This window comes from Actinoplanes sp. NPDC051470, from assembly GCF_040682035.1.
Taxonomy (GTDB): Bacteria; Actinomycetota; Actinomycetes; order Mycobacteriales; family Micromonosporaceae; genus Actinoplanes.
The window spans coordinates 57,672-165,767 of the sequence record NZ_JBFBAA010000014.1 but is presented as its reverse complement, the minus strand read 5'-3'; the positions used below and the strand labels follow the sequence as shown (position 1 = coordinate 165,767).

The window sequence follows — 108,096 nt, the reverse complement described above, 5'->3', positions numbered from 1 at the left end:
GCCGATCGGAGTCCCATTTCGTGTGATGGTGTACGACTCACCGCGCTCAACCCCACGCATGATGGCACCGGAGTCGTTCCGGAGTTCGCGTTGAGTGATCTCGTGACGCAAAGGGTCCGCCATTCACCCAGCGTAGCGCAGTCGTGCTACAAGACGCTACAAGGTGCTACCCAAGTCTCGTCACAGCTCTCCTCGACGAATACCTCAACGAGCTCTACGGCCGAGCATGTGCGACAACGTTCGCGGTAGGCAGCGGCCTCACGTTTGATCATCTCAGCGACGATCTCAAGGCACTTGCCAAAGAGCCACGAGGGGAACGCACCTGGGCCTACTCCCCGGGGTCCTGGTTCGTCGGCGACCTAGGTATGACTACGATTTTGTGTCCAAGGTGAAGGCGCGACGGTGGAGATCCTCGCGCGGTGTTCCCGACCTGGGATCCTTCGAGGCTACTGGACAAGTCATGCAGTTCGAGGGCTGAGCGAGGTCGAAGGGGTTGCCCCGCCGATGACGAAGTCGCTCGATGTGCTGCTCGGGCGCTGCGCCGACGCGCTCAGCGCGAGTCAGATAACGCGGGGCGTCCGGGGGCTCGGCCCCCGGAGCTGGCATCGTTGAGCTGAGGGGACTCGAACCACTTCAGGCATCCGTAAGAGCACCCGCGGGCACCACAGCGGCGACGTCTCTAATCCTGGCCTCAGGTTGATCGGGGAGAGTGAGCGGCAAAAGCATCGACTGGAGGAGGCGGGCCGGGGTGCGGATCATGATCGCCGACGATGACGCGGCCATCCGTGAGTCGTTGGAGCGGGTGCTTCAGGTCGAGGGTTACGACACCAGCACCGTCGCCAACGGTCTCGCCGTGCTCGACGGGGTCGGTGGGGCCGGCGGTGACACGCTGGATCTGCTGATCCTCGACGTGATGATGCCCCGCCTCGGCGGGTTGGAGACCTGCCGGCGGTTGCGGGCGGCGGATCGGGATCTGCCGGTGCTGATGCTGACCGCCCGGGATCAGGTCTCCGACCGGGTCGCGGGGCTGGACGCGGGCGCCGACGACTATCTGCCCAAGCCGTTCGCCACCGAGGAGTTGCTGGCCCGGGTGCGGGCCCTGCTGCGCCGGCGCACGCCGACCGACGGGGAGCCGCAGATCCTGTCGTTCGCCGATGTCCGGCTCGATCCTGACCGGTTCGAGGCGTGGCGGGGCGGGCGGCCGCTGCGCCTGACCCGGACCGAGTTCTCCCTGCTGCAGGTCCTCGTGCGCAACGCGACCCGGGTCTTGACCCGCGACGCGCTGTTCGAGGCGATCTGGGGCTTCGACATGAGCACCACCGCCAACAACCTCCAGGTGTACGTGAGCTACCTGCGCCGCAAGATGGAGGCCGAGGGTGAGCCGCGATTGATCTACACGCTGCGCGGTCTGGGATACACGTTGCGGGAGACTCCTCCGTGAGCCGGCACGCCCGCCGGGAACCGCGCCGGCTGACCCGATGGTGGCGCCGGCGGTCCCTGCGGACCAGGCTGACGGTGATCGCGGCGACGGCCATCGCGGTCAGCGTGTTCGTGGCCTTCCAGGTGGCCAGCGAGCTACTGGACTGGCAGCTGCAGGACACCGTCGAAAATCAGCTACGCGCCGACTCCCGCGTCCTGGCGACGAACGCGGAGCGCGCCGGTCCGGCGCAGGTCGAGCTACCGCCGTATCCCGGATCCGGTCGGCTGGTGCGGGTCATCCTGCCCGACGGCTCGACCCGGATGCCGGCCGGCCAACCCCCGCTACCCCCGGTCAGTGAACCCGCCGGGCGCGTGGCGCAGGGCGCGTCGGCTGACCTGATGGAGTCGGGCGACAGCGACGACGACGGCTACCTCATCTACACCCTCCGGGCGGGCGACGGCGCGGTCCAGGTGGCCCGCGTCGCCGACGACAGCCCGGTCAACCAGTTCGGGTTCGGCATGCTGCTGATCGGGCTGCTCTGCGTGGCCGGCGGCGCCCTGGTCGGGCGGACCGTGGCGCGGACCGGGCTGGCGCCGATCGACCGGCTGACCGCCGCCGCGGTCCGTGTCGCGCACACTCAGGATCTCGACGCCGACATCCCGGACGAGGGCGGTGGGGAGATCCGGCGGCTGATCCAGTCAATCAACGACATGCTCGCCGCGCTCCGGGACTCCCGGCGGGCCCAGCGGCTGCTCGCCGAGGACGCCGCTCACGAGCTCAAGACCCCGCTCACCAGCCTGCGCCTCAACATCGAGCTGCTGATCCGGCTCGATCGGCGCGGCACCCTGGACAGCGCGTTGCCGGCCGAGAGCCGGACCCGGCTGCTCAACGATCTCGGCGCCCAGGTGGCCGAGTTGAGCACCCTCGCCGCCGAGTTGACCGACCTGGCCCGCGGTGACGTCAGCGACGAGAGCACCGAGGTGCTCGACCTCGCCGACGTGGTGGTGACCGCCGCGACCCAGGCGCGTTCCCGCGTGCCCGACATCGAGGTCGCGCTCGACGTGACCTCCGTGTGGGTGAGCGGGCGTCCCGCCGCGCTCCAGCGGGCGGTGCTCAACCTGATCGACAACGCCGGCAAGTGGTCCCCCGCCGACCAGCCGGTCCAGGTCCGGCTCCGTGCCGAGGGCGCGTCGGCGGTGCTCGAGGTCGACGACGCCGGGCCGGGCATCGACGCCGCCGACGTACCGCGGGTGTTCGACCGGTTCTACCGGGCCGACAGCGCCCGGGCGTTGCCGGGATCCGGTCTGGGGCTGTCGATCGTGCAGCGGGTCGTCGACGCCCACGGCGGCCGGGCCACCGTCGCCCGCTCCGCACGCGGTGGCGCGCTGCTTCGGGTCGACCTTCCGGCCGCGGGCCCGCCCGCCCCGATCGCGCGGCTCACCGCTGGGGAGGACACCGCGGCGCGCTGACGCGCCCCGGCGGCACGGCGCAGGACCAGAGACGGCGGCCCTCGGGCATGGCCCAGCGCGGCTCAGGACCAGAGGCGGTGGCTATAAGAGATCCGGGACGGGCCTGGGTCCCCGTCCCGGATCTCGGCTCACCGTTGCAGCGCGAGTTCCTCGTCGTCGGCGAGCGACTGTTGCCCCTTCGGCGGCTCCGTCGTCGGACGGGACAGCCGGCTCGGCCACCAGATCCGCCGGCCGATCAGCAGGGTGAGGGCGGGCACCAGGACCGATCGCACCAGCAGGGCGTCGAGCAGCACGCCGAAGGCGACCAGGAACCCGACCTCGATCAGCATCACCAGCGGAAGTGTGGCGAGGACGGCGAACGTGGCCGCCAGGACCAGGCCGGCCGAGGTGATGACGCCACCGGTGGCCGAGAGGGCTTTGAGCATTCCCGCTCTGGTGCCGAGGCGCACGGTCTCCTCCCGGGCCCGGCTGGCCAGGAAGATGTTGTAGTCGACGCCGAGCGCCACCAGGAACATGAATGCCAGCAGCGGCACCGAGTAGTCGACACCCTTGAACCCGAGGATCGTGTCGAAGATGAACACGCTGCCGCCGAAGGCTGCGGCGAACGAGACGATCACGGTGGCCATCAGGACCAGCGGGGCCACGACCGCGCGCAACAGCAGCCCGAGGACGATCAGGACGACGGCGAGCACCAGCGGGATCACCAGCTTCTCGTCGCGGCTGGTGGTCACCTCGGTGTCGAGGTTCTCCGCGCTCGGCCCGCCGACGATCGCCTCCGCCCCGTTCACGGCGTGCACAGCGGTGCGTACCCGCTTGATCGTGTCGTACTCGGCGACGGTGTCCGGCGCATCCGTGGGAAACACGGAGATGTCGGCCCAGCCACCGCTGGTCTGACCCGGGATGGCCACGGCCACACCGCTGGTGCGCTTGACGATATCGAGCACCCGCTCCTGGTACGCCGGCCGCGCGAAGATCGTCATCGGCTGGCCGCCGAGCTCCGGGAAGTGCTGGCGGAGAACGGTGAAGCCGGTGACCGACTCCGGCGCGGACAGGAACTGGTCCTGCTCCCGCAGGGCGCCGGTGTTGCCCGCCAGCCCGATGGCGAACACGCCGAGGACTCCGAGCGAGGCGAGCGTCGCCACCCACCGGCGGCGGCTGATGGCGGCCCCAAGCCGTCCCCACAGCCCCGGCTTCTCCTCCACGGCCGTGCTGAACCGCGGGATGGCGGGCCAGAAGATCCGCCGGCCGAGCACCACGAGCACCGCCGGGAACAGCGTCAGCATGGCCACCAGCGCGCACAGGATGCCGGCCGCACCGATCGGGCCCAACCCGCTGGTGCTGTTCAGGTCTGCGACGAGCAGGCAGAGCAGGCCGGCGACCACGGTGGCCGCGGACGCGACGGTGGCCGGCGCCGCGCCGCGTAGCGCGTGGACCATCGCGACCCGGACGTTCTGGTGGTGGTGCAGCGTCTCCCGATATCGAGCGATGAGCAGCAGCGCGTAGTCCGTGCCGACGCCGAACACCAGGATCGTCAGCAGCGCCGAGTTCTGGTCGTTGATCACGATGCCGAAGCCCTTGACGAGCAGGTAGACGGTCGCCATCGCGGTCAGTGCGGCCGCGCCCACGGCCACCAGCGGGATGACCCACAACACCGGGCTGCGGTAGGTGAGGATGAGCAGAAGCGTGACGACGATGACGGTGGTGAGGAAGACCTGCAGGTCGATGCCGTCGAAGACGGCGTCCATGTCGCCGTCGATCGCGGCCGGGCCGGTCACGTCGAGTTCCAGGCCGGCGGGGCGGTCCTTCGCGGCGTCACGCAATGGGCCGACGATGGCCTCCGGTGCGCCGTTGGTCGTGCTCACGTCGAGGGTGAACATCATCGCCTGGCCGTCGGTGGAGGGTCTCGTCGGTGGGCCCTCGTCGTCCTCGCCGGCCGGGGCCGCCACCTTCGGCGGGTACCGGTTGGCAAGGGTGTTGTAGTGGCGCTCGACCGTCGCGCGGTCGGCGTCGGTCATGCCGCCGGCGCGGTGGTACACGAAGACGAACGTGTTGTCCTCACCGCCGGGGAGGCTGTCTTCCAGTACCGCGACCTTGGTGGACTCGGCGGTGGCCGGCAGGGTGTCCACGGCGCGGTCGGTGGTGACGGAGCTCAACTTTCCGCTCAGCGGCACCATGACCGCCGCCAGCACCACCCACAGGCCAATCACCAACCACGGCACCCACCGGCCGGCCAGCCGACCGGGCGGCGTTTCCCCGGACGGCGCTGCGTTGACTGCCATTCACTGGCCTCCTACATACGGGTTACATCGCTTTCGGACGCCTACTTCGTACCGAGCGAATCTGAGACGACCGTTAATCGGCGCTCAGGCCGGTTGGCCGAACCAGGCGCCCGGCGCACGCACCGGCGTGGTGGCGTCGAGGTCCTGCCCGGTGGTGTCGAACGGCGCTCCGGAGAGTCGCACCGTGGTACCACCTCCCTCCCAGGATGACCACCGTGGTACGACGAAACGGGACGGAATCGGGCCTAGCGTTCAGGTTATGAGGAAACCTGACAGTCCACGGTGGAGGTTCGGGGCGGCCACCATGGCGCTGGCGACGGCGTTCGCTGTCGCCGCCTGCGGGTCGAACGCCGACAACAGTGCGGCGCCCGCCACGGCCGGCCCGCACAGCGCGCACGCGGGCGGGTCGTCGGCTCCACCGCAGCCGCTGCGCGCCGGCGAGCGGTTCGCCGACCTGAAGATGCCCGAGGCATACACGCCCGCGCCGCCGGCGGGCGGCGGCACGGACGAGTACCGGTGCCAGGTGATCGATCCGGGCCTGACCAAGGCGCAGTTCCTGACCGGGACCCAGGTCATGCCGGAGAACCTCGACATCGCGCACCACGCCATCGTGTACGCGGTGCGGCCGGACAAAGCTGCCCTGGTGCGCGCGCAGGACGCGAAGGTCCCCGGCCCCGGCTGGCAGTGTTTCGGCGGGACCGGCGTGAAGGGCGCCGACGTGGAGGACGACGAACCGGGCGCGACGTGGGTGGACACCTGGACTCCGGGCGCCACGGAGACCCTGTTCACCCAGGACATCGGCTTCAAGCTGGAGCCGGGCACCCTGATCATCTTCCAGATGCACTACAACCTGTTGACGACCGACGGCAAGCCGGCCGGGCCGGACCGCTCCGCGGTGCGGCTGCGGCTGACCGACGGCACGCCGCAGACCCGGGAACTCGACACCTTCCCGCTCGACGCGCCGACCGAACTGCCCTGCCTCCCCGACGAGTCGGGCCCGCTCTGCGACCGGGCGGCCTCGATCGCGGACGTCACGAAGCGGTTCGGGGCGGAGACCGGCGAAACCGCGGATCGTCAGGTGGAGGAGTGCGGCCAGAGCGCGCCGAAGCCCGGTAACACCCAGACCTGCGACCACAAGGTGGAGGAGCCGATGACTCTGTTCGCCGGTTTCGGGCACATGCACTGGCTTGGGCGGGCCATCAAGGTCGAACTCAACCCGGGCAAGCCGAACGCCAAGGTCGTGCTCGACGTGCCCCAGTTCGACTTCGACAACCAGCGGCTGCAGAAGCTGCCGTCGCCGGTGGACATCGGCCCCGGCGACACGTTGCGGGTAACCTGCACGCACGACGCGGGGCTGCGCAAACAGCTGCCGCAGCTGCGCAAGCTGCCGCCGCGCTACGTGGTGTGGGGCGACGGCACCAGCGACGAGATGTGCGCGGGCATCATGACGGTTTCTCCCCGCAAGTCCTGACGAAGCGCGAACGTGTGTGAGCTCACTGAGGTCAACAAGGCGAAAGCCAGCTCTGAGCTCACACACGGTAACGCAAGCGGATCGGTGCGGCTGGGAACTACGGTCGAGCCCCCCACAGACGCGCGAGATGAAGCGCTAGATCGGCCGGGTGAGTCTCAGGTCGTAGGCGAGGATGACGGCCCGGATCCGGTCCCGTGCGCCGATCTTGGCGAGGACCCGCCCGACGTGGGTCTTCACCGTCGACTCCGACAGCGTGAACCGTTGCGCGATCTCGCCGTTGGTGAGGCCGTGGCCGATGGCGACGAGGATCTGGCGCTCGCGGCCGGTCAGGGAGTCCAGCCGGGGATCCTCCCGCACGGGCTCGCAGGGGTCATCCTCGAGCCGGTCGGCGAACGCGTCGAGCAGCCGCCGAGTCAGCGCCGGCGCGATCACCGCGTCCCCGGCGGCGACGGCCCGGATGCCGGCGAGCAGCTCCTCCGGGCGGATGTCCTTGAGCAGGAAACCGCTCGCCCCGGCCCGCAGCGCGGCGAGCACGTACCGGTCCACGTCGAACGTCGTCAGCACCAGGATCCGCGAACGCCCACCGGCGGCGACGATGCGCCGGGTGGCCTCGATCCCGTCGACGCCCGGCATGCGGATGTCCATCAGCACCACGTCGGGATGCAGCTCGGTGATCCGCCGAACGGCCTCGGCGCCGTTCTCGGCCTCGCCGACGATCTCGGTGTCGGGGGTGCTCTCCAGCAGCATGCGAAACCCGAAGCGCTGCAGCGGCTGGGCGTCCACCACGAGCACAGAGATCATGAACGGCTGCCTTTCAGGGGGTCGTGCCGCCGTAGAGCGCGGCTCGGCGCGTTCGGCCATGCCGGCGAGGCCTACTTCATACCGAGCGAACCTGAGACGACTGTTAAACGGCGCTCAGGGTTAGAGATGATCATGGCCAGAGTGATCTCGGCCACTCAATCTCGGCCGTCGGGTCGGGCCTCCAGCCCCCCGCGAGAGCTTCATCCAGAAGCAGGTTTCCCCAGCTCAAGGCGTTCACCGCCACATACTGGGCACCAAAAAAATTCGCACCGCCCAACTGGAAAGTTGAACGGTGCGTTTTCCTTGCTCAAAATGGGTGGAGCTGAGGGGACTCGAACCCCTGACCCCCACACTGCCAGTGTGGTGCGCTACCAGCTGCGCCACAGCCCCTTGCTTCGCCTCAGGTCTCCCCGGGCACTCACGGAATAGTACACACCTCGCCGGGTCCACCGGGCGGAGGGGGCTCAGTTCAGGCTCGGGTCGGGCGGGAAGTGGGCCACCGCGGCCAGGATGTCGCCCTGGCGGCGCAGGACCATGCCCCAGAGGTCGTCCGGGCGGGTGACGAACGGGTCGCCGGGCAGGGCGTCGAAGACGAACCAGGAGCCCGAGCTGATCTCGTCCTCGAGCTGGCCGGGCGACCAGCCGGAGTAGCCCGCGAACACCCGGATGCCGGCCACGCTGTCGCGCAGGCGGTCGGGGTCGGCCGACAGATCGACCGTGCCCAGGGCCCCGGCCACCTGGTGGAACCCGGTCAACCGCTTCTTCACCTCGGGGCGGGTGCGGGCCAGGCAGATCGCCGACTCGGGCTGCACCGGGCCGCCCTCGAACAGGACCGCGGGATCGCCGGCCAGCTCGCCCCATGTGCCCAGCACCTCGGCGACCGGAACCTCGGTGGCCCGGTTGAGGACCACACCCAGCGCACCGCCGGTCTCGTGCGCCACGAGGAGCACGACCGTACGGTCGAAGTTGGGATCTTTGAGGGTCGGAGTCGCAACCAGTAACTGACCGGTCATCGACTCCATCGACCGACCTCCGATCCGCTGTCCCTCGCTATACACGATGCCTCCGCCACCCACCGGCCACGCGCCGCGCACCGCCGACGCTCCCGGCCGGGAACCGCGCGCGGCCGGCGCCCTCGGCCGGGAGTCGCGCACCGCCCACGCGCGCGGCCGGGAGCCGCGTGGCCGGAAGCGGAGTGGTTGAGAGCAACGCCATGCAACGCACGATAGCCGCTGCTGTCGGCCACGGATAAGGTCTGCGCATGAACCATCCACCCTCAGCGGCGGAGATCGGCGTGATCGGCGGATCCGGCCTCTACGCACTGCTCGACAACGCTCACGAGGTGGAGGTGTCCACGCCCTACGGTCCGCCGTCCGACCCGATCACCGTGGCCGAGGTCGGCGGCCGGAGTGTCGCCTTTCTGCCACGACACGGCCGTGATCACCGCTTCCCACCCCACCAGATCCCCTATCGGGCCAATCTGTGGGCGCTGCGGTCGCTCGGCGTGCGCCAGGTGGTCGCTCCCTGTGCGGTCGGTGGGTTGCGGCCCGAGCTGGGTCCGGGCACGTTCGTGGTTCCCGACCAGTTGATCGACCGTACGAGCGGCCGGGCGCAGACCTACTACGAGCAGGGCGCCGTGCACGTGTCGTTCGCCGACCCCTACTGCCCCGACGGGCGGGTGGCGGTGCTGGCCGCGTCCGAACGGGTGAACGCGGTCGACGGCGGCACGATGGTGGTGATCGAGGGCCCGCGCTTCTCCACCCGTGCCGAGTCGCGGTGGTTCACCTCGATCGGCGGCACGATCGTGAACATGACCGGTCACCCCGAGGCGGTCCTGGCCCGCGAGCTGGCCCTCTGCTACACGGCGATCGCCCTGGTCACCGATCTCGACGCCGGCGTCGAGGGCGACCACGGCGTGACCCAGGACGAGGTCTTCAAGGTCTTCGCCGACAACACCGCCCGCCTGCGTGAGGTCCTCCTCGACGCGGTGACCCGCCTGCCCGCCGAGCGCACCTGCCCGTGCGGTCACGCCCTCGACGGCATCAAGCTCCCCCTCGACCTCCCCTGACACGCTCCCTCTTCTCCGACGGCAACCTTTAGCGGGGTCGTCACGTCTGGAGGGGCATGAAGAGCGGAACGGACGAGTCCTTCGCCGCGTTCGTGGCGGCTCGGTCGGGGCGGCTGATCGCGCTCCGTACCGCCCTGAACGATCTGGCCGCCGACACCCCGGGCCTGTCGTCGGACGACATGCTGCGCGCGGGCCGGCGGTTCCGGACCCGGCGCTGGGTGATGGCCGTGAGCGGCGCGACGCTCGTGGTGGCGGCCGGTCTCGCCTTCGGTCTGACCGGGCCGAACCTCGCCGGGCCGCCGGTCATGTCGGCGCCGACCGACCGGGCCACGACCGCGGTGGTGCCGATCGAGCAGCTCTTCGAGGCGACCGGGGAGCTGGAGGCGGAGAATGGCGTCCACACCCGGGCGTTCACCTATCTCGCGGTGCCCGGCGAGGCCCGGTTCCAGGCGACGGCCCAGTATTCGCGGGTCAAGGTGCCACAGAAGCTGCCGGACACCGTCGACGTGCCGTTGGCGCCGCCGACGACCGTGACGCTGGACGGCGTACCCGTGACGGTGACCTTGCAGGCGACCGACGAGGGCGTGGGGCGTTTCCTGACCTGGACGCACCACGGCAGCAACTATTACCTGTCGGCCGACCCGGAACGCCGCACCGGCGAGGAGCCGACCAAGCTGCCGCACGGCCCGAACGACACCGAGCTGTACGCCCTGGTGGAGTGGATCAACGAGGGCAACTGAGGGTCAGCCCTTGATCGCGCCCGCCGTCATGGCTTCGGCCAGGCGGGCGCGGGCCCAGTCGGCGTGGTCCGAGCCGAATCCCCGGTACGCGGTCTCGATGACCAGGATCAGCCCGAGGTGAACGTTGTACAGACGACGGCGCCGGTGTTCGTCCGCGGTCAGCTCGGTCCGGCCGTACCCGCGCAGGTAGGCCGCCGGGTCGCCGAAGGCGGGCAGTCCGGTGCCGATGAAGATCGCCTCGATCAGCGGGTCGCCGTAGAAGGCTCGTTCGTGGTCGATGACGCTCGCGATCCGGCCGTCGCGGATCATCACGTTGTTCGGGAACAGGTCCCACTCGACGAAGCGCGGTTCGGTCACCGCGTCGAGGCAGCCGGCGTGCTCGGCGATCTCGGCCCTGACGTCGGCGTACGCGAAGCCGAGGTCGACGTCCCGCCGCGACCCGTCGCCCAGCAGGTCTTCGACCATCTGGGTGAAGAAGGCACGCCAGCTCGCCGCGCCGGGCCCGTCGAGCCGGCCGAACCGCCGGCCCCGGATCTGGTTGAGCTGCCGGTTCACCGCGCCGACGGCCTCGTCGTAGCCGTTCTGCTCGGCCGGCGCCAGGGTGTCCCGGATCATCCCGTAGTTGTCGGCGTCGACGAAGTCCATCAGGAACCAGTCGGCGTCGCACAGGTCCCGGCCGCGGTCGGCGAAGTGCACCGCGGGCACCGGCACGCCGGTGTGCTCGCGGATCAGCTCGAGGGCGGCCAGCTCGGTGGCCATCGCGTCCCGCTCGTAGGTCATGACCTCGACACCCGGCGGCGGCGCGACCTTCAGCACCGCTTGACGCCCGTCCCGCAGCCGCATCCGGTAGGCCGCGTTGAACCAGCCGTGCCCGAGCTCGCTGACCCAGTCGTGGCCCGCGGGCACCAGGCCGGCGCCGTACGCCCGCTCGGCCATGGCCCGCAGCGTCGCAACCGGTTGCCGGTTCTTCGTGAGGCTCTCCATGAAAGCGGGATCGTAGTTCTCATCTCCGGTCCGCGGGCGACCGATTATTCCGGCGCACCACCCCCCGCCGAGCACCGAAGGAGTGCCATGTCGCTCGACTACGAGCAGAAGCCGGAAGTCACCAACCCGTGGGCGACGCCGGCCCCGGCGCCACAGCCCTACCTGGTGACCCCGCCCGCCCCCATCGCCCCGCCGGCACCCTCCGGCCGCGAGATCCCGCTGCGCAAGCTGGCGCTCTTCGTGGCGGCCGGCTGGGTGCTGACCGCCGCGCTGGTGGTGGCGCTGTTCGCCGGTTTCGGCCCGCAGGGTCCGCAGGGAGAGCCGGGCGCGCCGGGTTCGAACGGCGTGGCCGGGCAGAACGGCGCCGACGGCCAGGACGGCGGCGACGGTCCGGCCGGCCCGCAGGGTCCCCAGGGACCGAAGGGCGCCACCGGCCCGCGCGGCCCGCAGGGAGACCGCGGATGAGGGTCACCCGACGCGTGATGGTGGTGCTCGTCGCCGGGGTGCTCGGCTGGGGCGGCGCGAGCGGGTTCGCGGTCGCCGCGGTCGCCGGCGTCGGCCCGCAGGGCGCGGTGGGCGCGACCGGTGCGGCCGGAGCGGCCGGGCCGAACGGCCGGGACGGTGCGGACGGCAAGGACAACACGACGGCCGGTCCGCGTGGTCCGCTCGGCGCGAAGGGCCCGACCGGCAACCAGGGCGCCAAGGGCCCGAAGTACCAGCCGACGACGCACACGGTCGTCTCCCGGTCGGGCACCGGCCCGTACACCAGTGGCACGGTCGCGGCCGAGAGCGGCGTCCCGATGACCGTCAAGTACACGGCCGACTGCGACTCGTACTTCCCGTTCCTGGGGTTGAGCTGGCAGGGGGACCCGGGCGACTACGACTACGTCTGGGAGGACGACGGGAACTACATGTCCGGCACGGACTACCTGAACGCCCCGTCCTCGGACTCGGGCTACTTCACGCTGCGGACCCAGACCGACTGCCACTGGACGATCAGGGTCACCCAGAAGTACTGACGGAACGGACGGGCCACGCCGGGGCTGAGGGTCGGCGTGGCCCGTCCGCGTCTCAGGCGTACGTGATGTCGGAGTCCGCGAACACGCAGCTGACGCCGTCCGCCCCCGCGCCGATCTTGGTCGGCTCGGCGCCGGTGTGACGATGGGTTGACCGACAGTCGTCCTTTGTGGAACCCTCCGTTGCGGCTTGATCACCTTTTGTTGGCGAGGGATCTCTTGTCCGACGATCTACGCAGTCCACTGGTGGCGCGACTGATGGACGACCCTTCGGCCCCGCTCGTCGAGCCCTGGGACGACGACCATGTCCTGGTCACCTTCCTGTGGCGGGGCGAGGCGAAGACCACCCGGGCGTGGTGGAACATCGAGGTCGACCTGGCCCGGATCCCCGGCACCGACGTCTGGCACGGTTCCCGCGTCTTCCCCCGCGACCTGCGGACGATCTACTGCATCACGCACGACGGCGTGGCCGACGCGCCGTCGACCCTCTCGTACGACGGCCCGTCCCACCTCGACCCCGGCAACCCGGCGGTCGTCCGGTTCGCCGCCGATCCGTACGACCCCAGCGACCGGGACAGCTACCTGTCCCTGTTGGAGCTGCCGGACGCGCCGGTGTCGCCGTGGACCGAGCCGCGACCGGGCGTGGTCCCCGGCGAGCTGTCCCTGGAGCGTCTCCCCGGCCACGACCTGCCGGTGACGATCTACCGCCCGCACGGCGTCGACCCGGCGGGCCGGCCCACCCTGGTCGTGTTCGACGGCTGGCTGGCGCAGACCGTGATGGCCATGCCCACCGCCCTGGACAACCTGATCGCCGACGGCCGGATCCCGCCGATGACCGCCCTCTTCGTGCACGCCCGCGAGGCGAGCCGCGACGACGACCTGATGCCCGGCCCGGCGATCGAGGGCCTGGTCGACGACCTCCTGCCGTGGGCCCGTTCGCTGGGCATCGGCGCGCCGACCGGCGGCAACGTGGTGGCCGGCATGTCCCGAGGCGGCCTCGTCGCCGCGTACCTCGGCCTGCGCCGTCCCGATCTCTTCAGCGGGGTGATCGCGCATTCCGGCAGCTTCTGGTGGCCGGCCCCCGGCGACGGTGAGCCACGCCGGTTGATCCGTGACGTGCCCCGGCTCGCCGGCGGCGACGTGCGCGTCTTCCTCGACGTCGGCCGGATGGAGACCATGCCGGGCCCCGGCGGCGCCCCGTCCCAGCTCAGCGTCTGCCGCGAGATGAGAGATCAACTGCGTCGTCATGGGTACGCCGTGAGCTACGCCGAGTTCTCCGGCGGCCACGACTACGTCAACTGGCGGCACACCTTCCCGTCAGCGTTGATCGCCGTCACTCGCCATTGATTTACATCGATGTAACATCGGGGCTCACTCCTCATCCCCCGTGGAGGTTCCCCGTGCCCCGACCACACCCCTGGACGGCGCTCCTCGCCGTACTCACCCTGCTCTTGTTCTTCCCCGCCCCCGCACGCGCCGCCGCCGGCACCTTCCGCAACCCGATCGGGACCGGCCCCGATCCGGCCATGACGTATTTCAACGGCAGCTACTACCTGGCGATGACCGAGGGTGACGCGATCCGGATCCGGCGGGCGCCGAGCGTCGCCGGCCTGCTGCGCGCGCCGGGCGTGCAGGTGTGGCGGGACAGTGACGCCTCACGCAACCAGCACGTGTGGGCGCCGGAGCTGCTCCGCAGCGGCGGCCGCTGGTACATCTACTACACCGCCGACAACGGCGTCGACGAGAGCCACCGGCTGTACGTCGCCGAGTCCAGCGGCGACGACCCGATGGGCCCGTACCACTTCAAGGCCCGCCTGGTGCCGCCGAACCGCGACGTCTTCGCCATCGACCCCGGGATCATGCAGCACAACGGCCGCCTCTACCTGATGTGGAGCGGGCTCAACGAGTTCCAGCACAACGGCATCAACATCGCGCCGCTGTCCAACCCGTGGACGGTCGCCGGCAACGCGGTCAGCCTGAACGCCGGCGGCCACTGCCCCGAGGTGCGCGAGGGGCCGGCGTTCCTCTACCGGGGCGGCCGCACCTGGATGACGTACTCGGTCTGCGACACCGGCAAGCCCGACTACGGCATCTGGATGATGAGCGTGGCGGCCACCGCCGACCCGCTGAACCGCGCGAGCTGGCAGCAGCACGACGGCAACCGTTTCCCCCGGCAGGACTCCCGCGGCGTCTTCGGCCCCGGTCACCACGGCTTCTTCACCAGCCCCGACGGCGCGGAGACGTGGATCGTCTACCACGCCAAGACGACCAGCGTGTTCACCTACACCAACCGCACGACCCGCATCCAGCGCATCTCGTTCAACGCCGACGGCAGCCCCAACCTGGGCCAGCCGCTGGCCATCGGCGCGACCCAGGACCTGCCGTCCGGCGACCCCGGCCCGTCCACCGGCTGGATCAACGACACCACCGTCTCGTACGCCGGAACCTGGAGCTCCGGCACCGGCTGCGCCGCCCAGTGCTTCTGGGGCGACGACCACTGGACCAACCAGACCGGCGCCACCGCCACCTACTCGTTCACCGGCACCCAGATCGCCCTGCTCTCGGTCCGCGACACCGGCAACGGCATCGCGGCCGTCAGCGTCGACGGCGGCACCGAGCAGCGCGCCGACTTCTACGGCGCCATCCGCGTCGGCGAGGCCCTCAACTACCTGTCGCCCAAGCTGGCCTACGGCACCCACACGCTGCGCGTACGCGTGACCGGCGAGAAGAACGCCGCGTCCTCAGGCACGTTCATCAGCATCGACCGAGCCGAGGTCTGGACCACCTGACGCCGACCGGCGTTCCCGGTAGGTGCGGGTCTTGTGGCGGTTGCCGCAGACCTCCATCGAGCACCAGCGGCCGCGGCCGCTGCGTGAGGTGTCGTAGAACGCCCAGCGGCAGTCTTCGGCCCCGCAGAGCTTGATTCGTTTCCAGTCGCCCGTGGCCGCGCCGGCCGCCACCGTCTCGACGATGGCGTCCAGCCACGGGCGGCCGGAGTCGGACGCCAGGCGCAGCTCGCCCGCGTCGCCCGGGGCCAGTCGCAAGGGATAGTCGGCTAAGACCGCCCCGTTCTTACTCTCACTTCCGCCCAGCAGGGACTGCCGCAGGGCCGTGCGCAGGGTGGTCGCCGCGGCCAGGTCGGCCGGTTGCGAACCCAGGTCGTGCGCCTCCAGCCAGTCGGACAGCGCCTGCGGCGAGCTCAGCTGGTCGCGGGCCACGTGGTTCTCGCCGTGCCGCCGGAACGTCCGCTCGTCGACGGTGTTCAGGAACTCCTCGATCAGCTTCAGTCCGGGCACGACACCACCATATCGCTTTACTGGTGTTGACTCAACGACGACACCAGTATTATCGTTCAGTGGTGTCGCACAGATTTCAGGAGGATCCGATGACTCTGCACGTGTCCGATGCCGACCTGGCCGACCTCCGAGAGCGCCTGGGCCGTACGCGCTGGGCGAAGTCCTGGCCCGTCGACCCGTGGGCGGCCGGCACCGACGGCGGCGAGTTGCGCCGGCTGGTCGACTACTGGGCCTCGTCGTACGACTGGCGCAAGCACGAGGCCGCCATCAACGCCCTGCCGTCCCGGTTCGCCGACATCGCCGGCGCCACCGTCCACTACCTGCGCTACGACGCCGAACGCGAGGGAGCGCCGCCGCTCCTGCTCATCAACGGCTGGCCCAGCTCGTTCCTGGAGCTGACCGGCCTGGCCGAACGGTTGTCGACCCCGTCGAAGTTCGGTGGCCGGCCCGAGGACGCGTTCACCGTGATCGTCCCGTCCCTGCCCGGCTACGGATTGTCCGAGCAGCGGCCGGCCCTCGGCGGCGTGCCGGTCCACGAGATCTGGCACCGGCTCATGCACGACGAGCTGGGCTTCGAACGCTACGGCGTGCACGGCTCGGACATCGGCGCGGGTGACGCCGGCTGGCTGGCCGAGGCCCACCCCGAGGCGGTGACCGGCCTGCACGTGCTGGATGTCACCGGCCCGGCCGCGTCCGAGCCGGCCGACCTGACCGACGACGAACGCGCGTGGCTGGCCGAGAACAAGCGCTGGCACGCCGACGAGGGCGGCTACTCCCACGAGCAGCGCACCCGCCCCCTGACCGCCGCGCAGGGCCTGTCCGACTCACCGTCCGGCCTGCTCGCCTGGATCCTGGAGAAGTACCGCGCGTGGAGCGACTGCGACGGCGACGTGTCAGCCAAGTTCGGCGACGACTTCCTGCTCACCCAGGCGTCGCTCTACTGGTTCACCAACACGATCTCAACGTCGTTCCGCCCGTACTACGAGCGCTACCACCAGCTCGTCCCCCGCCTCGAGCGGGTCACCGTGCCGACCGCGGTCGCATTCTTCCCGGCCGACATCGGCGGCCGGCAGCCCCGAGCCTGGGTCGAGCGCTTCTACAACGTCGTCCGCTACACCGAGATGCCCCGAGGCGGCCACTTCGCCGCCCTCGAGGAGCCCGACCTCCTGGCCACCGACATAACAACGTTCTTCCGCCAGCTCTGATTTCAACCCCGCCCGGCCGCCTTAACCAGGACTCTGGCGGCGAGCCGGGCGGTCGACGCGATCCAGAGGGGATGCGACCTCGAGGCTTACAAGTCCTAATCTGCACGCCTGCAATCGGTGTTAGCACCGAACAAGCGCACTCGAGCGTCATCCACCGTATGCCTCGCTCACTGAAAGCGCAGACTGAGGGGCTGACGCTGGTCACCCGAGATGCGGAGATTCAGAAGTACGACGTCCCCATCCTCGTCGCCTGACGGCTTCAACCTCACACCGCGGAACCGGGGCGACCCAATTCTGAGGGAAGCGTCCGCGGTGCCACGCGAAGCGCCAGGGCAACCCACCGCTGAGCGCAACCATCAGATAACGCGGGGCGTCCGGGGGCTCGGCCCCCGGAGCAGAATCGAGAGAGGCCCCGGCCCGCGCTTTCCGCGGGCCGGGGCCTCCGCCGAACTCGTGGAGGTGCCGGGAATCGAACCCGGGTCCTTCGGTGTTTCGTCAGGGCTTCTCCGAGCGCAGCTCACTGTGCCTCTACTCGGCCCCACCAATCACGTGAGCAAGTTGGTGTGACGGGCCCAGTCGCTGATTAATCTCGCCGCACGGACCCCGCGACCGGGTCCGGTTGGCCAACCTCCTAGCTGATGGCGGTTACTGGGCCGGAGGTACTCCCAGACCACCAGACTCAGCTACTCGCCTCAGGCGGCGAGAGCGTAAGAGTCAGCGCTATCGTTCTTGGCGCTTATAGTTTTCCGACGACCGATTCTCGAGACGACGTCGGCTTCCTCGGCTCGCTTCCCCTGTCTCCACGTACGAAGTCGAAACCAGTCACCCCCTGGACATGCCGCGCCCGTGGTGGGCGCGAACCCTAAGGATAACGCTTCCCGCCCCGCGGATCATCCCGGTATCAGCGGCGTCCGCCGCCGGAGCAGCTCTTGCCGTTGATCGAGCAGCTCAGGGGGCGGATGGAGGCGCCCCGGCCGACGTCGCCGCGGAACGAGAACATGGTCGTCCGGTCGGGTCCGAGCGAGCCGCCGCGGAAGACCGCGACGTTTCCGCCCGAGGAGAGCGTCGCCCCGGAGGCGCCGGTGATGTCGACGCCCGACTCGAAGGTCAGCGTCATGGTCCAACTGCCGGCCCCGTTCCCGGTGTTCTGGACCGCCCCGAAGCCCCGGACGTCGTCGCCGCGGCCGCGCTGCACCGAGTACCGGGCGTAGATCGAGGACGCCGCCGGCGGCGTGGTCCTGGTGGGCCTGGCCGACGGGGACCTGGAGGGTGTTCGGGACGGGGACGCCGACTTCGACGGTGACTTTGAGGCCACGGGCGACTTACGCAGCGTCGACGGCGGCGCGGCGCCGACCACGACCGCCGGTGGTGGCGGCGACTCGGCCACCGAGGGCAGGGGCGGCGAGACCATCAGCGGCTTGCCCGGCGCGGGGTCGCGGTTGAGGCGGACCACCAGACCGGTCACCCCGATACTGGCGAGTACCAGGGCCACGACCAGTACATATCGATGCCGGGCAACTAATTGCACGCAGGCACCTTATCGGTCAGGACATTCCTTTGCCACGTCGGCCCATGGCCCGGTCGATCTCTTTCTGGGCGTCCCGTTTGGCCAGGTCCTGACGTTTGTCGTACGCCTTCTTACCCTTGGCCAGCCCAAGTTCGACTTTCGCGTACCCGTTGTGGAAGTAGACCGAGAGCGGCACCAGCGTGACGCCGTCATCGCGCAGCTTGCCCTGCAGCTTGAGGATCTCGGCCCGGTTGAGCAGCAGCTTGCGCACCCGGCGCGGCTCGTGGTTGGTCCACGTGCCCTGCGTGTACTCCGGGATGTGCATGCCGTGCAGGAAGATCTCGCCGTTGTTCTCGTGGCCGAACGCGTCGGTCAGCGAGGCCCGACCGGCCCGCAGCGACTTGACCTCGGTGCCGGTGAGGGCCATCCCGGCCTCGTAGGTGTCGGTGATGGCGTAATCGTGCCGCGCCTTCCGGTTCGAGGCCACGACCTTGCGCCCCTGTTCGCGCGGCATGACTGCACTCCTGACCAAGAACGGAAATCGACCGCTCAATCTAACAGAGGCAGGACGGCAGGTATTTCAAGGGATTCTTGGGTACGCCGTTCACCCGCGTTTCGAAGTGCAGGTGACTGCCGGTGGAGGCGCCGGTGGTGCCGACCTTCCCGATCACCTGGCCGCGGCGGACGTGCTGCCCGACGTACACATCGATCTCGGATTGGTGTCCGTAGCAGGTGGAGAGCCTGTTGCCGTGGCTGACGCAGGTGTAGTTGCCGTATCCGCCCGCGTATCCGGCGCGGATGACCCGCCCGTCGGCCGCCACGCGGATCGGTGCGCCGTCGCCGGCCGCGATGTCCGTGCCCGCGTGCAACTGCCAGACGCGGTAGTACGGGTCGTAGCGGGTGCCGAAGTCGCTGGACTTCCAGCCGTGCACCGGCATCAGCAGGGTTCCGCCATGGTAGGAGCCGGCGTACGAGCCACCGCCGCCGTTGCGCGTCTCCCAGGCCTGCAGCGCGGCGACCACCCGCTGCTCGTCGGCCTGCGCGTCGCGGTACTTGGCGAGCACGATCGCCCGCTGGGTGTTGGCGACGACCATGGCCTGGCGCCGGCTGGCGGCGAGCGCGGCCACCGCGGCCTGGGCGTCCTCGGCGGCGTCCTCGGCCCGGCGCGCGACCTGGAACTTGTCCTTGGCGTCCTGTTCGGCGGCCTCGGCGGCGCGTTCGGCCAGCCCGGCGCGGTCCTGCTCGGTCCGCACATCGCGCCGCGCCGCGACCACCACGTCCACGGTCTTCTGTTGCTTGCGCATGACCTGGTCGACCAGCCCGAGCCGGTCCATCGCGTCCTGCGGGCCGGTCGCGCCGACCAGCACGTTGATCGCGGCGATGTCCCCGCCCATGTAGCTCGCCGACGCGATCTCGTCGACCCGGTCACGGGCCGATTCGACCTGGTCCTGCGCCTTGGCGAAACGACCCTTGATCTTCTGGTACGCGGTCCGCGCCGCGTCCGCCTTCCGCCGCGCCGTGTTGGCCTGCGCCCGGGCCGCGGCGACGACGCCCCGCGCGGCGGCGACCTTCTGCTGGGCCGCGGGCAGGGCGGCCGTGGCGATCTCCAGCCGCTGGGCGGCGGCGCGGGCCTGGACGGTGGCGTCCTCGAGCACGGCTTCGGCCCGGTCGACGGTCCGGACGGCCTTCCGCGCGTCGTCCTTGGGGTCGGCGGCCGCCGGCACTCCGGAGAGGGTCACCGCGAGGACGGAGAGCGCGGCCAGCAGACCGCGGAGTCCTCTGGCGCTGTTCCGAGTGCGGATGCCGCGACGACGGTTACCTCGACTGGACCCCACATCCGCACCGTACTCCGCCCAAATGCCTTTAAGGCCCAAAACGACCAATAGCCACATCCACGGCTGGATGCGGCTATTGGGTGGCGGGCAGCGCTAGACGCGCAGGTAGAACCGCAGCGTGACCCAGGCGGTGACCGCGCTGACCAGGGCGCCGACCCCGGCGAGCAGCGGCAGCATCAGCCACACGTTGCCATTCGGGATGGGCGTCAGCACGTTGGTGAGCGCCTGGAGCCGGCCGTCCAGCAGCGCCACCTTGCTGACGAACAGGAAGACGAACCCGAGGATCGAGCCGATCAGGCCGGCCGCGACCGCCTCCAGCACGAACGGCGCCTGGATGAACCAGTTGGACGCGCCGACGAGTTTCATGACCGCGACCTCGCGCCGCTTGCTGTACGCCGCGACCTGGATGGTGTTACCCACCAGCAGCAACGCGGCCAAGGCCATCACCCCCGCCACGACCAGGGCCATCACCTGGATCGAGTTGAAGATGTCGAACACCTTCTTGAGCAGTTCGCGCTGATCGACGATGTCCTGGATGCCCTGCATGCTGCGCATCTGGTCGGCGAACGTGGCGTACTGCTCGGGGTCCTTGAGCTTCACCCGGAACGACTCGGGGAGGCTGTCCGGGGTGACCGACTTGATGAAGTCCGGCGAATCACGCCAGATCACCTGGAACTTGTCGAACGCCTGCTGCTTGCTCTCGTACTGCTTGGACTCGACCAGGGGGTTCGCGGCGATCGCCTGATCGATGGCCGCGCGCTGCGGCTCGGTGACGTCGTCCCGCAGGAAGATCGACACCTCGATCTCGCCGTAGTAGAAGTTCTTCATCTGGTCGACCTGCATGTACAGCAGGACACTCGCGCCGAGCATCGTCAACGAGACCGACATGGTGATGATCATGGCGACGGTCATCGTGACGTTGCGCCACAGACCGACCAGGACCTCGTTGAGGACGTATTTCAACCGCATCGGGGGTTTCCTTCAGTGGGAGAACAGGGCGGGCACGGAGTAGGTGCGCAGGTCAGCCGTAGACGCCGCGCGCCTGGTCGCGGACGATCCGCCCGCTCTCGATCTCGATCACCCGGCGGCGCATCTGGTTCACGATGTTGGAGTCGTGGGTGACCATCACGACCGTCGTGCCGGTGCGGTTGATCCGGTCGAGCAGCCGCATGATCTCGATCGACGTGTCCGGGTCGAGGTTTCCGGTGGGCTCGTCGGCGAGCAGGATCAGCGGCCGGTTGACGAACGCCCGCGCCACGGCGACGCGCTGCTGCTCACCACCGGAGAGCTCGTGGGGGTAGCGGTGTTCCTTGCCGCCGAGGCCGACGAGCTCGAGGACCTCGGGGACGACGCGACGCGCCACCGCCTTGGTCTTCCCGATGACCTCGAGGGCGAAGGCGACGTTCTCGTACGCCGTCCGGTTGGGAAGCAACCGGAAGTCCTGGAAGACACAGCCGATCGAGCGCCGGAAGTGGGGGATCTTCCAGGATCGCAGGGTTGTCACGTCCTTGGTGTTCACCACCACCTTGCCGTTGCTCGGCGCGACCTCGTGCAGCAGCAACTTGATGATGGTGGACTTGCCGGAACCGGAGGGGCCGATGAAGAAGACGAACTCACCCTTCTCGATCCCGACGCTGACGTTGTCCAGCGACGGGCGAGACGCCTTGGGATACGTCTTCGTCACGTTCTCGAGCTGAATCACGGGAGCAGAGTCTACGCGGTGTAACGAAAACGCCAAGTCGGCTGGTCGGCATCATCTGCACTCATGTTTCACCGGCGGCCCGGGGCCCCCCGGGGGAGGATCACTCGGCGAGCTGGCTCGTCTTCCGCCAGCGGATGCCGGCCTGGATGAACTGGTCGAGGTCGCCGTCGAAGACCGAGGTGGGGTTGCCGACCTCGTGCTCGGTGCGCAGATCCTTGACCATTTGGTAGGGATGCAGCACGTAGGAGCGCATTTGATCACCCCAGGAACCGGTGGTGTCGTGCTTGAGGCCGGCCATCTTGGCCTCCTCCTCCTGCCGCTTGCGCTCGAGCAGCCGGGCCTGCAGGACCCGCATCGCCGAGGCCTTGTTCTGCAGCTGCGACTTCTCGTTCTGACAGGTCACCACGATGCCTGTCGGAATGTGCGTGAGCCGTACAGCGGAGTCGGTGGTGTTAACGCTCTGTCCACCAGGCCCCGACGAGCGGTACACGTCGATGCGAACTTCGTTCTCCGGAATGTCGATGTGGTCGGTCTGTGCCACGACCGGCATCACCTCGACGCCGGCGAAGCTGGTCTGCCGGCGGCCCTGGTTGTCGAACGGGCTGATCCGGACCAGACGGTGCGTTCCGGACTCGACGCTCAACGTGCCGTACGCGTACGGGACCTTGACCGCGAAGGTCGCCGACTTGAGGCCGGCCTCCTCGGCGTACGAGGTCTCGTAGACCTCGGTCGGGTAGCCGTGGCGCTCGGCCCAGCGCAGGTACATCCGCATCAGCATCTCGGCGAAGTCGGCGGCGTCCACCCCACCGGCGCCGGCCCGGATGGCCACCACGGCCTCGCGGGAGTCGTACTCACCGGAGAGGAGGGTGCGGACCTCCATCTCCTCGATGGCCTTGGCCAGCGAGGTCAGCTCGGTGCCGACCTCGGCGATGGACGCCTCGTCGGACGCGTCCTCGGCCATCTCGAGCAGCAGGCCGGCGTCGTCGAGCCGGGTCCGCAGCTTCTCCATGCGGGCGATCTCGCCGCCCACGTAGGCCAGACGTGAATTGACCTCTTGAGCCCGGGCCTGGTCGTCCCACAGGTCGGGGGCCGAGGCCTGCTCCTCGAGCTCGGCCTTGTCCCGCCGCAGCTTGTCGACGTCGAGGACGTTCTCGATGTTGCGCAGGGTGGCGTCGAGGGTCTTGAGCTGTTCGGGAAAGTCGGCTGAACTCACAACCGGTAAGACTACGCCGCCCGGCCGGTGACCCGGCCGAGCGGCACCTGGACGTTCAGTACGGCCTCACTCTGCGGGTGCGACTTTGAGCCAGCTCAGGGCGGCTTTGTGGTACGCGACGGCGAACTCGAGGGCGGCGGCGCCGTACTGGTCGCCGGCCTTCTTCGCCTCCTTGGCCTGTTCGCGGGCCATCGCGAGGGCCTCCGAGTGGTACTCGTTGGCGCCGGTGTAGAGCGACTTCAGCTGGTTGCCGGAGTGCTGCTGGCCGAAGGCGACCCGCAGGGCGACCGGGTTACGGATCGCATCGCGGCCGGGCGACTCGGCGAGCCACCGGCTGAAGGCACGCTTGCCGGCGGCGGTGATGGCATAGGGCTGGCTGGACCGTGGGCCGGGCTTGCCTAGTCGGACAAAGCCCAATTCGGCGAGCACGGGTAGTTCGCGGTAGACCTGGCTCCGCGTCATCGACCAGTACGGCCCGAGGCGGCGTTCGGCGGCCGCCATAAGCTGACCGCCGGTCATCGGGCCCTCGTGAAGCAGGCCCAAAAGGGCGGCAGCTGTTGGGTTGATCTGTGTGTCGGGCATGGCTTCTAAGCTGCCACTTTGTTCGCCCGGCGTCCAGGATATCGCCCGATCCGTCCATTTTGCGTCTCCACAAGCGACTGTCCCGCACAGACAGTCCGACCACGAGGGTCGTGACCGGGCGTTTTACCCATGTGGATCAGTGTCACGCGATAAGATGGCACAGTGATTCGCCCAGACGGCGATCCGGGTGAGGATTCGGACCAAAAGGGCGGCGCTGCCGCGTCAGCCTTCTGCGAATTAACGCAGCAGCGCCGAAAAGGGACGATCACCCCATGTGGGGGTAACGCCAGTCGACCGGCGGCTCGAACGTCTCCTTGATGGTCCGCGGCGAGACCCACCGGTACAGGTTCAAAACGGACCCGGCCTTGTCGTTCGTGCCGCTGCCCCGGGCGCCGCCGAAGGGCTGCTGCCCGACCACCGCGCCGGTCGGCTTGTCGTTGATGTAGAAGTTGCCGGCCGCGAACCGCATCGCCGCCGCGGCACCATCGAGGACCGTCCGGTCGGTGGCGAAGATCGAGCCGGTCAGCGCGTACGGGGACACCGCCTCCGCCTGGGCCATGGCAGCGTCGAAGTCACCGTCCTCATACACGTACACACCGAGAATGGGTCCGAAGAACTCGGTCGTGAAGATCTCGTGGGTCGGGTCGGTCGACTCCACCAGGGTCGGCGCGACGAACCAGCCCTCCCGGTCGTCGGCCGTCCCACCCGCGAGGACGGTGCACGAGGCGCTGTTCTTGATCCGGTCCAGCGCGGACGCGTGCTTGGCGAACGCCCGCCCGTCGATCACCGCGCCGCCGAACGTCGACAGATCGCTCACATCGCCGTACCGCACGCTCGCGACCGTGGCCGCCAGCCGGTCGCGCAGCCCGCCCTCCCAGATGGACCGGGGCACGTAGGCGCGGGACGCGGCGCTGCACTTCTGCCCCTGGTACTCGTAGGCGCCCCGGACCAGCGCGGTGTGCAGCGCGTCGGCGTCGGCGCTCGGGTGGGCGAAGACGAAGTCCTTGCCGCCGGTCTCACCGACCAGACGCGGGTACGACCGGTAGCGGTCGATGTTCTCCCCCACCGTCCGCCACAGGTGGCGGAACGTCGCGGTGGAGCCGGTGAAGTGGATGCCGGCCAGGTCGGGGTCGCTGAGCACCACGTCGGACACCGCCAGCCCGTCGCCGGTCACCATGTTGATCACGCCGGGCGGGAGGCCCGCCGCCTCGAACAGCCGCATCGTCCAGTGCGCCGACAGCTGCTGGGTCGGCGACGGCTTCCAGATCACCGTGTTGCCCATCAGCGCCGGCGCGGACGGCAGGTTGCCCGCGATCGCGGTGAAGTTGAATGGCGTGATCGCGTAGACGAACCCCTCCAGCGGCCGGTGGTCGAACCGATTCCAGACGCCCGTGGAGGACTCCGGCTGCTCGCTCAGGATCTGCTGCCCGAAGGCGGCGTTGAAGCGCAGGAAGTCGATCAGCTCGCACGCGGCGTCGATCTCGGCCTGGTACGCCGACTTGGACTGGCCCAGCACGGTGGCCGCGTTCAGGGTGTCGCGCCAGCCCCCGGCCAGCAGCTCGGCGGCGCGCAGGAAGACCGCGGCGCGCTCGCTGTACGGAAGCTCCCGCCACCCCGGCGCGGCCTTGCGGGCGGCCTCGACCGCCGCGGCGGCGTCGGCCTTGGTCGCGTTGCCGGTCTGGCCGAGCACCTCGTGCCGGCGATGGGGCTGGACGACGTCGATCCGCTCTCCGCCGGCCATCGTCTGCTTGCCGCCGACCGTCATGGTCAGGTCGAGCCGCTCGCCCTTCATCGCGTCGACCCGCGCCTGCAGCGAGGCCCGCTCGGGGCTGCCGGGGGCGTAGCCACGCACCGGCTCGTTGTGCGGCCTGGGGACCGAGATCTGCGCGTCCATTGCGCGTTCTCCTAACTCCTTGTGGGATCGACTCATCCTCGCACCGGCGCGGACCCGGTGGCGCGTACCCTGAGGCCTCATGAGCGCGCAGGAGGAGACAACCGTCACGACCGAGCGTGCCTGGTTCTCGTCCGTCGCGCTGGCCTTCGCCGGATTGCTGTGGATGGGCGTCCTGCTGTGGTCGGCCCGGGCCACCATCACCGGCCGCTCGGACGTCTACCTCGAGGTCACCTCCACCGCGTACGCGCTGCCCGGCGTCATCTCGGCCAGCCTGGTCGCGGGCGCCTCGGCCGGCCTCCTGGCGGTCCGTCTGCTCTCCCGCTTCAGCGGGGCGTCGGCCCGCTTCGCGATCGCCACCGGGGCGGGACTGATCCTGGGCCTGCTGGGCGGGCTGGTCATGCTCACGATCAACACCGAGGGCTGGGTGTACGCCGTGGTCGCCGGCTCGGTGGCCGCGGCCGCCACGATCGGCGGGGCGCTCGGCGGCATCCGCCCCCCGCGGGTGGTGGCCGCGCTGTGCTGGGCGGCCATCGCGGTGTTCGTGGTGGGAGTGCTGCTGACCTTCGCCCAGGGCGTTCTGTTCGGCATGTTCGGCGCCGGGGACTCGCCCTCGTCACAGGTCGGGGCGGCCAACTGGTACTCGCTGACCCAGGCCGTGGTCAGCGGGGTGGTGGCCGGGGTGCTGGTCCACCGCCTGCTCCGCGGGTCGGGCCTGCGCTGGCCGTGGTTCGCGCTGGCCGGGGCCGGGCCCGGGGTGCTCCAGATGGTGGGTGAGATTCTGACGCGTACGGCCGGCGCCCGCGTCCTCGACCTCGCCGGCAAGGTGTCCGAGCTGGAGAAGACCGTCCAGCAGATGCTCAGCGGGGCCCGCCTGAACAGCGCCATGATCATCCTCTTCGTCGGGGCGATCACCGCGACGATCGCGGTCGGCCGCACCCTCAAGCCCGCCGTACCCGCCGATCCCGCTCCCTCCTCCCCCGCGGCCTCGCCCGCCGCCGCCAAGGACGCCGAATGAGTCTCTACCGCGAGGTGCACGGTCAGCCCGTCGCCGGCGCTGCCCCACTGCTGCTGATCCACGGTGGCGGCTCGACGATCGAGACCAACTGGGGCGCCCTCATCCCCCTGCTGGTCGACACCCGGCAGGTCATCGCGGTCGAGCTCCAGGGGCACGGGCGGACGCCCTACGCCGGCGGCACGATCACCTTCGAGAACTCGGCCGACGAGGTCGCGGCCGTGCTCCGCGAGCTCGACCTCGGCCCGGTCGACGTGCTCGGCTTCAGCAACGGCGGCAACGTCGCCCTGCGGCTCGCCATGCGCCACCCCGACCTGGTGCGCCGGCAGATCGTGGCATCCGCGTTCTACCGCCGCGACGGCCTGGTCGACGGCTTCTGGGACGGCATGGCCCAGGCCACCCTGGAGTCGATGCCCCAGCTCTACCGCGACGCCGACGCCGCCCTCAACCCCGACCCGGCCCACCAGCAGCAGCTGTTCGACCTGGACAGCGGCCAGATGAGGTCGTTCCAGGACTGGCCACCGGCCGACCTGGCCGCGATCACCACGCCGACCCTGATCCTGGCCGCCGACCGGGACGTCGCCACCAACGCCCACACGGTCGAGATGGCGGCCCTGATCCCCGGCGCCCGGCTGATGATCGTGCCCGGCACCCACGGCGACTACCTGGGCGAGCAACTGGCCGCCGCCGGCGACCCCAGCCCGATGCGCGACACCCTGCCCTGGCTGCTGCGCTTCCTCGCCTGACCGCCCTCAAGATCAATTTTGGTCGCGCGCGCACACCGCCGCCTCCCCCACCCCTTCCACTGGGTGGGCGCAAACGTAGGCGTGGGGTACGACAAGTTCGGCGCGCTGTCCACAGGCGCGGCGAGCGGCTACTTCTGGAGCAGGTCGTCCAGCTCGGAAGCGGCGTACCAAGCCAGCTCGTGGTCCTCGGCGCCGTCCACCGTGAACTGGGCGTCCTCGTCGCCGGCCCGGGCCTCCTCGACCACGGCCACGGCGGCGGCGATGTCCTCGGCCGCGTCCGGGTCGTCGACGTGGACCGCGGCGACCTCCTTCAGGGACACCGGCTGGGGCAGGCGCACGGTGCTCGACCCCAGCTCGCCCGCCTCCCGGACAATCGCGGAGGCGGCGACGTCGGCCGACACCACGACCCGGCGGCGCGGGGCGTCCGGGTCCTGCCGCAGCAGGTCCAGGGCGGCCTGGGCGGCGCGGGTGAAGGCGACGTACTCGAGTTCCTCCTCGTCGCCCTCGGCGTACCACTCCCGCAGAGCCGGAGTGACCGCGTGCGCCACCGATGGACCCTCGCCGAGCTCACCCGCGGCCTTCAGAGCGGCCAGCATGGGCAGCGTGGCCGGCAGGTAGACACGGACCAGATCGGTGATCGGCACGCAGCCATTATCAGCAACCGCAGGCCGGCGCGGTGAGCGGGTCCGGTTCTCGCTGCGACTCGCCGTCCTTCGAGGCCGTCGGGAAGCCCTCCCGGATCCAGTACTCGATGCCGCCGATCATCTCGCGCACGTCGTAACCCCGCTGGGCGAGAGCGAGGGCGGCCTTGGTCGCTCCGTTGCAGCCCGGACCCCAGCAGTACGTGACGACCGGCGTCCCGTCGTCGGCCGGAAGGTCGGCCAGCCGGATCGCCCCGGGATATGGGCCTGGTCCCAGGCGTGGTCGCCGCGGGTGTCGACCAGCCTGACTTTTTTCAAAGGCAAGTCGGTGTGTACGTCGGCGACGTCGGTCTGGAACGCCAGGCGAGCTTCGAAGAATTCGGTTGCTTTCATGCGTACCAAATTATGCGGTTGATCTGGGGTTGGACATGTCCTCACGAGGGCGTGGGCTGTTGCGGGCCGTGGAATCGACGGTATTTTGGCCGCGTGACCGTGGATCGGACGGATTGGGCACTGCTCGGCGCGCTGCAGGAAGACGGGCGAGCGAGCTTCGCCGACCTGGCCCGCACCGTGTCGATGTCGCCGAGCGCGGTGGCCGAGCGGGTCCGGCGGCTGGAGGAGGCCGGGGTGATCGCCGGCTACCGCGCGGTGGTGTCGCCGGAGCAGGTCGGCCTGGGCGTGATGGCGTTCGTGCGGCTGCGCTACCCCACGGGCAACTACCGGCCGTTCCACGCGCTGCTCGACAGCACGCCCGAGATCGTCGAGGCCCACCACGTCACCGGCGAGGACTGCTTCGTGCTCAAGGTGCTGGCGCGCTCGATGCGCCACCTCGAAGAGGTCACCGGCCGGATCGGCGGCCTGGGCGCGGTGACGACCAGCGTGGTCTATTCGAGCCCCCTCACCGGGCGGGCCATCGCGGTCGACTAGTCTTGCGTCAAGGTTCGGCACAGCCATCGAAAGCAAACGGTGGCAAACTGGGTTTCCAGGATTGCTGCGGCGAGGAGACGGGTCCGGTGGAGTCGAGGTTCATGCTGCTGTCCGACGTGGCGGCCGAGCTGAACGTCTCCGATTCGCAGGTCTACCACATGGTCCGCAGCGGCGAACTCCCCGCAATCAAGATCGGCGGCCGCGGCCAGTGGCGGGTCGAGCGGGCCAAGCTCGAGGAATACATCGAGCAGAAGTACGCCGAGACCGCCGACTGGGTGACCAACAACCCCCTCTCCACCCCCGAGCCCGACTGATCTGGCGCTCGCCCCTCCCCGCAGAACTCCCTTCCGCGCGGAACTCCTTTCCAGCCTGCCCATTCCACTAACCGCTCTTCCCTGGGCCCTCCCTCACGTTGTTTTGCCACTTTTGCCGGTTCTAGCCGCAGCAATCGAGAGTTATCTACAGGCGTTGACGTGTCCGCGCATCGCCGTGAAGACTCGCTGTCAGAGGCAAACGTAGGCAAACGAAGGGTTTGGTGGCGCGACATGACGACCGTCGAGGTGGCTCCGCACGTCCCGCACCCGCCGCTGAGGGTGCGCCCGCTGCCGAGCTGCGATCCGCCCTACGACGACGAGATCGAGCCGAAGCGCTGGGACACGGCCAACCAGCTGGCACTCGACTGGCCGGCCCCCGACCGATCCAGGCAGCCACCCCCGACCCCGGCGGCCGAACACCTGGCCCGCAAGGTCGCCTCCGCCCGGGTGGCGTCGGGCACGGCCGGCGACGCCAAACTGGCCGTGCGCCTGTTCGTGCAGATGTTCGTCGAGGTCCTGAACGGCTACCGCCCCGCGGGCCACCTGGCCAAGCTCACCGTGCCGAAGGAAGCCGCCAAGGTGGTCTCCGAGGCGGTCTCGGGCACCGGCCGAGTCTCGGCGCTACGCAGCGGCAGCCCTTCAAGCAGCACCCTCCGCCAACGCCGCCCACCGACCGGCGGGACCGCCCTCGCAATCGCTGATCACCCACCACCTAGCGCAAGCGGCGGCAACCCGAGCACGAGACCAAACTGCGTCCATCCGGACGGCCGCGGCAGCCCGGCCACGACGGCGAACGGCACGACCACAAGCGTGGGCGGCATCGCTCATAGAGAGCGCGGCCATCCGGCCGATGAGGAGCATCAGGACGGCGGCGTGCAACGGGGTGGTTGCACGAGGCCGAACGGCACCGACCAGGATCCGCGAGCAGTCGACAGAACATCGGCGCGGTCGGCCGCAACTGACCAAGCGACGCAGCAGACACCTCGAGACGCACCAACGCCCGGCCGGCAGGCGCGAGGTGCTCAGCCGGCGCGGGATGCGCAGGTGACCGGTCAGGGACCGGGCCGGTCGGCGTCGGTGAGGCGGTTCGCGCGGCGCCCGGGTGCGGTGGGTGTTCTGAAGTTCCACTTCTGCGAGCCGCGCCCCGGCGCCGTCGAGTCCACGGTTCTGCTGCTGGCCGGCGACCGCACCTGCGCGCTGGCGCTGCGGATGGAGTTGCAGGGCCGGAGGTGGATGGCGGCGGCCCTGCATCTGCTCTGACCCCAGGTCACCCGGGGCGGCCGCCGTGCACAGGGGCGGCGGACGTCCTGGGTCTCAACCACCGCGCCGATGTCGTTCATCCGAAATCAGCGCGGCGGGAACCACCGCACGGCGCGACAGACGTCCGAGGGTCGCGCCGGGGCGGACGGCGCCGGGATGCCCGGGCGTGGTCCCTGACGGCGAGGGGGGCCACCACACCACCGGGCCGGCGCGCGCGGCAGCACGCAGGGATGCCTCGCGCGACACCGGCGCCACAAGGCAGCAGCGCCCGGCCAATCTGGCCGGGCGCTGCTGTCCGTTGTCCTGCGTCAGCCGCTGGAGCGGGTCACGCGGCGCCGCCGGGGGCGCCGTGGCAGCGCTTGTACTTCTTGCCTGAGCCGCAGTAGCACGGGGCGTTGCGGGACGGGCCGTTCGATTCGGCCTGCGCCGGGTTGGTGCGGGGTGCCCGGCGGCTGGCGGCCGCGTGGGCGGGGCCGGCGGGGACGGGCGAGCCGCCGGCGCCGATGCCCAGGGCGGGCGCGGACGGCTGCTGCTGGATGACGGGGGAACCGTCGCCCGCTTCGCCGTCGATGGCGGGTGAGGTGTATTGCAGGTTCTGCGGGCGGCGGTCGCCGCCCAGGCCCTTGGCCCGGACCTCGACCTGGTGTTCCTGCCCGGAGGCGACGGAGTCGGGCAGGGCGACCGCCTTGCTCGGGTCGACCGTGATGGTGGGCTGCTCCTCGACCTGCACCTCGAGGTTGAAGAGGAAGCCGACCGCCTCTTCCTTGATGCCCTCCATCATCTGGTTGAACATGTCGAAGCCCTCGCGCTGGTACTCGACCACCGGGTCGCGCTGCGCGTACGCCCGCAGGCTGATGCCTTCCTGCAGGTAGTCCATCTCGTACAGGTGCTCGCGCCACTTGCGGTCGATCACCGCCAGCAGGACCTGGCGTTCCAGCTCGCGGATCGCCTCCTCGCCCAGTTCGTCCTCGCGGGTCTGGTAGGCCGCCTGCGCGTCCTGCTTCATCTGCTCGATGAGGAAGTCGCGGTCGACGGTGCTGCGTTCGCCGCCGCTCTCCTCGACGATGTCGTCGATGGTGACCGTGACGGGGTAGAGCCGCTTGAGGCCGGTCCAGAGCTGGTCGAGATCCCAGTCCTCGGCGTAGCCGTCGGCGGTGGCCGCGGAGACGATGTCGGTGATGACGTCGTCGATCATGTGCTGGGCCTGCTCGTGCATGTCTTCGCCGTCGAGGACACGCTTGCGCTCGGCGTAGATCACCTGGCGCTGCTTGTTCATGACCTCGTCGTACTTGAGGACGTTCTTGCGGATCTCGGCGTTCTGGGCCTCGATCTGGGTCTGGGCGCCGCGGATCTGGCGGGTGACCATCTTCGATTCGATGGGCACGTCTTCGGGGATGTTGAAGCGCTCCATGACCGCCTCGACCGCACCGGCGCGGAACCGCTTCATCAGATCGTCCTGCAGGGACAGGTAGAAGCGGGACTCGCCCGGGTCGCCCTGCCGGCCGGAGCGGCCGCGGAGCTGGTTGTCGATGCGGCGGGAGTCGTGCCGTTCGGTGCCCAGGACGTAGAGCCCGCCGGCCGCGATGACCTCGGACGCCTCGACCTCGCACCGCTCCTTGACCGAGGGCATGACCTCTTCGAGCGCCTTGGCGTATTCCTCGGGTGACTCCACCGGGTCGAGACCGCGCTGGCTCAGCTCGGCCGCCGCCAGGAAGTCGGGGTTGCCGCCGAGCAGGATGTCGGTGCCTCGACCGGCCATGTTGGTGGCCACGGTGACCCCGCCCTTGCGACCCGCCTGGGCGATGATCGTCGCCTCCTGCGCGTGGAACTTCGCGTTCAGCACGCTGTGCGGGATGCCGCGGCGGCGGAGCAGGGTGGAGAGGATCTCGGAGTTCTCCACGCTGACCGTGCCGACGAGGACCGGCTGGCCGGTCTCGTGGCGCTCGGCGATGTCTTCGATGACCGCGTTGAACTTGGCCTTCTCGGTCTTGTAGATGACATCGGGGTGGTCGATGCGGATCATCGGCCGGTGGGTCGGGATGCTCACCACGCCGACCTTGTAGACCGTGTTGAACTCGCCGGCCTCGGTCTGGGCCGTACCGGTCATGCCGCCGAGCTTCTCGTACAGCCGGAAGTAGTTCTGCAGGGTGATGGTCGCCAGGGTCTGGTTCTCCTGCTTGACCTCCACCCCTTCCTTCGCCTCGATGGCCTGGTGCATGCCCTCGTTGTAGCGGCGGCCGTGCAGGATGCGGCCGGTGAACTCGTCGACGATGAGGACTTCACCACCCTCGTTGACGATGTAGTCCTTGTCCTTGCGGTACAGCTCCTTGGCCTTGATGGCGTTGTTCAGGTAGCCGACCAGCGGGGTGTTCACCGACTCGTAGAGGTTGTCGATGCCGAGCCGGTCCTCGACCCGGCCGACGCCGCGCTCGGTGATGGCCACGGTGCGCTTGGCCTCGTCGACCTCGTAGTCGCCCTCGCCGTCCTTGCCCTTCTGCAGGCGGCCGACGATCGCGGCGAACTCGCCGTACCACCGCTGCGAGTGCTCGGCCGGCCCGGAGATGATCAGCGGGGTGCGTGCCTCGTCGATGAGGATCGAGTCGACCTCGTCGACGATGGCGAAGTTGTGGCCACGCTGCACCAGTTCGCCCTTCGACCACGCCATGTTGTCGCGCAGGAAGTCGAAGCCGAACTCGTTGTTCGTCCCGTACGTGATGTCGCACAGGTAGGCCTCGCGGTGTTCCGCCGAAGGGCGGTTCGGCAGGATCACGCCGACGGTGAGGCCGAGGAACACGTGCACCCGGCCGACCCACTCGGCGTCACGCTGGGCGAGGTAGTCGTTGACCGTGATGATGTGTACGCCCTTGCCGCTCAACGCGTTGAGGTAGGCCGGGAACACACCGGTCAGGGTCTTGCCCTCACCGGTCTTCATCTCGGGGATGTTGCCGAAGTGCAGCGCGGCGCCGCCCATCAGCTGGACGTCGTACGCCCGCTGGCCCAGCACTCGCCGCGCGCCCTCGCGGGCCGTGGCGAACGCCTCCGGCAGCAGCGAGTCGAGCGATTCGCCGTCGGCGAACCGCTCCTTGTACTGCTGCGTGAGGTCGCGCAGCTCATCGTCGGTCAGATCAACGTAGTCATCCTCGATCGAGTTGACCGCGTCAGCGATCGCCTTGAGCTTGCGCACCATGCGGCCTTCGCCGGCGCGCAGGACCTTTTCCAATATCGACACGGGTCAGCGCTCCCCTAAACAGTCTGCCGAACCATGGTAGGCGTCCCATCCTGCCAGGCGTGAGCCGAGCCTCCCGTTAACCGCGCAAACACCGCGAAACCACCCTGTCAGTTCGCTGAAAGCTGAGCCGGGCGCGCCGCTGGGCAGGATGGCCGTGGATCGGCGGCGGGCGCGGTGGTAGTGGTGAACACCACGGACGGCGATTTTCCCGGGAGTGTCGATCTTCGCGGGCGGGTCGCGGCAAAGCCCGGCTCCGCCGTGGAAGGCTGGCCGCGACAGTCACCGCGGGAGGACGGCCGCCGTTACGACTGCTGGGATCGATGTTGAGCGACGACAGGGCGGCGATGTGAGCGTTCCGGAGATCAATGGCACGGGGGTACGCCTCCGTGCGCTCGCCGAGGCCGAGCTGGACGACGTGGTGGCCGGCTGGCCGGAACCGGCGAGCCGGTGGGGTGCGGCCGGCGCGGGCGCCTGGGCGATCGCCGACCCGGCGACCGACCGGCTGCTGGGCGCCGTGGCGCTCGACCACCAGGACCCGGCGCGAGGGCAGGCCGAGGCGCTGTTCTGGGTCCGGCCGGACGACCGCCGCCGGGGTGTCGCCACCGCCGCGCTGACCGCGCTGGCCGGCTGGGCGTTGGACGCCGGCCACTGGGCACGCCTGGAACTGCTGATCCCGTGGCAGAACGCGCCGGCGCAACGGGTCGCGCTGGCCGCCGGCTTCGCGCGCGAGGGGGTACGCCGCGGCGTGTTGGCCGACGACGACGGCACCCGCGCCGAGGCGGTCGCCTTCGCCCGGGTGGCCGGCGACGCGCCCGGCCCGGTGCCGCGGCTGCTGCCCGACTTCCCGGGCGGCGAGCTGACCGACGGGGTGGTGACGCTGCGTCCCCTCGTTCCGGACGACATCCCCTTCTACACCGCGCTGCACCTGGTGCGTGACGTGGTCGAGACGACCGTCCCGCCGACGCCGCCGAGCACCGCGCAGATCAGGCACCGGTGCACCGCGGCCGAGGCCCACTGGCTCGCCGGCATCCGCGCTGACCTGGTCATCGCCGACGTGGCGACGGGCACCCCGACCGGCAACATCGGCCTGTTCTACATGGAGCCGGGCACCGGTCAGGCGATGATCGGCTACAGCATGCTGCCGGAGTGGCGCGGCCGCGGCTACGCCACCCGGGCGGCCAAACTGATCTCACTGTGGGTGTTCGCGGAGACCGGCATCGCCCGCCTGATCGCGGGCACGACGCCGACCAACGTGGGTTCCCAGCGGGTGCTGGAGCGGGCCGGGTTCCGCCAGGAGGCGTTCATGCGCTCCCGGCTGCCCGGTAAGGACGACACCCGCCAGGACGACCTCCAGTACGTCCTCCTCCCGGAGGACGTACTGAACGCTGTGTCGACCCAGCCGTGAAGAACAGGCGGGTTTGACACCTGAATCCCGCGGAGCGGAGGGGCTCAGTCAGCCCGTCTGTTCCAGGGAGAGGATGCCGTAGTCGTAGCCGCGGCGGCGGTAGACGACGCTCGGCCGGCCGCTCTCCTTGTCGTGGAACAGATAGAAGTCGTGGCCGACCAGCTCCATCTGGAACAGGGCGTCGTCCACGGTCATCGGGTCCGCGGGGTGTTCCTTCTCGCGGACGATGCGCCACGGCTGCGTGTCGTCGTGTTCCACGAGCGCGGCGGCAACCGGCTCCGCCTCCTGGGCGGGCGGGTCGAAGTTCGGCAGATCGGTCGGCAGGCCGGCGGTGGCGGCGGCGACCGAGACGGGCGCGTGACGCCCGCGGTGGACGCGTCTGCGGTCGGCGGCGCGGCGCAACCGGGCGTCCAGCTTGCTGATGGCGGCATCCAGAGCTGAATAGAAGTCCTTGGCGCAGGCTTCCGCGCGAATGACGGGACCTCTGGTCATGACGGTGATCTCGACGCGCTGGCACTTCTCGGCCTGCCGCGGGTTCCGTTCGTGGAAGAGTTCCACGTCGGCCCGGATCAGCTTCTGGTCGTAGCGTTCGACCTTGCTCAGCTTGTCGGCGACATGTTCCCGGTAATGCTCGGGAACCTCGACGTTGCGGCCCTTGACGACAATGTCCACTCGTGACCTCCCCCAACGTTGGTGCAGAAATGTGACTGCGGAACAACCTCGTTTCGGGTGGTGGGTAGGCGAAGATGCCTACCCTGGTCATGACGACGCTAACCTGCCGACGCCCGCGCGTCACCCCTCGTTCGCAGAACCACCCGCATGGCGAGAGGTCCAGACCCCGGTTCGGGCCGGCCGGGCGGGGCTCGGGTGGGGCAGGGCTCTCCGCAATCGGGTGGCGGCAACGACCGCGGCCCCCGCGACCTGCATGTTCGCCTCCTCCAGCCGGGCCGTCACGGCGGCCAGCGTGGCCCCGGTGGTGACGATGTCATCCACCACCACCAGCGTGCTCCTCATCGTGGTCCGGCGGGTCGGAACGCCGATTCGGGTCGGCCGGATTCGCAGCGAACTCTCAGCCGCGACACGCCGTGCCGACGCGTCCAGTGACGCGGAGTCCGGGCGCGGCGCCGCGCGTAACGGTCGCGCCACCGCAGCGTCCCAGCCCGCGGCGCGGAGGCGACGGACAGTCCGGGTGGCCAGTCGCGCCATGTGATCACCGAGCCGCTCACGCTGCGCGGCGGCGGTCGAGGGCACCGGCACGATCAGCAACGGCCGGGAGCGGTCCGGCGCCACCTCGGCCACCGCCGCGGCCAGAACGGCGCCCAGCGGCCGGGCCAGGCCGTGCCGGCCCCGTTCCTTGTACGCCAGCAGCATCCCGCGCACCGCGCCCTCGTACGCCCCGGCCGCCACACAGCGCGGCATCCCGGGCGGCGGCGATTCCGGCGACGCCGCGTACGGCCGCAGCCCTTCCACCTCGGCCACGCAGGCCGCACAGGCCCCGTCGCGCAACGGCTCCCGCTCGGCGCCACACCCGGCGCACGACCCCGGCAGGACCAGGTCGGCCAGGTCGCGGAGCAGGCTCAACTGAGGAAGAACGGCGCGGTCGGCACGATGCCCTTGGTCGGGTTGTCGACCTTCACGGCCAGGTCGCCGACCGTCATCTTCTGGGCCTTCTGCTCGTCGTAGGCCGCGTCGCCGATCAGGTAGGCGACGGCGCCGGAGTCGTCCCGGGTCGGGCTGGCCGGACGGGAGGTCATGTTGGTGACCGGGATCGAGCTCAGACTGTCTTGCCGGTAGGACTGGAAGGCGCCGTCGATCGACACCTCCATGGTCGCGTACCGGCGGTCGGTGCCGCGCTCGAGCCCGGCCAGCGCCAGCGACTCCTCGTTGCTCCAGGTGACGGCGGTCAGGTCCTGCAGCTCGGTGCGGATGACGTGTGGCGAGGTCAGCTGAAGGCCGCCGTCGCCGAAGCTGAGCCCGGACAGGTAGAGCGCGCCGCCGGCCACCAGCGCCACCCGGTGCGAGTCGGGCGCCACGGCCACCGCGGTGATGGCGCCCGGCGCCCCGCCGGGCCATTGCACCGCGGTGAGTCCGGCGTCGGCCGAGCCGAACCCCTCGGCCGGGAAGCTGTAGAGCCCGCCGTTCATCGTGATCAGCCCGTTGGTGCCGGGGTCGGCGCCGATCGGGGACACCGCCCAGACCGGATGCCCGACGTCAGCGCCGGCCGGGAGCCGTTTGCGGGTGAGCGTGACCGCTTCACCGGCCCCGGCCGCGCCGACCTTGAGCGACTGCTTCCGGTTCCCCTCGTCGACCACCAGGGCCGCGTACGACCGGGAGCCGGACATGGCCAGCGCCGCCGAGAGCACGTTCTTGTTGTCCTGCGGGCGGACGATCGGCACCGCCTGACCCGGCCGCTCGGAGTGCGCGAGCCGCACGATCTGCTTGTTGTAGATCGCGAACCGTTCCGGGCCCTCGGTCTGGTAGGCCGGGTTGGCCGGCAGGTAGTCGTCGCCGGTGTAGGTGTGGTCCTCGTGCTCGATGGAGAGCGCCAGCGTGTTCGGCAGCGGGCGCATCGACCAGCGCAGCTGCTGCTGGAGCCGCTGGAGCGCGCCGGCCGAATCCTTCTCGGGCAGCACCTGCCCGCTGAGGTTGATCTGTAGCGTCGAGTTGCTGATGGCCGGCACGTTGCCGATCGCCTTGGTGCCTTCCGGCAGCGGCTCGACGACGCTGCCCAGCCAGCCCTGCGGCCCGCTGGTCAGCCAGTCGATGATCTGGTTGGGCCGCTGCGTCGCGGGCAGGTCGCGGGGCAGGTAGCGGGTGTCGGGCACCAGCCCGGAGTGCTCCTGGTTCCAGAAGTAGATGGTCTGCTTCTGGTAGTAGTTGTCCAGCGCGTCGACATCGAGGAAGACGTACGTCACGGGTTTGCGGACGTAGAGCCCGTCCAGCCCGTTCACCTCGCCGATCTCGAGCTTGAGCTGCTCGGTCTCGGGGTTGGTGGTGGGCTCGAGAACGCCCTTGGCCCGCAGCATGCCGACCTCGCGGTACGGGATCGTCACGTTCGGGTCGTCCGGATTGTTCTGCGGCTCGCCGACCAGCCGGATGACCTTGATGCCGTCCGGTTGCGGGCGGAAGGTGGCGGCCACGTCGGGGCTGAGGAACTGTTTGACCCGATCGGCCGCGGTGCCCTGGTCACCGGCCGCGGCCAGCAGGAAGTTGGTGGCGAACTCCTTGATGTTGGTGGTGTCCGAGCGGAGCACCCGGCCGGGCGCCTGGGGCGTCGTGTTCACCTCGCCGCCGACCGGGTCGGGGTTGATCGGCCGCACCACGGTGTTGTCCGGGATGCCGCAGCCGCCGGCCAGCAGGGTGCCGGCCAGGACGACGGCGATCAGCGGGCGCCTCATCGGGTCACCTCGACCGGCTCGGCCGCGACCGGCGGCACCTCGCGGTCGCGCGGGATCAGCGGCAGCGGCGCGGCCACCAGCCGGTCGCCGGCCCGGACGGGCAGGGTCAGCCGGAACTGGGCGCCCTCGCCCGGCGCGCCCCACGCCTCCAGCCAGCCGCCGTGCAGGCGGGCGTCCTCCACGCTGATCGACAGGCCCAGGCCGGTGCCGCCGGTCTGCCGGGCCCGGGACGGGTCGGCCCGCCAGAACCGGTTGAAGACCAGCCGCTCCTCGCCCGGTTTGAGGCCGACCCCGTGGTCGCGCACGGTGATCGCCACGGCGGCGTCGTCACTGGCCACGGTGACCTGCACCGGCCGGCCCTCGGCGTGCTCGACCGCGTTGCCGACCAGGTTGCGGAGCACCCGCTCGACCCGGCGCGGATCGATCTCGGCGATCACCGGCGCCTCCGGCAGGCGCAGCTCGACCTCGACGCCGACCCGCTCGGCCAGGCCGGCCAGGCCCTCGGCGACCCGCTCGACGATCGGCGTCACGTCGGTGTGCTCGGCGTCGAGCGCGGCGAAGCCGGCGTCGAACCGGCTGATCTCGAGCAGGTCGGTGAGCAGGCTCTCGAAGCGGTCCAGCTCGGCCTGGAGCAGCTCGGCGCTGCGGGCCACGGCCGGGTCGAAGTCGGCGCGCTCGGAGAAGAGCAGATCGGCGGCCATGCGTACGGTCGTGAGCGGCGTCCGCAGCTCGTGCGACACGTCGGAGGTGAACCGCCGCTGGAGGCGGGACATCTCTTCCAGCCGGACGATCTGGCGCTGGAGGTTGGCCGCCATCTGGTTGAACGAGGCGGCGAGCAGGGCCAGGTCGTCCTCGCCGGTCACCTTCATCCGCTGGTCGAGCAGGCCGGCCGAGAGCCGCTGGGCGGTGCGGGCGGCCACCCGCACCGGCGTCACCACCATGCGGGTGACCAGGGCGGCCACCACGCCGAGCAGGAGCACCAGCGCGAAGCCGGTGGCCAGCACGGTGGCGCGGATCTGGTTGGCGGCCCGGTCCTCGGTGGTCAGGGGCACGAGGTAGTAGAGCTCGAGCTGACCGAAGTTGGTCGGCACCGGGGTCCCGTACACCAGGAACTTGGTCTCGACGCCGTTGACCGCCGCCGTGCGGATCTGGCTGGCCTCGACCCGGTTGCGGCCGACCTCCTGCACCATGTCGGGGGTGATCAGCTCGCTGGTGTCGATGTTGGTCGAGGTGACCGGCCGGATGGTCAGGTAGCGCGAGGAGCGGATGGTCACCACCGCGCCGCTGCCGGCCGCCGGGTCACCGCCGTCGGCGAGCAGCGGGATGGTGTCGTCGAGCGTTCGCGGCAGCTTGGCGTCGACCGCGGTGGTGTGCACGCTGAGCTGTTCCTGGGCCACCGCCCGCTTGTTACGGCCCTGGGCGAAGACCTCGTCCTGCGCCCGGTCGAGCAGGATGTCGGCGCTGCGGTAGGCCACCAGCCAGGCGAACGCGCCGACCAGCAGGCTGGACGCGACCAGGGTGATGGCCACGACGCGCAACTGGAGCGAGCGGCGCCACTGGCGGCGGGCCGGCGCGAGCAGCACGCGGAGGCGGCGCAGCAGCGCGCGCCAGTAACGCCGCACCACCCGGAGGGCGCGGCGTGCGGGCATCGGAAGCCAGGCTGGAGCGCGCATCGCGAAGCAACATTAGCGCTCCGCGGCGCTCACCCAGTGCCCGCCTTGTAGCCGACCCCACGGACGGTAAGGATGATCTCGGGGCGTTCCGGATCGGGCTCGATCTTCGCCCGCAGCCGCTGGACGTGCACGTTGACCAGCCGGGTGTCGGCCGCGTGACGGTAACCCCAGACCTGTTCCAGCAGCACCTCGCGGGTGAACACCTGGCGCGGCTTGCGGGCCAGGGCGACCAGCAGGTCGAACTCCAGCGGCGTGAGCTTCACCTCGGCCCCGTCCCGGGACACGGTGTGGGCCGGGACGTCGATGGTGATCTGGTTGCCGGGCGGCCCGATGGTCAGCATCTCGGGCGCGGCGTCTTCGCCGCGGCGCAGCCGGGCCCGCATGCGGGCGACCAGTTCCTTGGGCTTGAACGGCTTGACCACGTAGTCGTCGGCGCCCGACTCGAGGCCGAGCACCACGTCGACGGTGTCGCTCTTGGCGGTCAGCATGACGATCGGGATGCCCGACTCGGTGCGGATCGCCCGGGCCACGTCGATGCCACTCATGCCGGGCAGCATCAGGTCGAGCAGGACGATGTCCGGCCGGCTTTCGCGGAACGCGGCAAGCGCACGCTCGCCGTCGGCCACGAACGAAGGCAGGAATCCTTCGCTGCGCAGAACGATGCCAAGCATCTCCGCGAGCGCCGGATCGTCATCGACAACGAGGACACGGGCTCTCATGCGGTCCAATATTGCACTGTCTCCCTCGACGACGTGGTACCCGGGGGGTGATCATGCGTCGAAAAGCCGGCTCCCCCAGTGTTCCCCGGCCCCGGCCGGACCCGGTGGGCAGGCGAAGATCGCGCTGGCGACGTGTCGCAGATATTCGTTCATCTCATCCATCCGGGCCAGGCTTCGTTGCACCGGGATGAACGATTTGCGAGGATCCCGCTGGTACGCGATGAAGAACAGCCCGGCGTTGAGCCGGCCCAGCCCGTCCGAGCCGTCGACGAAGTTGTAGCCCCGGCGCAGCATCCGGGCGCCGTTGTTGGTCGAGTGGTGGGCCAGGCGCACGTGCGCGGTCTCGGCGACCAGCGGCTCGCCCTGATCGTCGACCGCCGTCAGGTCGATCTCGTCGAACTCGCGGGCCATCCCGAGCGGCGCGCCGTTGCTCTTGTGCCGGCCGACGATCATCTCCTGCTCGGCCAGCGACGACCGGTCCCAGGTCTCGATCAACATCCGGATCTTCCGGGCGACCAGGTACGAGCCACCGGTCATCCAGGCCGGCCCGTCGCCGTCCTGCACCCAGACGTGGTCGCGGAGCAGGCCGGCCTCCTCGGCCTTGATGTTCTTGGTGCCGTCCTTGAAGCCGAACAGGTTCCGGGGCGTGGCCTGCGACGTCGAGGTCGACGACGTACGCCCGAAGCCCAGCTGCGACCAGCGCACGCTGACCACCCCGAAACCGATCCGGGCCAGGTTGCGGATGGCGTGCACCGCCACCTGCGGGTCGTTCGCGCACGCCTGCACGGCCAGGTCACCGCCGGAGATGGCCGGGTCGAGCGCGTCGCCGGTGAACGCGGGCAGGTCGGCCAGCGCCTCCGGCCGCCGCTTGGCCAGGCCGAACCGGGTGAACAGCGACGGCCCGAACCCCACGGTCAGGGTGAGCTGGGAGGGCGGCAGCCCGGTGGCCTCGCCGGTGTCGTCCGGCGGCGCCTCGGCGATCCCGTTCATCGCCCCGATCGGCCCGGCGTCCTGCCCGGAGGTCATCCGGCGGGCCGCCGCGGTCCAGTCGGCGAGCATCTGGACCAGGCGCTCCCGGTCCTTGGTGATCACGTCGAAGGCGACGAAGTGCAGCCGGTCCTGCGCGGCCGTGGTGATGCCGGCCTGGTGCACGCCGTCGAACGGGATCGCGCCGCGCGCGTCCGGCCCGGGTGTGTCGTCCCGCTTGGCCAGGAAGGCGCCGCCGACCGCGACGGCGCCGGTCACCCCGGCCACGCCGGCGCCGGCGAGCGCGATCGCCCGCCGGCGGGAGACGCCCTGTTCGTCAGTCATTTCTTGGACACCACCGCGGCCACCTTGCTGATCGGCTCGGCCAGCGCGTTGATCGCGTCGGACAGGTCCTTGAGGTCGGCCTGCGAGAGCTGGTCGTGCAGCTTCCAGCCGTCACCGGCCCGGTGCTTCGCCAGCGCGGTGTCGACGTTGGCGAACTCGGTGTCCAGCGTCTTGACCAGCGCGGCGTCGCGCTCCTCGAGCACCGGCCGCAGCGCGGCGATGGCCGCCTTGGAACCCTCCACGTTGGCGTTGAAGTCCCACAGGTCGGTGTGCGAGTAGCGGTCCTCCTCACCGGTGATCTTGCCGGTGGCGACCTCGTCGAGCAGGCCCTTGGCGCCGTTGGCGAGCTGGAGCGGGGAGAGCTTCTCGGCCTGCGCCTTGGCCACGATCTCCTTGACGTCGGTGAGCAGCTGGTCGGCGATCGGGCCGTCCTTCGAGATGTCCGGCTTGGCCGCCCACAGGTCCTTCTCGATCCGGTGGAAGCCGCCGAACGTCATGCCCTCCTCGGTGACCTCCTCGCGGCCGTCGATCCGGGGGTCGAGGTCGCCGAAGATCTCGGCGACCGGCTCGATCCGCTCCCAGTAGGTCCGCGCGATCGGGAACAGGGTCTTGGCCTTGGCCACGTCGCCGGCCTTGACCGCGGTCACGAACTCCTCGGTCTTGACCAGCAGCGCGTCCGTCTGGGACTTCACGTACCGCGAGTAGCTGCCGGTCGCCGCGGCCAGGGCGGCGTCGTCGGTCAGCGGCGCCGACGAGCCGGACACGGTGAACGCGGCCCGGATGCCCTTGCCGATCATGCCCGGCTTGCAGGCGGTCTCGTACGACCCGGCGGGCAGCTCGACGTGCAGCTCACGGGACAGGCCGGGGGCGATGTTCTCGACCTCGCCCATCACCCGGTCGCCCGGGGCGTACACGTAGAACTCGGTGACCTTCTGGCCCTTGTTGGTCACGCTGAAGACGCTGGTGCCGGCGTCGGCCTCGGCGCGGGCGACCTTGCAGGCGCTGTCGTCGGCGGCGACCGGGATCGGGCCGCCCTTCTCGCCACCGGCGGCCGGGGTGTCCGGGTCGCCGCTGCCGCAGCCGGCCAGCGCGAGGGCGCCGGCCGCGGTGATCACGATGAGGCGTCGCATGGTTCTCCTATTGCTGAGGCGCGGCCACGGGCGCCGGGGTGGACTTTCTTGTGCGGAGGAAGAGAAAGAGGACCGGCAGGCCGTACGCGCCCCAGGCGATCACCTCGACCACCGACGCCGTCGGGGTGAGGTTGAACATGCCGGTGAGCAGCGCGGTGTACCAGGCGCTGGGGTCGAGCGTGCCGCTGATGTCGTAGGCCAGGTTGTTGAGGCCCGGGAGCACGCCGGACTCCTGGAGGTCGTGCACGCCGTACTTGAGAATGCCGGCGGCGACCAGGATGAGCAGGGCGCCGGTCACGGTGAAGAAGACCGTCAGATTGATCCGGATCGCCGTGGCGTACATCAGGAATCCGATGACGACGGCCGTGCCGATCCCGCCGAGCAGCGCCAGCAACGGCCCGCTGTTGCTCGAGGCGCCCTGGACGGCCGAGTAGAAGATCAGCGAGGTCTCGAGGCCCTCGCGGACCACGGCCAGGAAGGCCATCACGCCGACCGCGACCGAGCCGACCCCGAGCGCGTCCTGCATCTTGCCGCGCAGCTCACCGGCGATGGACCGGGCGGCGCGGCGCATCCAGAAGATCATCCAGGTGACGAAGCCGACCGCCGCGATCGAGGTGATCGCCTCGAACAGCTCGCGGTGCTCGTACTTCTGGAGCAGCGTGGTCTCGGTGTAGCTGAGCAGCCAGCCGAAGATGACGGACAACGCGACGGCCAGGGCGACCCCGGCCCAGACCTGGATCAGCCGGTCCTTGCGCTCGGACTTCACCAGGAACGCGATCAGGATGCTGACCACCAGCGTGGCTTCCAGACCCTCACGCAGACCGATGAGGTAGGTCGCGAGCATGACGGTTCCTTTGCTAAGGCATTCCTAACTTAGGTTCGGCATACCTTAGGCATCGCGAGGCCCTGTCCGTCAAGGAGCTTGTGATGTAAACGAACGGGCGGCCCCGGATCTATCCGGGACCGCCCGTCGGACGAGAGGGCTCACTGACGGTCGAACTCGCCGTCACGCACACCCTTGATGAAGGCGCCCCACTCGGGCGCCGTGAAGCGCAGCATCGGTCCGGCGGCGTCCTTGGAGTCCCGCACGTAGACGGTCGCGGTGGTCTCCGCCACCTCCACGCAATGACCCGCGGCGCCGGAGCGGCTGCTCTTGTGCCAGACCAGCTTGTTATCGGTCAAGACATCCCCTCCCCGGAGATTTGTGATCCATCCTGGGGAACGATCCAGCGGTCAGCGAAGGTAGTCGCTCGATCGGGTGAAGCAGTCGCGGCTCGCCTCGGCGTCGAGGGCCCGGGCGCGGACGTCGTCGAAGGCCTCCCGGAAGACGCTCACCTCATCCTCCTTGAGGTGGAAGAAACCCCCGGTCAGGCCCTCGCTGTGGACAATCGGGCCGCGGGCGTTGCCGGCGAATTCGAAGATCATGAAGGACTCCGACTGCGCCGCGTGCGCGCCCGCCGAGAACGGCAGCACCAGCAGCTCGACGCCGGGGCGCATGCTCGCCTCGTGCAGCCGCTGCAACTGCCGGCGCAACACGCCCCGGCCACCGACCTCGCGGTGCAGCACGGCCTCGTCGAGCACCACGGTCAGCCGCGGCGGAGGGTCGCGGACCAGCACCGCTTGCCGGGCCATCCGCAGCGCCAGACGGCGGTGGATCGTTTCAGGGTCGCCGATGTCGGCGCCGACCTCGATCACGGCCCGGGCGTACTCGTCGGTCTGGAGCAGGCCCGGGACGATCTGGGTCTCCCACTCCTGGAGCGCGACGGCCTCGGCCTCGAGCGCGACGTACTCGTCGTAGGGCGCCGGGACCGACGACCGGTACGGCGTCCACCACACCCGATCGCGGCCGCGCCGGGCCAGGTGATGGAGCCGGTCGCGGATGTCGGACTGGGCGCCGTAGGTGCTGAGGAGGCGGTCGAGATCGGGCTCGCTGATGCCGGTCCGCGCCGTCTCGATCCGGCTCAGTTTGGACTCCGACCAGCCCAGCAGGCGAGCCACCGACGCGCCGCGCCGTTCCCCCCGGAGGCGACGTAGTTCGTCACCCAGTTCCCGTCGTGCCGTTGATGTCGGCCTTGCCACGCGAACACCGTACCGGGATGGATACGTTCTGCAACTTGCATAGCGCCATATGCACTTGCAGACAGGAGGTGACCGGGTGCTTAATGACAACGAAAGCACCACCGGTGGCGGCAACCGCCGGGCTTGTGAGAAGGCCCCGTCCAGCGGCGTGGACGGGGCCTTCTTCAACGGTCGGCGGCATGAACCCCTGGACAGCGAACGGGGCGACGGGTCAAAGACCCGCCGCCCCGTTCATCCCCCCGGTTTGGTACCGCGCGCGTCCGTGGGACCCCCCGATCACCAATGACGCTGCGTGTTTGTAGCTTCACACTCCGCGCACGCTCATGTCAAGCAAATCCGGAAATTTCCGATTCGAGAAGTTTGAGTAGCGCGGATCCGAGATCCAGCGCGCCACCCCAACAGGAATCTGACATCGCCCTGTGAGGGTCCTCGCCATGTCTCCTCAGATGCGGCTGAGCCGCTGTGCCGCCGGGCTCGTCCTCCTCCTCGCCGGCTGTTCCGGAACGGACACCGAACCGCCGAAGGTGGCCTCCCTCCGGACCTCGGCGGCGCCGTCGAGCGCGGCGGCCGCGGCCGCCGGCCAGCGACCGGTGTACCCCGTCGACGCCACCGACGACGAACGGCGGGCGGTGAGCGAGCCCTGGGTCGCCTGCCTGGTGGCGAAGGGTGGCCCCAAGTGGAAGCGGGACGCCGACGCCCTGCTCCTGAAGGGCGTGACGCCGGCCGACGACCCGGAAGGCAAGGACGTGCTCGAAGCCTGCCTGGCCAAGCAGCCGGAGGCGTACGACGACCACCAGAAACGGACAGACCCGGCGACGTTCAAGGACAACCAGCGTGCCTGGTACCGCTGCGCCCAGGACGCCGGCTACAAGCTGACCGCCCCCGACCCGGACACCGCCGAATTCGGCCTGACCGAGATCGGCCCGAACGGTGACGCCGGCTCGCCCAAGATGCAGGAGTGCAAGCGGAAGGCGTTCGCCGAATGAGGCCGAGCTAGGCCGGGGCGGCGACGAAGATCGTGCCGGTGCCGGCGGCCGAGATCGGGCCGGCCGACGCCGGGGCGAACGCGGCCGTCCCCGGCGTGATCTCGACCGGTGTCCCGTGCCCCTCGGCAACAAACGCGTCGCCCTCGACGCCGAGGATGATGCGCGGGCCCTCGGCCGGCACCGTCGTGGGCGGCCGCGTCCCCGACAACTCCAGGCAGTAGAGCCGGAAGTCGCGGATCGGCACCTCCCAGGTGGAGACGCCCGGCGCGACCTCGGTGGCCGGCAGGATCGGGTCGGCCAGAACCTCGAAGCGCAACACCCGGAGCAGTTCGTCGACGTCGACCCGCTTCGGGGTCAGCCCGCCACGCAGCACGTTGTCGCTGGCCGCCATGATCTCCACGCCGGCGCCCTCGAGGTAGGCGTGCAGGTTGCCGGCCGGCATCCAGATCGCCTCGCCCGGACGCAGCGTCACGTGGTTGAGCAGCAGCGCGACCAACACGCCGGGGTCGGACGGGTAGCCCTTGGCCAGGCCGCGCGCGAGCGGCGTGTCGGCGGCGGCCACCAGCGACGCCCGGTCGTCGGCGGGCCAGCTGAGCAGCAGCCGCACGGCCTCGGCCAGACCGGCGGGCCCGGTACGCAGGGCGGCCACCACCGGCGCCAGGGCGGGCACGCCGAAGGACTCCAGGACGTCGGCCGACACCGACGGATCGCGGAAGCCGCACAGGGCCTGGAACTCGGTCAGCGCCACAAGCATCTCGGGCTTGTGGTTGGCGTCGGTGTAGTTGCGCGGCAGCGACGGGTCGGCCTCCTGCGCGGCGAACGCCGTCCGCGCGTACGCGAGGTCGGGGTGGGCCTGCAGCGACAGCGGCGCCGACGCGGCCAGCACCTTCACCAGGTAGGGCAGTCGCGGGCCGAACTCCTCGACCACCGGCGCGCCGAGCTGACCGGCCGGGTCGGCCTCGATGACGTCGGCCAGGCTGGCCGGGCCGTCGTGCCCACGCAGCGTCGACGGGTCGCCCGGGTGGGCGCCCAGCCACATCTCGGCCTCGGGCTGGTCGGTCGGGGCGGGCCGGCCCTGGAGCTCGGCCAGGAAGGTGCGCGAACCCCAGGCGTACGGCCGGACGTTGCCGACGAGCCCGTGCACGCCGCTCATGACGCGTGCGCCGGGGGTGCCGCCTCGGCCGCGGGCGTGGCCGCCGGCCGGTAGATGTCGGGCTCGATGTAGATCACCCGGGCGATCGGCAGGGCCGCCCGGATCCGGGACTCGGCCTCGTTGATGTGCGTGGCGATCTCGTCGGCCCGTTCCGACCGCGGCACCGCGATCTTCGCCGCGACCAGCAGCTCTTCCGGACCGAGATAGAGGGTCTTCATGTGGATGATGCGCTCGACGCCCTCGCCCGCCAGGAAGGCCTGCTCGATCTTGCGGATGTCCTCGGGCGTCGCGCCCTCGCCGAGGAGCAAGCTCTTGGTCTCGATCGCCAGGATGATCGCGATGCACACCAGCAGCAGGCCGATCGCCGCGGTGCCGATGCCGTCCCAGACGCCGTTGCCGGTCAGCAGGGTGAGCACCACGCCGAAGAAGGCGAAGATCAGGCCGATCAGGGCGCCGAGGTCTTCGAGCAGCACCACCGGCAGCTCGGGCGCCTTGGCCCGGCGCACGAACTGGACCCAGGAGATGTTCCCGCGGGTGTGGTTGGACTCCTTGATCGCCGTGCGGAAGGAGAAGCTCTCCAGGCCGATCGCGATGATCAGCACGACGATCGGGACCCACTGCCAGCTCTCGATCGGCTCGGGGTGGGAGATCTTGTGGTACGCCTCGTACAGCGCGAACAGGCCACCGACGCTGAACAGCACGATCGCCACGATGAAGGCGTAGATGTAGCGGTCCCGTCCGTACCCGAAGGGGTGGTCGGGGGTGGCCTTGCGCCGCGAGCGCTTGCCGCCGAGCAGAAGCAGGGCCTGGTTGCCGGAGTCGGCGACCGAGTGGATCGACTCGGCCAGCATCGACGACGACCCGGTCAGCAGCCAGGCGATGAACTTGGTGACGGCGATGCCCAGGTTGGCCGCGAGGGCCGCGATGATCGCCCGGGTGCCGCCGCCCGCGCTCACGCTCGGCCCTCCGGCTTCGGGTTGCTCAGTTCCTTCATCTCGTCGATCGCCGGCACCGCCATCGGGTCGAGCCCGTGGGCCAGGGCCAGGTAGAGCGAGGCGAAGTCGGGCACCGCGACCAGCGACGCCAGCCGTTCCAGGGCCGAGCCGCCCTCGGCCACCAGCACGTCGCAGCGCACGCCGCGGCGCTCGGCCAGCGTCTGCACGGCGTCGGCCCGGCGCTCCTCGACCGCGATCGGCTCGTCCGCATCGTCCTCGGGGTTGAGGCCACCGTCGCGGAAGATCACCAGCCGCAGCCGGGTCGACGCGACCTCGTCGGCCTCGTCCTCGGGGTCGGCGAAGATGTCCCGGGACGACTCGGCCAGGCCGCCGAACACGCCGTCGAGCAGGCCGACCCGGCCCCGGCCGGCCTCGCCCAGGGAACCGGCCATCACCGGGTAGCGGGCATTCGCGGCCAGCGTGTCGGCGAACCGGCGGGCGGCCACCGTGGCCAGCGGGGACGAGCCCCAGATGACCGGCACCGAGCCGGCCAGGCCCAGGGCCAGCGCCTTGGCCGGGTTGACGAAGGACTCGGCGCCGGGACGGGACCGCTCGGCGTCGGCGTCGAGCCGGGTCGCGGTCTCGGCCACATCGGCCTCGTTGACCTTGACCAGGCCGAGGCTGCGGGCGGCGATCAGCACCGGCACAGTGAGCCCCCACAGGCTGGCCCGGGCCGGCGCGCGGCGCGGCACCGGGATGAACGGCGCGCGGGCGCGCTCGGCCATCGCCTGCAACTCGGAGTCGGGGCTGCCGATGGCCACCAGGCGCGCGCCACGCCGGGCGGCGGCGTCGGCCGCCGCCAGCGCCTCGGGGCTGCGCCCGCTGCCGGAGACGGCGATCACCACGTCGGCCGCGCCGACCCAGCCCGGCAGCGCCGAGCTGCGGTGGCCGACGATCGGCACCGGGCAGCGCGGACCGGCGACGGTGGACAGGATGTTGCCGGTCAGGCCGGCGGTGCCGATGCCGGCGACCACGACGGCCCGCGGCCGGCCCTCTTCGGCCAGCCCGGTCAGGTCGGCCTCGGCGGCCAGGGCCGCCGCCTCGCGCACCTGGGCGCCGGCCGACGCGGTGGCCCGCAGCATGCCGCCCGGGTCGCTGGCCAGCATGGCCTGCTCGTCGTCCAGCAGCGACTCGTCGACGTGCCGGTGGCCGTTGACCCCGGCCGCACCCTCCAGCGGGACGGTCATCGGGCCTCCCCCGGCAGCCGGGCCTCGTCGAGCAGCAGGATCGGGATGTCGTCCCGGATCTCGAACACGCGACCGCACTCGGTGCAGGTCAGCGTCTGCGCGTCGGCGTCATGCGTCAACGGCGCGTGGTGCGTGTCCGGGCACGCCAGTATGTCCAGCAACTGCGGATCGAGGGCCACAGAGAAGGCTCCCTTATGGGGTGGCGGTCGGAGGCAACCTGCAGATCCTAACCTCGGACGATGGCCAGCACCTCGTCGCGGAGGGCGGCCATGCGGTCGGGCTTGGGCGCCTCCACATTGAGCCGCAGCAGTGGCTCGGTGTTCGAGGCCCGCAGGTTGAACCAGGCGCCGTCGGCCAGCGTGGCGGTGAGCCCGTCCAGATCGTCGAAGGTGGCGTCCGGGTACGCCGCGCGTACCTCGGCGGTCTTGGCCTTGGCGTCGGCGACCGTGGAGTTGATCTCACCAGAGGCGGAGTAGCGCTCGAACTCGGCGGCGAAGCCGGACAGCGGCCGGTCCTGCTCGCCCAGCGCGGCCAGCACGTGCAGGGCGGCCAGCATGCCGGTGTCGGCGAACCAGAAGTCGCGGAAGTAGTAGTGCGCCGAGTGCTCGCCGCCGAACACCGCGTTGGTGCGGGCCATCTCGGCCTTGATGAACGAGTGGCCGACCCGGCTGCGCAGCGGCTTGCCGCCGTTCTCGGCGATGATCTCGGGCACCGCGAGCGAGGTGATCACGTTGTGGATGACCGTGCTGCCCGGGAACTTGGCCAGCTCACGCTTGGCGACCAGCGCGGTGATCGCGGACGGCGAGACCGGGTCGCCGTTCTCGTCGATCACGAAGCAGCGGTCGGCGTCGCCGTCGAAGGCCAGGCCGAGGTCGGCGCCCCGGGTCCGCACGGCCTCCTGCAGGTCGACCAGGTTGGCCGGGTCGAGCGGGTTGGCCTCGTGGTTGGGGAACGTTCCGTCCAGCTCGAAGTAGAGCGGCACGATGGTCAGCGGCAGCGCCGGCAGCACCTGGTCGCCGAGCACGGCCGGCACGGTGTGCCCGCCCATCCCGTTGCCGGCGTCGACGATCACCTTGAGCGGCCGGATGCCGGACAGGTCGACCAGCGAGCGCAGGTGGGCGGCGTAGTCGGCGAGCAGGTCGAGGTGTTCCACCCGCTGGGGCCCGTCGGCGACCCGGTCGAGGTCGTCGAGCAGCTCCTGGGCCCGGATGCGGATGATCGCCAGGCCGCTGTCCTGGCCGATCGCGCGGGCGCCGGCCCGGCACAGCTTGATGCCGTTGTACTGGGCCGGGTTGTGGCTCGCGGTGAACATCGCCCCGGGCAGGCCGAGCGCGCCGGAGGCGTAGTAGAGCTGGTCGGTGGAGCCCAGGCCGATGTGCAGGACGGCCGAGCCGGCCGCGTTGGCGCCCTCGGCAAACGCCGCCGCCAGGCCGGGACCGCTGGCCCGCATGTCGTGGGCGATCACGATCCGGTCGGCGTCGTCGCCGGACTCCCGCAGCATCTCGATGAACGCGGTGCCCAGCGCCCGGGCCGCCGCCTCGTCGAACTGGTCGGGGACGACGCCACGGACGTCGTACGCCTTGACGATCTGCGACAGATCAGACAATGCTCGCTCCTCAGCCCTGGGGATCCTGTCGCGAGACTAACGGAGCACGGGTAGCGGAACGGCCGCAACCGCGCAGCATGCGTCTCGGCCTCGTTGCAACGAGGCATCTTTCATTGCGGCGCGCTTCTCAACGCGTGGCGCTTTTCAACGCGGCGCGGCACGCGTGGTCGGCGGCCCGGGTGGTCTCGGGCAGGCGGTAGCGGGACGTCAGGCGGAGGGTCAGCGCGCAGGCGGTGTCCAGGTCCATGCGGTGGCCGGCCGAGACGTACACCGGTTTGACCCGATCCTGGGTACGCAACAGCGCGCCCACCTCGTCGCCACGGTCGATCAGCGCCGACCGGTCGCCCCGCCGCTCCCCCGGCTCGTCCGCCTCGCCCACCAGCCGGGTCTTGCCGACGCCGAGGGTGGGCAGGTCGAGCAGCACGCCCAGGTGGCAGGCCAGACCGAAGCGACGCGGATGAGCCCGGCCCTGCCCGTCGCAGACCACCACCTCCGGCTGGTCTTTCAACTGCGAAAACGCGTCGAGTACGGCGGGAAGCTCGCGGAACGCGAACAGCCCCGGCACGTACGGGAAGGCCGGCTCACCGATCACCACCGCGGTCTCCCGGACCGACAGGTCCGCCTCGAGCACCACCACAGCCGCGGCCAGCCGGTCCTCGCCGTAGGCAACATCCACCCCGGCGAACGTCGACGGCGTTATCGGCACCGGCCCATCGAGCAGTTGCGGGCGCAATTCGTCTTGAATCGCGAAGGCTTCGCTGGGAGTTGACGGCCAATCCACGCACCAGAGGCTAGGCCAGTTGTCCAGAGCGGTGATGCGGGTCACGATGGGGGCATGGCCAACCCGTGGCTCGCCCTCGACCTGGGTGCCGATCCGGCTGAGCGGATCCGGCAGGTCGGCCGTGCCCACGAACGGTTCGTCACCGGGGACCATCAGATCGGCGGTCCGGCGGCCATCCGCAGCGTGGTGGCCGACTCGTGGCGGCGCTCGGCCGACGCGATCACGCCCGAGAGCACCGCCCCGATCGAGATCGCCGACGGCGACCTGGAGGCCTACCGGGCGGCCCACCCGCTGGCCCGGGTGCTGCCGATCTTCCGCGACCTGCTCGGCGGGCTGGCCGACGACGGCGACCACCTGATGGCGGTCTGCGACGCGCACGGGCGGCTGCTCTGGGTGGAGGGGACGCCGACGGTGCTGCGCGCGGCCGACGCGATGAACTTCGTGCCGGGGGCCCGCTGGGACGAGGCGCACGCCGGCACCAACGCCCCGGGCACCGCGCTGGCCGTCGACCACCCGCTGCAGATCTTCGCCACCGAACATTTCAGCCGGCCGGTGCAGCGCTGGACCTGTGCGGCCGCCCCGATCCACGACCCCGCCACCGGCCGGTTGCTCGGCGCCATCGACGTGACCGGCGGCGACCACCTCGCCAACCCCCACAGCCTGGCTCTGGTACGCGCGACCGCCCTGGCCGCCGAGGCGTTCCTCGCCACCGAACGCCGCTCGTCCGGGGTCACGCCCACGGTGGCGGTGCTGGGCCGCGACGAGGCCCTGCTGACCCACCGCGGCCGGCGGCTCCGGCTCGGCCGCCGCCACTCCGAGCTGCTGGTCCTGCTGCTGACGCACCCCGAGGGACGCACCGGGGACCAGCTGGGCCTCGACCTCTATCTCGACGATCTGAACCCGGTCACGGTCCGGGCCGAGCTCTCCCGGCTGCGCCGGATCCTCGGGCCCGAGCTGCTCGACTCCCGCCCCTACCGGCTGCACGCCGACCTGAGCGCCGACTTCAGCACGGTCACCGACCACCTCGACGCCGGCCGGGTGGCCGAAGCCCTGTCCGAGTACGCCGGCCCGCTGCTGCCCGCCTCGGACGCCCCCGGCGTGGTCCGCCTGCGGCGCGCGCTCGAGACCCGGCTCCGCGACACGCTGCTCCGGCGGGCCGACCACACCCTCCTGGAGAAGTGGGTCCGTTCCTCGTGGGGTGCCGACGATCTGGAGATGTGGGAGATGTATGCCGCGCTGCTCCCGGCCCGCTCGCCGGCCCGGGGCGCGGCGCTGAACCGCGTCGGCCGGCTCGCCGCCGATTTCGGCCTCCGCACCCGCCGACCCGGCGGCGGCGTGCGGCCTTGACCACGACGGCGGTCCGCTGAAACCACGGGACTCTTCTGCGCCCGTACCCGCAAAAGCTCTTGACCTTGACTTTGCAACGTCCTTGCAACGTTCCCGTAACTAGCGTCGCACTCATCGTGAGTCCCCCAACACGGAGGCGACCAGCATGACCATCTACTCACCGCCCAACACCGACGGTGCGATCGTCAACTACGAGAGCCGTTACGACCACTACATCGGTGGCGAGTACGTGCCGCCGGTCAAGGGTCAGTACTTCGACAACCCCACGCCGGTCACCGGTGAGACCTTCTGCGAGATCGCCCGCGGCACGGCCGAGGACGTCGAGCGCGCCCTCGACGCGGCGCACGGCGCGGCCGACGCCTGGGGCCGCACCTCGCCCGCCGAGCGCGCCAACATCCTCAACAAGATCGCCGACCGGATGGAGGCGAACCTCGAGAAGCTCGCGGTCGCCGAGGCCTGGGAGAACGGCAAGCCGGTCCGCGAGACGCTGGCCGCCGACCTGCCGCTGGCGATCGACCACTTCCGCTACTTCGCCGGCGCCATCCGCGCCCAGGAGGGCTCGCTCGCCGAGATCGACGACGACACCGTCGCCTACCACTTCCACGAGCCGCTCGGGGTGGTCGCCCAGATCATCCCGTGGAACTTCCCGATCCTGATGGCCGTGTGGAAGCTCGCGCCCGCCCTGGCCGCCGGCAACGCGGTCGTGCTCAAGCCGGCCGAGCAGACCCCGGCCTCCATCCACTACCTGATGTCGCTGGTCGGCGACCTGCTCCCGCCGGGCGTGCTGAACATCGTGAACGGCTTCGGCGTCGAGGCGGGCAAGCCGCTGGCGTCGTCCAGCCGGGTCGCCAAGGTCGCGTTCACCGGCGAGACCACCACCGGGCGTCTGATCATGCAGTACGCCTCGGAGAACCTCATCCCGGTCACCCTCGAGCTCGGCGGCAAGAGCCCGAACATCTTCTTCGACGACGTCTCGGCGGCCGACGACGACTTCATGGACAAGGCGCTCGAGGGCTTCGCGATGTTCGCGCTCAACCAGGGCGAGGTCTGCACCTGCCCGTCGCGCGCGCTGATCCAGCAGGGGCACTACAGCGACTTCCTGGCCGCCGGCGTGAAGCGGGTGGAGAACCTCAAGCAGGGCAACCCGCTGGACACCGACACCCAGGTCGGCGCGCAGGCCTCCAACGACCAGCTCGAGAAGATCCTGTCCTATCTGGACATCGGTCGCCAGGAGGGCGCCAAGGTGCTGATCGGCGGCGGCCGGGCCGACCTCGGCGGCACCCTGGCCGGCGGCTACTACGTGCAGCCGACGATCTTCGAGGGCAGCAACACCATGCGGATCTTCCAGGAGGAGATCTTCGGGCCGGTCGTGTCGGTGACCTCGTTCTCCGACTACGCCGACGCGATCAAGATCGCCAACGACACGTTGTACGGCCTGGGCGCCGGCGTGTGGACCCGGAACGGCAGCACGGCGTACCGGGCCGGCCGCAACATCAAGGCCGGTCGAGTGTGGACGAACTGCTACCACGCCTACCCGGCGCACGCCGCGTTCGGTGGCTACAAGCAGTCCGGCATCGGCCGGGAGAACCACAAGATGATGCTGGACCACTACCAGCAGACCAAGAACCTGCTGGTGTCGTACTCGCCCAAGGCTCTGGGCTTCTTCTAGGCCGGTTTTCAAATTTGCCCTGGAGGCGCCGTGATGACGAACAAATGTGAAAAACCGGCCTAGGCCGCTGAGGAATGACAGTGACACGAGTCGACGTGACACCCGCGGCGGCCGACCTGATGCGGTCGCTGCGGGTGCAACACGGTCCGCTGATGTTCCACCAGTCCGGCGGCTGCTGCGACGGCAGCTCACCCATGTGCTACCTCGAGGGTGAGTTCCGTACCGGCGCGTCGGACGTGCTCCTGGAGGCGTTGCGCATCGACGGCATCGCCGAGCCGGTGACCTTCTGGATGTCCAAGTCCCAGTTCCAGCTCTGGAAGCACACGCACCTCACGGTGGACGTGGTCAAAGGGCGCGGTTCCGGCTTCTCGCTGGAGGCGCCCGAAGGCGTACGGTTCCTGATCCGCAGCCGGCTGCTCAGCGAGGAGGAGATCGCGGAGCTCGCCACTCGTTAGGGTCGTCCGCATGTTTGTGCGGTGGACCACGGCCGGGGACGACCCGCGGCTGCTCCGGCTCTTCCCGGCGACGTTCACGGTGGCGGTGGCGGCCACCGCCGTGGACGGCGTCCCGGTCCTGGTCACCACGTCCGACGACGTGGTCGAGGAGGACGACGCCGAGACCGTTCTGCAGATCTGGCACGCCGGGACCGGCGAGCTGCTTCGGGAGGTTCCGGGGGTGGGCGGCGACTCGCTGGTCGTCACCGAGCTCGACCGGCGACCGGTCGCGGTGACCTGCGGCTGGAGCGACACGCCGTGGCTGGTCGACCTGCTCACCGGCTCGGCGACGCCGCTGCCGGGCGCCGGTGACGTCGTGCAGGGCCTGGCCATCGCGGGCCTCGAGGGCGGGCCCGCGCTGGTCACGGCCGATCTGCGCGGTCAGGTACGGGTGGTCGATCTGGCCGCCCGCGAGACGGTACGGGTCCTCGACGCCGGCGGCGACCGGCTGAACGCGGTGGCGGTCCTCTCCTGGGACGGCCACCTGGCCGCGTTCGGGGCCGGCGACGCCCTGCACGCCTGGGACCTGCATACCGGCTCACCGATCGCCACGCCCCCGATCAGCGGCCGCGCCTGCGCGCTGGCGACCTGGCCGGACGTGCCCGATCGGCTGGCCGTGCTGGGCATGGACGGGAGCGTGGAGATCGCCGGCCGGGCCGTGCTCGGCGTGCCCTGGCGGCGCTGGGCCACCCACCTCGCCGGGCTCGTCACCCCGGACGGCCGGCGGTTGCTGGCCATCGCCGACGACGAGGCCGTGACGCTCTGGGACGTCGAGGCCGACCGTGCGGCCGGTCCGGTGCTGGCCGGGCCGACCGGCTGGGCCGACGTCCGCCCGGGCGAGCCTGGCGAGGTGATCACCGCGTCGCCCGAGGACCGGGCCGTGGCCGTGTGGGCGGCCGGCGCCGACCTGCCGCCGATCGGGCACGGCGCCACGAGCACGATCACCGCCCTCACGCTGAGCCCCGACGGCCGGGTGATCGCCGGAGCATCGGACGGGACGGTCGCCGCCTGGTCCCTGGCCGACGGCTCGTTCTTGTCGGCTGAGGACGGCGCGGTGCACGGCCCGGTGCGGGCGGTGGCCACGGTCGAGGTGGACGGGCGGATCGAGGTGCTGGCCGGCGGCGGCGACGTCAACGGCTCGCCGGACGACGTCCTGCATCGCTTGCCCCTCTCCGACGGCGTTGTCGACGGCGTCATCGCCGATCAGGGCGGTGAGATCAGGGTGATCGCCATGCTGGGCACGACCGCGTACACGGCCGGGTGCGACCGGACCATCGCCCGGATCGACCTCGTGACCGGCACGCGCACCTCGGTGATCCCGGGCGACAACCACGCCAGCGGCATCGCGATCCGGGGCGGGCGCGCGGCGGTCAGCCGCTTCCCGGGTCCGTTCCAGCTCTGGGATCTGGCCGCCGACCGGCCGATCCCGACCGGGGCCGTCGACTCGGCCGAGTTCGGCGAGCGGGTCGTCGGGTGGTGCGGCGACGGCCGGGTGGTGGTCGCCCTCGACGATCAGGCTCGGGTACGCGACCTGAGCACCGGCGAGACCACGGCACTGGACGAGGGCGGCGACGGCCGGATCACGGCGATCGCGAGCAGCGACACGCTCGTGGCGATCGCGCGGGCGGATTGCTCGCTGTCAGTCGTGGACCCATCGTCCGGCGACGAGACCGAGGCTCTCACGTTGGCCTACCCGGCGACCGCGCTGGCCTGGACGCAAGAGGGTGACCTGATCGCCGGCGTCCGCCGGGACCTGGTGCGGTGGGGGCTCTCTAACCCGGCGGGATGACCCGCAGGTGGCCGCGGCGGCCGGTCTGCTGGCCGGGCATGTGGTCGTGCTCGTCGGGGCGGGGCGGGGGCGCCGGGCGGGCCGCTTCGCGAACCGCGTCGGCCAGGGCGACGAGGTCGTCGGTGGTGGGCGGGGGCGGGGCGAACTCGCCGTCGTGGCGGACGAGTTCCCAGCCTCGGGGGGCGGTGAGGCTGCGCGCGTGGGGTTCACAGAGGTCGTACGTGTGGGGTTCGGCGAAGGCCGCGAGCGGCCCGACCACGGCGGTGGAATCGTTGTAGACGTAGGTCAAGGTGGCGACGGCCTGTCGAGGACAGCCGTTTCGGGAGCAGCGCCGTGGGGACCTCACGGCGGCACGTTATCTCCCCCGAGACGCCGGAAGTCGCGACACGCCGTACCACCATGCATCACGATTCGGCCATGACCGGGCGACACGCCGCCCCTTATAGGCGAATTCGCCGCGAAGAAACTCCATGCGACCAGCAAGAGCGCTAGATCGGCGGCGACCGGACTAGAGTTCACACGTGACCACCAGCCCCGACCGCCGCCGGACCGCCGAACCGGGCCGCGCGGCACGCTCCGCCGGGCCGGGCCGTCCCGCCCGCCGCGACCGGCACGGCCGTGGTCTGCGGGGCCGGCTCGTGCCCGCCACCGTGCCGCTGGCCCGCACCAAGGCCGAGATCTTCGACGACCTGGTGCTCGACACCGTCGAGGCGCTCGAGCGGCGCTATGCCAAGGAGCTGGCCGGCGTCGAGTTCGCGGTCGAGGATGTGCCGCCGGAACTCAACGTCTACGACTCCGACGTGTTGGAGGACGGCGAGGTCCCACTGGCCCGGCTGCTGCCGGGCCGGCCCGGTCGCCAGGAACTGCCACCGCGGATCGTGCTCTACCGCCGACCGCTGGAGTTCCGGGCGATGGATCGTGAAGACCTCGCCGACCTCGTCCACGATGTGATCATCGAGCAGGTCGCCAACCTGCTCGGCGTCGATCCCGACGAGCTCGCCTAGCGCGCCCACCGCGCCCACCGCGCCCACTATTCGGGGGCGTGTGGCCGCTAGGCCACCCGGCGCTTCAACTTGCGGCGTTCCCGCTCCGACAGCCCACCCCAGATGCCGAAGCGCTCGTCGTGCCCCAGTGCGTACTCGAGGCACTCGCCCTTGACGTCACAGCGACCGCAGATCCGCTTCGCCTCGCGGGTCGAGCCGCCCTTCTCCGGGAAGAAGGCCTCCGGATCAGTCTGCGAGCACAGCGCCCGCTCCTGCCATTCGGGTGCGTCCCCGAGCAGGTCGACCCCTTCCACCTGCGCTTCCATCGGCGTGCCTCCAATTCCTGCGCCGAGCGTCAACCCGGCGCGACCCCCCACGCACGCGGCGTGTTCTTGCGGGCGGGACGCGGCTCGCGCCGCCCTCCCCCGCAACCCCACCCGAAATTACACGCGTGTAATGCGTGCGTCGTCAAGCCGAACCTGATAAATAGGCCCGTTTCCCCGAGGCGTCCGCACACCTCGTGGTCCCGTTCCAGCCCTATCTGTCAGAGCCGCGCCTTGGTAACGCCGACGCGGCGCATCCCGTCCGATTTTACCCAATTTGTGACTTAGCGTCGCCCGTACACCGTCGTTCGTTCCACCGCCGGGCGACCAACGGTCGCCGCGAGCTCCTTCAACTGGGCGACGGTGCGCGCCGAGCCGTGCTCCGAGCCGGCCATCCGGGAGATGGTCTCCTCCATCAGGGTGCCGCCGAGATCGTTGCAACCGCCGTTGAGCATCTGGCGGGTGCCGTCGTCGCCCAGCTTCACCCAGGAGCACTGGATGTTGTCGATCCGGCCGTGCAGCAGCAGCCGGGCCATCGCGTGCACCACCCGGTTCTCCCGCGGCGTCGGGCCCGGGCGGGCGATGCCGGCCAGGTAGATCGGTGCGTTCGTGTGGATGAAGGGCAGGGCCACGAACTCGGTCAGGCCGCCGGTCTCGTCCTGGATGCGGGACAGCACCCGGAAATGGCCCAGCCACTGGCGCGGGTGGTCGACGTGGCCGTACATCATCGTCGAGCTGGACCGGATGCCGACCTGATGGGCGGTGGTCACCACGTCGACCCAGGCCGCCGCGGGCAGCTTGCCCTTGGTCAGCACCCAGCGCACGTCGTCGTCGAGGATCTCGGCCGCGGTGCCCGGGATGGTGTCGAGGCCCGCCTCCTTGAGGGCGGTCAGCCACTCGCGCACCGAGACGCCGGCCTTGGCCGCCCCGGTCACGATCTCCATCGGCGAGTACGCGTGGACGTGCATCCCCGGCACCCGCTCCTTCACCGCGCGCACCAGGTCGGCGTACGCGGTGACCGGCATCTTGGGGTCGATGCCGCCCTGCATACAGACCTCGGAGGCGCCGTCCCGCCACGCCTCCTCGGCCCGGTCGGCGACCTGCGACACGGACAGCCGGTAGGCGTCGGCGTCTCGCTCGCGCTGGGCGAACGCGCAGAACCGGCAGCCCACGTAGCAGACGTTGGAGAAGTTGATGTTCCGGTTCACCACGTACGTGATGTCGTCGCCGTTGACGTCGCGGCGCACGTCGTCGGCCAGCCGGGCCAGCTCGTCGAGCGCCGAGCCATCCGCGTTGAACAGGGCCAGGGCCTTGTCCTCGTTGGCCTCCAGCAGCAGCGCGGCCGGGTCTTCGGCGGCCAGCTTGAGGCCGGCCAGCACGTCGGTCGGCAGCTTGGGCGCCACGGCGACGTGGGCCGCCACTTCGTCCCAGTCGCCGTAGACGCTGTCGAAGTCGCCGCGCCGGTCGCCGGTCCGGCCCTCGGTGTCGATGGTCTCGAACAGGTCGGTCCGGCCGGTTCCGTACGCGTCGTCCGGCTCCTGCCACGGAAGACCGACCGGCATCGCCTCTTCGTTCGCCAGCCCGTCGGGGCCGGCCAGCGCCGCCACGTGCGCGGCCAGGCGAGGATCGAGCCAGTTCTCTCCTCTTCGGACGTACTCCGGGTAGATCGTCAAGCGCTCCCGAAGGATGAACCCGGACTTTTCCGACAGCTCACGCAGGTGGTCGATGGCCGGCCACGGCCGCTCCGGGTTCACGTGATCGGGGGTGACCGGGGAAACGCCGCCCCAGTCGTCGATACCGGCGCGGAGGAGCAGATCGAACTCGGCGTCGATGAGGTTGGGCGGCGCCTGGATGCGGGCCCGCGGCCCCAGGATGATCCGCGAGACGGCGACCGTGGCGGCCAGCTCGCGCAACTCGGCGTCGGGCATCCCGCGCATCGCCGTGTCGGGCTTGGCGCGGAAGTTCTGGATGATCACCTCTTGGATGTGCCCGTACTCGCGGGCCGTCCGGCGCATCGCGAAGATGGCGTCGGCCCGCTCGGCCGGCGTCTCCCCGATGCCGATCAGGATGCCGGTGGTGAACGGCACGCCCACCCGGCCGGCGTCGTCGAGCACCCGCAGGCGGACCGCGGGCTCCTTGTCGGGCGAGCCGAAATGGGGCTGGCCCTTCTCGGACCAGAGCCGGGTCGCGGTCGTCTCCAGCATCATGCCCATGCTCGGCGCGACCGGCTTCAGGCGCTGGAGGTCGGCCCAGCTCAGCACGCCGGGATTCAGGTGGGGAAGCAGACCGGTCTCCTCGAGCACCGCGATCGCGGACGCCCGCACATAGTCCAGGGTGGAGTCGTAGCCGCGCTCGTCCAGCCACTGCCGGGCCGCGTCCCACCGCTCCTCGGGCCGGTCGCCCAGCGTGAAGAGCGCCTCCTTGCAGCCCTGGGCCGCACCCTCGCGGGCGATCGCCAGCACCTCGTCGCGCTCCAGGAACGCGGCCGGCAGGCGGTGGGGCACGGTCGCGAACGTGCAGTAGTGACAGCGGTCCCGGCACAGGCGGGTCAGCGGGATGAAGACCTTCTTGGAGTACGTGACGACACCCGGCCGCCCCGCCTCCCGCAGTCCCGCGTCACGCACCCCGCCCGCGATCGTCAGCAGTTCGTCGAGCTGCTCCCCGGCGGCGGCCAGCAACGCCTCAGCCTCGCCCGGGTCGATCGCCTTGCCGTCCGACGCCCGGCGCAGGGCACGGCGAACACTTGCCTCGGTAACCTCAGTCACCAATGCAGCCTAGGTCGTATCGGTCGCGATCATGAGTGACGGGCGACACGTGTCAGCGCCGCCTCGATCTGCCCGGTCACGCCGTCGGCCAGCGGGCTGGGCAGCGCGCCCGGGTGGAACCAGCCCAGGGCGGCCGACTCGTCGCTGATCCGCTCGACCGCGCCGGGCGGGGCGATGGCGAGGAAGCGTACGTCGAAATGACGGGTCTGCCCGGTGGGCCGGCACGGCACCGGGTGGATGTCCAGGTCGATCGGGACCGGATCGAACACCAGGCCGGGGATGCCGGACTCCTCGCGCGCCTCGCGGGCGGCCGCCGCCACCAGCGAATCGTCCCCCGGCTCGCAGTGGCCGCCGACCTGCATCCACATGTTCAGCCGGCCGTGCAGGCAGAGCAGCAGGCGGCGGTGCTCGGCTGAAGCTCCGCCATCCGCCAGGATCATCGTGCTGGCCGTGACATGGCCGGGAGCGTGCCGACGGGTCATCGCGACCGGGCCGGCCGCCAGCAGGTCGAGCGTCTCCCGGCCGGCCGGCGTCTGGTCCCAGCTCCGCAACACCCGGACGGCGTCCTCGTACAGCGCGGTCATGCCAGCTTCTTCGCCGAGATCTCGACGCCGGTCGCGCGCAGCCGGTCGACCAGCACGTCGCCCAGCGCCGTGGCCGGGGTGAGCACGCCGCCGTCGGACGGGGGCAGCTTGTCGCGGTCCAGCACCAGCGCCAGGGCCGACTCGCCGAGCATGACCGCGGTGGCCGCGTACCCCGGATCGCCCTTGGCCCGGAACCGGGACCGGTAGCGCGCGCCGGTCGTGGTCGTGGTGAAGATGTCCATCGTGAAGTGACCGTTGCGGCGGGTCTTCTCGTCCGGCCCGGAGCCCGGCTTGGGCAGCACCCGGTCGAGCACGAACCGGGTCGGCGGCAGCGACAGACCGGCCAGCAGCGCACCGAGCCCCACCTTCAGGCCGGCCGCGATGACCGGCGCGGCGGGCGAGGTGCCGGTGCTCTGCGCCTCGCGGTAGCGGAACGAGCGGCCGTACGCCCAGCCGCGCAACGCGTTGCTGCGCCGCACCACCCGGCTGTTGTACGACGCCATCATGAACGGCCCCACATGCCCGCTCAGCGACCGGTCGACCGCCCGGCCCGGCATCGAGACCGCGTCCTCCTGCCGGCCCAGCTCCGGCTCGGCCTTGCGATCCGGACTCAGCGAGTACGCGCTGGCCGCCACCCGCCGCAGGTCACGATCGGCGCGCAGGACATCCACCTGGGTCCGCATCGAGTCGATGGTGCCGCCGCTGAACCCGCCCCGCAGGCTGGTCACGACCAGCGTGGTGTCGGTCAGCTGCCCGGCGTCGTCACCGCGCACCAGCTGATGCAGCACGTGCACGCCCAGGTCGGACGGGATCGAGTCGAAGCCGCACGAGTGCACGATGCGGGCGCCGGTGGACCGGGACATCTCCTCGTTGTCGTCGATGCTCTGCCGGTGGAAGGCGACCTCGCCGGTCAGGTCGACATAGTCGGTGCCGGCCGCGGCGCACGCCCGGACCAGGGTCCGGCCATGCTTGAGGTACGGGCCCACGGTCGTCGCCACCACCTGGGCCGAGGCGGCCAGCTTGGCCATCGCGATCTCGTCGTCGGCCGCGGCCACGATCAGCGGCCAGTCGACGCCCAGCCGGCCACGGAGCTGCTCCAGCTTCTCCCGCGACCGGCCGCCCAGGGCGATCCGCACCCCGTCCGGCCCGTGATCGGCGAGATACGCGGCGACCAGCGCACCCACGAACCCGGTGGCGCCGTAGACGACAAGGTCGTGATCACGCTCATGATCGGTCATGGGAACCGATTGTGCTGGATCGGTCGCGAGGAGGCAGCGCGGGGCCCTTATCCGGCTCTATCCGGCGTCGCGCGGCTCGACCTTTCCGGCGTCGTGCGGCTCGATCAGCACGCCCTCCTCGCCGGTGCGCACGCTCGACGCCACGCCCTCGGCGGCCAGCGCCGCGCGTACCCGATGGATGTCGATCCCCAGCGCGACCCACCCGGCGGGCGACCTCTCCGCCGGCGTCAGCCGAATCCCCCTGGCCGTGACCTCCGCCTCGACCAGTTCCGCCACCGTGGCCAACGCCCGTTCCACCGCCGCCCCAGGTCGCGCCGCAACCGGACCGTCCTGGCTCTGCGCACTCATACGCACCGCCCCGCCGCCCGGCAGCGTGGCCGCCGCGCGCAGGCCCTCGGCCCGGGCCTCGGCCGTGCCCAGCGAGAACATGTCGCTCGCCGCGTCGCGCAGCAGCGTGACCGCGCCCGGCGTCTCGGCCTCGCCCGCGCCCGGGTAGCCGCGCACCACCGCCACCGGCACCCCGTCACACTTGCCCTTGACCAGCTCGCCCGCCGCCGCCAGCTCGTCGATCACGGCCATCTCGGTGAGCTGGAGCTCATTGCCGTACGGATCGATCTCGCCCTTGTGGTCGCGCAGCGGAGCGATCCCGGCGGCGCCCAGCGCGACGTCGGTCAGCCCGAGCCGCCAGGCGCGGCCCATCGTGTCCGAGACGATCACACCGACCCGCAGCCCCCGCCCGGCCAGCGCCGCCCGCAACGCCCGGGCCGACGCGTCCGGATCGGCCGGGAGCAGCACCAGGTGGGTCTTGTCGACGTTCGAGGCGTCGATGCCGGCCGCGGCCATCACAAACCCGTGGTGGGTCTGCACGATCGCCGTCGGCCCCCGCCGCGCCACCACCCGGCTGGTCTCGCCGGCCAGGATCTCCTGCCGGGCCGCCTCACGCTCGGGGCCGTCGGCCGGGACGTCGACCAGCCGGCCCTCCGCCTTCGACACGATCTTGCTGGTCACCACCAGCACGTCGCCGTCCCGCAGCCACGGCGCGGCGGCGGTGATCAGCTCGGCCAGGTCGTCGCCCGCGGTCACGTCACCGATCCCGCGGACCGGCAGAACCTCCAGGCCCTCCATGGTCACCTCACGTCGGCCAGGGTGATTGCTTCCGCAACCATCTTGGCCGTGGCTTCCTCGTCCGTCATCCACAACGGCACCGCGCGGGTGGTGACACCTGGCACATCTTTATTCGTCTCGGTCGAATCGACCAGCCAGCCGTCGAGCAGATCGGCTCCGTAGAGCGCGCCGACGCCGCTCGCGGTGACCTCGACCCCCAGCGTGGCCAGGCACTTGTCGGCCATTCCGCGCACCGGCGAGCCTCCGATGATCGGCGACACCCCGACCACCGGCGCCGGGCCGCCGGCCACCGCCTCCCGGATGCCGGGCACGGCCAGGATCGGCGCGATGCTCACCACCGGGTTGCTCGGGGCCAGCAGCACCACGTCGGCCTTCTCGATCGCCTCGAGGACGCCCGGAGCCGGCTGGGCCGCGTCGGCGCCCACGAAGACGAACCGGTGCGTCGGCACGTCACCGCGGTAACGCACCCACCACTCCTGGAAGTGGATCGCCTTGCGCTCGCCCTCCACGTCCACCACGACATGGGTCTCGAGCCGGTCGTCGGTGGCCGGCAGCAGCGTGACGCCCGGCTGCCAGCGGTCGCAGAGCGCGGCGGTGACCTGGGACAGCGGGAAGCCGGCGGTCAGCATCTGGGTGCGTACCAGATGGGTCCCGATGTCCTTGTCGCCCAGCCCGAACCAGGTCGGCTCGGCGCCGTAGGCCGCCAGCTCCTCCTTGACCGCCCAGGACTCGCCGACCCGGCCCCAGCCGCGCTCCGGGTCGTGCGCCCCGCCCAGCGTGTACATGACGCTGTCCAGGTCGGGGCAGATCTGCAGGCCGTGCATGCGCACGTCGTCACCCACGTTGACCACGGCGGTGACGTCGGCTTTGTTTTCTCCCGCGTACGCCCGTACGCCGGCCAGGAAACGCGCGCCGCCGATGCCGCCGGTCAGGACCGTGATCCGCATGAGTTCATCCTCGCGCACCTGTGGTTACCGGGCCTCCCTGGCCCCTTACGACTACGCTAGGCCGACCCGTCGGACCGATCACTCAACGAGGAGACCCACCGTGACCAGCCAACCGGAGACCCGCTCGGTTCTCCAGCTGCTCCGGCCGCTGCGCGACATCGCCGCCTGGGCCCTGGTGGGGTTGCCGGCCGTCCTGATCTTCGTGTCGATCATCGACCTCATCCCGTTCGGCGACGGCGACACGTTCACCACCCGGACACAGGCCAGCTTCTACGACTTCATCAACCTGGCCACGATCTTCCTCCCGCTGGCCGCCGTGCTGCTCGCGCTGCTCGTCGAGCCCCGCCACCCCAAGGCGCAGCTGATCACGATCATCGCCCTGGCCGAGTACGCGGCGGCCGCCTTCTTCGGGGTGATCTTCGGCTTCCTCGTCGGTCTGATCAACATCGCCGGCTTCAGCGTGCAGAGCGCCCTCCAGGAGCTGCTCGCCCGCGCCGCGTGGCTGGGCCTGCTGGCCGTGGCCGGCTGGGCCATGTACAACGTCTGGCGCGGCCTCTTCCACGTGGCCAAGCCCAAACCCCAGCCCGGCATGTACGGCCAGCCGGCCTACGGCGTGCCCGGCACCTACCCCGGCCAGCCCGGCTACGGCCAGGCGCCCGGCCCCTACCACCCCGGCCAGCCGACCCAGCCCCAGCCCGGTCAGCCCCAGCCGACGTGGAACCAGCAGCCGCCCTCCCATGGCCAGCCGCCGGCTGGTTACGGCCAGCCTCCGGCGTGGGGGCAGCCGTCCTCCGGGCCTCCCGCCCCTGGCACGTATGGCGGCCCGCCCGTGTCCGGCGCTCCCGGCTCCTTCCCTCCGCCGAGCAGCGCCCCGCCGTCGCCCTTCAACCCGCCGGCCAGTGGTGGGCCGTCCTTCCCGCCACCGTCCAGCGGTGGGCCGTCCTTCCCGCCGCCGCCGCCGCCGGCGCCCGGCCAGGCCTTCGCCGAGCCGACCCAGGCGGTCCCGCGCCCCGGCCAGTCCCCGGGGTCCTACGGCCAGCCGACGTCATCCCCGCCGGCCCCGCAGTCTCCGGCCGCCCCCGACCCGTCCTCCGACGACCGCACTCAGATCGTCGGCAACGACCGCCCCGGCTTCGGCCCCGCCAACCAGGACCCGCCCCGCTCCTGACCACGGCGCCCAGGGCGCATCCGACAGACGAAACCGCGAGCCCGGCCGGAACCATCCGGCCGGGCTCGCGCCATCCCACGGCCTCCGCGCCGATCGCACGGCCGCCAGGCCTTTCAGAGGACCGTTGTCAGGATCACGATCAGAGGGGCCGCGCCCTGCAGCGCGACGCTTCGGAGGCGGGACCGGCGTGGGTCGGAGACGAACAGGACGATGGAGGCCAGGAACATGGCGGCGCACCCGAAGAGGGCCAGCGCCCGGCCGGTGGGCTCGTCGCCGGTGTGCAGGAGGATCACGCCGGCGATGGTGCCCGCGGCCAGGAAGAGGTTGTAGAAGCCCATGTTGAAGGCCCACGACCGGACCGCGTCGGCGTTCTCGGGGCGGACCAGGAAGGCGCGCTGCACGAAGGGCCGGCGGAACAGGACGCTTTCCAGCATGAAGAAGACGACGTGGAGCAAACCGGCGATGAGGGCGAAGACCTGTGCGACCGCGTTCATGACCACATCAGATCAGATACCACTCACGCAGAACGAAGGGTGCGCGGCGCCGTTCTGGCCGCGCCAGCGGCCTGGAGCCTCGCGCCCGGCCTCGGGGAGCCGGGAGCGACGGTCAGCACCACCCACCCGGCTACGACATCTAGATGTATCCGAGTTCGCCCAGTTCCTTGAGCTCGTCGACGATGTGTTTCACCTCTTGGGCGCGGTCGCGGGGGCAGACCAGCACCACGTCGGGCGTGTCCACGATGATCAGGTCGGTGACGCCGAGCGCGGCCACCAGGCGGCCGGAGTTCGGGACCACGACCAGGCCCTGGGTCTCGCGGAGGAGGACGCCGGGCTTGGCCAGGCTCTCCTTGCCCAGCACGACGTTGCCGTTGGTGTCGGCGGCCAGCACCTCGCCCAGGGTGTGGAAGTCGCCGACGTCGTTCCAGCCGAAGTCGCCGGGTACGGTGCCGACCCGGCCGACGGCGGCCGCGCCCTCCATCACGGCGTAGTCGACCGAGATGCGTGGGAGCGTGGGCCAGACCTCGCCGAGGACCTCCTCGCGGCGTGGCGTCTCCCAGTCCTGGGCGATGCGGCTGATGCCGGCGTGCAGTTGTGGCTGCTGGCGAGCCAGTTCGGCCAGGAAGACGTCGACCTGCCAGACGAACATGCCCGCGTTCCAGAGATAATTGCCCTGCTTGAGGTATGCCTCGGCGACCTCGTACGACGGCTTCTCCTTGAACTCCTCGACCCCGAGCACGGGCCCGTCGTCGACGACGGCGCCGCATTGGAGGTAGCCGTAGCCGGTCTCGGGGCGGGTCGGCGTGATGCCCAGCGTCATCAGCAAGCCCTGCCGGGCGCCGACCATCGCCTGCCGGACGACGTCGATGAAGCTCGGGTTGTCGGCGATCAGATGGTCGGCGGCGAACGAACCCATGATCGCCGAGGGGTCACGTCGCGCGATGACGGCGGCGGCCAGGGCGATCGCCGCACACGAGTCGCGTGGTGACGGCTCGACCAGGATGTTCTGCACCGGCACGGTGGTCAGTTGCCGGGACACCGCCGCGGCGTGCGAGACCCCGGTGACCACATAGATGTCGGCCGGCGGGACCAGCGGGGCCAGCCGGTCCACGGTGGCCTGGAGCAGTGACGCTTCGGTGCCGGTGAGCGGGTGGAGGAACTTGGGGTGACCGGCGCGCGACAGCGGCCACAGTCGGGTCCCGCTGCCTCCAGCCGGGATCACGGCGAAGAGGCCGTCACGTTGGTCGGTCATGCGCACCGATAGTAATGATGGTTGGTCATGACTGACTGGCCGACACCCGGTTCCACGTGTTGACGTGCACGTCGGCACTGGAGGCCCAGGTGAACTCCTTCGCACGGTCAGCGCCCGCCTTCGCCAGGGTCGTCCGGCGGGGCTCGTCCTGCAGGAGGTCGGCCAGGTCGGTGGCGATCCGATCAGGATCTTCCGTGGTGTACGCCACCGCGTCGCCGCCGACCTCGGGCAGGGACAGGCGGGGCGTGGTCAGCACCGGGGTGGCACAGGCCATCGCCTCGAGGATGGGCAGACCGAAGCCCTCGCCGAAGGACGGGTAGCAGGCCACCAGGGCGCCGCCGAGGAAGCCGGGCAGGTCGGCGTAGCGCAGGTAGCCGGGGCGGAGCAGCCGCAGGTGGGACGGCACCTCGGCCACCGCGCGGTCGATGTCGTCGTCGTGACCCTGCCCGCCGGCCAGCACCAGCGCGGGCGGGCGGGGCCAGTCGGCGACCGCGCGGGCCCAGCCGCGGATCAGGTTGGGCACGTTCTTGCGGGGCTCCTTGGCGCCGAGGAACGCGACGTAGCCGCTGTCGCTCAGGCCGAGCCGGGCCCGGACGCGAGCCTTCTCCTCACCGCTCGGCGCGTGGAAGGCGGCCGGGTCGACGCCGTGGTAGGCCACGTCGATGCGGGTCGGGTCGGCGTCGAGCAGCCGGATCAGCTCGTCGCGGGTGGCCTTGCTGGGCACGATCACCCGGGCGGCGCGGCGCAGCGAGGTCTTGATCGCGCTGCGGAAGAACGTGCGTTTGGTGTTCTCGTAGTGCTCGGGCTCGGTGAAGAACGTCGCGTCGTGGACGGTGACGGTCACCGGGCAGCCGGCGCGCAGCGGGCACGTGTAGAACGGCGAGTGGATCACCCTGGCGCCGACCTGCTGGGCGAGCAGCGGGAGGCCGGTCTGCTCCCACGCCAGCCGGGCCGGGCGGTGGGCGATCGCCGCGGGGCCGGCGATGACCTCGGCTGCGGAGAGCATGCGGCTGTAACGCTCCGCATCCGTCCGCTGGGCGATGACGACGAGATCAAGACGCTCCGGGGTGAGCCGGCCGAGCTCGCCGAGCAGTCCGTCGACGTATCTCCCGACACCTCCGCGATCGGCGGGGACGCTGGTGGCGTCGACGAGCACTCGTGGGGGGCGACCGGCGGTCACGAGGCAACTCCCAAATTTGTCGGCCAAATCACTCGCAAGAGTACGCCCGAAATGCATCACCCGGATGACGGCGGTGGCGCGTCGAGGCAACGGTATGGCCGTTCGGATGACAGCGTTGTCCACGGGTTGGTACGCGATGACGGAGAGTGACACCGCTATCGTCAATGTCGATGACCGACACCTTCTTGGCCGCGTTTGCCGACGCCGTCCGCCGCGATGCCACGGCCCCGCTGATCACCTACTACGACGACCACTCCGGCGAGCGCGTCGAGCTCTCCGGCGCGACGCTCGACAACTGGGTCTCGAAGACCGCGAATCTGCTGGTGGACGGGGTCGGTCTGGGCCAGGGCGACACGGTGGCCGTGGTGCTGCCACCGCATTGGCAGGCTGCGGCGATCACGCTGGGGGCGTTCACCGCCGGCCTGGCCGTCGACCTGGGGTCCGACCCACAACCCGTGGAGGCGGTTTTCACCTCGCTGGAGCTGACCGAGCGGGCGTCGGCCTGGCCGACGTCGGAACGTTACGTCACCGGGTTGCTACCGTTCGCGCTCGGTTTACACACCCCGCCGCCGGGTTTTGTCGACTATCCGACTGAGGTCCGGACGCACGGCGACCACTTCCGCCCGATTCAGCCGGTCCTGGCCAACGACGCCGCGCTGGCCGGTCCGATGGAGATGAGCCACGAAGACCTGGCCGAAGCGGCCACCGCCCGGGCCGAGGAGTTGGGCCTCAAGGCCGGCGACCGGGTGCTGGTCGACGCGTTCGCCCACCCCGACCCGCTGGACTGGCTGTTCGCGCCGATCCAGCGGGGCGCCACGGTCGTGCTCTGCGTCAACCTCGACCCGATCGGCGTCGACCACCGGATGACCACCGAGAAGTGCTCACTGCTGCTGTCGTGACCGGGCGAACTCCTCGAACTCCTGAAGGGACGCCGGGTTCACCAGCGCGCCCGCCGCGGCGGCCGACGACGCCGGCGTCCCGGTCAGGATCCGCTTGACCGGGACCTCCAGCTTCTTCGCGGACAGGGTGCGGGGCACCGCGCGTACCTGATGGATCTCGTCCGGGACGTGCCGCGGTGACAGCGCCGCACGCAGCTCGCGCCGGATCCGGCCGCGCAGCTCGTCGTCCAGCTCGAGGCCCTCGGCGAGCACCACGAAGAGCAGCAGCTCGTCGCCACGCTCGTCCAGGTGCACGACGACCGAGTCGGTGATCGCGTCGATGTTCTCCACCACCGAGTAGAACTCGGCCGTGCCCAGCCGGACGCCGCCCCGGTTCAGCGTCGCGTCCGAACGCCCGGTGATCACGCAGCTGCCGTCCGCGCCGATCGTGATCCAGTCGCCGTGCCGCCAGACGCCCGGGAAGACGTCGAAGTACGCCTCGCGGTAGCGGCTGCCGTCCGTGTCGCCCCAGAAGCCGACCGGCATGCTCGGCATCGGCGCGGTGATCACCAGCTCGCCCAGCTCGCCGATCACCGGATTGCCGGTCGGGTCGTACGCCTCGACCTTGGCCCCGAGCGCACGGCAGGAGATCACCCCCGACACCACGGGCAGCAGCGGCACCCCGCCGACGAAGCCGGTGCACACGTCGGTGCCGCCGGACAGCGACTGGAGCTGCAGATCCTTGCCGACGTGCTGGTACACCCAGTCGAAGCCCTCCGGCGGCAGCGGCGCCCCGGTCGAGCCGACGGCTTTGATCTGATTGGCCGGCACCTCGATTCCCGCCTTGCGACAGGCCATCAGAAAAGGCGCGGACGTCCCGAAATAGGTGACGTCCGGCAGCTCCCACAGGCTCGTCAACGCGGGGTACCCGGGATTGCCGTCGAACATCACGATCGCCGCGCCCACCGCCGGGGCGCTGACCAGGAAGTTCCACATCATCCAGCCGGTCGTGGTGAACCAGAAGAAGCGGTCCCCCGGGCCCAGGTCGTGATGCAGGGCCAACATCTTGAGGTGTTCCAGCAGGATGCCGCCGTGCCCGTGGACGATCGGTTTGGGCAGGCCGGTGGTGCCGGAGCTGTAGAGGACGTAGAGCGGGCTGTCGAAGGGCACCGCTTCGTACGCCATCGGTTCGTCTTTCTTCAGCTCCTCGAAATCGCCGCCGCCGTGCAGGTAGCCGATCGTCACCAGGTGTTCGACCGACGGCAGCGCGGCCCGGATCGCGGCCACCTCCTCGCGCCGGTCGATGTCCTTGTCGCCGTACCGGTAGCCGTCCACCGCGACCAGCACCTTCGGCTCGATCTGCCGCCAGCGGTCGGTGACGCTGCGGGTGCCGAACTCCGGGGCGCACGACGAGAAGACCGCGCCGAGGCTGGCCGTGGCCAGGAACAACACGTAGGTCTCGGGGATGTTCGGCGCATAAGCCGCAACTCGGTCACCCTTGCCCACGCCGAGACCTTTCAGCCCCGCCCGGACCCGCCGGACCTCCTCGCGCAACTGCCGGGCCGTGAGGGTGGTCGCGCTCCGGGTCTGCGAGTACGCCCAGACGACCGGATCGTCATCAGCCAGCCCCGGCATCCGCAGAACATGCTCGGCATAGTTCAGCGTCGCCCCCGGGAACCAGCGCGCCCCCGGCATATTTTGATCGCCCAGCGTGTCCGTCGGCTCGTCATGCGCCACGATCGCGAAGTAGTCCCAGATCGACCGCCAGAACCCCGGAAGATCCGACACCGACCACGCATAAAGGTCGCCGTAATCCGAAAAATCCAACCCAGGGTCGTCCCGCAGCCACCGAAGGTAATGCCCGATGCGAGCCGTTTCGCGTACGTCAGCCGGAGGACTCCACAACACCGCACCCGTCATGAGCTCACCTTAATGACAGTTAAGCGCAGTGGCCGCGACCTCCGGCGGCGGCAGTAGGTCGTGCACCCCGACGCCGAGGGCGCCGGCGATCAGGTGCATGTCGTTGATGTCGATGGGCTGGGTACCCGTGAGCCGGTAGGACACCCACGAGGGTGAGACGCCGAGCTGGGTGGCGAGCTGGCGGCCGCTCATCCGTCGGCGCCCCATGAGCGCGCGGATCTCTTCGGCGACCATCTGGCTGAGCGTCGCGGATCGCTCATCTGCCTGTGTCATACCGCCACGCTGACACCGTATCGATATCAAGTCAAGCCGAATGGACAACATTGGCCGAGCAAGCTTGACGACGTTGCGCTATTCGTGACACCGTAGCGGCATGCCCAACAACGAACCCCCCGCCGCAACGGCGTTGCGAGACGCCATTGCGGGCAAGGTGCGCGGTGCGCTGGCCGAGGCGAGCAAGACGCAGCGCGACCTGGGCGAGATTCTGAACCTTCCCCAGTCCGCCGTGCAGCTCCGGCTGTCCGGCCAGCGGCCCTTCCGCGCCGAGGAGCTTGGGTTGATCGCCCGCTGGCTGGGCGTCCCCATCGAGCAGTTCGTGCCCGCTGCGTCCTCGGCCGGTGCGGCATGACCGGCTCGCAGAAGCCGCCGCCGGACGCCCAGCCCCCGTCCCGGCCCCCGTCGACCCCGCCGAGCGCCCCGCGCAGGGCGGCGTCGCGGCCCCCTTCGGGCGCTCCGCCGCTCAAGCCGGCGAACCCGCACCGATCCACCGGCACCCGCATGTCCCAGCCCTCGCCTTCCGGGACCGCCATCCCTGGCGAGGGTGCGGGTGCCGGTCTGACGCCGGGCCAGTCGTCCCCCCGTGCGGCTGGCCCGGTCCAAAGCCCCGACCCCCGGTGTAACCCGCGCCGGTTGAGCGAAGCGACCAGCGCCGCCCTCGGCGGACTGCGTGGCGGTCGCCGGGGGTCGGCTGACTTCACCCTTCCCGCGACGCCTCGCCCGCCGGAGTTCGCGATCGGCACGTCGCGCCGGGCGTTCGCCTACGCCCTGAACGAGTCGCTCGATCGGCGGTCGCGATGAGCGACTTCACCGAGGACCAGCGCGTGGCGCTGTCGGACCTCATGCGGGGCCAGCTGGCCCGGATCAACGCCGAGATCGCCCGCCTGTTCGAGCAGCGGGACGCCACGACCGCGTGGCTGGCCGAGCACGGCACGTCGGCCGAGCGGTGCGGCGACTGCCAGCGGCCGATCGACGCGCACGCCAACTTCTGCCCGCAGTTCCGGTGGCCGTCATGACCGCCGGGCTGCTGATCACCGGGTACCTCGCCATCGGCGCGGTCATCGCCGCCGTCATGTTCTGGGCGACCGCGAAGGGCATCCAGCACCGCAACGACAGCGCCGAGGTCGAGCAGGTGATGTCGGGCATGGAGCGCGACGTCTCCCGGATCCCCGGCGGCGTGCCGGGGGCGCTGGTGATGACCGTGCTGCTCTGGCCGCTGCTGATCGCCATGGCCGCCGGGAAGAAGCGGTGATCCCGATGAGCGCCCTGAAGAGCATGGCCGCCGAGGCGACCCCGCACGGCCGCCTGCTCACGTCCGGCGAGGTCGGCGCGCTGTACCGGGTCGAGGCGAAGACGGTGTCGCGCTGGGCGGCGGCCGGGCTGCTCCCGTGGGTCAAGACCCCGGGCGGCCAGTACCGGTTCCCGGAGGCCGCCGTGCTCGTCGGCCTGGCCGGCCGGTGAGGAAGTTGTCCGGGCCGATCTCCGATCGGGTGCGGCGGATCTTCACCGACCCGCGCGACCCGGCCTGGAACCCGCCCCGCGGCGACCCGGCGTACCAGCCGGTCCCGAAGGGCGTGGCCGGCCACCAGCTCGGCGGGCGCAAGCCCAAGACGTAAGAGAGCGGGCCGCCTGTCCGCGACCCGCTCACCAGCTCCCAACAAGCACTCGACGAGAGGCAGGAGCCAGATGACCACCGTAACCCAGACCCAGGAGCACCGGCACGTCGGCGGCAGCGTCGGCGGCAAGGGCGACAACGACGCCGAGTGCGCGTGCGGCACCACCTTCAGCGGCTTCGACACGCACGCCCAGGCGATGCGGGCGCTGGACGCGCACATCGCCGACGAGGCTCGCACGCTCGACCCATGGGCGGTGCTCGCCGCCGAGCTGACCAACATCGCCACCGACCTCGCCGCGCTGGCCGGGTCCGGCCTGCCGATCGCGAGCGTGACGCTGTACATGCAGCCGGGCAACGGCGAGGACGACGAGCTGACCGTTCGCACCGTCGACGCCATGGGGCAGATGCTGTTTGACCGCGACGGCGAGCCGCGCAAGATGGGCAACAACAGGACCCACTACGACGTCAGCGGCATGCGTGGCCGCATCGACGTGAGCGCCTTCAACTCGGTCTCCACCGAGTGGGTCGAGCGGCAGAAGCACGTCGACGAGCTGGCCGAGCTGAAGGCCAGGGTCGCCGCCGCCGAGGCCGACGCGAAGCGCCTGCGCGACCAGCTCGCGGCGGCGCAGGGCCCGAAGGTGTTCACCGCTGTCGACCCCGCCCCCTACGCCCAGCAGAAGCAGCTCATCGAGTGGCAGGCGCGGTACGCCCGGTCCGGTCACCCCGCCTCGCCCGACCTCATCGCCGCCGCGATCGCGGCGGACGAGGCCGACGCGTACGCCGAGGACGAGGACCGCGACGGGATCGGCGTGTTCAGCGCCGACGCCAGCCAGCACGACCGCACCCCCTGAGCTTCCGGTCCGGCGACGGATGCGGCCGCCGGACCGATCCCGCCGGACCACCCTCCGAGGTCCGGCATCAGCCCGGGGCGCGGACTTCGAGCACCCGCGCCCCGGGCCACCCCCGAACGCCATACGCAGCAACGGATTAAAGGACATAGAGCATGACCACCACGATGGACCGGCCGACCGGGGACATCCCCGTCATCGCGCCGATGGACCTGACCCGGGTCATCCCGGCCGCCACGATCGCCCGCGTCGTCTACACCGGCAAGCACCGCGAGGACGGCGGCGGTATCCCGGCCCCCGTCCTGACCGCCTGGCTGCGCAACGAGCGGCTCACGGCCGCCGAGCAGTTGCGGGCCGACACGGCCGCCTTCATCGAGCGCCTGCGCGCCGAGGCGGTGACCGTCTGATGGGCACACGCGGCTTCATCACCTTCGTCGTCGATGGCGAGGAGAAGACCACCTACAACCACTGCGACTCGTACCCCGATGGCCTCGGTGTCAACGTGCTGAACTTCCTGCCGGGATCCATGATCGGCCTGACCGCCGCGCGCGAGAAGGCGGCGGTCTTGAAGCTGGTCACGGACGAGGTGCCGCCGACCGAGGATCAGCAGAAAGCGCTGAAGCGCTACGCCAGGACGGGCGTCGGCCGCCAGTCCCGCGACGACTGGTACTGCCTGCTGCGCGAGACGCAGGGCAATCCGAGGGCGATCCTCGACGCGGGCTACATGCTCGACGCCAAGGACTTCCCGACCGATTCCCTGTTCGCCGAGTACGGCTACGTCATCGACTTCGACCGAGAGGTCTTCGAGGCGTACGAGGGGTTCCAACATTCGCCGCACCAGAAGGGCCGGTTCGCCGACCGCGAGCCGAAGCAGAACGCCAGCGGCACCTACTACCCGGTCGCCCTCGTTGCGTCATGGCCGCTCGGCGCGCTGCCGACCCACGAGGAGTTCCTCGCCGTGTTCGAGGACGGTGACGAGTCATGACGCTGCACGACCACAACCTGCGCCGCGCGTTCGGCGACCGCTGCCAGCACGGCGTCCAGTTCCTCAACGAGTGCGACGACTGCCCCGGCGGCTGGCAGCCCGACCCGGTCGACCAGGCCATCGAGGCGGCGGGCTGGGTCAACCGCAACGGGCCCGACTACCACCGGGCCGTCCACCCCCGCCGGATCGGCGGCCGGTTCCACTGGGACATCGCCGACCACTCCATCTCCCCCCACCTGCCGGCCGCGAAGGGCCGGGCCTGGACGCGGCGCGGTGCGTGGCGGCAGCTGGAGCGCGCGTACCAGGCGCTGCTGCGCGGCGACAAGACCGAAGCGACCGGCCTGCGTGACCGGCGCGGCGACGGGCTGGTGCCGTGATGATCCCGCTGGCCAACGCGCACAGCGCGCACGTCGCGGACCTGGTCGCCAAGCCCTGCACCGACGAGCTGGCCGCCGTCCTGGAGCGGCAGATCTCCGACACCCTGCACGTCCTCGTCCACCCCGTCGTCGACCCGTTCGGCGTCGTCAACCTGTGGCCCGAGGGCATCGTCCCCATCGAGGCGGAGGTCAAAGCCATGAAGGCGTTCCGTGACGCCACCGACTCGCCTCTCGCCTGGCGCGCGCCGGCGTCCGAGGTCATCTGGACCGCGTCGTGACCGCCGCGAAGGTCGCCGACCAGTACGAGGTCGCCATCGAGAGGCTGCGCGCGCTGGCCTGCAAGTCCGGGCGTAGCTGGTCGGTCGCCTGCATGGTCTCCGAGTGCAGGGTGCCGATCGTCGGGTTCCGCAACGCCGACGCCGCCCTGCGCGGGGCGCTCGGCCACCTGATGTGGCACGTGCACGGCAAACCCACCTGCCGCGACTGTGGCGCGTGGCTGAGCCACCGGACCGCCCGGCGCTGCCGCAAGGGCCAGTGCGAGGCGACGTCGTGAGCGCCTACCGCACGCCCGACGAGGACCTCGCCCAGGCCGCACACCGCGCCCGGATTCGGCTCATCCTCGACCGCGTCATCCACGACGGCGCGATGTGCATGGTGGCCATAAAGCTCGACGAGTCGCAGGCCACCGTCGATCAGTGGACCGACTCCGTCTGGAACGTGCTGCGTGACGAGCTGATCGACGACCGGCCCGACGAGCAATACGGCACCGGCCGGTCGCTCCGCATCGACGACCGCCTCGCCGCGATCGTCATGCTGCTCGAAGAGCCGATGCAGGCCGAGGCCAGGCGCACGCTGGCCGGCCTGCGGGCGGTGGCCGAGTGAGCGCCGTCGACGACGGGGTGGCCGTGGCCAAGCTGCTCGCCGACCTGGGCGACACGGCCGACGCCTACGCGGATGCGTTGCGAGCCAAGGAGATCAAGGGCCAGCGGAACAAGTCCCGGTGCTGCCCGATCGCCCGGTACATCGCTGCGGCGATGCCCAACCTCTACAACGTCACCGTCATCCGGAAGCGGCTCTACTTCCTGGTCGCCAACTCGCCGATCAGCGCGCGGGTCTGGGTGCCCATGCCGGTGGCTGCCGAGCAGTTCACCCACCGCTTCGACGAGGGCGTCTACCTCGACCTGGTTGAGGTGGCGTGAGCGAGCAGCAGACCCAGCGCCGCGTCACCCCCACCGCGGTACGCGTGCTCCCCGCCGACGCCGACCGCGAGCTGTGGCTGGCCGAACGCCGTCGCGGCATCGGCAGCAGCGACGTCGCCGCCATCCTCGGGGCCGCCGACTACGCCACCGCCGTCCACGTCTACCGCGACAAGCGCGGCCAGCTCGTCGACGACGCCGGAGAAGCCGCGATGTGGGGCCACCTCCTCGAGGACGTGGTCGCCCGCGAGTGGGCGCGCCGGCAGAAGTCCGTCATCCAGCGTGTCGGCCTGGTCGCCAACGCCGACACGCCCTGGATGATGACCACCCTCGACCGGCTCGTCCTCGAATGCCCGATGGACCGCTCGGTCAGCAAGCGGTGCGCGCTGGAAGTGAAGTGCCGCAGCGCTTTCAAGGCGCACCGCTGGCACGCGGACATCCCCGACGACGTGCTGGCCCAGACGGCGTGGCAGCGACTGGTCACCGGCTTCGACCACATCCACGTCGCCGTGCTCATCGGCGGCAACGAGATGAAGCTGGCCACCGCGTTCGCCGATCCCAAGGTCGACGACTACGTGCTCACCCAGGTCCGCCGGTTTCGCGACGAGCACCTGCTCCCCGGGGTCGAACCCGACTGGGACCTGACCAAGGCTCAGGCGCTCATCGACATGGACTCCCTGATGAACTCCGACCGGGTCGGCGAGATCGACCTGTCCGACGTCGGCGAGGTCATCGAGTACGCCGCCCGGTCCGCGGCGAAGAGCCGCGCGGAGAAGGCGCTCAAGGAGTCCTCGGCGACCCTGCGCCGGCTGGCCAACGGGGCGTTGACGGTCACGTTCGGCGGGGAGCTGGCCTACGAGTACGGGCCGGTGACCAAGTCCAGCTGCGACCTGGAGCGGCTGGCCGACCGCTGGCCGGAGGCATACGCGGACTGCGTCACCTCGAAGACCCACTACGCGATCCGACTGGCGAAGGAGTTCAAGCAGTGAGCCTCCGTGAGCAGGCCGCCCGGGCGGCCGATCCCAACTGGCCGGCCGAGGCCGAGCCCGGCGCTGCGGCGGTCGAGCGGCCGACCATCGTCAGCCCGCCACTGGAGGACGTGTCATACGACGGCCGGGCGATCATCGACGCCGCGGTCGTCCCCGTTCACGTCGCCTGGGCTCGCGTGATGGCCGACGTCCAGTCGATCGGCAAGAGTGACCGGCGCGACGACCCGGGCGGCCACTACAACTTCCGCGGCGTCGACCGCGTCGTGAACGCCGTCGGCCCGGCGCTACGCCGGCACGGCGTGGACGTCCTTCCGGTCCGGGTCTACGACGTCGAGTACCGGGAGGCGCGAACCGCCAAGGGCAATGTCATGCAGGACTGTTCGCTGAAGGTGAAGTGGATGGTTGTCGGTCCGGCAGGCGACACGTTCCCGGAGCTGCTGGAGTCTGCCGGGCAGGCCACCGACACGCAGGACAAAGCGACGTCGAAGGCGACCTCGGTAGCGCAGCGGGTGCTGTTCCTGACGGCGCTGCACATCCCGACCGACAACCCGGACGTCGACCGCGGCCACGAACGTGGGAGCGCCCCAGCGCCGAAAGCGTCGGACTACCGCGACGAGATCGCCGACCCGCGCACCAGCCTGGGCCGGCTGCGGCAGGTCTCCGGCGAGCTGCGCCAGCACCAGCTGGCCAACGCCATCGTCACCAACGAGGTGGGCGACGACGAGTCGCTGTGGGACATGTACTCGCGGGTCGTCCGGGAGCGTCGCGGCGCGGGGGCAGAGCAGTGATCTCCGCCGCCCGCGCCGCGACGCTGGCCGGCCGCCTGAAGGCGCTCGCCGACCCGGCCCGCGTGCAGCTGCTCGCCCTCATCGCGGCCGAGCCCGACGTCACCCAGATCGGCGCGCACGAGAAGCTGGCCCGCCTGTCGCAGCCAACCGTGTCGTACCACCTCCAGGTGCTGCGCTACGCGGGCCTGATCACGGTGACCCGCGATGGCGGGAAGGGCGCGGCCCGACTGAACCGGCACGTGGTCGACGAGGACGGCGCGGCCGACCTGGCCGACGCGATCCGGGGGCTGGCGTCATGAGCGCCCACGCGACGGCGAGGCCGGGCACGCCGCTGACCCTGCGGGAGCGCGAGTGCCTGTCGCTGGCGGCCGAGGGCCTGACGAACGCGGAGATCGCCGGGCGGCTGTTCGTCAGCGTCGACACGGTGCGCACCCACCTGTTCGGCGCGTACCGCCGCCTCGGCGCGGTCAACCGGGCCAACGCCGTCTTCCTGGCGCTCAAGCAGGGCGTGATCCAGTGACCGGCCTCGGTGGCCTGACCGTCGTCGGCCTCGACCTGTCGCCGACGGCCGGCATCGCGCAGACCCACGCGTCGAACAGCGAGCCGCGCCTGTCGGTGCAGTCGGTCAACGCCGCCGGGCGGCCGCTGCACATCCAGGCCGACACGCTCCAGCGCGCGGTCATGCAGGCGTGCAAGGTCCGCCCGGACGTCGTGGTCATCGAGGGCACGTTCTCCCGGCCGGGCGGCTCGGACTACCAGATGCACCACATCCGGGCCTGCGTCACCCAGTGGCTGTTCCGCCAGGGCATCCCGTACGCCGACGTCCAGCCTTCGACGCTGAAGGTCTGGGCGACCGGCTCGGGCGCGACCCGGGGCGAGAACAAGGTCACCAAGGACAAGGTCTGCGCCGGCGTTGTCGCCATGTACGGGCGGTTCCTGCACATCAACCCGCGCGACGACGACGCCTGTGACGCGGTCGCCGCGCTGACCCTCGGCCTGGCCGCCTACGGACAGCCGCTGACCGAGGTCCCCGACACCCACAGCCGCGCCATCCGCGCGGTCACCTGGCCCACGCTCGGAGGCACTCAATGACCGACCCCACCAACCCGCTGGCCGGGATCGACGCCGTGATGGCCGAGATCCGGCGTACGCAAGAGGCCGCCGACCGCGCCCTTGCACCTGTTCGCGAGCTGCAAGAGGAGATCCGGCGGACGATCGCGCCCATCCTCGCGATGGCCGAGCAGGCTTCCCGCGCCGCTGCCGCCGTTGGTTTCGGCATGCCCGCGACGAAGCGCCTCTGGGAAATCGACCACCCGTACTACGGGGCCGACGGCTACACCACTCACTGCGAGTCGTTCGCTGACCTCCGGCACTCGGTCGACAGGATCGACGAGGACATGAACCACGTCTACCGCTGGGACTGGGAGGACGACTCGCAGCCTCATCGCGAGGACCTGTTCCTCGAGGGCGAGCCGCGGGACAAGCAGAAGTTCAGGGTCTTCATGGTCCTACCGCGCAAGTCGACGTTCATCGAGTTCGTCTGCCCAGTCACCCATGACGACGAGCCTGCCGTCTTGGAGTGGCTGCGCTCGGACCGCGTGCTCGGCGCGATGCGCCGGATGTGGGAGCCGGTGCTCGGCGACCCGACGGGCGGTGCGTAATGCCGCTGTTCAACCGCAAGCCCCGCCCGAACGCCGCCCGCCTCACCCCGCTCGACCCAGGCATCGAGGACACCCGCGAGGCCCGCGAGCTGGAGCACGCCGCCCGGCACCGCGAGGCCGTCCGCCTGGTCAACACCGCCCTCGCCGGTCAGGCCGGGCTGTTCCCCGAGGACCGCAACGGCGACCTGGTCGACCTGTGCCTGGAGCTGCGGTCGGTGCTCGCCCCGACGCCGGTCGGCTCCCGCGTCATCAAGGAGCTGCCTCCGCTGCTGCGCCCCGGCGCGCCCGTCGTCGTCCCCGGGAGGTCGTCGTGAACGCCTGGAAGCTGCTCTGGGAGCTGGTCAAGCACGTGCTGCACAGGCGCGGCCATGACGAGGTGCTCGTGTCGGTCGACATGGGCGACGGCATCCTCGTGTCCGGCGAGGTGACCGGCTTCGACTGGGCCGGGGATGACGACGCGTTCTGCGTCATCCGGGTCGCCGCAGGCGTGGCCGAAGAGGTCTACGAGGTGCTGGATGAGGTGCCCTCGTGAACGCCACCGCCATCGTCGAGCGGATGACCCCGCAGGACGCGCAGATCCTCGCCGAGTACGGCGCGGGCACCACGATGCGCACCATCGCGAAGAAGCTGGCCATCAGCCTCGACGACGTGACCGAGGTCGTCCGCGACCTCGCCAGCACCAACCGCGGCACGGCCACCGCGCTGGCGCTGGCCTGGCAGGAGACGCCGAAGGCCAAGGCATGGAAGGCCGAGCAGGCGAAGGTGGCCGAGGAGACGGTGGTCGCCGCGCTCGACAAGCCCGCGCCGGCACCGAAGCCGAAGCCCGCAAAGCCGGAAACCGTTGCCCTGTCTACTCCGGATAAGCCTCCGGCCGTCCCCGAGCTGGTCGACACGCGGGAGTGCTTCCACGGGCCGGAGTGCTCGGGCAGCGGCCCGGAGTGCGCGCCCATCGAGGTGGAGGACGCGCTGCTTGCCGCTCGCGAGGGCCACCAGGCGGCACTCGCCGAGATGGACGAGATGCGCGAGCAGCGCGATGCCGCCCGGGAGGCCCTGCGCCGTCTCGACGAGGCGGCCGGGCGCGACATCGGCAAGGAGAACGAGCCCCTCCTCGACCGCATCGCCGACCTGAAGCGCGGACGCGAGGAGGCCACCGAGCGGGCGCTCGAACTGGCCAAGCGGGTCGCCGAACTGGAGTCGCTGCCGCGGCCGGAGAATCCGATCGACGACGCGCGCGACACCGGCGACCCGGCCCTGCTCGACCTCGCCGACAACATCCGCGGCCAGCTGGCCGGGCTACGCGTACGTGTCGGGCAGTGGCGCGCCGAGGCCCCGCTGCGTGAGGAGCTGGCCCGCATCGAGGCCCGCGCCGCCGAGATCCGGACCCAGCTCGGGGCGACGTCGTGAGCCGGGACCGGGAGATCTTCCTGCCGATCAGGGATCCCCGCTTCCTGCCGCATCCCGCGACCGCCGGAGAGCTCCGCCTTGTCGGCGAGCTCGGCTCCGCGCTGTCCCGGCTCACCGTGCTGGAGAAACGGTGCGCCGAGCTGGAGCAGGTCGAGGCGCAGCGCGACAGGTTCATCGCGGCGGCCGACAAGCTGCACGACGAGTGGCTCGACCTCAAGGCCGAGGTCGCCCAGGCCGTTGGCCTTGCGGGCGACTACGCGAGGGAACGCGACGCGGCCTGCGCCGAGCTGGCCAGCGCCCGACAGGAGATCGCCCGCGTCACCCGCATGCACTACGAGCTGGCGGCCCGGTACGCCGACCCGGGAGGCAGCTGACCCACCGACCGCCGCCGAGCGCCCGACAGGGCGCCGCCTCCCTTCCGACATGGGGCAGCTGGAAGCGCGGGTTCGAGTCCCGCCGGCGGCACGCAAGGCAACGACCCATCGAACAAGGAGCACCGACCGCATGAGCGACATCACGGTCAACCTGTCCGGCACCTGGTCGGCCAAACAGCGCAGCAACAATGGCCTGGACCTCGTCGCGGGCTACATCCGGCAGCAGTGGAAGGCGGGGCACCAGGTCCCCCGCATCCCCTGCCTGACGTACGTCGAGTACCACGAGTGGAAGGAGCCCATCTCCGGCCAGGTCCTCGTGGTCGCCGTCCCGGTGATCGAGCCCTGCGTCGAGGCGGACGGCAGAGACCCGTTCGGCCACGGCGCTCGGGCGATGGAGGCGCTCGACCAGCTCCGCAAGCAGCGCGGCAAGGGCTCCGTCGAGGACGTCCCGTCGCGGGCGGCGGGCGAGGTCGAGGGCCAGGGCGCGTTCGACTTCGGCGACCCCGACGAGGAGCCGGCCGACACGAACGCCTCGGGTGAGCCGGTGCCGCCGGCGTCCGCCGAGGAGGAGCTGGCCGAGCGCCGCGAGGCGCAGCAGCGCGAGGCGGGCATCGACGGCTCGGTTCCGCCCGCCGCGTTCTCCGGCGGTGCCGCGTGACGCCGGAGCAGCTGATCGCGGCCGCCGAGGCCAAGGTGGTCGACGCCGAGCGCAACCTGGCCGGGTGCGCCAGATCGCTGGAGGCGCACCGGGCGCGTGCGGGCGGCGTGCCCAACGTCGAGGTCATCGCGCTGGCCCAGACCCAGGCCATGGTCGCCCAGGCGTACGCCACGCTCGCAATGGCCAAGACGGCCCGGGAGATGTTGGCCGTCCCGCAACCGGCCCCCGAGGCGGGTGATCCGGAGTGACCACCGTCGACCCCTGGGCGGTGGCCGCCGCCGAGCAGCTGTTCCTCAACCTGCTCCATACCGCCGAGCCCAGCCGCGCCGTGAAACGCCGCGACACCGGCAACCCGGTCCGGGCCCTCTACTTCCGCGCCGACCGCTCCAACCGGGCCCAGGTCGAGGCCTGGCTGTGCGACGCCATCCTGTACAGCCGCGGCGACGGGTACGCGTTCGCCGGGCAGCTCGGCGAGATCTGGATCGGCCCCGGCGAGTACCTGGTCGAGGAGTACGGCCACTTCATGGCGTTCCGGCCGGACGAGTTCTTCGCCCAGTTCGCGGCCGGTGAGCCGTGAACGCCAAGGGCTGGCGCACCCAGGACCGGGCCGGGCAGCGCTCGAACCAAGACCGGGCCGAGATGACGGTGCCGGAGACGATCCGCGTTCTGGGCGGCCCGGCGGAAGGCGGCACGGTGACGACGCGCCGGAACGTCGACCCTGAGGCCGCACACCTTCGCGCCCGCCTCGGCAAGCTGACCCGCGACGGCAACAAGGCGGAAGCCGCCCAGGTGCGTACGCAACTCGACCGCGCCGTACGCATGGCCGCGCTTCGCAGGGCGGTCGGCGACGCACCACCGCTCACATACAACGAGTTCAACGCCTTCGTCGAGCTGCTTGCCTCCAGGAGGCAGCCGTGACCCGCAACGACCTCGTGGTGCTGTGTGGCCGCCTCCGCGCCGCCCTGGTCGCGGCCGAGGCGGCCCTGGCCGCTTTTGATCGTGTGTGCTTCACCTGCCACCGCCCCGCCCGAGACATGGCCCAGGGCACCGACGGCGAATGGCGCGGCTCGCAGTGCGCCAAGGACTACGAGGCGAGCGCCGGCGTCCAGCTCCCCATCGCGGGAGGTGGCTCGTGAGCGCGGTGCCGGGGCACACGCGGTGCGAGGGCTGCGGAAAGGTGTCGTTCGTCAGCCGCAAGGACGCCCGTCGCGGGGCGAGGCGCGCGGTCGACGGCGAGCGCCCCCGCGCCTACCGCTGCCCGACGTCGCCGTACTGGCACCTCGGTCACCTTCCGGAGGACGTCCGCCGGGGCGTCATCGACCGCGAGGAGTACGTGGAGAAGCTTGACGGCCGACGGACACCCGGTGCGACCGGCGGTGCCCCGTGACCGCTTGTCTCGTGACTATGTGGAATCCGGGCGACACGGTCACCGTCGCGCCCCACAAGCTGCCCGTCGGCATGCGCTGCGGACGGTGGACCGGTGTGCTGCTCTACCGCTGCCGGGGTGCCGAAACCCAGTGGTGCGTGCAGGAGATCGGCCTCGTCGACGGGCAGTGGCGGCGGCGGATGGCCACCAACGTCGACGAGCGGCACCTCACTCCGTGGCCGGTCCAGCTCGACCTGTTCGGCATGCCGGTCGGTGCCTCGTGACTCAGCACCGGCGCGAGATCCACCCCGCCGTCATGGCCGCGTACGGCGTCGTCGACCACGCGCTGTGGATCGAGGCCGTCACCACCCACGGCGTCGTCGGCCGCTGCGCCGGCCAGAACGGGGCCGACTGCAACGGGCAGATGCGCGGCGGCGAGCCGGAGCAGCACCACGGCCGGTGGCACTACCCGGCCCGGTGCAACGCCTGCGGGCGCGAGGTCGAGGGCATGGGCCCACGCCTGGAAAAGGCGGGGTGATCGCTATGCGGAATTAGCGAGAGGGGCCGGTCGGGGAATGCACAAATAGAAGGTGGCGAGTGACCCAGAACATAGGCGGAATTGGCGCGTCGGACGATCTTGGTCCCGGCGCGCTGAGACAATTGTGGGAATTGAACAAGCGGGCCAGACAGGTGCGGCTAACACCCGTCCGGCCCTTGGTCCCCATCCGTCTCGCCGGAAGGTCCCCGCTGGTCATGCTCGCATGCCCGCACGCCATGTCGTGTGCCATCCCCCACGTGTCGCCCGCCACCACTCGTTCTGGTGGTGCGAAATGAGCGCTGAAGAGCAGCCATTCGAGAGCGCCGATACACGTGGTCACAAGATGCTCGGCTACTGGAACTCGTTCGTGCGCCGGGCGCGTATCGGGCGGCAGCTCAAGCACGCCGCGCTCACGATCAGCTCGTACGCCAACAATGACGGCACCAGCATCAAATGCGGGGTGTCCCGGCTCGCCGCCGACTGCGAGGTCGGCTACAGCACGGCCCGCCGCTACCTGGCCTGGCTACGCGAGGTCGGCCTGATCGAGCTGGTGGCCCCCGGCAGCCGTGCGGCGAAGCGCGCCGACGAGTACCGGCTGATCGTCGCCCCGGCCGCCCTGACTCAGCTCGACGTCCCCGACGAGGCCGAATACCGGAAGATGATCGAGGGTGGGAACGAGGCCAATCAGGCGTCACAGAAAGCGCGCCGGATGCGCAATCAGCGCTCACCCATAGCGAGCGCTGACGCTATGGATCATGCCGAGAGTTCAGCGCTCACTCAGGCGAGCGCTGATACCGAGATTCAGCGCTCATTTTCGCCGAATTCAGCGCTCACTCTAGATGAGCCCCTACCTCTCAAGGTCACCTCCCAGTTAAAGGCACCTCCCACTGGGGGCGCGCCGCCCCCAGACCCCCGACGGCCCGAGCCCCCTCCTTCGTCGGGTTCTCGGCTCGGAGCGGAACCGGAAATCTCAGCGGCCCATCACCCAGCCCAAGACCTACAGCGCAACTCACGACCGCACGCGAGCGCCCGCGCGCCCGCCGCCTCGTTCGCCCCCGTCGTCGACTTCTTCACCAGGGAGGTCTCATGAGCTGCCGACGCACCTGCATCCAGCCCAGCCCCACCAACGCCCACTGCGGCGCGTGCCACGTCACCTTCGGGGCCATCACCAGCTTCGACCGGCACCGGCGCGGCGGGGAGTGCATCGACCCCCGCGAGATCGGCCTGAACCGCGACCACAACGGCATCTGGCGCATGGCCAGTGCACCCGCCGACGCCCGGTGGGGTGCCCGATGATCACCATCCTGAGCCGCCGGCACGCGGCCCTCGTCTTCCAGCACCTGCGCACCGACCGAGGCCTCACCCGCCGCGACGTCGCCGCCCGGCTCTTCCTCACCGCCAAGACCGTCGGCGACCGCGAGCGCCAGATCCGCACGATCATCCCGGACGAGGCCATCGACCACGCCCACGTGCTCGGCTTCGACCTGGCCCTCGTGCCGCAGCGCCACGCCGGCGCACGGCCGACCGGAACGGGGTGGCCGGCGTGAAGCGCCCATGGCTCTGCCGCATCGGCTGGCACAAGCAGGTCCCGTCCGTGCCCGACCCGGTCCACGGCCCGCGCTACTGGCGCACCGAGTGCCCACGATGCGGGGCGCTGTGGGCGTTCACGCTCGGCCCGTTCCTCGTCGCCCGCCGCTGGTTCGGCACACGCATCGCACGCCCGGGAGATCGCTCATGACCGACAAGACGCTGGCCGACCTGATCGTCGAGCACGGGCCGTACAAGCCGGGCGGCGTCATCCCGCACGCGCTCGGCGGCATGCTCCAGGCCGGCCCGATGAACGCCCTGCGCGACGAGCTGATCGAGGGGCGGGAGGCCAAGGCCCGGCTCGACCGGCTGCTCGGCGTGGCCTACCCGCACCGCTGCCCCGGCTGCGGGAACCACTTCACCACGGCCGTCGCCGCCACCAGCTGCGACAACGAGCACCGCGCCCACGCCGCACGCCTCCGGCCGCGAGGTGACGCATGAGCGGCCAGGAATGCGAGCGCTGCCAGGCACTGCGCGACGAGGTCAAGTTCTGGCGCGAGCAGCAGAAGCTCGCCGCCGACATGGTCGCCGGGCTGGCCGACCTCAACGACCACGACCAGCGCGTGGCCTCGCTGCGCAAGCTGCTCCGGGGTGAGCGCGAACGACGCCACAAGGTCGAGCGCGAAGCCACCGTGCTCGCGTACAAGCTCGCCGAGGCGACCGGGACGCTGCCGTGACGGCCCCGACGTGCGCGGTCTGCGGGCAGCCGCTCGCCGACGGCGCGTACGCCTGCGTGCGCTGCACCGACCGGGCCGGGCACGCCCTGGCCGACATCGCCGACATGGCCGGGGCGGCCCGGGACATCGCGACCGGGCAGGCGCGGCACTCACGCGGCGGGGGCAGCGGCAAGCCCGGCTCGTCCCTGCCGTTCGACCTGGGCGCAACCGCGCGTCTCGATGCCGTTCAGGCGTCGATGACCACGTGGGCACGCCACATCGCCGAGACCCGAGGAGTGGGGATCCCCCATGCATGACCCGTCGACCCTGCTGTTCGACGTCCGCCCGCTCCGCCTCGACATCTGGCACGACGAACCCGACGGTCACGACTCGGGCACCGTCTGCGGCCACATCCCGATGCCGGTCGGCGCACGCCTGCTGTGGGCCGTGCGCCACGCCCGGCACCTGCACTACCGGTTCTGGCCCTACCTGAAGGTCCGGCGCTGGATCAAGGACCGGTGCGCCGAGTGCGGTCGCGGCTTCCTGTGGAAGGACTCCCGTAGCGGCTACATGGGCTCCGGCGAGGTCTACCACTCCCAGTGCATGACCGTCCGCAGCCTGCGCGGCCAGCTTGACGACCTGACCGCGCTGGTGCGCTTCCAGGCCGATCCGAACACGAAGTGGCGTGCCGAGTACCGGCTGGAGCTGCTCGCCAAGCGCGAGGCCGGGTACGACGGATGACCGACCCGATCGTGGTCGCCGCGCGGTTCATCGCCGACAACCTGGAGTGGCTCCGCCATCGCCCCGAAGCGGCCGAGGTGCTCGCCGACGTGGACGCGGCGCTGCGGGTCGTGCGGGGGCTCGCGCGGGGGCCGGCCGAGCAGAAGTACCTCGGGCCGTGCGGCGCTCTCGTGCTCACGCCCGAGCCGTGGGAACCCGGCACGCCCTCAAGCGCCACCTGCGAGGGCGACGTGTATGCGCCGCGCGGGGGCTCACGTGGACGCTGCCGCCTCTGTGGGGCCGAGGTGGCATCCAGGGAGCGGGAGGCGTGGCTGGACGGCAGGGTGCGGCAGGAGGCGTTCCGCGCCTACGAGATCGCCGACGCCTACGGGCTGCGAGAGAACACCATCCGCGTCCACGCCCACCGCGGCCAGCTCAAGAGCTACTGGCGCACCGAGACAGGCATCGTCGCCGACTGGCCGCCGCCCGAAGGCGAGAAGCACGACCGCCTGCACTACCTCGGCGACGTCCTCGACATGGCCGCCGCCGAGGCTGCACGACGGGAGGAAGCACGGGCCAAGCGGGCACGCCGCGCAGCCACACAGGAGAGCGAGGACGCAGCCTGAGCGCGTGTCGCATCACGCCTGCTTGACGGACTTGATCAGCCGTGTAACGCTGTGACGCAGCGCTACAGCTGTAGCCAGACCTCGACCAGCCCCGGCCATTGAGCCGGGGCTTCGTCGTATCCGGGGGTGGTCATGAGACCCGGGCGCACCACAACCGAGCGGGGCTACGGCCACGCCCACCAGCAGGCCAGGGCCGAGGCACTGCGCCACGCACACCCAGCCCAACGGTGCACACGCTGTGGCCAGCCCCTCGGCACCCTGGACCCAGACCACCTGCACCTGGACCACACCGACGACCGTCGCGGATACCGAGGCCTGGCCCATGCCAGGTGCAACACCCGAGCAGGCCAGGCCAAGGCAATGCAGTCGCGTCGCGCTCGATCGAACTCGAATCGAACGACGAAACGATCGCGAAACTGGTGACTGAGGGTGACCCCAGGGCAGGGGGGCACCCCTCACACGCAAAACCAGGGGCCAGCTGACCCCAGCGCAGCGTCAGCAATTTCCGTCCGTGACCCGTTGAAAGTTCATGTGACGAGGGCGGTGACCTGGAGTAATGGCCGATTCTGCTGCCGAGCGTCAGCGCCGCCGCCGCGCCCACGGCAAGGGCGACCACTCGCTCTGTCACACCGACCGGTGCCGTGACGCGCGCCTCGAGGACCGGCAGCCCTCCCCGGACCCGGCCGTGACCCCGGACCCGCCGGCGCCGCAGCCCGAGGATGTCGAGGCGGCCCCGCCCGGCGGCATCGAGGTCGCGGTGGCCGCCTACGTGGTCAGCCTGAAGTATCCGGCCGGGGACCCGCGGGCGATCCTCGGCGAGATCGCTGTGCGGCTGGCCAAGCGGGTCGACGACTCGGGCGCACTGCCTGCCGCGGTGCGGGAGCTGCGGGTGCTGCTGGCGCAGATCGGCGAGGTCCCGAACGGCCCGGCCGGCGTGGTCGACGAGGTCCGGCTGCAGCGAACCCAGCGCCGGCTGAACTCGCTGCTGTCCCAGGCGAGCTGATGCCGCTCGCGGCGCCGGTCCTGATCGGGCACCAGCGGCCGCGGCACCTGATCGTGCCGGAGTGCCATTCGAACGCGGCGTGCGAGACGATCGACCTGTACCACCAGCTGGGCCAGAAGCTCGACCCCTGGCAGGAGCTGGGCCTGCACTCAGGCCTCGGCGAAGACTCGCTCGGCGAGTGGGTCGCGCTGCTGATCGCGATCCTGCTGCAACGCCAGAACGGCAAGGGCAACGTCGCCGAGGCGAGGGGGATCGGCGGCCTGTTCCTGATGGGCGACACGAAGATCATCCACTCGGCGCACCGCCAGGACACGGCGATGAACGCGTTCCGCCGGGCCAAGATGCTGGTCGACGGGAACTACGACTTGTCGCGCCGGGTCAAGCGGATGCCCGAGTCCAACGGCGAAGCGCTCATCGAGCTGATGGACGGCCGAGTCTGGGAGTTCCGCACCCGCGGCCGAGACGGCGGCCGGGGCCTCAGCGCTCAGACGCTGTTCCTCGACGAGGCCCTGGAGATGGAGCTCGAGGTCATGGCCGACCTCCTGCCCACCCTGCTGGCCGTACCGGGCGCGCAGGTGTGGCTGTTCAGCACGCCGCCGAAGATGTGGGGCCAATACCTCACCCAGCTGCGCAAGCGCGTGCTGGCCAGCGAAGAGCGCGACGTGGCGTACCTGGAGTGGTCGAATCCGAAGGGCGCCGACCTGTCCGACCCGGCCGTGCTGGCCGCGGCGAACCCGGCCCTCGGGATCCGGCTCACCCTGCGGATGCTGGAGCTGCTGCGCCGCCAGCTGGGCGATGACCTGTTCGCCAGGGAGTGCGGCGGCATCTGGCCGGAGGAAGAGGACGCCGGCAAGTGGCTGGCCATCCCGAAGACCGCCTGGTCGGGCGCCGAGGTCGACGAGAAGTCGCAGATCGTCGGCCGGCCCGCGCTCGGTGTGTACGTCCCGCCGGACCGGTCATACGGTGCGATCGCGGCAGCCGGGTCGCGTGAGTTCGGCGGCCGCCAGGTCGAGCTGACCAGCAACGAGGACGTGGTCGACTTCCGGCCGGGCACCCGGTGGATCGTGTCGCGGCTCAAGCAGCTGGAGAAGCACAACCCGTCGGTGGTCGTGGTCGACGACAAGGCGACCGCCGAGGAGGCCGAAGCGGCCGGCCTGGTCGTGCACCGCGCCTCGGTGGGCGATGTGGTGACCGGTTGCGGGCTGCTCTTCGACGGGGTGGCCGGTCCGGTGGCCGACGCCCGGGACGTGCACCACATCGGCCAGAAAGAACTCACCGACGCCGCCGCCGGGGCGACGCAGCGCAAGGTCGGCCAGTCGTGGGCGTGGATGGCCGACGCGCCCCTGCCGGCCGCGTCGCTTGCCCTGTTCGGTCACTCAACCCCGCGGATCCACCGTCCGGACAAGGACGACGAGATGTGGGGCTTCTTCGCGTGAGAAAGGGCCGTCCGTGACCCGCAAGCCACGCAAGCGCCGCCTCGGCTTGTCGAAGGCCGGCCAGGCGCGCGCCGGCTGGTGGCTCGGCTGGCTGATGGTCGCCGCGGGCATCTACCTGGCGTTCGGGCTGCCGCCGGCGCTGATGACATTCGGTGTGGTGTTCGCCCTGACGTTCCTGGTCCTGCACGACGTCGAAGAGCCCGACGAGGAGGTGCGGACCCGGTGAACCTGCTCCAGCTGGCCCGGCGCCGCTTCTCCCCCACCCTGCCGTACTCCGACGGGCTGCACTCGTTCCAGGGCAACGACTACTGGTCGATGCCGGTCATGTCGGCGTGGAACCAGTCGGAGGAGCGTGTTTCCACCGACTTCGCGAGCCTCGTCGGCACCGCGTTCAAGTCGAACGCCATCGTGTTCGCCTGCGAGCTGACCCGCGTCAGCCTGTTCTCCGAGGCCCGGTTCCAGTGGCGGCAGCTGCGCAACGGCCGCCCGGGTGACCTGTTCGGCACCAAAGACCTCAGCGTGCTGGAGCGGCCATGGCCTGGCGGCACCACGGGCGACCTGCTCGGCCGGATGCTGCTCGACGCCGACTTCGGCACGACCGCGTTCGTGGCCCGGCCGAAGGACGGCCCGGCCGACCGGCTGATGAGGCTGCGCCCGGACTGGGTGACCATCGTGCTCGGCTCGCAGCAGGAACCCGAAGAGGCGCGGATCGCCGCCGACGTCGAGTTCCTGGGCGTGCTCTACCACCCCGGCGGTGTGAACACGGGCCGGACGCCGGTGCTGTACCTCGCCGACGAGGTGGCGTGCTGGTCGCCGATCCCCGACCCGCTCGGCCAGTTCTCCGGGACGTCGTGGCTGACGCCGGTGCTCGCCGAGATCCAGGCCGACCTCGCCGCGACCACCCACAAGCTGATGTTCTTCAAGAACGGCGCCACCCCGCAGGTCATCGTGACCGTCGGCGAGGGCGTGCAGAAGGACCAGTTCGAGTCCTGGGTGACGAAGCAGAACGCCCTGCACAGCGGCGTGCTGAACGCCTACAAAACGCTCTACCTGAAGAACGTCGACAAGGTGGACGTCGTCGGCAAGGACCTGGCCCAGCTCGACTTCAAAGCCACCCAGGGCGCCGGCGAAACCCGCATCGCCGCGGCGTCCGGTGTGCACCCGGTGGTCGCCGCGTTGTCGGAGGGCATGGCCGGCTCGTCGCTGAACGCGGGCAACTTCAACTCGGCGAAACGGCTGGTGGCCGACCGCACGCTGCGGCCGCTGTGGCGGTCCGCGTGCGCGGCGCTGGAGACGATCGTCCCCGCACCCGAGGGCGCGCAGCTCTGGTTCGACGAGCGGGACATCTCGTTTCTGCAGGAGGACCGCAAGGACGCGGCCGAGATCCAGAAGACGAAGGCGCTGACCATCGAGTCGCTGGTGCGGGCGGGCTACGAGCCGAAGTCGGTGCAGCGCGCGGTCGAGGCCGAGGACATGAACCTCCTCGTGCACACCGGCCTCTACTCCGTCCAGCTGCAACCGCCCGGCACCGGAACGCCATCAGCTCTGCCCGAGAGCGGCCCTCGGCCGGCCATCACCGCGGGAGGACCCTCGTGACCGACTTCATCCGCGCCGTGGCGCTCGACGACATCCGGATCCGCTCCGGCGGCACCGGCCGCACCGTCGAGGCGTACGCGGCCATCTTCGACGAGCCGGCCGAGATCATGGACGCCGACGGCCACTACTACGAGCAGAACCACCGGACGTCGTTCGCGCGGACCATCGCGCACAACGGGCAGCGGTTCCCGGTGGTCTATCACCACGGCATGACGATCGCGGGCACGCCCAGCGATCGCGGGTCGGTTCCGATCGGCGTGTCGAAGGAGATCCGCGTCGACAAGCGCGGCGTGCTGACGATCAGCGAATACGGCACCAGTGAGCTCGCCGACGAGGTGCTCGAGGCGATCCGCATGGGTTCGGTCAAGGCGCAGTCGTACGGCGGCCGGTTCATCCGTTCCGACCCGCGTGTGCCCCGCGGAGGCTTCCGGGCGGGCGCGGACGGCAAGCTGCGCACGGTGACCCGCATGGAGGTCGCTATGCGCGAGTTCGGCCCGACGCCGTTCCCCGCTTTCGCCGGCGCCGCCATTACCGGGGTGCGGGCGCAGCAGGTGCTCGGCGCGCTGCTGACCGCCCCGGCGGAGCGCCGCCTGGCGCTGCTCGACCAGCTCGACCACCTGGCCACTCCCCTCGACGAGGTGGACCCGGCCGGGGTGGAGAACGACGGCACTCCGGACGCCCCGGACGACGCCGCACCTGAGACCGACGACCCGGCCCCGCGCCACTCCCGGTCCGTCCCGCTGAGCATGCGCATCCGCGCTGCTCGTATCGCACGAGGATGGGAGTGACCCTGATGGGTCTGAAGCGCGCGGATGAGATCCGCACCCGGATGGAGGCCATCCGGTCCGACGTGGCCACGCTGGAGAAGCTCGACGCTTCCGGCGAGGCTGACGAGACCGCGGTGACGCGGTTCGATGACCTGCTCGCCGAGGCCGACATGCTCGGCGAGGAGCTCAAGCCCCTCGCCGAGCGCGAAGAGCGCATCGCGGCCGTGCAGCGCGCTGCGCAGCACGAGGGCAACCGCGAGGAGACCGTCGCCGACCGCGGCGTCCCGGAGCTCGGCGTGCGCAAGTCGAAGCTGAGCCCGTTCGAGAACCTCGACGCGGTGCGCACCGGTGTGGCCGACCCGCGCGACATCCGCGCCCGGGCGCTCGGCGCGATCGAGGAGTACGCCAACCGCACCGACCACTGGGCCCTGGAGTCCGACGCCGCCGCGCAGGCGACGAAGTTGGTCGAGAAGGGCGGCGTCAAGTTCGGCACCGCGGTGGCCCGGCAGATGCTGCTCACCGGCACCCCGGAGTACCGGGAGGCGTTCGTCGCGTACATGGAGGACCCGGGCGGCTACGCCTCCCGCGCTGCCATGTCGCTGACCGCGGCGAACGGCGGCTACCTCGTGCCGTTCACGCTGGACCCGACGATCATCCTCACGAACAACGGGTCGGCGAACCCCTACCGCCGGTACGCCACGATCAAGACCACCGCGACCAACGACTGGAACGGCGTCACGTCGGCCGGCGTCAGCGCGGAGTGGACGGCGGAAGGCATCGAGGCCGCGGACGCGTCCCCGACGGTCGGCCAGCTGAAGATCACCCCGCAGAAGGCCGACGCGTACCTGTTCGGCTCGTACGAGGTGCTGGGCGACTCGGACATCGCCACGCAGATCCCGGAGCTGCTCGCCGACGCGAAGGACCGCCTCGAGGAGTCGGCGTTCGCTGTCGGCACCGGCACGGGCCAGCCGTGGGGCGTCATGGCCCGCGGCACGACCCTGGCTGCCGCTGCGGGCACCGCAACGTCCGGCCCGACCGCCGCGTCGGTCTACAGCCTGTCCGGCGCCCTGCCGGCGCGCTGGCGCGGGCCGCGGTCGCGGGTCGTGTGGCTGGCGAACCTGTCGGCCATCAACACGCTGCGCAACGTGCCGTCGTTCACCGGCTCGACCGCGTCGATCGTCAACGACGTGACCGACGAGCCGAAGATGCTCGGCAAGCCGTTCCTGGAGTCGACCAGCGTGGTCGGCGCCTACGCGAACAGCAACAAGGTCCTCGCGTACGGCGACATGTCGCAGTACTACATCGTCGACCGCGTCGGCATGTCGGTCGTCTACGACCCGATCGTGCTCGGCGCGAACCGCCGCCCCACCGGTCAGGGCGCCTGGTACGCGTTCTGGCGGGTCGGCGCCGACGTCTCGACGGCCGGCGCGTTCCGCGTCCTGACCCTGACCACCTGATCGGAGCGAGAACCGTGGCAGACACGCAGAAGGCCGGCGCGCAGGCGGCCGAAAAGACCGAGGCCAAGGCGGCGGGCCGCACGCCCGCCGGGCCGGCCGACACCAGCACGGCGCCCACGGAGGGCGCCCAGGCGCTCGCCGGTGACGCCTCGCTGGTGAACACCCCGGCCCGCGGCGACATCGTGGTCACCGAGGGCGCTTCGGCGCCGTTCACGACCAAGCCGGCCGACGTGCCGGTGGATCCGCGTAGCGGCCAGCCGTTCGCGGACGCCAGCACCGACGGGCTCAAGGGCGAGCACGGCACCGAGATCCTCAACGCCGGCGTGGTCGTGCCTGGCGTCGACCCCGACCGGATCCCGGTCGAGGTGACGCCGGGCGTCACCCCGGACGCGGGCGGCGACAGGCTGTTCGCGGCGGCGCTGGCGAAGGCCCCCAACCTGACGAAGGAGTTCGTCAGCAAGATGGGCATCACCGAGGAGATGCTCGCGGGCATCGCCCGCGGTGAGATCCCGCCGCCGCCCGCCATCGGCCCGATCTACACGACGGACCTCTACCTCACCCCGGGCGGTTGGCAGCAGACGCCTCCCGGTGTGCCGCCGCAGGACGTCGGCAAGAACGCCGTCATCCGCTGATCGATCCCGCGGGAGCCCGCCGCCGGCGAGGCGGGCTCCCGCGCCCTAACTCCACACGCTTCCCTGGGGGTGCTGCATGGCGTACGCGACCCTGGCGGAGGCGAAGGCCTACCGCGGTATCGACGTCTCGGACACCGAGGACGACGCCCGCATCACGGCCGTCCTGTCCGCCGTGTCCGCCGGCATCGACAACGTCTGCCAGCGCACCTTCATCAGGGACGAGGCAGAGTCGGCCCGCACCTTCGAGGTCCAGGCCGGCTGTTTCCTCGAGGTGGACGACTTCTACACCACGACCGGCCTGCTGATCTCCGGGTCGGCCTGGTCGTCGTCGGCGTACCTGCTGAAGCCGCGCAACGGTGTGCAGTCCGGTCAGTCCGGCTGGCCGTACACCAGCATCTGGCCGAAGGCGACCAGCTGGGCCTGGTGGTACGCCGGACGCGAAATCACCATCACCGCGCGGTGGGGATGGGCCGCTGTCCCGGCGCCGGTGAAAGAGGCGTGCCTGATCGCCACCTCGGACATGCTCGGCCTGAAGGACGCCCGGTTCGGCGTGGCCGGCTACGGCGAGTTCGGCCCGATGCGTGTCCGGGAGAACGGCGCCGTGATGTCGATGCTGGCGCCGTACGTCCGCGACCCGGTGCTGGTGGGCTGAGGTGGCCACCCCGACCCTGTGGGAGCTGGCCGAGGCTGTCGAGACCCGGGCGAAGACGATTGGCCTGCGGTCGAAGGCTGAGCGGCCGGGCTCGATCGACCCGCCGTTCCTCATGGTGGGCGTGCCGCCCATCCCCGACTACCGCGCGACGTTCGGCCGCGGCGAGGTCATCATCCCGAACTGGCCGCTGACGGTCCTCACCTCCGCCGAGGTCGACCGGGTCGGCCAGAAGAAGCTCGCCGAGTACCTGTCGTGGACCGGTCCGAAGTCGCTGATCCGCGCCCTGGAGAACGAGCCCACGCTCGGCGGCGTCGTGATCGACCTGAGCTGCCAATCGTCTCGCCCGCTCGGCGTCGAAGAGGTCGGCCTCATCGGCTACTTCGGCGGCGAACTACTGATCACCGTCGAAGTCTCCGGCGAAGAGGACTGAAGGGAACACCATGGCTGCGATTGCCATCTGCAAGCGGGCGGGCTGCGACGTCGAGGCGTACGGCACCGTGCTCACCCAGGGCGAGTACTCCAAGGCCGAAGGCGGTAACCCGGAGCGGGTCGAGGACTGGTGCCGCCCGCACCACGTCGAGGAGCGTCGCCTGGCCGGCCGGATCGTCGCGGTTGAGCTGCTGTCCAACCGGTACAAGGTCACCGACGTCAACGGCGAGACGAAGAAGCAGCGCGGCGACATCGTCGAGTGGGACGCCGACGAGACCGACGTCGACCTGAACTGCTCGCTGCCGGGCCTCGGTAAGCGCCTGGACGCCCCGAGCGTGGCCGAGGCGCTCGCGGCCGAGGAGGAGGCTCTGCTGGCCCGCCTGGCCGACACGCAGGCGCGCCGGGCCCAGGCCGAGAAGGCCGCGGCCGACGAGGCCCAGGAGGCGCAGGACGCGCAGCCGGAGCTGGCAACTGGCGGAGTCGTGACGGAGCCGGTGCTCGGCGGCGTCACCCGCGGCCAGGACGAGGCGCACGTATCGGCCAAGCGGGCCCCGAAGGCCTGACGATGCCGATCCTCAAGAACGTACGGTCGTGGGTCGGCGGGTACGACCTGACGACCGACCTGAACCAGGTGGGCCTCGACCTCGACCACGAGGTCCAGGACGACACCCGGTTCCAGCCGGTCGGCTCGGGTGGCGCCCGCGCCCGGGTGTGCGGGCTGGAGGACGTCTCGGCCAGCTTCACCGGGTTCCACGCGGCCCCGGTCGACGCCAACGCGTTCGCCGGCTGGAACGGCGGCCTCGACGAGCCGTGGACGATCGCGAACGACGGGGTCGAGGGCAACGCGGCGTACATCATGCGCGGCGGCCGGTTCAAGTACACGCTCGGCGACCAGGTCGGCAACAACCACAAGATCAGCCTCGACGTCAAGGGCATGAACGGTGAGACGGCCGTCGCCCGCGGCCTGGTCACCAAGACCGTCGGCACCGTCGCTGCGACCGGCGCGACGGGGACCGGGGTGCAGCTGGGCGCGGTCGGCGCCGGCCAGTACCTGTACTGCGCTCTGCACGTCTTCAGCGTGGGCACGACGATCACCGCGGTACTGGAGTCGGCGCCCACGAACGCGTTCGGCGCGAACACCACCCGGATCACCTTCGGCCCGATCACCACGGTCGGCGGCGTCTGGGGTGCGCGGGTGGCCGGTCCGATCACCGATACCTGGTACCGCCTGCGTGTCACGGCGGTCACCGGGTCTTTCTCCATCGCGGCCGTCCCGGCCATCAAGTAACGGAGGCAGACGATGCCGATCCTCAAGGACGCCCGCATCGAGATCAACAGCGTGGTCATGTCGACCGACGCGAACCAGGTCGGCCTGGACCTGAACGCCGAGGAGCAGGACGACACGGCGTTCGGCGACAACGCCCGCGCCCGCCTGTCCGGCCTGCAGGACCCGGGCCTGTCGGTCGGCTTCAACCAGAACTTCACCAACGGCGGCGTCGACCAGCTGCTGTTCGCGCTCTGGTCGGCCGGTGCGGTGGTGACGTGCAAGGTGCGGCCGACGACCGCGGCGATCAGCACGGGCAACGCCGAGTACGTGGGCGGGTTCCTGCCGTCGAAGTACACCCCGTTCGGCAACTCCGTGGGTGACGCGGCGAAGGCGAACATTCAGTGGCCGTACGGCTCGGGCACGGCGATTGCCCGCAACACGGTCTGATGGTCTACGTCCGCCTGGAGGGCAGCCTGGAGCTGCGCCGGGTGGCCGCGAGTATCAAGGCCGCCGGCGCGAAAGGCCTCGGCAAGGAGATGGCCGCGGCGCTGCGCAAGGCGGCGGCGCCGGTCCAGGCCGCCATCCAGGACAGCTTTGTCGAGTCGCTGCCGCGCCGCGGCGGGTATCGCGACCTCGCGAGCAAGTCGGTGAAGTTCCGGGCGTCCGTGCGGTCCGGCGCCCGTGCCGGGTCGGTGCGGATCGTCATGGTCGCGCAGGGCAAGGCCGAGCGCCGCGACATCCGCCGCCTCGACCGGGGCGAGCTGCGCCACCCGAACTGGGGCCGGTCCCGCAATGTGCGCGGCAAGGGCCGCGTACCGAACTCCTGGTCCACCACGACCATCCCGCGGGACTTCTTCCGCCGCGGCACCGACAAGGCCGCCGACCTCGCCGAGCGCGAGATGCGCGGTGTCCTCGACGACTTCGCCGGCCGACTGCTGAAGGGCTGACCATCCGTGCACGAGGCATCCCAGCTGAAGCCCCTGCGCTTCCGCTTCACCTACGAGCCCGACCAGAAGACGTACGGGCCGCCCGGCAGCGAGTGGTGGGTGTACGACGAGTCGGCCATCACCGCGCTGCACTGGAAGCGGCAGGCCGAGCTGGAGGAGCTGATCCACCCGCTGACGCTGCTCGAGGTGATGCAGGGCGTCCGCAACGACAGCATCGTCGGCTGCCACGCCGCGTCGTGGCTGGTGATCCACCTGGCCGACCCGGACATCGCCGGGTCGTACGCCGAGTACTCGCCGCGGGTGATGCTCATCCAGTGGTCCGGGGTGCCCGACGGCGACGAGCCTGAGGCGGCCGCCGACCCTTTGGACTCGAGCACTACGCCGAGCTAGTCCCCCGCGGAGTAGACGCGTTCCTCCGGGGCGTGGAGCCGCTGTTCACCTTCGAGGCGCACATCCCGCTGGAGCGGCTCACCGAGTGGACGCCGGCCCGGACCCTCCGGCATCTGGAGTACTTCCGAGACCGCGTCGCCGCGGCCAACCAGGGAGGTGGCGGGGATGCCGGGCTCTGACCGCCAGATCAACCTCGACCTCCTCGCCCGGGACAAGTCCGGGCCGGCCGTCAAGTCGTTCTCCGACAACCTCGACGACGCGGCCGACTCCGCCGACGACGCGGCCAAGGCGACCGACGGACTCGGCAAGGCGAGCGACAAGACCGGCAGCCGGGTCAAGCTGCTGGACCGCGAGATCGGTCTGCTCGAGCACGAGCTGCGCGGCCTGCACGAGGCGTTCGCGGACACGAGCGACGCCGCCGAGCGGATGGACATCTCCAAGGTCGTCCGCAAGATGCAGGCCGACCTCAAGCGTGCGACCCAGTCCCGGGACGCGCTCAAGGGTCTGCTGCCCGATCCGGAGCCTGAGGGCCGGTCGTTCGCCGGCAAGCTGGCCAACGGCATCACCGACGGCATCTCCGGGATCTCCGGCAAGCTCGGCGCGGCGGTCGGCCCCACCATCGGCGCATCCGTCGGCGCCGCCGCGGCGCCGATCCTGCTCGGCACCATCGCCACGGTGCTGGCCGCCGGCGCGGGCGCGGGGGTGATCGGTGCCGGGGTGATGGCGGCGGTCAAGGGTGACCCGCAGATCCAGGCGGCCGGCAAGCTGGCCGGGGCGAACTTCACCGGCGGGCTCAAGGGCATTGCGGTCAAGGAGCTGAAGGGCCCGATCCTCGACGCCCTGGCCGACCTGTCCGAGGCGGGCGAGCGGGTCAACAAGAAGCTCGGCGGCGCGTTCGACAAGCTGGCGCCGAGGATTCGGCCGTTCACCAAGGACATCATCGCCGCGGGCGAAGCGGTCAGCGGCGCCCTGATCGACGAGGCCTCGGACGCGGGCCCGGCCCTCGACGGTCTGGGCGACTCGGTCCGGATCGTCGGCGATGGTGTCGCCGACTTCGTGCGGATCGTGGCCGACGGCGGCCCGGAGGCGGCGTCCAACCTGCGGCTGATCGCCGGGGTGACGGCGGACCTGCTCCGTCAGACCGGCTTCATGATCCGGGCGTTCAACGAGCTCGGCAACAACCCGTGGATCACCGGCCCGCTGCTGCCGCTGCTCCGTAAACACTACGACGACGCGGCCAAGGGCCAGAAAGATCTGGCCGGCGGCGCCCCGGCAGCGATCGACGGGATCGGCCTGATCGGCGGCGCAGCCGAGGAGGCCGCGCCGAAGATCCAGTCGGCGGCTGACGCGATCAAGGAGTTCACGAACAACAACCAGGACCTGTTCGACTCGACGACCAGCGTGGCCGCGGCGCTGGACAAGACGGCCGAATCGATCAAGAAGAACGGCCGGACCCTCGACGAGAACACCGAGAAGGGCCGCAACAACCGCGAGGCCCTGTCGAACCTGGCGACCCAGCTGAACCGCAACTACGAGGCCAGCCTCAAGGTGAACGGCGAGGGCCCGAAGACGGACGCCGTCGCCAGGTCGAACACCCGCCACTTCGTCGACATGGCCAGCAAGATGACCGGCTCCCGCAGGCAGGCCATCGAGCTGGCCAACAAGCTGCTGGCAATCCCCAACGTGCAGCGCACGGTCACCATCAACGGCCTCAGCGCCGCGCAGACGGTCGCCCGCCGCATCAAGGAGACCCTGCGGGCGATCAAGGACGAGCACGTCAACGTCATCTACGACAGCGGCCAAAGCTCGTCGGCGCTGCGGGCCGCCTACAACAAGAACGCCCGCGAGTACGGCGGCCCGGTGAAGGCCGGCCACGCGTACGTCGTCGGTGAGAAGCGGCCCGAGGTGTTCGTGCCGGACCGTGACGGCCGCATCGTCCCGAGCGTGGAGCAGTACGCGCGCGCCGGGTACGGCGGCGGCAGCAGCTGGATGCGCGGCGCCACTCAGGCTGCCCCGCGGGCGCAGGCGTTCCGCCTGGCCGTGTCACCGTCGGCCGACAGCAAGGTCGCCGAGCTGATCAACTACCTGATCCGCAACGGCGACATCGCCTTGGTGCCGGGCTGATGGGCGTCGGCCGGCCGTGGGATGTGCGGGTGTGGCTCTACCCGACGGGCAGCCCGGCGCAAGCCCCTGACGCGTGGGGCCTGGAGAAGGACATCTCGGCGTACGTGAAGTACCCCGGGTCCGAGGGTGGCCAGGCGGTCACGTACTCGGCCGGCCGCCGCGGCGAGTCCGCGGTCGGTGTCGGCGCGGTGGACTACTCGCAGATGTCGTTGTCGCTGGACAACAAGGACGGCCGGTTCTGCCCGGACAACGTCATGGGCACCTACTGGCCGGACCTGGACCTGAACACCCCGATCCGGATGGGTGTGGTCACCGGCTACGACGGCTTCGACCGACCGGCGAACGCGCTGGTCGGCACCTCGTCGTCCGGGCAGACCTACACTGTCGGGTCGTCGTACGCCCGGGACGGCACTTCGCTGACGTGTGCCATCGCCAGCGCCAACTCGGCGTCCCGGTGCGTCATGACCGACGCCCAGTCGACAAACTTCGATATCACCGCGACGGCGTGGGTGACCGCCACCGCGACCGGCGGTGTGCTGTTCTCCTCGGTCACCCAGTACATCGACGCCAGCAACTACGTGGCGCTGGGCATCGACTTCCGCGTCGACGGCACCATCGACGCGAAGATCCACCACACCGTCGCGGGCAGCTTCAGCACCATCGCCACGGTCACACTGGGCGTCGCGTACGCCGTCAATCAGCGGTTCCGCATCCGCGGCATGCGTGACGGCGCAACGGTTTACCTCAGGATCTGGAAAGAGGCCGACCCGGAGCCGGCCACCTGGACGACCTCAGCGACCGAGACCGGAGTCGTCGGCGGCAACCTCGGCATCTGGACGTGGCGCACCAGCGGCAACACCAACGCGGGCACCCAGTTCGGCTACGACGACCTGCGCATCATCGGCCTGGAGTTCACCGGCTACGTCACCGAGTGGCCGACCGAGTGGGACATGACCGGCCGCAACAGCTGGGCCGCCATCAAAGCGGCCGGGATCCTGCGCCGCCTCCGGCAGGTGAAGACCGGCGCCCTGGAGTCTCCACTGCGCCGGCAGCTGCCAGCGTTCGGGCCGGTGGCGTACTGGCCGCTGGAGGACGGCGAGCGGGCCACGACGTTCGGCTCCGCGGTCCAGGGCCAGCAGCCGGCGAAGTACACCCAGGTGACTCCGGCTGCCGACAGCAGCCTGCCGGGCGCGCTGGTGTCGCCCACGCTGAACGCGGCCGCCGGGTCGATCACCGCCTACTGCACGAAGGTGCCGACGACCAACGGGTTCGCGGTCATGTGGCTGATGAAGCCCACCCCGAACCCGGCGGTCAAGACCCGCATCGGGCAGGTGCTGTCCGGCAAGGGCCCGGTCTACCGGTTCGAGGCGAGCATCAACATCGTCGCCGGGTCGGGCGTGTTCTACATGGACGCCTACGACGACTCAGGCGTGCTGGTGACGTCCAGCTCGTTCGGCGCCCCGGAGATCACCGACTGGTCGACGACGTGGCACGCGTTCTGCCTGATCACCCAGCCGGACGCCGCGCCCAGCACGTACCTGGCGACCCTGCTGCGCTACCGCCTGGGCGACCCGATCGCGTGGTTCACGCAGAACACGTACGCGTCGACGATCGCCCCGCAGGCCCGGGTCGTCACCCTGGGCGGCACCTCGTGGGACGGCAGCTCGTACGCCCACCTGGGCATCTTCCCGAACACGCTGCCGTTCGTCAGCTACGCCTTCTTCAACGCCGCGACCGCGTTCGACGGCGAGAGCATGGACGACCGCGCCGACCGGATCAGCGTGCAGGCCGGCATCCCGGTCGCCGTCGAGCCCGGTACGACCGTCGACCTCGGGCCGCAGCCCCGGGTCCGGCCGATCGACATTGTGCAGGCCGGCGTCGACGCCGACTTCGGCCTGCTCTACGAGTCGGGCAACGGGCTCGGGATCCGGCCGCGGGAGGCCCGCCGCAACCAGCCCGTCCTGATGAACCTGTCGGTCGCCGCCGGGCACATCGCCGAGCCGCCCCGCCCGATCCGCGACGACCAGCGCATCCGCAACAAGATCACCGTCACCCGCGACGGCGGCTCGTCGGTGACCTCGGTCGACGAGGACCACATCGAGCGGGTCGGCGAGTACGAAGAGTCGGTCACCATCGGCGTCCACGACGACCGGCCCCTGCAGGACCACGCCGACTTCCGGCGCTTCACCGGCACCCGGCCGGGCATGCGCTGGTCGAACATCGCCCTCGACTTCGCCCGCAACCCGGGACTGCTGCCCACGTGGCGGTCCCGGCAGCACGCCTTCCGGCTCACCGTGACCACCGGCCGCACGCAGGTAACCGGCGCCGACCCGGACCTGCTCGCCGACGGCTACTCGGCCACGCTGGACAACCGCAACTGGACGGTCAGCCTGGAGTGCTCCGACGCGACCGTCTGGGACACCGGCGTCTGGGACGACCCGACGGCCAACCGGTCGAAGTGGGGACCGACCGGCGCCACCCTCGACGTCGGCATCAACACCGCCGCCCTGTCGATCGCCGTGAACGCCGCGGGCGAGACGTGGAAGACCGGCGCCGTCTCCTGCTCGATCTCGATCGACGGCGAGCACATCCCGATCACCAGCGTCGCCGGCCCGGTGTCCGGGGTCTACACGCTCACCGCCTCGGCCCGCGCGGCCAACGGCGTCTCCAAGTCGCACTCGGCCGGCGCCGCGGTGACGTTCGCGAACAACAAACGGTGGGGGTTCTGACATGGCTGGCAGCGTGCAGGTCGGAGCGGACGTCCTCGCGGCAGACATCAACCAGCTGCTGCTGAAGCCGATCGTGCGGCTGATCGCCCAGGCGACGCAGAGCCTCGCCAACGCCACGGGCACGGCGATGACCTTCGGCGCCGGGTCGGAGGACATCGACACCCACAACTTCCACGACGTCGCGGTCAACTCGACCCGGATCACCCCGTCTGCCGGGTGGGCCGGCTACTACCGGGTGGGCGGCGCCGTCATGCACGGCTCGCGCAACGACTACTCCGACTTCAACGCGTGGATCCGCAAGACCGCGGCCATCAACATGCCGGCCGCCCACCGCGGCGGCTACCGGTACACGCCCGGCTCCGGGTCGCTGAACGCGTCGGTGTTCGCCGCCCGCACCGAAGTCATCGTCGCCCTGGACCCGGCCAGCGGCGACTACATCGAGCTGATGGGCCAGCAGAGCAACGCGGCTGCGGCGGCTCAGCTCACCAACCAGTCCAGCCAGTACTCGACGGTGCTCGAGCTGGAGTTCCTCCGCCCACTCACGTAGGAGTCGTCATGACCGAGCCCGACCCGCAGCCGGAGTCGCCGGTGATCGGCGGCCCCGCCCTCCCGCCGCCGCCCCCGCCGCCCCCGCCGACCCAGCCCCCACCGCCGACCGACGAGGACGAGCTGCCGTGACCTGGGCCGGCCGCGGCGAGGACCGCTGGGTGTACACCGGCGACGAGGAGCGGCACCTGCTGCTGAAGGCCGGCACCCGCTACGTCGAGCTGCACGGCAGCACGGCGCACGTGTTCGACGGCCCGGCCGAGGTGGCCGACCCGGACCTGCCGCTCGACTTCACCCACGCCGGCAATGCCTGGGTGCTGACCGGCGACGTCAACGCCGCCGGCGAGGACGAGGCGTGGGACGCGATGGTCAAGTACGCCGGACTTCGGAAGGAGCCTGATGGCCAAGTCGACTGAGTACCCGGACCTTGCGTTTGTGCGGCCGCGGTCGTACACGAGCGGCCGCGACGGCAAGGCGGTCCGCTTCATCGTCATCCACTACACCGCGGGCTCCGAGCGCAGCACGAGCGCCGAGGACGGCGCCGCGTACGACGCCCGCCGTACGGACGGCACCAGCACCCACTACTTCGCCGACAGCAACTCGGTCGTGCAGTGCGTGCTGACGCGGGACATCGCGCACGCCGCCCGGCACCGCGGCAACCGGCTGGGCATCCAGTACGAGCTGTGCGGCACGCAGCAAACCCGCGCCCAGTGGCTGGACCCGGCAAGCCTCGCAACGCTCCGGAACGCCGCACGCCAGGTCGCCCGGGACTGCCGCAGGTACGGCATCCCCGTGCGGCGCCTGACAGCCACCGAAACCCGCCGGGCGTGGACGGAATACCCCAACGGCCCCAAGGGAATCGTCGGGCACGTCGACTGCACCAACGCGTTCCCGGAGGACGGCGGCGACCACACCGACCCCGGCCGCGACTTCCCCTGGGACGTGTTCCTCCAGCTGGTGCGCGACGAACTCGCGCCCGAACCCCCGAAGGAGACCGGCGTGAGCCTCAAGGACGTGGACGACTACTTCGCCAGCGCCGCCAAGGCGATCCGCAAGGACCCGGGCTACAGCAAGGAGGACAAGCAGCGGCGCGACGACCTGGCCGCCATCTTCCGGTTCGGCCTGGGCCTGGAGTTCGCCGACCAGGACATGCAGGCGCTGCCGTCCGGCCCGGTCGGCCAGCTCGGCCGGATCGAGGCGCAGACCGCGCCGGCGCCGAGCTGACCGTGCGAAGGCTGCGGCAGCGGGTCGGGCGGCGCGGGGCAGCGCTGCTGTTCTTCGCCCTGCTCGACCTGGTCTACTGCTTCGCCCTGCTCAACCCCCCGCAGCCGCTGACGGCGACGTACGTGTGGATGACGACCCTGACGCCGTTGTGGGTCTGCGCGTTGTGCTGGGGCGCGGTCGGCATGCTGTGCCTGGTGTCCGCGTTCCTCGAGCAGGACACCCCCGCGTTCGTCGGTGCGGTGGCGCTGAAGATCGGCTGGGGTCTGTTCACGCTGTTCGGGTGGATGGCTGACGCGGTCGATCGCGGGTATGTCTCTGCCGTGATCTGGCTGGCCTTCGCTGCGTTCGTCTATCTGATCGCGGGGGGTATCCCGGCAGCGCCGCCTCGCCGGGGCCGCACGTGACCGAGCTGTGGCCGCAGGCGCTCACGCTCGTCGGGATCCTCGTCGGCGGGTATCTGACCTACCTGGCGTCGCGGAGGAACAAGCGCTCCGACGCCGGCCAGCAGATGATCGATCAGCACCAGGAGGACATCGCCGCGCTGCGTACCGAGCGGGCGAAGGACAGCGAGCGGATCACCAAGCTCGAGCGCACGCAGCGCGTCCAGGGCGACTACATCGGTCAGCTGCGCAAGCACATCGTCGACGGCAACCCGCCACCCCCGCCGCCATACCCGGAGGGCCTGATCACTTAGGCCGCGGCCTCCATCTGGTCGCGGACGCCGGCCTCGTCGAGGATCCGCTCGACGCTGGTGATGGACAGCCAGTCCAGGACGTCGTCGCCGTGCACGATCCGGTACCAGGTCGACTGCCCGCGGGTGACCAGGTCGACGCGCCATTCGCCGTCGGCGGTCTGCATCGCGGGCGTCACCTTCTCGATCACCAGACCGACCGTACGCGCAGGTCAGCGCGTCGTTCAGTTGTCCCGTGAACCACAACGGTGTGGTTCGTCAAGCCTTGTCAGGAGGCGTCATGAAGAAGTTCCAGCTGAGCCGCGACCCGGCGTTCTACGTCGGCCTCGCCGCCGCCGCGATCCAGTTCTTCTCGCTGTTCGTCACCGAGCTGTCCGGCGGCCAGCAGGCCGCGCTCAACGCGGTCGTCGTCGCGCTGGCCGGTTTCGCCACCGCGCTGTGGGTGCGCCGCGACGGGCAGATCGCCGCGCTGGTCGGCGTCGCCCAGGCCGTGGTGTCCGGCGTGCTGTACTTCGGCATCGACCTGAGCGCCGAGCGGCAGGCCTCGATCATGGCGCTGATCACGCTGGTCGCCGCCGCGTTCGTCCGAACCCAGGTGGAAGCGCCCGCGCCGCCGCCCGAGGTCGTCCGGTGACCGGCCAGCAGCCGAGCGTCGGCCGCGTCGTCCACTACGTCAGCTACGGCACGCCGGGCGGCGAGTACACCTCGCAGTGCCGGGCGGCCATCGTCGCCGGAGTTCCCGAAGTCGAGCTGCCCGTTCTCACGGCCGCAGGTCCGGCCACCCAGCTCGACCTCGCCGTGCTCAACCCGACCGGCATGTTCTTCAACCGGTGCCACCAGGACGAGGCCGACAAGCGCGGCGGCACCTGGCACTGGCCCGAGCGGGTCTGATCCACAGCGACACACAGCGACACACAGAACGCCCCCCTGGCTTCGGCCGGGGGGCGCTTTTTCGCGTCCGGGCTACGGCAGCTGCGGCCGCAGGCCCGGGTCGGGCCTGCGGTACGGCTGGATGACGATGCGCAGGTAGTGCACCCGGCCGTCCGGGTCGATGTACTTCACGTACTGGCCGGCGTCCCACATGCTCGTGACCGGCTGGTCGTAGGCCTCGTACGCCGGATCCTCGGCCAGCGACTCGACCAGCTTGGCGAGCAACTGCTCCTGCGGCTCGGTGCCGGTGCTGCGGTGCGGGAAGAACGGGTCGCCCATCAGAACCAGGCCCGCGCCTCGGCCGCCGCGATCGCGGCCACCTCGTCCAGCGTCAGCCGGACAACCGGCTCGTCGGTGTTGTCGTAGCGGGCCATCCCGACCCCCTCACCGCCGACCTGCACGCCGGTACGCTCGCACAT

The 108,096-nt window shown here is 70.8% G+C and carries 137 protein-coding genes, 1 tRNA gene, 1 other RNA gene and 2 pseudogenes (2 of these 141 running past the window's edge); 91 read left to right on the top strand and 50 right to left on the bottom strand.

Features of this window, described 5'->3' with window-relative positions; genetic code table 11:
- A protein-coding gene (locus AB0M54_RS24935; RefSeq protein WP_364474026.1) for a type II toxin-antitoxin system prevent-host-death family antitoxin crosses the window boundary here: on the bottom strand, window positions 1–123 show its start. The gene continues 147 nt to the left of window position 1, outside the view; 123 of the gene's 270 nt are visible here — the first part of the coding sequence; it begins with the start codon at window positions 121–123; its stop codon lies beyond the left edge, outside the window.
- 634 nt (window positions 124–757) lie between these two features.
- Between AB0M54_RS24935 and AB0M54_RS24930 the strand changes: the two genes are divergently transcribed.
- The gene (locus tag AB0M54_RS24930; protein ID WP_364330493.1) at window positions 758–1,441 is read left to right on the top strand and encodes a response regulator transcription factor; all 684 of its coding nucleotides are present in this window, start codon (window positions 758–760) and stop codon (window positions 1,439–1,441) included.
- Window positions 1,438–2,889 carry an ATP-binding protein gene (locus AB0M54_RS24925; RefSeq protein WP_364474025.1) on the top strand — a complete coding sequence of 484 codons (1,452 nt, stop codon included), beginning with the start codon at window positions 1,438–1,440 and terminating at the stop codon, window positions 2,887–2,889. Before AB0M54_RS24930 ends, AB0M54_RS24925 begins: the two co-directional genes overlap by 4 nt.
- A 128-nt stretch (window positions 2,890–3,017) precedes the next feature.
- Here the strand turns inward: AB0M54_RS24925 and AB0M54_RS24920 are convergent, their stop codons facing one another.
- Window positions 3,018–5,168, bottom strand: a complete 2,151-nt coding sequence (locus tag AB0M54_RS24920; protein ID WP_364474024.1) for an MMPL family transporter — start codon at window positions 5,166–5,168, stop codon at window positions 3,018–3,020.
- 259 nt (window positions 5,169–5,427) lie between these two features.
- Between AB0M54_RS24920 and AB0M54_RS24915 the strand changes: the two genes are divergently transcribed.
- On the top strand, window positions 5,428–6,639 hold the full coding sequence (locus AB0M54_RS24915; RefSeq protein WP_364474022.1) for a monooxygenase: 1,212 nt from the start codon (window positions 5,428–5,430) through the stop codon (window positions 6,637–6,639).
- 135 nt (window positions 6,640–6,774) lie between these two features.
- Here AB0M54_RS24915 and AB0M54_RS24910 read toward each other — a convergent pair whose 3' ends face one another.
- The 3 genes from AB0M54_RS24910 to AB0M54_RS24900 form a co-directional block, all read right to left on the bottom strand.
- Entirely contained in the window at window positions 6,775–7,440 is a 666-nt protein-coding gene (locus AB0M54_RS24910; protein WP_364330508.1) for a response regulator transcription factor, read from the bottom strand.
- 317 nt (window positions 7,441–7,757) lie between these two features.
- A tRNA-Ala gene (locus AB0M54_RS24905) sits at window positions 7,758–7,830 on the bottom strand.
- A 74-nt stretch (window positions 7,831–7,904) separates the two neighbouring features.
- Window positions 7,905–8,462 (bottom strand): YqgE/AlgH family protein, encoded by a 558-nt coding sequence (locus tag AB0M54_RS24900; protein ID WP_364319002.1) that lies wholly within the window; start codon window positions 8,460–8,462, stop codon window positions 7,905–7,907.
- Window positions 8,463–8,701: 239 nt separating this feature from the next.
- Between AB0M54_RS24900 and AB0M54_RS24895 the strand changes: the two genes are divergently transcribed.
- Both AB0M54_RS24895 and AB0M54_RS24890 read left to right on the top strand, forming a co-directional pair.
- Window positions 8,702–9,508 carry an S-methyl-5'-thioadenosine phosphorylase gene (locus tag AB0M54_RS24895; RefSeq protein WP_364319000.1) on the top strand — a complete coding sequence of 269 codons (807 nt, stop codon included), beginning with the start codon at window positions 8,702–8,704 and terminating at the stop codon, window positions 9,506–9,508.
- Window positions 9,509–9,564: 56 nt separating this feature from the next.
- Complete coding sequence (locus tag AB0M54_RS24890) at window positions 9,565–10,248, top strand: hypothetical protein (protein ID WP_364474020.1); 684 nt, start codon at window positions 9,565–9,567, stop codon at window positions 10,246–10,248.
- 3 nt (window positions 10,249–10,251) lie between these two features.
- Here the strand turns inward: AB0M54_RS24890 and AB0M54_RS24885 are convergent, their stop codons facing one another.
- Window positions 10,252–11,232 carry an aminoglycoside phosphotransferase family protein gene (locus AB0M54_RS24885; RefSeq protein ID WP_364474018.1) on the bottom strand — a complete coding sequence of 327 codons (981 nt, stop codon included), beginning with the start codon at window positions 11,230–11,232 and terminating at the stop codon, window positions 10,252–10,254.
- 87 nt (window positions 11,233–11,319) lie between these two features.
- On the opposite strand from AB0M54_RS24885, the gene AB0M54_RS24880 reads away from it, so the two are divergent.
- The 4 genes from AB0M54_RS24880 (at window position 11,320) to AB0M54_RS24865 (ending at window position 15,037) form a co-directional block, all read left to right on the top strand.
- The gene (locus AB0M54_RS24880) at window positions 11,320–11,697 is read left to right on the top strand and encodes a hypothetical protein (RefSeq protein ID WP_364318992.1); all 378 of its coding nucleotides are present in this window, start codon (window positions 11,320–11,322) and stop codon (window positions 11,695–11,697) included.
- On the top strand, window positions 11,694–12,251 hold the full coding sequence (locus tag AB0M54_RS24875) for a hypothetical protein (RefSeq protein ID WP_364318990.1): 558 nt from the start codon (window positions 11,694–11,696) through the stop codon (window positions 12,249–12,251). The genes AB0M54_RS24880 and AB0M54_RS24875 overlap by 4 nt, the downstream gene beginning before the upstream one ends.
- Window positions 12,252–12,506: 255 nt before the next feature.
- Complete coding sequence (locus AB0M54_RS24870; protein WP_364474016.1) at window positions 12,507–13,595, top strand: alpha/beta hydrolase-fold protein; 1,089 nt, start codon at window positions 12,507–12,509, stop codon at window positions 13,593–13,595.
- A gap of 53 nt (window positions 13,596–13,648) precedes the next feature.
- A complete protein-coding gene (locus AB0M54_RS24865) occupies window positions 13,649–15,037 on the top strand; it encodes a glycoside hydrolase family 43 protein (RefSeq protein WP_364474014.1) in 1,389 nt (462 codons plus the stop codon).
- Here AB0M54_RS24865 and AB0M54_RS24860 read toward each other — a convergent pair.
- Window positions 14,990–15,544: a CGNR zinc finger domain-containing protein gene (locus AB0M54_RS24860; RefSeq protein ID WP_364474012.1), complete on the bottom strand. Its 555-nt coding sequence runs from the start codon at window positions 15,542–15,544 to the stop codon at window positions 14,990–14,992. The two genes, AB0M54_RS24865 and AB0M54_RS24860, sit on opposite strands and share 48 nt — an antisense overlap.
- Window positions 15,545–15,633: 89 nt before the next feature.
- On the opposite strand from AB0M54_RS24860, the gene AB0M54_RS24855 reads away from it, so the two are divergent.
- Window positions 15,634–16,749, top strand: a complete 1,116-nt coding sequence (locus AB0M54_RS24855; RefSeq protein ID WP_364474010.1) for an epoxide hydrolase family protein — start codon at window positions 15,634–15,636, stop codon at window positions 16,747–16,749.
- 451 nt (window positions 16,750–17,200) lie between these two features.
- Here AB0M54_RS24855 and ssrA read toward each other — a convergent pair.
- From ssrA to pruA, 9 genes are all read right to left on the bottom strand, one after another.
- Window positions 17,201–17,579, bottom strand: a transfer-messenger RNA (tmRNA) gene (gene ssrA / locus AB0M54_RS24850).
- Between the two features lie 71 nt (window positions 17,580–17,650).
- On the bottom strand, window positions 17,651–18,241 hold the full coding sequence (locus AB0M54_RS24845; RefSeq protein ID WP_364474008.1) for a hypothetical protein: 591 nt from the start codon (window positions 18,239–18,241) through the stop codon (window positions 17,651–17,653).
- 52 nt (window positions 18,242–18,293) lie between these two features.
- Window positions 18,294–18,770, bottom strand: a complete 477-nt coding sequence (gene smpB / locus AB0M54_RS24840; RefSeq protein ID WP_364318969.1) for an SsrA-binding protein SmpB — start codon at window positions 18,768–18,770, stop codon at window positions 18,294–18,296.
- 40 nt (window positions 18,771–18,810) lie between these two features.
- On the bottom strand, window positions 18,811–19,995 hold the full coding sequence (locus AB0M54_RS24835) for a M23 family metallopeptidase (protein ID WP_364474006.1): 1,185 nt from the start codon (window positions 19,993–19,995) through the stop codon (window positions 18,811–18,813).
- Window positions 19,996–20,184: 189 nt separating this feature from the next.
- Window positions 20,185–21,060, bottom strand: a complete 876-nt coding sequence (gene ftsX / locus AB0M54_RS24830; RefSeq protein ID WP_364318965.1) for a permease-like cell division protein FtsX — start codon at window positions 21,058–21,060, stop codon at window positions 20,185–20,187.
- A gap of 52 nt (window positions 21,061–21,112) precedes the next feature.
- Window positions 21,113–21,793 carry a cell division ATP-binding protein FtsE gene (gene ftsE / locus AB0M54_RS24825; RefSeq protein ID WP_364318963.1) on the bottom strand — a complete coding sequence of 227 codons (681 nt, stop codon included), beginning with the start codon at window positions 21,791–21,793 and terminating at the stop codon, window positions 21,113–21,115.
- Window positions 21,794–21,893: 100 nt separating this feature from the next.
- The gene (gene prfB, locus AB0M54_RS24820) at window positions 21,894–23,006 is read right to left on the bottom strand and encodes a peptide chain release factor 2 (protein ID WP_364318962.1); all 1,113 of its coding nucleotides are present in this window, start codon (window positions 23,004–23,006) and stop codon (window positions 21,894–21,896) included.
- 66 nt (window positions 23,007–23,072) lie between these two features.
- A complete protein-coding gene (locus AB0M54_RS24815) occupies window positions 23,073–23,588 on the bottom strand; it encodes a PadR family transcriptional regulator (protein ID WP_364474004.1) in 516 nt (171 codons plus the stop codon).
- A 265-nt stretch (window positions 23,589–23,853) separates the two neighbouring features.
- On the bottom strand, window positions 23,854–25,482 hold the full coding sequence (gene pruA / locus AB0M54_RS24810) for an L-glutamate gamma-semialdehyde dehydrogenase (RefSeq protein WP_364318957.1): 1,629 nt from the start codon (window positions 25,480–25,482) through the stop codon (window positions 23,854–23,856).
- Between the two features lie 79 nt (window positions 25,483–25,561).
- Here pruA and AB0M54_RS24805 point away from each other — a divergent pair, with 79 nt between their 5' ends.
- Both AB0M54_RS24805 and AB0M54_RS24800 read left to right on the top strand, forming a co-directional pair.
- Window positions 25,562–26,497: a hypothetical protein gene (locus AB0M54_RS24805; protein WP_364318956.1), complete on the top strand. Its 936-nt coding sequence runs from the start codon at window positions 25,562–25,564 to the stop codon at window positions 26,495–26,497.
- Window positions 26,494–27,240: an alpha/beta hydrolase gene (locus AB0M54_RS24800; protein ID WP_364474002.1), complete on the top strand. Its 747-nt coding sequence runs from the start codon at window positions 26,494–26,496 to the stop codon at window positions 27,238–27,240. The genes AB0M54_RS24805 and AB0M54_RS24800 overlap by 4 nt, the downstream gene beginning before the upstream one ends.
- A gap of 128 nt (window positions 27,241–27,368) precedes the next feature.
- On the opposite strand, the gene AB0M54_RS24795 is transcribed toward AB0M54_RS24800, so the two are convergent.
- Together AB0M54_RS24795 and AB0M54_RS24790 are read right to left on the bottom strand one after the other, a co-directional pair.
- Window positions 27,369–27,836: a hypothetical protein gene (locus AB0M54_RS24795; protein WP_364319058.1), complete on the bottom strand. Its 468-nt coding sequence runs from the start codon at window positions 27,834–27,836 to the stop codon at window positions 27,369–27,371.
- A 199-nt stretch (window positions 27,837–28,035) separates the two neighbouring features.
- Window positions 28,036–28,125: pseudogene (locus tag AB0M54_RS24790) on the bottom strand (rhodanese-like domain-containing protein); the annotation flags it as partial.
- 242 nt (window positions 28,126–28,367) lie between these two features.
- Between AB0M54_RS24790 and AB0M54_RS24785 the strand changes: the two are divergent.
- The 3 genes from AB0M54_RS24785 to AB0M54_RS24775 all read left to right on the top strand — a co-directional run bounded on the left by AB0M54_RS24785 (window position 28,368) and on the right by AB0M54_RS24775 (window position 30,382).
- Window positions 28,368–28,808, top strand: a complete 441-nt coding sequence (locus tag AB0M54_RS24785) for an Lrp/AsnC family transcriptional regulator (RefSeq protein WP_364318950.1) — start codon at window positions 28,368–28,370, stop codon at window positions 28,806–28,808.
- Window positions 28,809–28,909: 101 nt separating this feature from the next.
- Complete coding sequence (locus AB0M54_RS24780) at window positions 28,910–29,122, top strand: helix-turn-helix domain-containing protein (protein WP_364319057.1); 213 nt, start codon at window positions 28,910–28,912, stop codon at window positions 29,120–29,122.
- A gap of 231 nt (window positions 29,123–29,353) precedes the next feature.
- Complete coding sequence (locus AB0M54_RS24775; protein WP_364474000.1) at window positions 29,354–30,382, top strand: Rv3235 family protein; 1,029 nt, start codon at window positions 29,354–29,356, stop codon at window positions 30,380–30,382.
- A gap of 325 nt (window positions 30,383–30,707) precedes the next feature.
- Here the strand turns inward: AB0M54_RS24775 and secA are convergent, their stop codons facing one another.
- Entirely contained in the window at window positions 30,708–33,611 is a 2,904-nt protein-coding gene (secA, locus tag AB0M54_RS24770; RefSeq protein WP_364318946.1) for a preprotein translocase subunit SecA, read from the bottom strand.
- Window positions 33,612–33,957: 346 nt separating this feature from the next.
- On the opposite strand from secA, the gene AB0M54_RS24765 reads away from it, so the two are divergent.
- Window positions 33,958–35,016: a GNAT family protein gene (locus AB0M54_RS24765; RefSeq protein WP_364473998.1), complete on the top strand. Its 1,059-nt coding sequence runs from the start codon at window positions 33,958–33,960 to the stop codon at window positions 35,014–35,016.
- A gap of 48 nt (window positions 35,017–35,064) precedes the next feature.
- On the opposite strand, the gene raiA is transcribed toward AB0M54_RS24765, so the two are convergent.
- The 10 genes from raiA to AB0M54_RS24715 all read right to left on the bottom strand — a co-directional run bounded on the left by raiA (window position 35,065) and on the right by AB0M54_RS24715 (window position 45,326).
- Complete coding sequence (raiA, locus tag AB0M54_RS24760; RefSeq protein WP_364318942.1) at window positions 35,065–35,688, bottom strand: ribosome-associated translation inhibitor RaiA; 624 nt, start codon at window positions 35,686–35,688, stop codon at window positions 35,065–35,067.
- A gap of 120 nt (window positions 35,689–35,808) precedes the next feature.
- Window positions 35,809–36,597, bottom strand: a complete 789-nt coding sequence (locus tag AB0M54_RS24755; protein ID WP_364473996.1) for a phosphoribosyltransferase family protein — start codon at window positions 36,595–36,597, stop codon at window positions 35,809–35,811.
- Window positions 36,594–38,414, bottom strand: coding sequence for an LpqB family beta-propeller domain-containing protein (locus AB0M54_RS24750; protein ID WP_364318939.1), 1,821 nt, complete (start codon window positions 38,412–38,414; stop codon window positions 36,594–36,596). The genes AB0M54_RS24755 and AB0M54_RS24750 overlap by 4 nt, the downstream gene beginning before the upstream one ends.
- Entirely contained in the window at window positions 38,411–40,063 is a 1,653-nt protein-coding gene (mtrB, locus tag AB0M54_RS24745; RefSeq protein ID WP_364318937.1) for an MtrAB system histidine kinase MtrB, read from the bottom strand. The genes AB0M54_RS24750 and mtrB overlap by 4 nt, the downstream gene beginning before the upstream one ends.
- 53 nt (window positions 40,064–40,116) lie before the next feature.
- Window positions 40,117–40,806, bottom strand: coding sequence for an MtrAB system response regulator MtrA (gene mtrA, locus AB0M54_RS24740; RefSeq protein WP_364318935.1), 690 nt, complete (start codon window positions 40,804–40,806; stop codon window positions 40,117–40,119).
- A gap of 51 nt (window positions 40,807–40,857) precedes the next feature.
- Window positions 40,858–42,117, bottom strand: a complete 1,260-nt coding sequence (efeB, locus tag AB0M54_RS24735; protein ID WP_364318933.1) for an iron uptake transporter deferrochelatase/peroxidase subunit — start codon at window positions 42,115–42,117, stop codon at window positions 40,858–40,860.
- A complete protein-coding gene (gene efeO, locus AB0M54_RS24730) occupies window positions 42,114–43,247 on the bottom strand; it encodes an iron uptake system protein EfeO (RefSeq protein WP_364318931.1) in 1,134 nt (377 codons plus the stop codon). The genes efeB and efeO overlap by 4 nt, the downstream gene beginning before the upstream one ends.
- Window positions 43,248–43,254: 7 nt before the next feature.
- Complete coding sequence (gene efeU, locus AB0M54_RS24725) at window positions 43,255–44,091, bottom strand: iron uptake transporter permease EfeU (protein ID WP_364473994.1); 837 nt, start codon at window positions 44,089–44,091, stop codon at window positions 43,255–43,257.
- Between the two features lie 140 nt (window positions 44,092–44,231).
- A complete protein-coding gene (locus tag AB0M54_RS24720; protein ID WP_364318928.1) occupies window positions 44,232–44,429 on the bottom strand; it encodes a DUF397 domain-containing protein in 198 nt (65 codons plus the stop codon).
- 51 nt (window positions 44,430–44,480) lie between these two features.
- Window positions 44,481–45,326 carry a helix-turn-helix transcriptional regulator gene (locus tag AB0M54_RS24715; protein WP_364473992.1) on the bottom strand — a complete coding sequence of 282 codons (846 nt, stop codon included), beginning with the start codon at window positions 45,324–45,326 and terminating at the stop codon, window positions 44,481–44,483.
- Window positions 45,327–45,760: 434 nt separating this feature from the next.
- Between AB0M54_RS24715 and AB0M54_RS24710 the strand changes: the two genes are divergently transcribed.
- Window positions 45,761–46,312, top strand: a complete 552-nt coding sequence (locus AB0M54_RS24710; RefSeq protein WP_364473990.1) for a hypothetical protein — start codon at window positions 45,761–45,763, stop codon at window positions 46,310–46,312.
- A 7-nt stretch (window positions 46,313–46,319) separates the two neighbouring features.
- Here AB0M54_RS24710 and manA read toward each other — a convergent pair whose 3' ends face one another.
- The 6 genes from manA to AB0M54_RS24680 form a co-directional block, all read right to left on the bottom strand.
- A complete protein-coding gene (gene manA, locus AB0M54_RS24705; protein ID WP_364319055.1) occupies window positions 46,320–47,456 on the bottom strand; it encodes a mannose-6-phosphate isomerase, class I in 1,137 nt (378 codons plus the stop codon).
- 5 nt (window positions 47,457–47,461) lie between these two features.
- The gene (locus AB0M54_RS24700; RefSeq protein WP_364318922.1) at window positions 47,462–48,421 is read right to left on the bottom strand and encodes a cation diffusion facilitator family transporter; all 960 of its coding nucleotides are present in this window, start codon (window positions 48,419–48,421) and stop codon (window positions 47,462–47,464) included.
- Window positions 48,418–49,647 carry an SIS domain-containing protein gene (locus tag AB0M54_RS24695; protein WP_364318920.1) on the bottom strand — a complete coding sequence of 410 codons (1,230 nt, stop codon included), beginning with the start codon at window positions 49,645–49,647 and terminating at the stop codon, window positions 48,418–48,420. Before AB0M54_RS24695 ends, AB0M54_RS24700 begins: the two co-directional genes overlap by 4 nt.
- The gene (locus AB0M54_RS24690; RefSeq protein ID WP_364318918.1) at window positions 49,644–49,826 is read right to left on the bottom strand and encodes a Trm112 family protein; all 183 of its coding nucleotides are present in this window, start codon (window positions 49,824–49,826) and stop codon (window positions 49,644–49,646) included. Before AB0M54_RS24690 ends, AB0M54_RS24695 begins: the two co-directional genes overlap by 4 nt.
- 47 nt (window positions 49,827–49,873) lie before the next feature.
- Window positions 49,874–51,253 carry a phosphomannomutase/phosphoglucomutase gene (locus tag AB0M54_RS24685; RefSeq protein ID WP_364473988.1) on the bottom strand — a complete coding sequence of 460 codons (1,380 nt, stop codon included), beginning with the start codon at window positions 51,251–51,253 and terminating at the stop codon, window positions 49,874–49,876.
- 127 nt (window positions 51,254–51,380) lie between these two features.
- Entirely contained in the window at window positions 51,381–52,034 is a 654-nt protein-coding gene (locus AB0M54_RS24680; RefSeq protein WP_364318914.1) for an endonuclease V, read from the bottom strand.
- Between the two features lie 54 nt (window positions 52,035–52,088).
- Here AB0M54_RS24680 and AB0M54_RS24675 point away from each other — a divergent pair, with 54 nt between their 5' ends.
- From AB0M54_RS24675 to AB0M54_RS24660, 4 genes are all read left to right on the top strand, one after another.
- The gene (locus AB0M54_RS24675) at window positions 52,089–53,381 is read left to right on the top strand and encodes a GAF domain-containing protein (protein WP_364318912.1); all 1,293 of its coding nucleotides are present in this window, start codon (window positions 52,089–52,091) and stop codon (window positions 53,379–53,381) included.
- Window positions 53,382–53,526: 145 nt separating this feature from the next.
- Entirely contained in the window at window positions 53,527–55,050 is a 1,524-nt protein-coding gene (adh, locus tag AB0M54_RS24670) for an aldehyde dehydrogenase (protein WP_364473987.1), read from the top strand.
- A gap of 74 nt (window positions 55,051–55,124) precedes the next feature.
- On the top strand, window positions 55,125–55,505 hold the full coding sequence (locus tag AB0M54_RS24665; protein ID WP_364318908.1) for a DUF779 domain-containing protein: 381 nt from the start codon (window positions 55,125–55,127) through the stop codon (window positions 55,503–55,505).
- Between the two features lie 10 nt (window positions 55,506–55,515).
- Window positions 55,516–57,333 carry a WD40 repeat domain-containing protein gene (locus AB0M54_RS24660; protein WP_364473985.1) on the top strand — a complete coding sequence of 606 codons (1,818 nt, stop codon included), beginning with the start codon at window positions 55,516–55,518 and terminating at the stop codon, window positions 57,331–57,333.
- Here AB0M54_RS24660 and AB0M54_RS24655 read toward each other — a convergent pair.
- Window positions 57,317–57,679: a DUF3499 domain-containing protein gene (locus AB0M54_RS24655; RefSeq protein ID WP_364318904.1), complete on the bottom strand. Its 363-nt coding sequence runs from the start codon at window positions 57,677–57,679 to the stop codon at window positions 57,317–57,319. The genes AB0M54_RS24660 and AB0M54_RS24655 overlap by 17 nt on opposite strands.
- Before the next feature lie 292 nt (window positions 57,680–57,971).
- On the opposite strand from AB0M54_RS24655, the gene AB0M54_RS24650 reads away from it, so the two are divergent.
- The gene (locus tag AB0M54_RS24650) at window positions 57,972–58,337 is read left to right on the top strand and encodes a metallopeptidase family protein (RefSeq protein WP_364319053.1); all 366 of its coding nucleotides are present in this window, start codon (window positions 57,972–57,974) and stop codon (window positions 58,335–58,337) included.
- A gap of 47 nt (window positions 58,338–58,384) precedes the next feature.
- Here the strand turns inward: AB0M54_RS24650 and AB0M54_RS24645 are convergent, their stop codons facing one another.
- The 6 genes from AB0M54_RS24645 to cofD form a co-directional block, all read right to left on the bottom strand.
- Window positions 58,385–58,642, bottom strand: coding sequence for a WhiB family transcriptional regulator (locus AB0M54_RS24645; RefSeq protein ID WP_285690347.1), 258 nt, complete (start codon window positions 58,640–58,642; stop codon window positions 58,385–58,387).
- A gap of 281 nt (window positions 58,643–58,923) precedes the next feature.
- Entirely contained in the window at window positions 58,924–61,407 is a 2,484-nt protein-coding gene (locus tag AB0M54_RS24640; RefSeq protein ID WP_364473983.1) for a bifunctional FO biosynthesis protein CofGH, read from the bottom strand.
- Between the two features lie 26 nt (window positions 61,408–61,433).
- Window positions 61,434–61,988 carry an NUDIX domain-containing protein gene (locus AB0M54_RS24635; protein ID WP_364473981.1) on the bottom strand — a complete coding sequence of 185 codons (555 nt, stop codon included), beginning with the start codon at window positions 61,986–61,988 and terminating at the stop codon, window positions 61,434–61,436.
- Window positions 61,985–63,226 (bottom strand): saccharopine dehydrogenase NADP-binding domain-containing protein, encoded by a 1,242-nt coding sequence (locus AB0M54_RS24630; RefSeq protein WP_364473979.1) that lies wholly within the window; start codon window positions 63,224–63,226, stop codon window positions 61,985–61,987. Before AB0M54_RS24630 ends, AB0M54_RS24635 begins: the two co-directional genes overlap by 4 nt.
- A 57-nt stretch (window positions 63,227–63,283) precedes the next feature.
- Window positions 63,284–64,351 (bottom strand): coenzyme F420-0:L-glutamate ligase, encoded by a 1,068-nt coding sequence (locus AB0M54_RS24625; RefSeq protein ID WP_364473978.1) that lies wholly within the window; start codon window positions 64,349–64,351, stop codon window positions 63,284–63,286.
- Between the two features lie 2 nt (window positions 64,352–64,353).
- Window positions 64,354–65,298 carry a 2-phospho-L-lactate transferase gene (gene cofD, locus AB0M54_RS24620; RefSeq protein ID WP_364318894.1) on the bottom strand — a complete coding sequence of 315 codons (945 nt, stop codon included), beginning with the start codon at window positions 65,296–65,298 and terminating at the stop codon, window positions 64,354–64,356.
- A 100-nt stretch (window positions 65,299–65,398) separates the two neighbouring features.
- Here cofD and AB0M54_RS24615 point away from each other — a divergent pair, with 100 nt between their 5' ends.
- On the top strand, window positions 65,399–66,466 hold the full coding sequence (locus AB0M54_RS24615) for a hypothetical protein (RefSeq protein ID WP_364473976.1): 1,068 nt from the start codon (window positions 65,399–65,401) through the stop codon (window positions 66,464–66,466).
- 113 nt (window positions 66,467–66,579) lie between these two features.
- Here the strand turns inward: AB0M54_RS24615 and AB0M54_RS24610 are convergent, their stop codons facing one another.
- The 3 genes from AB0M54_RS24610 to AB0M54_RS24600 form a co-directional block, all read right to left on the bottom strand.
- Complete coding sequence (locus AB0M54_RS24610) at window positions 66,580–66,960, bottom strand: DUF1304 domain-containing protein (RefSeq protein WP_364318891.1); 381 nt, start codon at window positions 66,958–66,960, stop codon at window positions 66,580–66,582.
- A gap of 139 nt (window positions 66,961–67,099) precedes the next feature.
- Complete coding sequence (locus AB0M54_RS24605) at window positions 67,100–68,215, bottom strand: mannose-1-phosphate guanylyltransferase (RefSeq protein WP_364318889.1); 1,116 nt, start codon at window positions 68,213–68,215, stop codon at window positions 67,100–67,102.
- A 25-nt stretch (window positions 68,216–68,240) separates the two neighbouring features.
- Window positions 68,241–69,395 carry a glycosyltransferase family 1 protein gene (locus tag AB0M54_RS24600; RefSeq protein WP_364318888.1) on the bottom strand — a complete coding sequence of 385 codons (1,155 nt, stop codon included), beginning with the start codon at window positions 69,393–69,395 and terminating at the stop codon, window positions 68,241–68,243.
- Window positions 69,396–69,565: 170 nt separating this feature from the next.
- Here AB0M54_RS24600 and AB0M54_RS24595 point away from each other — a divergent pair, with 170 nt between their 5' ends.
- On the top strand, window positions 69,566–70,294 hold the full coding sequence (locus AB0M54_RS24595; RefSeq protein WP_364318886.1) for a TIGR03089 family protein: 729 nt from the start codon (window positions 69,566–69,568) through the stop codon (window positions 70,292–70,294).
- On the opposite strand, the gene AB0M54_RS24590 is transcribed toward AB0M54_RS24595, so the two are convergent.
- Window positions 70,277–72,193 carry an acetoacetate--CoA ligase gene (locus AB0M54_RS24590; protein WP_364473974.1) on the bottom strand — a complete coding sequence of 639 codons (1,917 nt, stop codon included), beginning with the start codon at window positions 72,191–72,193 and terminating at the stop codon, window positions 70,277–70,279. The genes AB0M54_RS24595 and AB0M54_RS24590 overlap by 18 nt on opposite strands.
- Window positions 72,194–72,202: 9 nt before the next feature.
- Complete coding sequence (locus tag AB0M54_RS24585; RefSeq protein ID WP_364473972.1) at window positions 72,203–72,466, bottom strand: helix-turn-helix transcriptional regulator; 264 nt, start codon at window positions 72,464–72,466, stop codon at window positions 72,203–72,205.
- 100 nt (window positions 72,467–72,566) lie between these two features.
- Here AB0M54_RS24585 and AB0M54_RS24580 point away from each other — a divergent pair, with 100 nt between their 5' ends.
- From AB0M54_RS24580 to AB0M54_RS24260, 65 genes and pseudogenes are all read left to right on the top strand, one after another.
- Window positions 72,567–72,821 (top strand): helix-turn-helix transcriptional regulator, encoded by a 255-nt coding sequence (locus tag AB0M54_RS24580; RefSeq protein ID WP_364473970.1) that lies wholly within the window; start codon window positions 72,567–72,569, stop codon window positions 72,819–72,821.
- Window positions 72,822–73,102: 281 nt separating this feature from the next.
- The gene (locus tag AB0M54_RS24575; protein WP_364473969.1) at window positions 73,103–73,270 is read left to right on the top strand and encodes a hypothetical protein; all 168 of its coding nucleotides are present in this window, start codon (window positions 73,103–73,105) and stop codon (window positions 73,268–73,270) included.
- Complete coding sequence (locus AB0M54_RS24570; RefSeq protein ID WP_364473967.1) at window positions 73,267–73,485, top strand: hypothetical protein; 219 nt, start codon at window positions 73,267–73,269, stop codon at window positions 73,483–73,485. Before AB0M54_RS24575 ends, AB0M54_RS24570 begins: the two co-directional genes overlap by 4 nt.
- Entirely contained in the window at window positions 73,482–73,721 is a 240-nt protein-coding gene (locus AB0M54_RS24565; protein ID WP_364473966.1) for a hypothetical protein, read from the top strand. Before AB0M54_RS24570 ends, AB0M54_RS24565 begins: the two co-directional genes overlap by 4 nt.
- 23 nt (window positions 73,722–73,744) lie before the next feature.
- Window positions 73,745–73,930 (top strand): helix-turn-helix domain-containing protein, encoded by a 186-nt coding sequence (locus tag AB0M54_RS24560; protein ID WP_364474091.1) that lies wholly within the window; start codon window positions 73,745–73,747, stop codon window positions 73,928–73,930.
- Window positions 73,927–74,085: a hypothetical protein gene (locus tag AB0M54_RS24555; RefSeq protein WP_364473965.1), complete on the top strand. Its 159-nt coding sequence runs from the start codon at window positions 73,927–73,929 to the stop codon at window positions 74,083–74,085. The genes AB0M54_RS24560 and AB0M54_RS24555 overlap by 4 nt, the downstream gene beginning before the upstream one ends.
- Window positions 74,086–74,155: 70 nt before the next feature.
- Complete coding sequence (locus tag AB0M54_RS24550) at window positions 74,156–74,935, top strand: hypothetical protein (protein ID WP_364473963.1); 780 nt, start codon at window positions 74,156–74,158, stop codon at window positions 74,933–74,935.
- A 152-nt stretch (window positions 74,936–75,087) separates the two neighbouring features.
- On the top strand, window positions 75,088–75,339 hold the full coding sequence (locus AB0M54_RS24545) for a hypothetical protein (RefSeq protein ID WP_364473961.1): 252 nt from the start codon (window positions 75,088–75,090) through the stop codon (window positions 75,337–75,339).
- Window positions 75,339–75,917 carry a hypothetical protein gene (locus AB0M54_RS24540; protein ID WP_364473959.1) on the top strand — a complete coding sequence of 193 codons (579 nt, stop codon included), beginning with the start codon at window positions 75,339–75,341 and terminating at the stop codon, window positions 75,915–75,917. The genes AB0M54_RS24545 and AB0M54_RS24540 overlap by 1 nt, the downstream gene beginning before the upstream one ends.
- The gene (locus AB0M54_RS24535; RefSeq protein ID WP_364473957.1) at window positions 75,914–76,294 is read left to right on the top strand and encodes a hypothetical protein; all 381 of its coding nucleotides are present in this window, start codon (window positions 75,914–75,916) and stop codon (window positions 76,292–76,294) included. Before AB0M54_RS24540 ends, AB0M54_RS24535 begins: the two co-directional genes overlap by 4 nt.
- Window positions 76,291–76,572, top strand: coding sequence for a hypothetical protein (locus AB0M54_RS24530; protein ID WP_364473955.1), 282 nt, complete (start codon window positions 76,291–76,293; stop codon window positions 76,570–76,572). Before AB0M54_RS24535 ends, AB0M54_RS24530 begins: the two co-directional genes overlap by 4 nt.
- Window positions 76,569–76,847 (top strand): hypothetical protein, encoded by a 279-nt coding sequence (locus tag AB0M54_RS24525; RefSeq protein ID WP_364473953.1) that lies wholly within the window; start codon window positions 76,569–76,571, stop codon window positions 76,845–76,847. Before AB0M54_RS24530 ends, AB0M54_RS24525 begins: the two co-directional genes overlap by 4 nt.
- Window positions 76,844–77,176 (top strand): hypothetical protein, encoded by a 333-nt coding sequence (locus AB0M54_RS24520; protein ID WP_364473951.1) that lies wholly within the window; start codon window positions 76,844–76,846, stop codon window positions 77,174–77,176. The genes AB0M54_RS24525 and AB0M54_RS24520 overlap by 4 nt, the downstream gene beginning before the upstream one ends.
- Window positions 77,173–77,493, top strand: coding sequence for a hypothetical protein (locus AB0M54_RS24515; RefSeq protein ID WP_364473950.1), 321 nt, complete (start codon window positions 77,173–77,175; stop codon window positions 77,491–77,493). Before AB0M54_RS24520 ends, AB0M54_RS24515 begins: the two co-directional genes overlap by 4 nt.
- Window positions 77,490–78,479, top strand: a complete 990-nt coding sequence (locus tag AB0M54_RS24510) for a lambda-exonuclease family protein (protein WP_364473948.1) — start codon at window positions 77,490–77,492, stop codon at window positions 78,477–78,479. The genes AB0M54_RS24515 and AB0M54_RS24510 overlap by 4 nt, the downstream gene beginning before the upstream one ends.
- Window positions 78,476–79,267 (top strand): ERF family protein, encoded by a 792-nt coding sequence (locus AB0M54_RS24505; RefSeq protein WP_364473946.1) that lies wholly within the window; start codon window positions 78,476–78,478, stop codon window positions 79,265–79,267. Before AB0M54_RS24510 ends, AB0M54_RS24505 begins: the two co-directional genes overlap by 4 nt.
- A complete protein-coding gene (locus AB0M54_RS24500; RefSeq protein WP_364473944.1) occupies window positions 79,264–79,566 on the top strand; it encodes a helix-turn-helix domain-containing protein in 303 nt (100 codons plus the stop codon). The genes AB0M54_RS24505 and AB0M54_RS24500 overlap by 4 nt, the downstream gene beginning before the upstream one ends.
- Window positions 79,563–79,787: a helix-turn-helix transcriptional regulator gene (locus AB0M54_RS24495; RefSeq protein WP_364473942.1), complete on the top strand. Its 225-nt coding sequence runs from the start codon at window positions 79,563–79,565 to the stop codon at window positions 79,785–79,787. Before AB0M54_RS24500 ends, AB0M54_RS24495 begins: the two co-directional genes overlap by 4 nt.
- A complete protein-coding gene (locus AB0M54_RS24490; protein ID WP_364473940.1) occupies window positions 79,784–80,359 on the top strand; it encodes a hypothetical protein in 576 nt (191 codons plus the stop codon). The genes AB0M54_RS24495 and AB0M54_RS24490 overlap by 4 nt, the downstream gene beginning before the upstream one ends.
- Window positions 80,356–80,928: a hypothetical protein gene (locus AB0M54_RS24485; RefSeq protein ID WP_364473938.1), complete on the top strand. Its 573-nt coding sequence runs from the start codon at window positions 80,356–80,358 to the stop codon at window positions 80,926–80,928. The genes AB0M54_RS24490 and AB0M54_RS24485 overlap by 4 nt, the downstream gene beginning before the upstream one ends.
- The gene (locus AB0M54_RS24480) at window positions 80,928–81,242 is read left to right on the top strand and encodes a hypothetical protein (RefSeq protein ID WP_364473936.1); all 315 of its coding nucleotides are present in this window, start codon (window positions 80,928–80,930) and stop codon (window positions 81,240–81,242) included. The genes AB0M54_RS24485 and AB0M54_RS24480 overlap by 1 nt, the downstream gene beginning before the upstream one ends.
- Window positions 81,239–81,460, top strand: a complete 222-nt coding sequence (locus AB0M54_RS24475; protein ID WP_364473934.1) for a hypothetical protein — start codon at window positions 81,239–81,241, stop codon at window positions 81,458–81,460. Before AB0M54_RS24480 ends, AB0M54_RS24475 begins: the two co-directional genes overlap by 4 nt.
- Window positions 81,457–82,332 carry a hypothetical protein gene (locus tag AB0M54_RS24470; RefSeq protein WP_364473932.1) on the top strand — a complete coding sequence of 292 codons (876 nt, stop codon included), beginning with the start codon at window positions 81,457–81,459 and terminating at the stop codon, window positions 82,330–82,332. Before AB0M54_RS24475 ends, AB0M54_RS24470 begins: the two co-directional genes overlap by 4 nt.
- On the top strand, window positions 82,329–82,706 hold the full coding sequence (locus AB0M54_RS24465) for a hypothetical protein (protein ID WP_364473930.1): 378 nt from the start codon (window positions 82,329–82,331) through the stop codon (window positions 82,704–82,706). Before AB0M54_RS24470 ends, AB0M54_RS24465 begins: the two co-directional genes overlap by 4 nt.
- 10 nt (window positions 82,707–82,716) lie before the next feature.
- Window positions 82,717–82,797, top strand: a pseudogene (locus AB0M54_RS24460).
- A 39-nt stretch (window positions 82,798–82,836) separates the two neighbouring features.
- Window positions 82,837–83,364, top strand: coding sequence for a hypothetical protein (locus AB0M54_RS24455; protein ID WP_364473928.1), 528 nt, complete (start codon window positions 82,837–82,839; stop codon window positions 83,362–83,364).
- Window positions 83,361–83,612, top strand: coding sequence for a hypothetical protein (locus AB0M54_RS24450; protein WP_364473926.1), 252 nt, complete (start codon window positions 83,361–83,363; stop codon window positions 83,610–83,612). The genes AB0M54_RS24455 and AB0M54_RS24450 overlap by 4 nt, the downstream gene beginning before the upstream one ends.
- Window positions 83,609–83,941 (top strand): hypothetical protein, encoded by a 333-nt coding sequence (locus tag AB0M54_RS24445; protein ID WP_364473925.1) that lies wholly within the window; start codon window positions 83,609–83,611, stop codon window positions 83,939–83,941. Before AB0M54_RS24450 ends, AB0M54_RS24445 begins: the two co-directional genes overlap by 4 nt.
- Window positions 83,938–84,282, top strand: coding sequence for a hypothetical protein (locus AB0M54_RS24440; protein ID WP_364473923.1), 345 nt, complete (start codon window positions 83,938–83,940; stop codon window positions 84,280–84,282). The genes AB0M54_RS24445 and AB0M54_RS24440 overlap by 4 nt, the downstream gene beginning before the upstream one ends.
- Window positions 84,279–84,500, top strand: coding sequence for a hypothetical protein (locus tag AB0M54_RS24435; RefSeq protein WP_364473921.1), 222 nt, complete (start codon window positions 84,279–84,281; stop codon window positions 84,498–84,500). The genes AB0M54_RS24440 and AB0M54_RS24435 overlap by 4 nt, the downstream gene beginning before the upstream one ends.
- A complete protein-coding gene (locus AB0M54_RS24430) occupies window positions 84,497–84,751 on the top strand; it encodes a hypothetical protein (RefSeq protein ID WP_364473920.1) in 255 nt (84 codons plus the stop codon). Before AB0M54_RS24435 ends, AB0M54_RS24430 begins: the two co-directional genes overlap by 4 nt.
- Before the next feature lie 11 nt (window positions 84,752–84,762).
- Window positions 84,763–85,014: a hypothetical protein gene (locus tag AB0M54_RS24425; protein WP_364473918.1), complete on the top strand. Its 252-nt coding sequence runs from the start codon at window positions 84,763–84,765 to the stop codon at window positions 85,012–85,014.
- Entirely contained in the window at window positions 85,011–85,268 is a 258-nt protein-coding gene (locus AB0M54_RS24420) for a hypothetical protein (protein WP_364473916.1), read from the top strand. Before AB0M54_RS24425 ends, AB0M54_RS24420 begins: the two co-directional genes overlap by 4 nt.
- A gap of 292 nt (window positions 85,269–85,560) precedes the next feature.
- The gene (locus tag AB0M54_RS24415) at window positions 85,561–86,358 is read left to right on the top strand and encodes a hypothetical protein (protein ID WP_364473914.1); all 798 of its coding nucleotides are present in this window, start codon (window positions 85,561–85,563) and stop codon (window positions 86,356–86,358) included.
- Window positions 86,355–86,564 carry a hypothetical protein gene (locus AB0M54_RS24410; protein WP_364473913.1) on the top strand — a complete coding sequence of 70 codons (210 nt, stop codon included), beginning with the start codon at window positions 86,355–86,357 and terminating at the stop codon, window positions 86,562–86,564. Before AB0M54_RS24415 ends, AB0M54_RS24410 begins: the two co-directional genes overlap by 4 nt.
- Entirely contained in the window at window positions 86,561–86,815 is a 255-nt protein-coding gene (locus AB0M54_RS24405; RefSeq protein ID WP_364473911.1) for a helix-turn-helix domain-containing protein, read from the top strand. Before AB0M54_RS24410 ends, AB0M54_RS24405 begins: the two co-directional genes overlap by 4 nt.
- Window positions 86,812–87,006 carry a hypothetical protein gene (locus AB0M54_RS24400; RefSeq protein WP_364473909.1) on the top strand — a complete coding sequence of 65 codons (195 nt, stop codon included), beginning with the start codon at window positions 86,812–86,814 and terminating at the stop codon, window positions 87,004–87,006. The genes AB0M54_RS24405 and AB0M54_RS24400 overlap by 4 nt, the downstream gene beginning before the upstream one ends.
- The gene (locus AB0M54_RS24395) at window positions 87,003–87,296 is read left to right on the top strand and encodes a hypothetical protein (RefSeq protein WP_364473907.1); all 294 of its coding nucleotides are present in this window, start codon (window positions 87,003–87,005) and stop codon (window positions 87,294–87,296) included. The genes AB0M54_RS24400 and AB0M54_RS24395 overlap by 4 nt, the downstream gene beginning before the upstream one ends.
- Entirely contained in the window at window positions 87,293–87,532 is a 240-nt protein-coding gene (locus AB0M54_RS24390; protein ID WP_364473905.1) for a hypothetical protein, read from the top strand. Before AB0M54_RS24395 ends, AB0M54_RS24390 begins: the two co-directional genes overlap by 4 nt.
- Complete coding sequence (locus tag AB0M54_RS24385; RefSeq protein ID WP_364473903.1) at window positions 87,529–87,828, top strand: hypothetical protein; 300 nt, start codon at window positions 87,529–87,531, stop codon at window positions 87,826–87,828. Before AB0M54_RS24390 ends, AB0M54_RS24385 begins: the two co-directional genes overlap by 4 nt.
- Complete coding sequence (locus AB0M54_RS24380; RefSeq protein WP_364473902.1) at window positions 87,821–88,252, top strand: hypothetical protein; 432 nt, start codon at window positions 87,821–87,823, stop codon at window positions 88,250–88,252. The genes AB0M54_RS24385 and AB0M54_RS24380 overlap by 8 nt, the downstream gene beginning before the upstream one ends.
- On the top strand, window positions 88,249–88,857 hold the full coding sequence (locus AB0M54_RS24375; RefSeq protein ID WP_364473900.1) for a hypothetical protein: 609 nt from the start codon (window positions 88,249–88,251) through the stop codon (window positions 88,855–88,857). Before AB0M54_RS24380 ends, AB0M54_RS24375 begins: the two co-directional genes overlap by 4 nt.
- A 556-nt stretch (window positions 88,858–89,413) precedes the next feature.
- Window positions 89,414–89,860: a hypothetical protein gene (locus tag AB0M54_RS24370; protein WP_364473898.1), complete on the top strand. Its 447-nt coding sequence runs from the start codon at window positions 89,414–89,416 to the stop codon at window positions 89,858–89,860.
- Entirely contained in the window at window positions 89,860–91,296 is a 1,437-nt protein-coding gene (locus AB0M54_RS24365; RefSeq protein WP_364473896.1) for a hypothetical protein, read from the top strand. Before AB0M54_RS24370 ends, AB0M54_RS24365 begins: the two co-directional genes overlap by 1 nt.
- Window positions 91,297–91,309: 13 nt before the next feature.
- Window positions 91,310–91,522 carry a hypothetical protein gene (locus AB0M54_RS24360; RefSeq protein ID WP_364473894.1) on the top strand — a complete coding sequence of 71 codons (213 nt, stop codon included), beginning with the start codon at window positions 91,310–91,312 and terminating at the stop codon, window positions 91,520–91,522.
- Window positions 91,519–92,892 carry a phage portal protein gene (locus AB0M54_RS24355; RefSeq protein WP_364473892.1) on the top strand — a complete coding sequence of 458 codons (1,374 nt, stop codon included), beginning with the start codon at window positions 91,519–91,521 and terminating at the stop codon, window positions 92,890–92,892. Before AB0M54_RS24360 ends, AB0M54_RS24355 begins: the two co-directional genes overlap by 4 nt.
- Window positions 92,889–93,680, top strand: a complete 792-nt coding sequence (locus AB0M54_RS24350) for an HK97 family phage prohead protease (protein ID WP_364473890.1) — start codon at window positions 92,889–92,891, stop codon at window positions 93,678–93,680. The genes AB0M54_RS24355 and AB0M54_RS24350 overlap by 4 nt, the downstream gene beginning before the upstream one ends.
- A 5-nt stretch (window positions 93,681–93,685) precedes the next feature.
- The gene (locus AB0M54_RS24345) at window positions 93,686–95,116 is read left to right on the top strand and encodes a phage major capsid protein (RefSeq protein ID WP_364473888.1); all 1,431 of its coding nucleotides are present in this window, start codon (window positions 93,686–93,688) and stop codon (window positions 95,114–95,116) included.
- 14 nt (window positions 95,117–95,130) lie between these two features.
- On the top strand, window positions 95,131–95,748 hold the full coding sequence (locus AB0M54_RS24340) for a hypothetical protein (RefSeq protein ID WP_364473886.1): 618 nt from the start codon (window positions 95,131–95,133) through the stop codon (window positions 95,746–95,748).
- 76 nt (window positions 95,749–95,824) lie between these two features.
- Window positions 95,825–96,400, top strand: coding sequence for a head-tail connector protein (locus AB0M54_RS24335; RefSeq protein ID WP_364473885.1), 576 nt, complete (start codon window positions 95,825–95,827; stop codon window positions 96,398–96,400).
- Between the two features lies 1 nt (window position 96,401).
- The gene (locus tag AB0M54_RS24330; RefSeq protein WP_364473883.1) at window positions 96,402–96,830 is read left to right on the top strand and encodes a hypothetical protein; all 429 of its coding nucleotides are present in this window, start codon (window positions 96,402–96,404) and stop codon (window positions 96,828–96,830) included.
- A 10-nt stretch (window positions 96,831–96,840) separates the two neighbouring features.
- Complete coding sequence (locus tag AB0M54_RS24325; RefSeq protein ID WP_364473881.1) at window positions 96,841–97,392, top strand: hypothetical protein; 552 nt, start codon at window positions 96,841–96,843, stop codon at window positions 97,390–97,392.
- A 2-nt stretch (window positions 97,393–97,394) separates the two neighbouring features.
- The gene (locus AB0M54_RS24320) at window positions 97,395–98,117 is read left to right on the top strand and encodes a hypothetical protein (RefSeq protein WP_364473879.1); all 723 of its coding nucleotides are present in this window, start codon (window positions 97,395–97,397) and stop codon (window positions 98,115–98,117) included.
- Between the two features lie 12 nt (window positions 98,118–98,129).
- Window positions 98,130–98,543 (top strand): radical SAM protein, encoded by a 414-nt coding sequence (locus AB0M54_RS24315; RefSeq protein WP_364473877.1) that lies wholly within the window; start codon window positions 98,130–98,132, stop codon window positions 98,541–98,543.
- Window positions 98,543–99,043: a hypothetical protein gene (locus AB0M54_RS24310; protein WP_364473875.1), complete on the top strand. Its 501-nt coding sequence runs from the start codon at window positions 98,543–98,545 to the stop codon at window positions 99,041–99,043. The genes AB0M54_RS24315 and AB0M54_RS24310 overlap by 1 nt, the downstream gene beginning before the upstream one ends.
- Window positions 99,044–99,049: 6 nt before the next feature.
- Window positions 99,050–99,433 (top strand): hypothetical protein, encoded by a 384-nt coding sequence (locus AB0M54_RS24305; RefSeq protein ID WP_364473873.1) that lies wholly within the window; start codon window positions 99,050–99,052, stop codon window positions 99,431–99,433.
- Between the two features lie 32 nt (window positions 99,434–99,465).
- Complete coding sequence (locus AB0M54_RS24300; RefSeq protein WP_364473871.1) at window positions 99,466–99,612, top strand: hypothetical protein; 147 nt, start codon at window positions 99,466–99,468, stop codon at window positions 99,610–99,612.
- Window positions 99,599–101,557, top strand: coding sequence for a hypothetical protein (locus AB0M54_RS24295; RefSeq protein ID WP_364473869.1), 1,959 nt, complete (start codon window positions 99,599–99,601; stop codon window positions 101,555–101,557). The genes AB0M54_RS24300 and AB0M54_RS24295 overlap by 14 nt, the downstream gene beginning before the upstream one ends.
- On the top strand, window positions 101,557–104,286 hold the full coding sequence (locus AB0M54_RS24290; RefSeq protein ID WP_364473867.1) for a hypothetical protein: 2,730 nt from the start codon (window positions 101,557–101,559) through the stop codon (window positions 104,284–104,286). The genes AB0M54_RS24295 and AB0M54_RS24290 overlap by 1 nt, the downstream gene beginning before the upstream one ends.
- Before the next feature lies 1 nt (window position 104,287).
- Window positions 104,288–104,833, top strand: a complete 546-nt coding sequence (locus AB0M54_RS24285) for a hypothetical protein (protein ID WP_364473865.1) — start codon at window positions 104,288–104,290, stop codon at window positions 104,831–104,833.
- Between the two features lie 8 nt (window positions 104,834–104,841).
- On the top strand, window positions 104,842–104,964 hold the full coding sequence (locus AB0M54_RS24280; protein ID WP_364473863.1) for a hypothetical protein: 123 nt from the start codon (window positions 104,842–104,844) through the stop codon (window positions 104,962–104,964).
- Window positions 104,961–105,248, top strand: coding sequence for a hypothetical protein (locus AB0M54_RS24275; protein WP_364473861.1), 288 nt, complete (start codon window positions 104,961–104,963; stop codon window positions 105,246–105,248). The genes AB0M54_RS24280 and AB0M54_RS24275 overlap by 4 nt, the downstream gene beginning before the upstream one ends.
- Window positions 105,232–106,056: a peptidoglycan recognition family protein gene (locus AB0M54_RS24270; protein WP_364473859.1), complete on the top strand. Its 825-nt coding sequence runs from the start codon at window positions 105,232–105,234 to the stop codon at window positions 106,054–106,056. The genes AB0M54_RS24275 and AB0M54_RS24270 overlap by 17 nt, the downstream gene beginning before the upstream one ends.
- A gap of 2 nt (window positions 106,057–106,058) precedes the next feature.
- Window positions 106,059–106,460, top strand: a complete 402-nt coding sequence (locus AB0M54_RS24265) for a hypothetical protein (RefSeq protein WP_364473857.1) — start codon at window positions 106,059–106,061, stop codon at window positions 106,458–106,460.
- A complete protein-coding gene (locus AB0M54_RS24260) occupies window positions 106,457–106,750 on the top strand; it encodes a hypothetical protein (protein ID WP_364473855.1) in 294 nt (97 codons plus the stop codon). Before AB0M54_RS24265 ends, AB0M54_RS24260 begins: the two co-directional genes overlap by 4 nt.
- Here the strand turns inward: AB0M54_RS24260 and AB0M54_RS24255 are convergent.
- Window positions 106,747–106,938 (bottom strand): hypothetical protein, encoded by a 192-nt coding sequence (locus tag AB0M54_RS24255; RefSeq protein ID WP_364473853.1) that lies wholly within the window; start codon window positions 106,936–106,938, stop codon window positions 106,747–106,749. The two genes, AB0M54_RS24260 and AB0M54_RS24255, sit on opposite strands and share 4 nt — an antisense overlap.
- A gap of 89 nt (window positions 106,939–107,027) precedes the next feature.
- Here AB0M54_RS24255 and AB0M54_RS24250 point away from each other — a divergent pair, with 89 nt between their 5' ends.
- Window positions 107,028–107,381, top strand: a complete 354-nt coding sequence (locus AB0M54_RS24250) for a hypothetical protein (protein ID WP_364473851.1) — start codon at window positions 107,028–107,030, stop codon at window positions 107,379–107,381.
- Window positions 107,378–107,638: a hypothetical protein gene (locus AB0M54_RS24245; protein WP_364473849.1), complete on the top strand. Its 261-nt coding sequence runs from the start codon at window positions 107,378–107,380 to the stop codon at window positions 107,636–107,638. Before AB0M54_RS24250 ends, AB0M54_RS24245 begins: the two co-directional genes overlap by 4 nt.
- Before the next feature lie 72 nt (window positions 107,639–107,710).
- Here AB0M54_RS24245 and AB0M54_RS24240 read toward each other — a convergent pair whose 3' ends face one another.
- A complete protein-coding gene (locus tag AB0M54_RS24240; protein WP_364473847.1) occupies window positions 107,711–107,956 on the bottom strand; it encodes a hypothetical protein in 246 nt (81 codons plus the stop codon).
- A protein-coding gene (locus AB0M54_RS24235; RefSeq protein ID WP_364473845.1) for a hypothetical protein crosses the window boundary here: on the bottom strand, window positions 107,956–108,096 show its 3' portion. 51 nt of this gene lie beyond the right edge of the window; only the last 141 of its 192 coding nucleotides appear in the window; the start codon falls outside the window, past its right edge; it ends in the stop codon at window positions 107,956–107,958. The genes AB0M54_RS24240 and AB0M54_RS24235 overlap by 1 nt, the downstream gene beginning before the upstream one ends.

Bases quoted from the DNA above. Each gene is read 5' to 3' on its own strand.
- AB0M54_RS24550 (WP_364473963.1), top strand. From the start codon at position 74,156: ATGACCACCGTAACCCAGACCCAGGAGCACCGGCACGTCGGCGGCAGC.
- AB0M54_RS24565 (WP_364473966.1), top strand. From the start codon at position 73,482: ATGACCGCCGGGCTGCTGATCACCGGGTACCTCGCCATCGGCGCGGTC.
- AB0M54_RS24375 (WP_364473900.1), top strand. From the start codon at position 88,249: ATGACCGACCCGATCGTGGTCGCCGCGCGGTTCATCGCCGACAACCTG.
- AB0M54_RS24270 (WP_364473859.1), top strand. From the start codon at position 105,232: ATGGCCAAGTCGACTGAGTACCCGGACCTTGCGTTTGTGCGGCCGCGG.
- AB0M54_RS24800 (WP_364474002.1), top strand. From the start codon at position 26,494: ATGAGTCTCTACCGCGAGGTGCACGGTCAGCCCGTCGCCGGCGCTGCC.
- AB0M54_RS24535 (WP_364473957.1), top strand. From the start codon at position 75,914: ATGACGCTGCACGACCACAACCTGCGCCGCGCGTTCGGCGACCGCTGC.
- AB0M54_RS24890 (WP_364474020.1), top strand. From the start codon at position 9,565: ATGAAGAGCGGAACGGACGAGTCCTTCGCCGCGTTCGTGGCGGCTCGG.
- AB0M54_RS24320 (WP_364473879.1), top strand. From the start codon at position 97,395: ATGCCGATCCTCAAGAACGTACGGTCGTGGGTCGGCGGGTACGACCTG.
- AB0M54_RS24545 (WP_364473961.1), top strand. From the start codon at position 75,088: ATGACCACCACGATGGACCGGCCGACCGGGGACATCCCCGTCATCGCG.
- AB0M54_RS24635 (WP_364473981.1), bottom strand. From the start codon at position 61,988: ATGACCGCGCTGTACGAGGACGCCGTCCGGGTGTTGCGGAGCTGGGAC.
- AB0M54_RS24540 (WP_364473959.1), top strand. From the start codon at position 75,339: ATGGGCACACGCGGCTTCATCACCTTCGTCGTCGATGGCGAGGAGAAG.
- pruA (WP_364318957.1), bottom strand. From the start codon at position 25,482: ATGGACGCGCAGATCTCGGTCCCCAGGCCGCACAACGAGCCGGTGCGT.
- AB0M54_RS24775 (WP_364474000.1), top strand. From the start codon at position 29,354: ATGACGACCGTCGAGGTGGCTCCGCACGTCCCGCACCCGCCGCTGAGG.
- AB0M54_RS24485 (WP_364473938.1), top strand. From the start codon at position 80,356: ATGACCGACCCCACCAACCCGCTGGCCGGGATCGACGCCGTGATGGCC.
- AB0M54_RS24805 (WP_364318956.1), top strand. From the start codon at position 25,562: ATGAGCGCGCAGGAGGAGACAACCGTCACGACCGAGCGTGCCTGGTTC.
- AB0M54_RS24280 (WP_364473863.1), top strand. From the start codon at position 104,842: ATGACCGAGCCCGACCCGCAGCCGGAGTCGCCGGTGATCGGCGGCCCC.
- AB0M54_RS24325 (WP_364473881.1), top strand. From the start codon at position 96,841: ATGGCTGCGATTGCCATCTGCAAGCGGGCGGGCTGCGACGTCGAGGCG.
- AB0M54_RS24315 (WP_364473877.1), top strand. From the start codon at position 98,130: ATGCCGATCCTCAAGGACGCCCGCATCGAGATCAACAGCGTGGTCATG.
- adh (WP_364473987.1), top strand. From the start codon at position 53,527: ATGACCATCTACTCACCGCCCAACACCGACGGTGCGATCGTCAACTAC.
- AB0M54_RS24370 (WP_364473898.1), top strand. From the start codon at position 89,414: ATGGCCGATTCTGCTGCCGAGCGTCAGCGCCGCCGCCGCGCCCACGGC.
- mtrA (WP_364318935.1), bottom strand. From the start codon at position 40,806: ATGAGAGCCCGTGTCCTCGTTGTCGATGACGATCCGGCGCTCGCGGAG.
- mtrB (WP_364318937.1), bottom strand. From the start codon at position 40,063: ATGCCCGCACGCCGCGCCCTCCGGGTGGTGCGGCGTTACTGGCGCGCG.
- AB0M54_RS24390 (WP_364473905.1), top strand. From the start codon at position 87,293: ATGAGCGGCCAGGAATGCGAGCGCTGCCAGGCACTGCGCGACGAGGTC.
- AB0M54_RS24710 (WP_364473990.1), top strand. From the start codon at position 45,761: ATGTCTCCTCAGATGCGGCTGAGCCGCTGTGCCGCCGGGCTCGTCCTC.
- AB0M54_RS24880 (WP_364318992.1), top strand. From the start codon at position 11,320: ATGTCGCTCGACTACGAGCAGAAGCCGGAAGTCACCAACCCGTGGGCG.
- smpB (WP_364318969.1), bottom strand. From the start codon at position 18,770: ATGCCGCGCGAACAGGGGCGCAAGGTCGTGGCCTCGAACCGGAAGGCG.
- AB0M54_RS24605 (WP_364318889.1), bottom strand. From the start codon at position 68,215: ATGACCGACCAACGTGACGGCCTCTTCGCCGTGATCCCGGCTGGAGGC.
- AB0M54_RS24930 (WP_364330493.1), top strand. From the start codon at position 758: ATGATCGCCGACGATGACGCGGCCATCCGTGAGTCGTTGGAGCGGGTG.
- AB0M54_RS24900 (WP_364319002.1), bottom strand. From the start codon at position 8,462: ATGGAGTCGATGACCGGTCAGTTACTGGTTGCGACTCCGACCCTCAAA.
- AB0M54_RS24855 (WP_364474010.1), top strand. From the start codon at position 15,634: ATGACTCTGCACGTGTCCGATGCCGACCTGGCCGACCTCCGAGAGCGC.
- AB0M54_RS24480 (WP_364473936.1), top strand. From the start codon at position 80,928: ATGCCGCTGTTCAACCGCAAGCCCCGCCCGAACGCCGCCCGCCTCACC.
- AB0M54_RS24285 (WP_364473865.1), top strand. From the start codon at position 104,288: ATGGCTGGCAGCGTGCAGGTCGGAGCGGACGTCCTCGCGGCAGACATC.
- AB0M54_RS24365 (WP_364473896.1), top strand. From the start codon at position 89,860: ATGCCGCTCGCGGCGCCGGTCCTGATCGGGCACCAGCGGCCGCGGCAC.
- AB0M54_RS24345 (WP_364473888.1), top strand. From the start codon at position 93,686: ATGGGTCTGAAGCGCGCGGATGAGATCCGCACCCGGATGGAGGCCATC.
- AB0M54_RS24885 (WP_364474018.1), bottom strand. From the start codon at position 11,232: ATGGAGAGCCTCACGAAGAACCGGCAACCGGTTGCGACGCTGCGGGCC.
- efeU (WP_364473994.1), bottom strand. From the start codon at position 44,091: ATGCTCGCGACCTACCTCATCGGTCTGCGTGAGGGTCTGGAAGCCACG.
- AB0M54_RS24895 (WP_364319000.1), top strand. From the start codon at position 8,702: ATGAACCATCCACCCTCAGCGGCGGAGATCGGCGTGATCGGCGGATCC.
- ftsX (WP_364318965.1), bottom strand. From the start codon at position 21,060: ATGCGGTTGAAATACGTCCTCAACGAGGTCCTGGTCGGTCTGTGGCGC.
- AB0M54_RS24295 (WP_364473869.1), top strand. From the start codon at position 99,599: ATGCCGGGCTCTGACCGCCAGATCAACCTCGACCTCCTCGCCCGGGAC.
- AB0M54_RS24415 (WP_364473914.1), top strand. From the start codon at position 85,561: ATGAGCGCTGAAGAGCAGCCATTCGAGAGCGCCGATACACGTGGTCAC.
- AB0M54_RS24665 (WP_364318908.1), top strand. From the start codon at position 55,125: ATGACAGTGACACGAGTCGACGTGACACCCGCGGCGGCCGACCTGATG.
- AB0M54_RS24560 (WP_364474091.1), top strand. From the start codon at position 73,745: ATGGCCGCCGAGGCGACCCCGCACGGCCGCCTGCTCACGTCCGGCGAG.
- AB0M54_RS24795 (WP_364319058.1), bottom strand. From the start codon at position 27,836: ATGCTGGCCGCTCTGAAGGCCGCGGGTGAGCTCGGCGAGGGTCCATCG.
- AB0M54_RS24660 (WP_364473985.1), top strand. From the start codon at position 55,516: ATGTTTGTGCGGTGGACCACGGCCGGGGACGACCCGCGGCTGCTCCGG.
- cofD (WP_364318894.1), bottom strand. From the start codon at position 65,298: ATGCGGATCACGGTCCTGACCGGCGGCATCGGCGGCGCGCGTTTCCTG.
- AB0M54_RS24455 (WP_364473928.1), top strand. From the start codon at position 82,837: ATGAGCGACATCACGGTCAACCTGTCCGGCACCTGGTCGGCCAAACAG.
- efeB (WP_364318933.1), bottom strand. From the start codon at position 42,117: ATGACTGACGAACAGGGCGTCTCCCGCCGGCGGGCGATCGCGCTCGCC.
- AB0M54_RS24240 (WP_364473847.1), bottom strand. From the start codon at position 107,956: ATGGGCGACCCGTTCTTCCCGCACCGCAGCACCGGCACCGAGCCGCAG.
- AB0M54_RS24610 (WP_364318891.1), bottom strand. From the start codon at position 66,960: ATGAACGCGGTCGCACAGGTCTTCGCCCTCATCGCCGGTTTGCTCCAC.
- AB0M54_RS24630 (WP_364473979.1), bottom strand. From the start codon at position 63,226: ATGACCGATCATGAGCGTGATCACGACCTTGTCGTCTACGGCGCCACC.
- AB0M54_RS24250 (WP_364473851.1), top strand. From the start codon at position 107,028: ATGAAGAAGTTCCAGCTGAGCCGCGACCCGGCGTTCTACGTCGGCCTC.
- AB0M54_RS24675 (WP_364318912.1), top strand. From the start codon at position 52,089: ATGGCCAACCCGTGGCTCGCCCTCGACCTGGGTGCCGATCCGGCTGAG.
- AB0M54_RS24875 (WP_364318990.1), top strand. From the start codon at position 11,694: ATGAGGGTCACCCGACGCGTGATGGTGGTGCTCGTCGCCGGGGTGCTC.
- AB0M54_RS24695 (WP_364318920.1), bottom strand. From the start codon at position 49,647: ATGACCGTCCCGCTGGAGGGTGCGGCCGGGGTCAACGGCCACCGGCAC.
- efeO (WP_364318931.1), bottom strand. From the start codon at position 43,247: ATGCGACGCCTCATCGTGATCACCGCGGCCGGCGCCCTCGCGCTGGCC.
- AB0M54_RS24585 (WP_364473972.1), bottom strand. From the start codon at position 72,466: ATGACACAGGCAGATGAGCGATCCGCGACGCTCAGCCAGATGGTCGCC.
- AB0M54_RS24570 (WP_364473967.1), top strand. From the start codon at position 73,267: ATGAGCGACTTCACCGAGGACCAGCGCGTGGCGCTGTCGGACCTCATG.
- AB0M54_RS24405 (WP_364473911.1), top strand. From the start codon at position 86,561: ATGATCACCATCCTGAGCCGCCGGCACGCGGCCCTCGTCTTCCAGCAC.
- AB0M54_RS24590 (WP_364473974.1), bottom strand. From the start codon at position 72,193: ATGACGGGTGCGGTGTTGTGGAGTCCTCCGGCTGACGTACGCGAAACG.
- AB0M54_RS24495 (WP_364473942.1), top strand. From the start codon at position 79,563: ATGAGCGCCCACGCGACGGCGAGGCCGGGCACGCCGCTGACCCTGCGG.
- AB0M54_RS24750 (WP_364318939.1), bottom strand. From the start codon at position 38,414: ATGAGGCGCCCGCTGATCGCCGTCGTCCTGGCCGGCACCCTGCTGGCC.
- AB0M54_RS24625 (WP_364473978.1), bottom strand. From the start codon at position 64,351: ATGGAGGGCCTGGAGGTTCTGCCGGTCCGCGGGATCGGTGACGTGACC.
- AB0M54_RS24910 (WP_364330508.1), bottom strand. From the start codon at position 7,440: ATGATCTCTGTGCTCGTGGTGGACGCCCAGCCGCTGCAGCGCTTCGGG.
- AB0M54_RS24380 (WP_364473902.1), top strand. From the start codon at position 87,821: ATGCATGACCCGTCGACCCTGCTGTTCGACGTCCGCCCGCTCCGCCTC.
- AB0M54_RS24580 (WP_364473970.1), top strand. From the start codon at position 72,567: ATGCCCAACAACGAACCCCCCGCCGCAACGGCGTTGCGAGACGCCATT.
- AB0M54_RS24335 (WP_364473885.1), top strand. From the start codon at position 95,825: ATGGCGTACGCGACCCTGGCGGAGGCGAAGGCCTACCGCGGTATCGAC.
- AB0M54_RS24780 (WP_364319057.1), top strand. From the start codon at position 28,910: ATGCTGCTGTCCGACGTGGCGGCCGAGCTGAACGTCTCCGATTCGCAG.
- AB0M54_RS24395 (WP_364473907.1), top strand. From the start codon at position 87,003: ATGACCGACAAGACGCTGGCCGACCTGATCGTCGAGCACGGGCCGTAC.
- AB0M54_RS24915 (WP_364474022.1), top strand. From the start codon at position 5,428: ATGAGGAAACCTGACAGTCCACGGTGGAGGTTCGGGGCGGCCACCATG.
- AB0M54_RS24815 (WP_364474004.1), bottom strand. From the start codon at position 23,588: ATGCCCGACACACAGATCAACCCAACAGCTGCCGCCCTTTTGGGCCTG.
- AB0M54_RS24310 (WP_364473875.1), top strand. From the start codon at position 98,543: ATGGTCTACGTCCGCCTGGAGGGCAGCCTGGAGCTGCGCCGGGTGGCC.
- AB0M54_RS24290 (WP_364473867.1), top strand. From the start codon at position 101,557: ATGGGCGTCGGCCGGCCGTGGGATGTGCGGGTGTGGCTCTACCCGACG.
- AB0M54_RS24920 (WP_364474024.1), bottom strand. From the start codon at position 5,168: ATGGCAGTCAACGCAGCGCCGTCCGGGGAAACGCCGCCCGGTCGGCTG.
- AB0M54_RS24410 (WP_364473913.1), top strand. From the start codon at position 86,355: ATGAGCTGCCGACGCACCTGCATCCAGCCCAGCCCCACCAACGCCCAC.
- AB0M54_RS24645 (WP_285690347.1), bottom strand. From the start codon at position 58,642: ATGGAAGCGCAGGTGGAAGGGGTCGACCTGCTCGGGGACGCACCCGAA.
- AB0M54_RS24595 (WP_364318886.1), top strand. From the start codon at position 69,566: ATGACCGACACCTTCTTGGCCGCGTTTGCCGACGCCGTCCGCCGCGAT.
- AB0M54_RS24870 (WP_364474016.1), top strand. From the start codon at position 12,507: ATGGACGACCCTTCGGCCCCGCTCGTCGAGCCCTGGGACGACGACCAT.